General features: G+C 60.3%; 110 protein-coding genes and 1 tRNA gene (2 of these 111 running past the window's edge). 44 read left to right on the top strand and 67 right to left on the bottom strand.

Annotated elements, in window-relative coordinates:
• A protein-coding gene (locus tag RlegSU303_RS10665; protein ID WP_094085990.1) for an NAD(P)H-hydrate dehydratase crosses the window boundary here: on the bottom strand, positions 1-4 show its beginning. Its footprint begins 1,469 nt before the window's first position; only the first 4 of its 1,473 coding nucleotides appear in the window; its start codon is at positions 2-4; its stop codon lies beyond the left edge, outside the window.
• Positions 5-347: 343 nt separating this feature from the next.
• Here RlegSU303_RS10665 and RlegSU303_RS10660 point away from each other — a divergent pair, with 343 nt between their 5' ends.
• The 3 genes from RlegSU303_RS10660 to hspQ all read left to right on the top strand — a co-directional run bounded on the left by RlegSU303_RS10660 (position 348) and on the right by hspQ (position 2,665).
• Positions 348-686 (top strand): P-II family nitrogen regulator, encoded by a 339-nt coding sequence (locus RlegSU303_RS10660; RefSeq protein WP_003539626.1) that lies wholly within the window; start codon positions 348-350, stop codon positions 684-686.
• 78 nt (positions 687-764) lie between these two features.
• The gene (glnA, locus tag RlegSU303_RS10655) at positions 765-2,174 is read left to right on the top strand and encodes a type I glutamate--ammonia ligase (RefSeq protein ID WP_011651961.1); all 1,410 of its coding nucleotides are present in this window, start codon (positions 765-767) and stop codon (positions 2,172-2,174) included.
• 161 nt (positions 2,175-2,335) lie between these two features.
• Positions 2,336-2,665, top strand: a complete 330-nt coding sequence (gene hspQ / locus RlegSU303_RS10650) for a heat shock protein HspQ (protein WP_003539613.1) — start codon at positions 2,336-2,338, stop codon at positions 2,663-2,665.
• A gap of 114 nt (positions 2,666-2,779) precedes the next feature.
• On the opposite strand, the gene RlegSU303_RS10645 is transcribed toward hspQ, so the two are convergent.
• A complete protein-coding gene (locus RlegSU303_RS10645; RefSeq protein ID WP_025394534.1) occupies positions 2,780-3,445 on the bottom strand; it encodes an invasion associated locus B family protein in 666 nt (221 codons plus the stop codon).
• Positions 3,446-3,728: 283 nt separating this feature from the next.
• Between RlegSU303_RS10645 and RlegSU303_RS10640 the strand changes: the two genes are divergently transcribed.
• Together RlegSU303_RS10640 and RlegSU303_RS10635 are read left to right on the top strand one after the other, a co-directional pair.
• The gene (locus RlegSU303_RS10640; RefSeq protein ID WP_131622695.1) at positions 3,729-5,531 is read left to right on the top strand and encodes an extracellular solute-binding protein; all 1,803 of its coding nucleotides are present in this window, start codon (positions 3,729-3,731) and stop codon (positions 5,529-5,531) included.
• A 64-nt stretch (positions 5,532-5,595) separates the two neighbouring features.
• The gene (locus RlegSU303_RS10635) at positions 5,596-6,267 is read left to right on the top strand and encodes a DsbA family oxidoreductase (RefSeq protein ID WP_231283802.1); all 672 of its coding nucleotides are present in this window, start codon (positions 5,596-5,598) and stop codon (positions 6,265-6,267) included.
• Positions 6,268-6,406: 139 nt separating this feature from the next.
• Here RlegSU303_RS10635 and RlegSU303_RS10630 read toward each other — a convergent pair whose 3' ends face one another.
• The 4 genes from RlegSU303_RS10630 to RlegSU303_RS10615 form a co-directional block, all read right to left on the bottom strand.
• Positions 6,407-6,739: a DUF6572 domain-containing protein gene (locus RlegSU303_RS10630; RefSeq protein WP_017960429.1), complete on the bottom strand. Its 333-nt coding sequence runs from the start codon at positions 6,737-6,739 to the stop codon at positions 6,407-6,409.
• A 72-nt stretch (positions 6,740-6,811) separates the two neighbouring features.
• Positions 6,812-7,279 (bottom strand): OsmC family protein, encoded by a 468-nt coding sequence (locus RlegSU303_RS10625; protein WP_131630460.1) that lies wholly within the window; start codon positions 7,277-7,279, stop codon positions 6,812-6,814.
• A gap of 16 nt (positions 7,280-7,295) precedes the next feature.
• Entirely contained in the window at positions 7,296-10,796 is a 3,501-nt protein-coding gene (gene mfd / locus RlegSU303_RS10620; RefSeq protein ID WP_168280251.1) for a transcription-repair coupling factor, read from the bottom strand.
• On the bottom strand, positions 10,793-11,098 hold the full coding sequence (locus RlegSU303_RS10615; RefSeq protein ID WP_168280250.1) for an FAD assembly factor SdhE: 306 nt from the start codon (positions 11,096-11,098) through the stop codon (positions 10,793-10,795). Before RlegSU303_RS10615 ends, mfd begins: the two co-directional genes overlap by 4 nt.
• Before the next feature lie 92 nt (positions 11,099-11,190).
• On the opposite strand from RlegSU303_RS10615, the gene recG reads away from it, so the two are divergent.
• The gene (recG, locus tag RlegSU303_RS10610; RefSeq protein WP_231283801.1) at positions 11,191-13,296 is read left to right on the top strand and encodes an ATP-dependent DNA helicase RecG; all 2,106 of its coding nucleotides are present in this window, start codon (positions 11,191-11,193) and stop codon (positions 13,294-13,296) included.
• A gap of 81 nt (positions 13,297-13,377) precedes the next feature.
• Here recG and RlegSU303_RS10605 read toward each other — a convergent pair whose 3' ends face one another.
• From RlegSU303_RS10605 to pcsA, 14 genes are all read right to left on the bottom strand, one after another.
• Positions 13,378-14,085 carry a DUF502 domain-containing protein gene (locus RlegSU303_RS10605; RefSeq protein ID WP_131630456.1) on the bottom strand — a complete coding sequence of 236 codons (708 nt, stop codon included), beginning with the start codon at positions 14,083-14,085 and terminating at the stop codon, positions 13,378-13,380.
• 135 nt (positions 14,086-14,220) lie between these two features.
• Entirely contained in the window at positions 14,221-16,047 is a 1,827-nt protein-coding gene (glmS, locus tag RlegSU303_RS10600) for a glutamine--fructose-6-phosphate transaminase (isomerizing) (protein WP_131630455.1), read from the bottom strand.
• 108 nt (positions 16,048-16,155) lie between these two features.
• The gene (gene glmU, locus RlegSU303_RS10595; RefSeq protein ID WP_168280248.1) at positions 16,156-17,517 is read right to left on the bottom strand and encodes a bifunctional UDP-N-acetylglucosamine diphosphorylase/glucosamine-1-phosphate N-acetyltransferase GlmU; all 1,362 of its coding nucleotides are present in this window, start codon (positions 17,515-17,517) and stop codon (positions 16,156-16,158) included.
• 164 nt (positions 17,518-17,681) lie between these two features.
• Positions 17,682-18,467: a FadR/GntR family transcriptional regulator gene (locus RlegSU303_RS10590; RefSeq protein WP_017960421.1), complete on the bottom strand. Its 786-nt coding sequence runs from the start codon at positions 18,465-18,467 to the stop codon at positions 17,682-17,684.
• Between the two features lie 16 nt (positions 18,468-18,483).
• A complete protein-coding gene (yjfF, locus tag RlegSU303_RS10585; RefSeq protein ID WP_020049894.1) occupies positions 18,484-19,452 on the bottom strand; it encodes a galactofuranose ABC transporter, permease protein YjfF in 969 nt (322 codons plus the stop codon).
• The gene (locus tag RlegSU303_RS10580; RefSeq protein ID WP_131622682.1) at positions 19,449-20,462 is read right to left on the bottom strand and encodes an ABC transporter permease; all 1,014 of its coding nucleotides are present in this window, start codon (positions 20,460-20,462) and stop codon (positions 19,449-19,451) included. Before RlegSU303_RS10580 ends, yjfF begins: the two co-directional genes overlap by 4 nt.
• Positions 20,459-21,982, bottom strand: coding sequence for a galactofuranose ABC transporter, ATP-binding protein YtfR (ytfR, locus tag RlegSU303_RS10575; protein ID WP_168280247.1), 1,524 nt, complete (start codon positions 21,980-21,982; stop codon positions 20,459-20,461). Before ytfR ends, RlegSU303_RS10580 begins: the two co-directional genes overlap by 4 nt.
• A gap of 228 nt (positions 21,983-22,210) precedes the next feature.
• Positions 22,211-23,173 carry a galactofuranose ABC transporter, galactofuranose-binding protein YtfQ gene (gene ytfQ / locus RlegSU303_RS10570; RefSeq protein ID WP_131622678.1) on the bottom strand — a complete coding sequence of 321 codons (963 nt, stop codon included), beginning with the start codon at positions 23,171-23,173 and terminating at the stop codon, positions 22,211-22,213.
• A 144-nt stretch (positions 23,174-23,317) separates the two neighbouring features.
• Positions 23,318-24,394 carry a BMP family ABC transporter substrate-binding protein gene (locus RlegSU303_RS10565; RefSeq protein WP_017960417.1) on the bottom strand — a complete coding sequence of 359 codons (1,077 nt, stop codon included), beginning with the start codon at positions 24,392-24,394 and terminating at the stop codon, positions 23,318-23,320.
• 50 nt (positions 24,395-24,444) lie between these two features.
• On the bottom strand, positions 24,445-25,365 hold the full coding sequence (locus tag RlegSU303_RS10560) for an ABC transporter permease (RefSeq protein WP_131622676.1): 921 nt from the start codon (positions 25,363-25,365) through the stop codon (positions 24,445-24,447).
• Positions 25,362-26,447, bottom strand: a complete 1,086-nt coding sequence (locus RlegSU303_RS10555) for an ABC transporter permease (protein ID WP_168280246.1) — start codon at positions 26,445-26,447, stop codon at positions 25,362-25,364. Before RlegSU303_RS10555 ends, RlegSU303_RS10560 begins: the two co-directional genes overlap by 4 nt.
• Before the next feature lie 11 nt (positions 26,448-26,458).
• Positions 26,459-28,027: an ABC transporter ATP-binding protein gene (locus tag RlegSU303_RS10550; RefSeq protein ID WP_094086000.1), complete on the bottom strand. Its 1,569-nt coding sequence runs from the start codon at positions 28,025-28,027 to the stop codon at positions 26,459-26,461.
• Positions 28,028-28,066: 39 nt separating this feature from the next.
• The gene (locus RlegSU303_RS10545; RefSeq protein ID WP_231283800.1) at positions 28,067-29,047 is read right to left on the bottom strand and encodes a quinone oxidoreductase family protein; all 981 of its coding nucleotides are present in this window, start codon (positions 29,045-29,047) and stop codon (positions 28,067-28,069) included.
• A gap of 10 nt (positions 29,048-29,057) precedes the next feature.
• On the bottom strand, positions 29,058-29,786 hold the full coding sequence (gene pcsA / locus RlegSU303_RS10540; RefSeq protein WP_012757415.1) for a phosphatidylcholine synthase: 729 nt from the start codon (positions 29,784-29,786) through the stop codon (positions 29,058-29,060).
• Positions 29,787-30,142: 356 nt separating this feature from the next.
• Between pcsA and RlegSU303_RS10535 the strand changes: the two genes are divergently transcribed.
• Complete coding sequence (locus tag RlegSU303_RS10535; protein ID WP_003559318.1) at positions 30,143-30,955, top strand: ferredoxin--NADP reductase; 813 nt, start codon at positions 30,143-30,145, stop codon at positions 30,953-30,955.
• 50 nt (positions 30,956-31,005) lie between these two features.
• On the opposite strand, the gene RlegSU303_RS10530 is transcribed toward RlegSU303_RS10535, so the two are convergent.
• The 11 genes from RlegSU303_RS10530 to RlegSU303_RS10480 all read right to left on the bottom strand — a co-directional run bounded on the left by RlegSU303_RS10530 (position 31,006) and on the right by RlegSU303_RS10480 (position 40,140).
• Entirely contained in the window at positions 31,006-31,620 is a 615-nt protein-coding gene (locus RlegSU303_RS10530; RefSeq protein WP_131630443.1) for a GntR family transcriptional regulator, read from the bottom strand.
• Between the two features lie 364 nt (positions 31,621-31,984).
• The gene (locus RlegSU303_RS10525) at positions 31,985-32,344 is read right to left on the bottom strand and encodes a VOC family protein (protein WP_151517390.1); all 360 of its coding nucleotides are present in this window, start codon (positions 32,342-32,344) and stop codon (positions 31,985-31,987) included.
• A 73-nt stretch (positions 32,345-32,417) separates the two neighbouring features.
• Entirely contained in the window at positions 32,418-33,620 is a 1,203-nt protein-coding gene (locus tag RlegSU303_RS10520; RefSeq protein WP_168280281.1) for an ABC transporter permease, read from the bottom strand.
• Entirely contained in the window at positions 33,610-34,326 is a 717-nt protein-coding gene (locus tag RlegSU303_RS10515; protein ID WP_025394513.1) for an ABC transporter ATP-binding protein, read from the bottom strand. The genes RlegSU303_RS10520 and RlegSU303_RS10515 overlap by 11 nt, the downstream gene beginning before the upstream one ends.
• A 12-nt stretch (positions 34,327-34,338) precedes the next feature.
• Positions 34,339-35,631: an efflux RND transporter periplasmic adaptor subunit gene (locus RlegSU303_RS10510; protein WP_231283799.1), complete on the bottom strand. Its 1,293-nt coding sequence runs from the start codon at positions 35,629-35,631 to the stop codon at positions 34,339-34,341.
• 183 nt (positions 35,632-35,814) lie between these two features.
• The gene (locus RlegSU303_RS10505; protein WP_131622657.1) at positions 35,815-36,189 is read right to left on the bottom strand and encodes a GFA family protein; all 375 of its coding nucleotides are present in this window, start codon (positions 36,187-36,189) and stop codon (positions 35,815-35,817) included.
• Between the two features lie 8 nt (positions 36,190-36,197).
• A complete protein-coding gene (locus RlegSU303_RS10500) occupies positions 36,198-36,407 on the bottom strand; it encodes a hypothetical protein (RefSeq protein ID WP_003539563.1) in 210 nt (69 codons plus the stop codon).
• A gap of 296 nt (positions 36,408-36,703) precedes the next feature.
• A complete protein-coding gene (locus RlegSU303_RS10495) occupies positions 36,704-37,330 on the bottom strand; it encodes a methyltransferase family protein (RefSeq protein WP_151518306.1) in 627 nt (208 codons plus the stop codon).
• Positions 37,331-37,421: 91 nt separating this feature from the next.
• On the bottom strand, positions 37,422-38,129 hold the full coding sequence (locus tag RlegSU303_RS10490) for a helix-turn-helix transcriptional regulator (RefSeq protein WP_168275259.1): 708 nt from the start codon (positions 38,127-38,129) through the stop codon (positions 37,422-37,424).
• Complete coding sequence (locus RlegSU303_RS10485; RefSeq protein WP_168275331.1) at positions 38,126-39,058, bottom strand: NAD(P)-dependent alcohol dehydrogenase; 933 nt, start codon at positions 39,056-39,058, stop codon at positions 38,126-38,128. Before RlegSU303_RS10485 ends, RlegSU303_RS10490 begins: the two co-directional genes overlap by 4 nt.
• A gap of 341 nt (positions 39,059-39,399) precedes the next feature.
• Positions 39,400-40,140, bottom strand: coding sequence for an SDR family oxidoreductase (locus tag RlegSU303_RS10480; protein WP_168275258.1), 741 nt, complete (start codon positions 40,138-40,140; stop codon positions 39,400-39,402).
• A 482-nt stretch (positions 40,141-40,622) separates the two neighbouring features.
• Between RlegSU303_RS10480 and RlegSU303_RS10475 the strand changes: the two genes are divergently transcribed.
• The 6 genes from RlegSU303_RS10475 (at position 40,623) to paoC (ending at position 46,775) form a co-directional block, all read left to right on the top strand.
• On the top strand, positions 40,623-41,003 hold the full coding sequence (locus RlegSU303_RS10475; RefSeq protein ID WP_168275256.1) for a DUF2255 family protein: 381 nt from the start codon (positions 40,623-40,625) through the stop codon (positions 41,001-41,003).
• 65 nt (positions 41,004-41,068) lie between these two features.
• Positions 41,069-42,052 carry an aldo/keto reductase gene (locus RlegSU303_RS10470; RefSeq protein ID WP_168275254.1) on the top strand — a complete coding sequence of 328 codons (984 nt, stop codon included), beginning with the start codon at positions 41,069-41,071 and terminating at the stop codon, positions 42,050-42,052.
• A 120-nt stretch (positions 42,053-42,172) separates the two neighbouring features.
• Entirely contained in the window at positions 42,173-42,967 is a 795-nt protein-coding gene (locus tag RlegSU303_RS10465; RefSeq protein ID WP_231283798.1) for a carboxymuconolactone decarboxylase family protein, read from the top strand.
• A gap of 142 nt (positions 42,968-43,109) precedes the next feature.
• Positions 43,110-44,003 carry a LysR family transcriptional regulator gene (locus RlegSU303_RS10460; RefSeq protein ID WP_011651929.1) on the top strand — a complete coding sequence of 298 codons (894 nt, stop codon included), beginning with the start codon at positions 43,110-43,112 and terminating at the stop codon, positions 44,001-44,003.
• Between the two features lie 104 nt (positions 44,004-44,107).
• The gene (locus RlegSU303_RS10455; RefSeq protein WP_231283797.1) at positions 44,108-44,311 is read left to right on the top strand and encodes an amidohydrolase family protein; all 204 of its coding nucleotides are present in this window, start codon (positions 44,108-44,110) and stop codon (positions 44,309-44,311) included.
• Between the two features lie 253 nt (positions 44,312-44,564).
• Complete coding sequence (gene paoC / locus RlegSU303_RS10450) at positions 44,565-46,775, top strand: aldehyde oxidoreductase molybdenum-binding subunit PaoC (protein ID WP_231283796.1); 2,211 nt, start codon at positions 44,565-44,567, stop codon at positions 46,773-46,775.
• A gap of 35 nt (positions 46,776-46,810) precedes the next feature.
• On the opposite strand, the gene RlegSU303_RS10445 is transcribed toward paoC, so the two are convergent.
• The 5 genes from RlegSU303_RS10445 to RlegSU303_RS10425 all read right to left on the bottom strand — a co-directional run bounded on the left by RlegSU303_RS10445 (position 46,811) and on the right by RlegSU303_RS10425 (position 53,860).
• On the bottom strand, positions 46,811-47,890 hold the full coding sequence (locus tag RlegSU303_RS10445) for an ABC transporter ATP-binding protein (protein ID WP_131630432.1): 1,080 nt from the start codon (positions 47,888-47,890) through the stop codon (positions 46,811-46,813).
• Positions 47,891-47,921: 31 nt separating this feature from the next.
• Positions 47,922-48,971 (bottom strand): carbohydrate ABC transporter permease, encoded by a 1,050-nt coding sequence (locus RlegSU303_RS10440; RefSeq protein ID WP_003539547.1) that lies wholly within the window; start codon positions 48,969-48,971, stop codon positions 47,922-47,924.
• Positions 48,968-50,005, bottom strand: coding sequence for a carbohydrate ABC transporter permease (locus RlegSU303_RS10435; protein WP_094086014.1), 1,038 nt, complete (start codon positions 50,003-50,005; stop codon positions 48,968-48,970). The genes RlegSU303_RS10440 and RlegSU303_RS10435 overlap by 4 nt, the downstream gene beginning before the upstream one ends.
• An 11-nt stretch (positions 50,006-50,016) precedes the next feature.
• On the bottom strand, positions 50,017-51,276 hold the full coding sequence (locus RlegSU303_RS10430; protein ID WP_168280286.1) for an ABC transporter substrate-binding protein: 1,260 nt from the start codon (positions 51,274-51,276) through the stop codon (positions 50,017-50,019).
• 61 nt (positions 51,277-51,337) lie between these two features.
• Complete coding sequence (locus tag RlegSU303_RS10425; protein WP_231283795.1) at positions 51,338-53,860, bottom strand: hypothetical protein; 2,523 nt, start codon at positions 53,858-53,860, stop codon at positions 51,338-51,340.
• A 187-nt stretch (positions 53,861-54,047) separates the two neighbouring features.
• Between RlegSU303_RS10425 and RlegSU303_RS10420 the strand changes: the two genes are divergently transcribed.
• Positions 54,048-55,103 (top strand): LacI family DNA-binding transcriptional regulator, encoded by a 1,056-nt coding sequence (locus RlegSU303_RS10420; RefSeq protein WP_017960391.1) that lies wholly within the window; start codon positions 54,048-54,050, stop codon positions 55,101-55,103.
• 22 nt (positions 55,104-55,125) lie between these two features.
• Here RlegSU303_RS10420 and RlegSU303_RS10415 read toward each other — a convergent pair whose 3' ends face one another.
• From RlegSU303_RS10415 to RlegSU303_RS10395, 5 genes are read right to left on the bottom strand one after another with little or no spacing between them, the layout of a single operon-like run.
• Positions 55,126-55,869 (bottom strand): ABC transporter ATP-binding protein, encoded by a 744-nt coding sequence (locus tag RlegSU303_RS10415; RefSeq protein ID WP_131622635.1) that lies wholly within the window; start codon positions 55,867-55,869, stop codon positions 55,126-55,128.
• On the bottom strand, positions 55,866-56,711 hold the full coding sequence (locus RlegSU303_RS10410; protein WP_131630425.1) for an ABC transporter ATP-binding protein: 846 nt from the start codon (positions 56,709-56,711) through the stop codon (positions 55,866-55,868). The genes RlegSU303_RS10415 and RlegSU303_RS10410 overlap by 4 nt, the downstream gene beginning before the upstream one ends.
• The gene (locus RlegSU303_RS10405) at positions 56,698-57,600 is read right to left on the bottom strand and encodes an ABC transporter permease (RefSeq protein ID WP_017960388.1); all 903 of its coding nucleotides are present in this window, start codon (positions 57,598-57,600) and stop codon (positions 56,698-56,700) included. Before RlegSU303_RS10405 ends, RlegSU303_RS10410 begins: the two co-directional genes overlap by 14 nt.
• Complete coding sequence (locus tag RlegSU303_RS10400) at positions 57,597-58,625, bottom strand: ABC transporter permease (protein ID WP_168280288.1); 1,029 nt, start codon at positions 58,623-58,625, stop codon at positions 57,597-57,599. The genes RlegSU303_RS10405 and RlegSU303_RS10400 overlap by 4 nt, the downstream gene beginning before the upstream one ends.
• A 19-nt stretch (positions 58,626-58,644) precedes the next feature.
• Complete coding sequence (locus RlegSU303_RS10395; RefSeq protein WP_168280289.1) at positions 58,645-60,240, bottom strand: ABC transporter substrate-binding protein; 1,596 nt, start codon at positions 60,238-60,240, stop codon at positions 58,645-58,647.
• 133 nt (positions 60,241-60,373) lie between these two features.
• Between RlegSU303_RS10395 and RlegSU303_RS10390 the strand changes: the two genes are divergently transcribed.
• The 3 genes from RlegSU303_RS10390 (at position 60,374) to kdgD (ending at position 63,083) form a co-directional block, all read left to right on the top strand.
• Entirely contained in the window at positions 60,374-61,084 is a 711-nt protein-coding gene (locus RlegSU303_RS10390) for a FadR/GntR family transcriptional regulator (protein WP_011651913.1), read from the top strand.
• A gap of 65 nt (positions 61,085-61,149) precedes the next feature.
• Positions 61,150-62,124 carry a mannonate dehydratase gene (locus RlegSU303_RS10385; RefSeq protein WP_003539520.1) on the top strand — a complete coding sequence of 325 codons (975 nt, stop codon included), beginning with the start codon at positions 61,150-61,152 and terminating at the stop codon, positions 62,122-62,124.
• A 32-nt stretch (positions 62,125-62,156) separates the two neighbouring features.
• Complete coding sequence (gene kdgD, locus RlegSU303_RS10380; protein WP_131622629.1) at positions 62,157-63,083, top strand: 5-dehydro-4-deoxyglucarate dehydratase; 927 nt, start codon at positions 62,157-62,159, stop codon at positions 63,081-63,083.
• Positions 63,084-63,293: 210 nt separating this feature from the next.
• Here kdgD and RlegSU303_RS10375 read toward each other — a convergent pair whose 3' ends face one another.
• On the bottom strand, positions 63,294-64,292 hold the full coding sequence (locus RlegSU303_RS10375) for an AraC family transcriptional regulator (RefSeq protein WP_231283794.1): 999 nt from the start codon (positions 64,290-64,292) through the stop codon (positions 63,294-63,296).
• Positions 64,293-64,457: 165 nt separating this feature from the next.
• Between RlegSU303_RS10375 and RlegSU303_RS10370 the strand changes: the two genes are divergently transcribed.
• Positions 64,458-65,228 (top strand): alpha/beta fold hydrolase, encoded by a 771-nt coding sequence (locus tag RlegSU303_RS10370; protein ID WP_131622627.1) that lies wholly within the window; start codon positions 64,458-64,460, stop codon positions 65,226-65,228.
• A 247-nt stretch (positions 65,229-65,475) separates the two neighbouring features.
• Here RlegSU303_RS10370 and RlegSU303_RS10365 read toward each other — a convergent pair whose 3' ends face one another.
• The 7 genes from RlegSU303_RS10365 to RlegSU303_RS10335 all read right to left on the bottom strand — a co-directional run bounded on the left by RlegSU303_RS10365 (position 65,476) and on the right by RlegSU303_RS10335 (position 72,765).
• Positions 65,476-65,976: a GFA family protein gene (locus tag RlegSU303_RS10365; protein WP_231283793.1), complete on the bottom strand. Its 501-nt coding sequence runs from the start codon at positions 65,974-65,976 to the stop codon at positions 65,476-65,478.
• Between the two features lie 288 nt (positions 65,977-66,264).
• Positions 66,265-67,209 carry a phosphotransferase family protein gene (locus RlegSU303_RS10360; RefSeq protein ID WP_231283792.1) on the bottom strand — a complete coding sequence of 315 codons (945 nt, stop codon included), beginning with the start codon at positions 67,207-67,209 and terminating at the stop codon, positions 66,265-66,267.
• A 207-nt stretch (positions 67,210-67,416) separates the two neighbouring features.
• Positions 67,417-68,403 carry a dienelactone hydrolase family protein gene (locus RlegSU303_RS10355; RefSeq protein ID WP_017960378.1) on the bottom strand — a complete coding sequence of 329 codons (987 nt, stop codon included), beginning with the start codon at positions 68,401-68,403 and terminating at the stop codon, positions 67,417-67,419.
• A gap of 98 nt (positions 68,404-68,501) precedes the next feature.
• Positions 68,502-69,575, bottom strand: coding sequence for an ABC transporter ATP-binding protein (locus RlegSU303_RS10350; protein WP_094086027.1), 1,074 nt, complete (start codon positions 69,573-69,575; stop codon positions 68,502-68,504).
• Between the two features lie 22 nt (positions 69,576-69,597).
• Positions 69,598-70,446 carry a carbohydrate ABC transporter permease gene (locus RlegSU303_RS10345; protein ID WP_003539503.1) on the bottom strand — a complete coding sequence of 283 codons (849 nt, stop codon included), beginning with the start codon at positions 70,444-70,446 and terminating at the stop codon, positions 69,598-69,600.
• Positions 70,439-71,377 carry a carbohydrate ABC transporter permease gene (locus tag RlegSU303_RS10340; RefSeq protein ID WP_168280295.1) on the bottom strand — a complete coding sequence of 313 codons (939 nt, stop codon included), beginning with the start codon at positions 71,375-71,377 and terminating at the stop codon, positions 70,439-70,441. Before RlegSU303_RS10340 ends, RlegSU303_RS10345 begins: the two co-directional genes overlap by 8 nt.
• An 83-nt stretch (positions 71,378-71,460) precedes the next feature.
• Positions 71,461-72,765, bottom strand: coding sequence for an ABC transporter substrate-binding protein (locus RlegSU303_RS10335; RefSeq protein WP_131622619.1), 1,305 nt, complete (start codon positions 72,763-72,765; stop codon positions 71,461-71,463).
• Positions 72,766-72,968: 203 nt separating this feature from the next.
• Here RlegSU303_RS10335 and RlegSU303_RS10330 point away from each other — a divergent pair, with 203 nt between their 5' ends.
• Genes RlegSU303_RS10330 through RlegSU303_RS10320 form a run of 3 tightly spaced genes read left to right on the top strand, consistent with a single transcriptional unit; the run spans position 72,969 to position 75,974 of the window.
• Entirely contained in the window at positions 72,969-74,168 is a 1,200-nt protein-coding gene (locus tag RlegSU303_RS10330) for an ROK family transcriptional regulator (RefSeq protein ID WP_027665904.1), read from the top strand.
• Positions 74,169-74,213: 45 nt separating this feature from the next.
• On the top strand, positions 74,214-75,314 hold the full coding sequence (locus RlegSU303_RS10325) for a Gfo/Idh/MocA family protein (RefSeq protein ID WP_131630420.1): 1,101 nt from the start codon (positions 74,214-74,216) through the stop codon (positions 75,312-75,314).
• Positions 75,315-75,332: 18 nt separating this feature from the next.
• Complete coding sequence (locus RlegSU303_RS10320) at positions 75,333-75,974, top strand: ThuA domain-containing protein (protein WP_003539493.1); 642 nt, start codon at positions 75,333-75,335, stop codon at positions 75,972-75,974.
• Positions 75,975-76,152: 178 nt separating this feature from the next.
• Here the strand turns inward: RlegSU303_RS10320 and RlegSU303_RS10315 are convergent, their stop codons facing one another.
• A complete protein-coding gene (locus RlegSU303_RS10315; protein ID WP_168280296.1) occupies positions 76,153-76,629 on the bottom strand; it encodes a DUF2938 domain-containing protein in 477 nt (158 codons plus the stop codon).
• Positions 76,630-77,038: 409 nt separating this feature from the next.
• On the opposite strand from RlegSU303_RS10315, the gene RlegSU303_RS10310 reads away from it, so the two are divergent.
• The 4 genes from RlegSU303_RS10310 (at position 77,039) to RlegSU303_RS10295 (ending at position 79,975) form a co-directional block, all read left to right on the top strand.
• Positions 77,039-77,926 carry an AraC family transcriptional regulator gene (locus RlegSU303_RS10310; protein WP_026158679.1) on the top strand — a complete coding sequence of 296 codons (888 nt, stop codon included), beginning with the start codon at positions 77,039-77,041 and terminating at the stop codon, positions 77,924-77,926.
• Between the two features lie 166 nt (positions 77,927-78,092).
• A complete protein-coding gene (locus RlegSU303_RS10305) occupies positions 78,093-78,491 on the top strand; it encodes a GlcG/HbpS family heme-binding protein (RefSeq protein ID WP_017960369.1) in 399 nt (132 codons plus the stop codon).
• A gap of 51 nt (positions 78,492-78,542) precedes the next feature.
• On the top strand, positions 78,543-79,346 hold the full coding sequence (locus RlegSU303_RS10300) for an SDR family oxidoreductase (protein ID WP_017960368.1): 804 nt from the start codon (positions 78,543-78,545) through the stop codon (positions 79,344-79,346).
• Between the two features lie 80 nt (positions 79,347-79,426).
• On the top strand, positions 79,427-79,975 hold the full coding sequence (locus RlegSU303_RS10295; RefSeq protein ID WP_017960367.1) for a nuclear transport factor 2 family protein: 549 nt from the start codon (positions 79,427-79,429) through the stop codon (positions 79,973-79,975).
• Between the two features lie 157 nt (positions 79,976-80,132).
• On the opposite strand, the gene RlegSU303_RS10290 is transcribed toward RlegSU303_RS10295, so the two are convergent.
• The 3 genes from RlegSU303_RS10290 to RlegSU303_RS10280 all read right to left on the bottom strand — a co-directional run bounded on the left by RlegSU303_RS10290 (position 80,133) and on the right by RlegSU303_RS10280 (position 80,921).
• The gene (locus tag RlegSU303_RS10290; protein ID WP_231283791.1) at positions 80,133-80,384 is read right to left on the bottom strand and encodes a hypothetical protein; all 252 of its coding nucleotides are present in this window, start codon (positions 80,382-80,384) and stop codon (positions 80,133-80,135) included.
• Positions 80,384-80,554, bottom strand: coding sequence for a hypothetical protein (locus tag RlegSU303_RS10285; protein ID WP_231283857.1), 171 nt, complete (start codon positions 80,552-80,554; stop codon positions 80,384-80,386). The genes RlegSU303_RS10290 and RlegSU303_RS10285 overlap by 1 nt, the downstream gene beginning before the upstream one ends.
• 109 nt (positions 80,555-80,663) lie before the next feature.
• On the bottom strand, positions 80,664-80,921 hold the full coding sequence (locus tag RlegSU303_RS10280) for a DUF982 domain-containing protein (protein WP_003539480.1): 258 nt from the start codon (positions 80,919-80,921) through the stop codon (positions 80,664-80,666).
• Positions 80,922-81,357: 436 nt separating this feature from the next.
• Here RlegSU303_RS10280 and RlegSU303_RS10275 point away from each other — a divergent pair, with 436 nt between their 5' ends.
• Entirely contained in the window at positions 81,358-82,185 is an 828-nt protein-coding gene (locus RlegSU303_RS10275; RefSeq protein WP_026158676.1) for a nickel-binding protein, read from the top strand.
• A 177-nt stretch (positions 82,186-82,362) separates the two neighbouring features.
• Here RlegSU303_RS10275 and RlegSU303_RS10270 read toward each other — a convergent pair whose 3' ends face one another.
• Positions 82,363-82,653: a DUF982 domain-containing protein gene (locus tag RlegSU303_RS10270; protein ID WP_017960359.1), complete on the bottom strand. Its 291-nt coding sequence runs from the start codon at positions 82,651-82,653 to the stop codon at positions 82,363-82,365.
• Positions 82,654-83,471: 818 nt separating this feature from the next.
• Here RlegSU303_RS10270 and coxB point away from each other — a divergent pair.
• The 6 genes from coxB (at position 83,472) to RlegSU303_RS10240 (ending at position 90,026) form a co-directional block, all read left to right on the top strand.
• Positions 83,472-84,626 (top strand): cytochrome c oxidase subunit II, encoded by a 1,155-nt coding sequence (coxB, locus tag RlegSU303_RS10265; RefSeq protein ID WP_231283790.1) that lies wholly within the window; start codon positions 83,472-83,474, stop codon positions 84,624-84,626.
• Positions 84,623-87,139, top strand: a complete 2,517-nt coding sequence (gene ctaD / locus RlegSU303_RS10260; protein ID WP_231283789.1) for a cytochrome c oxidase subunit I — start codon at positions 84,623-84,625, stop codon at positions 87,137-87,139. Before coxB ends, ctaD begins: the two co-directional genes overlap by 4 nt.
• A 4-nt stretch (positions 87,140-87,143) precedes the next feature.
• A complete protein-coding gene (locus RlegSU303_RS10255; RefSeq protein ID WP_017960356.1) occupies positions 87,144-87,524 on the top strand; it encodes a hypothetical protein in 381 nt (126 codons plus the stop codon).
• Positions 87,521-88,153, top strand: coding sequence for a cytochrome c oxidase assembly protein (locus tag RlegSU303_RS10250; RefSeq protein WP_131709061.1), 633 nt, complete (start codon positions 87,521-87,523; stop codon positions 88,151-88,153). Before RlegSU303_RS10255 ends, RlegSU303_RS10250 begins: the two co-directional genes overlap by 4 nt.
• Positions 88,144-89,190: a c-type cytochrome gene (locus RlegSU303_RS10245; RefSeq protein ID WP_151518793.1), complete on the top strand. Its 1,047-nt coding sequence runs from the start codon at positions 88,144-88,146 to the stop codon at positions 89,188-89,190. The genes RlegSU303_RS10250 and RlegSU303_RS10245 overlap by 10 nt, the downstream gene beginning before the upstream one ends.
• A gap of 98 nt (positions 89,191-89,288) precedes the next feature.
• The gene (locus RlegSU303_RS10240) at positions 89,289-90,026 is read left to right on the top strand and encodes a hypothetical protein (RefSeq protein ID WP_026158673.1); all 738 of its coding nucleotides are present in this window, start codon (positions 89,289-89,291) and stop codon (positions 90,024-90,026) included.
• Between the two features lie 132 nt (positions 90,027-90,158).
• Here RlegSU303_RS10240 and RlegSU303_RS10235 read toward each other — a convergent pair whose 3' ends face one another.
• Both RlegSU303_RS10235 and RlegSU303_RS10230 read right to left on the bottom strand, forming a co-directional pair.
• The gene (locus tag RlegSU303_RS10235; RefSeq protein ID WP_094086041.1) at positions 90,159-91,652 is read right to left on the bottom strand and encodes an FAD-dependent monooxygenase; all 1,494 of its coding nucleotides are present in this window, start codon (positions 91,650-91,652) and stop codon (positions 90,159-90,161) included.
• 331 nt (positions 91,653-91,983) lie between these two features.
• Positions 91,984-92,154 (bottom strand): hypothetical protein, encoded by a 171-nt coding sequence (locus tag RlegSU303_RS10230; protein WP_165504228.1) that lies wholly within the window; start codon positions 92,152-92,154, stop codon positions 91,984-91,986.
• A gap of 146 nt (positions 92,155-92,300) precedes the next feature.
• Here RlegSU303_RS10230 and RlegSU303_RS10225 point away from each other — a divergent pair, with 146 nt between their 5' ends.
• Positions 92,301-92,528 carry a hypothetical protein gene (locus RlegSU303_RS10225; RefSeq protein ID WP_017960351.1) on the top strand — a complete coding sequence of 76 codons (228 nt, stop codon included), beginning with the start codon at positions 92,301-92,303 and terminating at the stop codon, positions 92,526-92,528.
• Positions 92,529-92,602: 74 nt separating this feature from the next.
• Here the strand turns inward: RlegSU303_RS10225 and RlegSU303_RS10220 are convergent, their stop codons facing one another.
• Together RlegSU303_RS10220 and RlegSU303_RS10215 are read right to left on the bottom strand one after the other, a co-directional pair.
• Positions 92,603-92,806, bottom strand: a complete 204-nt coding sequence (locus RlegSU303_RS10220) for a CsbD family protein (RefSeq protein ID WP_017960350.1) — start codon at positions 92,804-92,806, stop codon at positions 92,603-92,605.
• A gap of 169 nt (positions 92,807-92,975) precedes the next feature.
• Positions 92,976-93,149 carry a hypothetical protein gene (locus tag RlegSU303_RS10215; RefSeq protein WP_231283788.1) on the bottom strand — a complete coding sequence of 58 codons (174 nt, stop codon included), beginning with the start codon at positions 93,147-93,149 and terminating at the stop codon, positions 92,976-92,978.
• 322 nt (positions 93,150-93,471) lie between these two features.
• On the opposite strand from RlegSU303_RS10215, the gene RlegSU303_RS34335 reads away from it, so the two are divergent.
• From RlegSU303_RS34335 to RlegSU303_RS10205, 3 genes are all read left to right on the top strand, one after another.
• Positions 93,472-93,666 (top strand): hypothetical protein, encoded by a 195-nt coding sequence (locus RlegSU303_RS34335; RefSeq protein WP_331275224.1) that lies wholly within the window; start codon positions 93,472-93,474, stop codon positions 93,664-93,666.
• A gap of 126 nt (positions 93,667-93,792) precedes the next feature.
• Positions 93,793-93,993, top strand: coding sequence for a hypothetical protein (locus RlegSU303_RS10210; protein ID WP_131644015.1), 201 nt, complete (start codon positions 93,793-93,795; stop codon positions 93,991-93,993).
• Positions 93,994-94,338: 345 nt separating this feature from the next.
• Positions 94,339-94,644 carry an ATPase inhibitor subunit zeta gene (locus RlegSU303_RS10205; protein ID WP_017960345.1) on the top strand — a complete coding sequence of 102 codons (306 nt, stop codon included), beginning with the start codon at positions 94,339-94,341 and terminating at the stop codon, positions 94,642-94,644.
• A gap of 338 nt (positions 94,645-94,982) precedes the next feature.
• Here the strand turns inward: RlegSU303_RS10205 and RlegSU303_RS10200 are convergent, their stop codons facing one another.
• From RlegSU303_RS10200 to RlegSU303_RS10190, 3 genes are read right to left on the bottom strand one after another with little or no spacing between them, the layout of a single operon-like run.
• Complete coding sequence (locus RlegSU303_RS10200) at positions 94,983-95,711, bottom strand: TetR/AcrR family transcriptional regulator (RefSeq protein ID WP_331275223.1); 729 nt, start codon at positions 95,709-95,711, stop codon at positions 94,983-94,985.
• Positions 95,712-95,719: 8 nt separating this feature from the next.
• Complete coding sequence (locus RlegSU303_RS10195; RefSeq protein ID WP_231283787.1) at positions 95,720-98,830, bottom strand: efflux RND transporter permease subunit; 3,111 nt, start codon at positions 98,828-98,830, stop codon at positions 95,720-95,722.
• Positions 98,827-99,945, bottom strand: coding sequence for an efflux RND transporter periplasmic adaptor subunit (locus RlegSU303_RS10190; RefSeq protein WP_131630407.1), 1,119 nt, complete (start codon positions 99,943-99,945; stop codon positions 98,827-98,829). Before RlegSU303_RS10190 ends, RlegSU303_RS10195 begins: the two co-directional genes overlap by 4 nt.
• A gap of 99 nt (positions 99,946-100,044) precedes the next feature.
• Between RlegSU303_RS10190 and RlegSU303_RS10185 the strand changes: the two genes are divergently transcribed.
• Positions 100,045-100,638, top strand: a complete 594-nt coding sequence (locus RlegSU303_RS10185; RefSeq protein ID WP_168292174.1) for a TetR/AcrR family transcriptional regulator — start codon at positions 100,045-100,047, stop codon at positions 100,636-100,638.
• Between the two features lie 260 nt (positions 100,639-100,898).
• Here the strand turns inward: RlegSU303_RS10185 and RlegSU303_RS10180 are convergent, their stop codons facing one another.
• The gene (locus tag RlegSU303_RS10180; protein ID WP_017960340.1) at positions 100,899-101,345 is read right to left on the bottom strand and encodes a hypothetical protein; all 447 of its coding nucleotides are present in this window, start codon (positions 101,343-101,345) and stop codon (positions 100,899-100,901) included.
• 114 nt (positions 101,346-101,459) lie between these two features.
• Here RlegSU303_RS10180 and RlegSU303_RS10175 point away from each other — a divergent pair, with 114 nt between their 5' ends.
• Together RlegSU303_RS10175 and RlegSU303_RS10170 are read left to right on the top strand one after the other, a co-directional pair.
• Positions 101,460-103,388: a hypothetical protein gene (locus RlegSU303_RS10175; RefSeq protein WP_231283786.1), complete on the top strand. Its 1,929-nt coding sequence runs from the start codon at positions 101,460-101,462 to the stop codon at positions 103,386-103,388.
• Between the two features lie 24 nt (positions 103,389-103,412).
• Positions 103,413-103,631: a hypothetical protein gene (locus RlegSU303_RS10170; RefSeq protein ID WP_017960338.1), complete on the top strand. Its 219-nt coding sequence runs from the start codon at positions 103,413-103,415 to the stop codon at positions 103,629-103,631.
• Between the two features lie 632 nt (positions 103,632-104,263).
• On the opposite strand, the gene RlegSU303_RS10165 is transcribed toward RlegSU303_RS10170, so the two are convergent.
• Positions 104,264-104,339 (bottom strand) — tRNA-Lys (locus RlegSU303_RS10165).
• 253 nt (positions 104,340-104,592) lie between these two features.
• Between RlegSU303_RS10165 and RlegSU303_RS10160 the strand changes: the two genes are divergently transcribed.
• Positions 104,593-105,342: a cytochrome c biogenesis CcdA family protein gene (locus RlegSU303_RS10160; protein WP_131709053.1), complete on the top strand. Its 750-nt coding sequence runs from the start codon at positions 104,593-104,595 to the stop codon at positions 105,340-105,342.
• Between the two features lie 347 nt (positions 105,343-105,689).
• On the opposite strand, the gene RlegSU303_RS10155 is transcribed toward RlegSU303_RS10160, so the two are convergent.
• The 4 genes from RlegSU303_RS10155 to RlegSU303_RS10140 all read right to left on the bottom strand — a co-directional run bounded on the left by RlegSU303_RS10155 (position 105,690) and on the right by RlegSU303_RS10140 (position 108,686).
• Positions 105,690-105,860 carry a hypothetical protein gene (locus RlegSU303_RS10155; protein ID WP_157626483.1) on the bottom strand — a complete coding sequence of 57 codons (171 nt, stop codon included), beginning with the start codon at positions 105,858-105,860 and terminating at the stop codon, positions 105,690-105,692.
• Positions 105,861-106,049: 189 nt separating this feature from the next.
• The gene (locus RlegSU303_RS10150; protein ID WP_231283785.1) at positions 106,050-107,438 is read right to left on the bottom strand and encodes a glycoside hydrolase family 15 protein; all 1,389 of its coding nucleotides are present in this window, start codon (positions 107,436-107,438) and stop codon (positions 106,050-106,052) included.
• Positions 107,439-107,450: 12 nt separating this feature from the next.
• Entirely contained in the window at positions 107,451-107,912 is a 462-nt protein-coding gene (locus RlegSU303_RS10145; protein WP_231283784.1) for a trehalase-like domain-containing protein, read from the bottom strand.
• Between the two features lie 312 nt (positions 107,913-108,224).
• Complete coding sequence (locus RlegSU303_RS10140) at positions 108,225-108,686, bottom strand: NUDIX hydrolase (RefSeq protein ID WP_231283783.1); 462 nt, start codon at positions 108,684-108,686, stop codon at positions 108,225-108,227.
• Between the two features lie 128 nt (positions 108,687-108,814).
• Between RlegSU303_RS10140 and RlegSU303_RS10135 the strand changes: the two genes are divergently transcribed.
• From RlegSU303_RS10135 to RlegSU303_RS10120, 4 genes are all read left to right on the top strand, one after another.
• Entirely contained in the window at positions 108,815-110,275 is a 1,461-nt protein-coding gene (locus tag RlegSU303_RS10135) for a CYTH and CHAD domain-containing protein (protein WP_331275225.1), read from the top strand.
• 83 nt (positions 110,276-110,358) lie between these two features.
• The gene (locus RlegSU303_RS10130; protein WP_017960332.1) at positions 110,359-110,814 is read left to right on the top strand and encodes an NUDIX hydrolase; all 456 of its coding nucleotides are present in this window, start codon (positions 110,359-110,361) and stop codon (positions 110,812-110,814) included.
• Complete coding sequence (locus tag RlegSU303_RS10125; RefSeq protein WP_131644023.1) at positions 110,777-111,139, top strand: YqaA family protein; 363 nt, start codon at positions 110,777-110,779, stop codon at positions 111,137-111,139. The genes RlegSU303_RS10130 and RlegSU303_RS10125 overlap by 38 nt, the downstream gene beginning before the upstream one ends.
• On the top strand, positions 111,139-111,685 hold the 5' portion of the coding sequence (locus RlegSU303_RS10120; protein ID WP_222353443.1) for an urease accessory protein UreH domain-containing protein. The gene runs 260 nt beyond the window's last position; 547 of the gene's 807 nt are visible here — the first part of the coding sequence; the start codon lies at positions 111,139-111,141; the stop codon falls past the right edge of the window. The genes RlegSU303_RS10125 and RlegSU303_RS10120 overlap by 1 nt, the downstream gene beginning before the upstream one ends.

The raw sequence follows: 111,685 nt of genomic DNA, 5'->3' as shown, positions 1-111,685 counted from the left end.
TCATCATCCTATTCAATCAAAAAACGCCTAAAAAACAACCGCCTGAAACAGCAAAGAGGAGGACTCTATTTAGGCATTTGCCTATATTTTCACCTCACCGTGAAGTATATTCGCAGTTGCGAAAATACGTCACTTTTTCCGTTTCGGATGTGATTCTGATGGGCGACAACATTTTCCCACCTGTTCCACCACCAAAACAACATAGAATTCCCCGCAAACGCTCCGGTTTTGGCAGAATCGGCGTGTTTTTTCGACAAGATGGATTTCAAACTGGCACGATATCTGCATCATATCCGGCGAGCGGGAAAATTCCTGCCATAACAAGAGAAGCGGAGAGACATTTTCTCATGAAAAAGATCGAAGCGATCATTAAGCCTTTCAAGCTGGACGAAGTGAAGGAAGCCCTTCAGGAAGTTGGCCTGCAGGGTATCACGGTCACGGAAGCCAAGGGTTTCGGCCGTCAGAAGGGCCACACGGAACTTTACCGCGGAGCCGAATACGTCGTCGATTTCCTGCCGAAGGTCAAAGTCGAGGTCGTATTGGCCGACGAGAACGCGGAGGCCGTCATCGATGCGATTCGTAAGGCGGCGCAGACCGGCCGCATCGGCGACGGAAAGATCTTCGTCTCCAACGTCGAAGAGGTTATCCGCATCCGCACCGGCGAGACCGGCATCGATGCCATCTGACCACTTTGCCAATCGCGCAAAGTCCGTTACCGTCATCGCCGACCTACACCGTCATCGCAAATCGGAGGAAACTCATTAATGGCGACCGCAAGCGAAATTCTGAAGCAGATCAAGGAGAACGACGTAAAGTTCGTCGATCTGCGTTTCACCGACCCGAAGGGCAAGCTGCAGCATGTGACGATGGACGTTGTCTGCGTCGACGAAGACATGTTCGCTGACGGCGTGATGTTCGACGGCTCCTCGATCGGCGGCTGGAAGGCCATCAACGAGTCCGACATGGTGCTGATGCCCGATACCGAAACGGTGCATATGGACCCATTCTTCGCTCAGTCGACCATGGTTATCGTCTGCGACATCCTCGATCCGGTCTCCGGCGAGGCCTATAACCGCGATCCGCGCGGCACCGCCAAGAAGGCCGAAGCCTACCTCAAGGCATCCGGCATCGGCGATACGGTCTTCGTCGGTCCTGAAGCCGAATTCTTCGTCTTCGACGACGTCAAGTACAAGGCCGATCCTTACAATACCGGCTTCAAGCTCGATTCGACCGAACTGCCATCGAACGACGATACCGATTACGAAACCGGCAACCTCGGCCATCGCCCGCGCGTCAAGGGCGGCTATTTCCCGGTTCCCCCCGTCGACAGCGCCCAGGACATGCGTTCGGAAATGCTGACGGTGCTCTCCGAAATGGGCGTCGTCGTCGAAAAACATCACCATGAAGTCGCCGCCGCCCAGCACGAACTCGGCATCAAGTTCGATACGCTAGTGCGCAACGCCGACAAGATGCAGATCTACAAATATGTCGTGCACCAGGTGGCCAACGCCTACGGCAAGACGGCGACCTTCATGCCGAAGCCGATCTTCGGCGACAATGGCTCGGGCATGCATGTCCACCAATCGATCTGGAAGGGCGGCAAGCCGACCTTTGCCGGCGACGAATATGCCGGCCTTTCCGAGAGCTGCCTGTTCTATATCGGCGGCATCATCAAGCATGCCAAGGCGATCAACGCCTTCACCAATCCGTCGACCAACTCATACAAGCGTCTCGTCCCGGGTTACGAAGCACCTGTGCTGCTGGCCTATTCGGCCCGCAACCGCTCGGCTTCCTGCCGCATTCCGTTCGGCTCCAACCCGAAGGCCAAGCGCGTCGAAGTCCGCTTCCCGGATCCGACCGCCAATCCCTATCTCGCCTTCGCCGCCATGCTGATGGCCGGCCTCGATGGCATCAAGAACAAGATCCATCCCGGCAAGGCCATGGACAAGGATCTCTACGACCTGCCGCCGAAGGAATTGAAGAAGATCCCGACCGTCTGCGGCTCGTTGCGCGAAGCGCTCGAAAGCCTCGACAAGGACCGCAAGTTCCTGACGGCCGGCGGCGTCTTCGACGACGACCAGATCGATGCCTTCATCGAGCTGAAGATGGCTGAGGTGATGCGTTTCGAAATGACGCCGCATCCAGTCGAATACGACATGTACTATTCGGCCTGATTAGGCTCTGAACACAGAAAGTCCCGGCCCGCCGGGGCTTTCGCCTCCCAGGTCATGAACGGCAAATGGTGAGGATATGACGTTCATGTGACGAACTCGCGCACAAATCTTGATTTGCGCGGCACCAATCACCAAATTTGGTGATGAAAGGAAGTCGTACCATGAAAGAAAGAGTAGCAAAGTTCAGTATCGGCGAAGTGGTTCGGCACAAGGTTTTTCCGTTTCGCGGCGTCATCTTCGACGTTGATCCGGAGTTCGCGAATACGGAGGAATGGTGGAATTCCATTCCCGCCGAGGTGCGCCCGAGCAGGGACCAGCCCTTCTATCACCTGCTCGCCGAGAATGACGAAAGCGAATATGTCGCCTACGTCTCCGAGCAGAACCTGATGAACGACGAAAGCGGCACGCCGCTTCGCAACCCACAGATCTACCAGATTTTCGATCAGGCCCCGTCAGGGCAGTTCAAACCCAAGATGAGCTTCGCCCACTAACTCACTCGTGCCGATCGTTGCATCAAGGCCTCGCTTCTCCCGGCGAGGCCTTTTCTTTGCGCAACAAAAAACCCGGCGCGAAGCCGGGTTTCTGTTTCAAAGAAAGTGGCAGGATTACTGGGCCTTGGCTGCCTTCTGGGCCTCTTCCAGCTTCTTGCGGGCTTCCTCGGCCTTCTTCTGCATGCCTTCCTGCAGGCTGCGCTGGCTTTCGGCGAGCTTGGTTTCGGTCACCGGTTCGCCGTCATAAGCGCCGGTGAAGCCTTCGAGCGAAATCTTGATCGGGTTCGGAGCGCGGCGGAAGTTGATCGAGGTGAAGATCACATCGCTGCCCTTCTTGAGGCTGGCGATCATCGCGTCGGTCAGCGGAATTTCGGCGGTGCACTTGTCCGGCAGGCAGACGGCGTAGTCGAGCTTCTGGCCCTTACCGCCGTCGATCTGCATGATGACGCCGGGAGGAACGAGGCGTGCCGTGGGAACCGAAACCTGCAGGAGTTTGCGATTGATCTTGCCGGAAACCGAGATCAGACCGACGGCCGTGACAAGCTGGCCGCCATTGGCGAGGATCAGGTTCTGGACAACACAGATGTCGTTGTCTTCCTGCTTGCTGCAGGTCTTGTACCAGCCAAGCTTCGGCGCACCTGCGGCCTGCGCCGGGGCATCGGCCGGAGCCGGTGCCGCCGCACTCTGTGCGAAGGAGGAGACCGGAGCCGAAGCGGCGCCGAACATCACTGCCAGAACGGACAGTGCTGCCCGCATTTTCTTTTCAGACTTGAACATCATAACGAATTCCGTCTCCTGATATCCGTTCGGGGCAGCGTCTTGCCGCCCCAACCATCGGGTCGTTGACACTCCACCTCTTAAAAAAATAAGGCAAATGCATGACCCCGAAACTTCGGGTTCACCTGTTACATCGCAGCGTTCAAGATATCCAGCATTTCTTTGGCAATTTGAGGAGCATTTCGTCGCGATGCCAAAGAAATCGCCGTTCCGTGTTGGAATCGATCGACCCCATGATAATCTTGGCGTGAATCATGCCCCGTTTTAACGGCTCAAGGATTGCCGAATGCTCCGGTTTGTTGTCCCCCTCGTCCTCTCGCTGCTGTGCGGCACTGTCGCTGCCGAGCCGCTGCACGGCATCGCGATGCACGGCGAGCCGGCCTTGCCGGCCGACTACAAGCACTTCCCTTACGTCAACCCCGACGTGAAAAAGGGCGGCAAGATCACCTATGGCGTGGTCGGCACCTTCGACAACCTCAACCCGTTCATCCTCAAGAGCATGCGCACGACGGCGCGCGGCATGTGGGATCCGGATTATGGCAATCTCGTCTACGAATCGCTGATGCAGCGCTCCAGGGACGAGCCCTTCACACTCTACGGCCTGCTGGCCGAAACGGTCGAATGGGACGACGACAGGAGCTTCATCCAGTTCAACCTCAATCCGAAGGCGAAATGGGCTGATGGCCAGCCGGTGACGCCCGAGGATGTGATGTTTACCTTCGAGCTGATGCGCGACAAGGGCCGCGTGCCCTTCGCCAACCGCCTCAACGTCGTCGCCAAGATGGAGAAGGTCGGCGAGCGCAGCGTGCGCTTCACCTTCAACGACAAGGCCGACCGCGAGACGCCGCTGATCTTCGGTCTCTTCCCGGTGCTGCCGAAACATGCGATCGACCCAGAAACCTTCGACCGTTCGTCGCTGACGCCCCCGGTCGGCTCCGGTCCCTACAAGGTGAAGACGGTGAAGCCCGGCGAGAGCATCACCTATGAGCGCGATCCGAACTACTGGGGCAAGGACATTCCCGCCAAGGTCGGCATCGACAATTACGACCAGATCACCGTCCAGTATTTCCTGCAGGACACGACGCTGTTCGAGGCCTTCAAGAAGGGCGATGTCGACATCTATCCCGACGGCAATCCTGGCCATTGGGCCAATGCCTATAATTTTCCCGCGGTCACCTCGGGGGCTGTGGTCAAGGACGTGTTCACACCGAAACTGCCGAGCGGCATGCTCGGCTTCGTGTTCAACACGCGCCGGCCGATCTTTACCGATCCCAAGGTGCGCGAAGGCCTGTCGCTGGTGTTCGACTTCGAATGGGCAAACAAGAACCTTTATTCCGGCGCCTATAAACGCACGCAGAGCTTCTGGCAGAATTCCGAGCTGTCGAGTTTCGGGGTTCCCGCCAATGCAGCCGAGCTTGCCCTGCTCGGACCGATCAAGGACAAAATTGCGCCGGAGATTCTCGATGGCACATACAAGCTGCCGGTCACCGACGGCTCCGGCCGCGACCGCAATGTGCTGAAACAGGCCGTCGAGCAGTTGAAACAGGGCGGCTATACGATCCAGGGCGGCAAGATGCTCAATGCCTCCGGCCGCCAGCTCGCCTTCGAGATCATGACGCAGAATGCCGACCAGGAGAAACTTGCCGTCGCCTATCAGCGTTCGCTGCAGACGATCGGCATCGCCGCTTCGATCCGCACGGTCGACGATTCGCAGTATCAGAGCCGGACAAACAGCTTCGATTACGACATGATCATGAAGTCCTATACCTCGTCGTTGTCCCCTGGGAACGAGCAACTCGGCCGCTGGTCTTCGGTTGCGCGCAAACGCGAGGGAACCGACAGCTTCGCCGGCGCCAACGATCCCGATCTCGACACACTGATCGATCACCTGCTCAGGGCCCGCTCGGCGGAGGATTTCACTGCGGCGGTCCGCTCCTACGACCGGCTGCTGCTTTCCAGCCATTACGTGCTGCCGCTCTATCACATGGACCAGCAATGGGTGGCGCGGAGCAAGCGCATCGGCCGTCCCGACAGCGTACCGCTCAGCGGCTATCAGCTGCCGGTATGGTGGGATACGAGCGCGCAGTAAAACCGGCGAACCGCCCCGGCTTAAATGTCTCCCTTGGAGACGCATGAGAATAAGGAAAATCATCATGGAGCGTATCACCATCGACGTCGTCTCGGATGTCGTTTGCCCCTGGTGCTATCTCGGCAAGGCGCGGCTGGAACTCGCCATCGCCGAGGTGCAGGACCAAATCGGCGTCGACATCAACTGGCGGCCGTACCAACTCAATCCCGACTACCCCAAGGAAGGCGTCGACCAGAAGAAGGCGCTGGCGGAAAAGCTCGGCGGCGAGGAGCGCGTGGCGCAGGCGCATAAGATGCTCTCCGATTACGGCCGCGAGGTTGGCATCGCCTTCAATTTCGAGGCGATCAAGATCGGCCCGAACACACTCGATGCGCATCGGCTGATCCACTGGGCGATGATCGAAGGCCGCGAGAAGCAGGACAAGGTTGTTGCCGCGCTGTTCAAGGCGAATTTCGAGGAAGGCCGCAATGTCGGCGACCATGCTGTGCTGCTCGATATCGCCGAAAAATCAGGCCTCGACCGCTCGGTCATCGCCTCGCTGCTTGCCTCCGATGCCGACCGCGATCTGATCGCCGCCGAAATCAAGGCAGCGCAGGAGATGGGCGTCAACGGCGTGCCCTTCTTCATCTTCGACCAGCAATATGCCGTCAGCGGTGCCCAGACACCTGATGTATTGGCGAACGCGCTGCGTGATATTGCCAAGGCAAAGGCCGAGGCGCGATCAGGTCTCAACTGACGTCGCCGAGCCCGGAACCGGACGTAGTGCACCTTGGCCTTCACAGGATTGACGATGAACGCTAAAGGATGAAGCTGAAGCGGCTCCTGGCGGATGCGATGCTCGACAACTCTGTCTTTTGAGGCTTCGTCGCCAAAAACTAACCTGCGCGAAACAATCGGTGCTGGAGTTTTATTCCGGCACCTTCGACAATTTGTGCAACTTTGTTGTAAAAGCCTTGGGCGTGCTGGCTCGGTACATACTTGCACACAACGTCTATTAACACAGCTCTGCCTTTGGCGTCGGGGTATGTTTCCAACATCTCACCGCTCTCAACAAAGCCCAAATAGGTGTTGAGCTTTTCCTGCAGTAACAGAAGGTGCTCCTTATCACTTCCTGTCCATTCAAGGTGGTCCGTGATGGTCAGCACTAGCTCGCCTGTCGCGTCATCAACTCCGATGGCATCAACTACATTTGTTTGATCTAAAGACATTCCGATTACGCAATAGGTGCAACTGATCCCGGGGTGAAACAGCCGGGCTTCCGGTTTGGCGAGCGGCTTAGCTCAGCCCAGAACCGGAACGCAACGCACCTCGGTCTTCACCGAATTGGCGATGAAACATTCGTCGTGGGCGCGATGGTGCAGGGTCTCGAGCTCGCTTGACGAGGGCTGCTTTTCGCCGCTGAAGACGACATGCGGACGGAGCGTCACCACGGTCATGGCAAGGCGGCCTTCGGCATTCTTTTCCATGACGCCCTCGGCGGCATCGGTGTAGCTGTCGACGCAAAAGCGCTGTTTGGCGGCGAGCGACAGGAACCAGAGCATGTGGCAGCTGGAGAGCGAAGCAACGAAAGCCTCTTCCGGATCGACGGCATCCTCGGCTGAATAGGGCAGCGGAACGACATGCGCCGACGAGGACGCCCTCACCTCGATGCCGCCGTCGAACGTCCAGCGGTGGGCGCGGCTGTAGCGGTTGTCGGTGAAGGCTTCACCGTTGCGCTGCCAGGCAATCGTTGCGCCGTATTTCGCCATCCTTGTCTTCCTCCGTCTATTTCGCGAATTCGGCCAGCTGCGTCATGATGACGGCAGCCCCCTGCAGGCGTTTTTCCGGTGTCGGCAGGTCTCGGGTTAGGAACAGGCTGTGATCGGGGCGGATCTTCGCCATCGTGCCCTGCTTGCCGATATAACCGACGAGGTTGGCCGGATTGGGGAATTCCTTGTTGCGGAACTGCACGACGACGCCCTTCGGGCCGGCATCGAGCTTTTCGACATTGGCGGTGCGGCAGAGCGACTTGATGTAGACGATCTTCAGGAGATGCTGAACTTCGATCGGCATCGGGCCGAAGCGGTCGATCATCTCGGCGCCGAAGCCGTCGATCTCCTTGAGCTCGGTGATTTCGCCGAGACGGCGGTAGAGCGCCATGCGCAGGTGCAAATCGGGCACGTAGCCTTCCGGGATCATCACCGTCGTGCCGACCGAGATCTGCGGCGACCAGCCGGTGTCGTGGATCTCGTCGACCCCTTTGACCTCGGCGACCGCCTCTTCCAGCATCTGCTGATAGAGCTCGAAGCCGACCTCCTTGATATGACCTGACTGCTCCTCGCCGAGCAGGTTGCCGGCGCCGCGAATATCGAGATCGTGGCTCGCCAGCTGGAAGCCGGCGCCGAGCGTATCCAGCGATTGCAGCACCTTCAACCGGCGTTCGGCGGTTGCCGTTAGCACCTTGTTGACAGGCAGGGTGAAGAGCGCGAAAGCGCGCACCTTCGAGCGGCCGACGCGACCACGCAGCTGATAGAGCTGGGCAAGGCCGAACATATCGGCACGGTGGACGATCAGCGTATTGGCTGTGGGCACGTCGAGGCCGGATTCGACGATGGTGGTCGACAACAGCACGTCGTAACGGCCTTCATAAAAGGCGTTCATGATGTCTTCGAGTTCGCCGGCCGGCATCTGGCCATGGGCGACCGCGACCTTCAGCTCCGGCACATCCGATTGCAGGAAGGCATGCACGTCCTCGAGATCGGCAAGCCGGGGGCAGACATAGAAGCTCTGGCCGCCGCGATAGTGCTCGCGCATCAGCGTCTCGCGAATGACCAGACTGTCGAAGGGCGAGATGAAGGTGCGCACCGCCATGCGGTCGACCGGCGGCGTGGTGATCAGCGACAGTTCACGCACGCCGGTCATGGCAAGCTGCAGCGTGCGCGGGATCGGCGTTGCCGACAGCGTCAGCACGTGCACGTCGCTTTTCAGCTCCTTCAGCCGCTCCTTGTGCTTGACGCCGAAATGCTGCTCCTCGTCGATGACGAGCAGACCAAGATTGGCGAATTTGATGCCGGCGCCGAGCAGCGCATGGGTGCCGACGACGATATCGGTCTTGCCTTCCGCCACCTCCTTCTTGGTCAGCGCCAGCTCCTTGGCGCCGACGAGCCGCGACGCCTGCTGGATGCGCACCGGCAGACCGCGGAAACGGTCGGAGAAGGTCTTGAAATGCTGGCGGGAAAGCAGTGTTGTCGGCACGACGATGGCGACCTGGGCGCCGTTCATCGCGGCGACGAAAGCGGCGCGCAGCGCCACTTCGGTCTTGCCGAAGCCGACGTCGCCGCAGACCAGACGGTCCATCGGCCGGCCGGCGGCGAGATCGGAGCGCACGGCCTCGATGGCATTATCCTGGTCTTCGGTCTCGTCATAGGGGAAGCGGGCGGCAAATTCGTCGTAGAGGCCTTCCGGCGTCGTCAGTATCGGCGCGTGGCGCGTCAGGCGCTCGGCAGCGATGCGGATCAGTGCATCGGCCATGTCGAGCAGGCGCTTCTTGAGCTTGGCCTTGCGCATCTGCCAGGCGCCGCCGCCGAGCTTGTCGAGCTGGGCTTCGGTGCCCTCGCCGCCGTAGCGCGAGAGAAGATCGATGTTTTCGACCGGCAGGAAGAGCTTGGCCTCGTCGGCATATTGCAGTTCGAGGCAGGCATGCGGCGCGCCTGCGGCCTCGATGGTCCTCAGGCCAATGAAGCGGCCGATGCCGTGTTCGGCGTGGACGACGATCGAACCCTCATCGAGGCCCGCGACTTCCGAGATGAAATCGGCGGCGCGTTTGCGGCGCTTGGAGCGGCGCACCATACGGTCGCCTAATATATCCTGCTCGCCGATGACGACGAGGTCGCCGGCCTCGAAGCCAGCTTCGAGACTGAGCACGGCAGCAGCCGCCTCGCCTCTCGCCAGCGAGCCGATATCCTTCAGCGCCTCGATCGGCTTGACCTTTTCCAGGCCGTGTTCGTTCAACACCTGCAGCAGCCGCTCCAGCGAACCTTCGGTCCAGGCGGTGACGAGCACTTTCGCGCCGGCAGCACGGCGGTCGGCGATATGCTTGACGACGACGTCGAAGATGTTGATGCGTTCGGCATCGCCGCCGCCTTCGGCATTGGAGCGGGCCCAGCGCTGGCCCTGGCGGGCGTCGACATTGACGACCCGCCGCGCCTCGCCCTCATGCTCGTTGAAGGGGCTGATGCGGATCGCGGCCAGCGCATCGAGGGTTTTGACGAAAAGCTTGCTGTCGAGATAGAGCTGGCCCGGCGTCACCGGCTTGTAAGGCGTGCCCTGCGTCATCCCCTTAGCCGGCTGGCCGGAATTCAGGCGAGCGTCGTAATAATCGAAAACGAGCTTGGAGCGCTCTTCCGCTGCTTCACGCACCGTATGATCGATGACGATCCGGAAGCCGCTCAAATAATCGAAGACGGTATCGAGCTTTTCGTAAAAAAGCGGCAGCCAGTGCTCCATGCCGGGATAACGGCGGCCTTCGGAGACGGCAAGATAGAGAGCGTCGTCGCGTGTAGTCGCGCCGAAAGCGGAGAGGTAATTCTTGCGGAAACGGCTGATCGTATCGGGCGTCAGCGTCACCTCGCTCATCGGATTGAGATCGAGGGAGCGCACCTGCCCGATCGTGCGCTGGCTTGCCGGATCGAAGCTGCGGATGCTTTCCAGCGTATCACCGAAGAAATCAAGGCGGACCGGCTCTTCGGAACCCGGCACGAAGACGTCGAGAATACCGCCGCGCACGGCATATTCGCCGACCTCGCGAACGGTCGCGACCCGCTCGAAGCCATTGCGCTCCAGGCGGCCGGCGAGATCGTCCATGCGCAGCTGGTTGCCGGGACGGGCCGAAAAGCTCAGGCTTTCGATGACATCCTGCGGCGCCACCTTCTGCAGCATGGCATTGGCGGTGACGAGCACGATTGCCGCATGCGGCTTCTTGCGATGGGCGATGAGGCCGCCAAGTGCAGCCAGCCGGCGGGCCGAGGTGTCGGCGCTCGGCGAGACGCGGTCATAGGGCAGACAGTCCCAGGCCGGCAGGGTGAGAACCGGAATGTCGGGGGCGACGAAACTCAGCATCTGCTCCAGATCGGCCATGCGGTGGCCGTCGGACATGACATAGGCGACCGGCTCTCCCGTTCGGGCGAGCTCGGCGAGCAGCAGCGTTTCAAGGCCTGCCGGCACATTGCCGATCGTCAGCGGCTCGGCAATGGCCGCAAGCTTCTTCGCATCGAAACCAGGGATCATTCCGGCGTCCTGAGGGGCTTGTCAAAATCGGGCTTGTAGGCGGCGATGCGGGCAAACATCGGTGTCTGGAAACGCTCAGGCACCGGCCATGTTCCCATGATCCAGCGGACGAGATCATTGTCCTCTTCCGCCATGATCGTCTCGAACTCGTCGAGCTCGGCTTCCGACAGTTCGGCGACCTCAGCTTCGGCGAACTGGCCGAAGACCAGATCCATTTCGCGGATGCCGCGATGCCAGCACCGGAAAAGGATTCTGCGGCGGCGCGGGTCGAGACCGGCACTCGTGAGCGTGACACCTGTCATGGCATTACCTTCCTGTTGATGCGCCTCTATAGACCCTGGAAAGCGGCTTGTCAGCCTTGCCAAGGCCGCATTGTTCATCGCATTTTGGCCGCATGCGCCCCGCCATTCTTGATCCTCTGTTTTCCCCCATTTCCGGCCTTCCGGGCGTCGGCCCGAAGATCGCCGAGCTGCTCGTCAAGCTGCTCGGCCGCGAGACGCTGGAGGATTGCCGGGTGATCGACCTGCTCTTCCACGCGCCCTTTTCGCTGATCGACCGGCGCAACCAGCCTGGAATCGCCCGCGCGCCGCAGGGCGCGATCGTGACGATCACGGCGCGCGTCGACCGCCATCAGGTGCCGCCGGGCGGCAAAAGCAATATCCCCTACCGCGTCTTCCTGCATGACGAGACCGGCGAACTGACGCTGGTCTTCTTCCGCGGACAGGCGGCGTGGCTGGAAAAGCAGCTGCCTGTTGATGCGGAGGTGACGGTCAGCGGCAAGATCGACTGGTTCAACGGCCGCGCCTCGATGGTGCATCCCGATTATATCGTCAGGGCCGACGAGGCGGAGAGCCTGCCGCTGGTCGAACCGATCTATCCGCTGACGGCGGGGCTCTCGCCGAAGACGCTGCGCAAGATCATCGACGCCGGCCTGCCGCGTTTTCCCGAGCTGCCGGAATGGATCGACCTGGCCTTGACTGAGAAACAGGGACTGCCGTCGATCCGCGACAGTTTCCACATGCTGCACGAGCCGCGCGATCCCACCGATATCGACCCGCAGGCCCCTGCCCGGCGGCGGCTTGCCTATGACGAATTCCTCGCCGGCCAGCTGTCGCTGAGCCTGGTGCGGCAGAGGCTGCGTAAGGTGGCGGGCCAGCCGGTCACTGCGACGGGCGCAATCAGCAGCAAGATCCTGAAGAGCTTGCCCTTCTCGCTCACATCAAGCCAGAACGAGGCGATCGCCGAGGTTTTGAAGGATATGGCCGGCAACGAGCGCATGCTGCGGCTGCTGCAGGGCGATGTCGGTTCCGGCAAGACGCTGGTGGCGCTGATGGCGATGGCGGCGGTGATCGAGAGCGGCGGCCAGGCCGTGCTGATGGCGCCGACCGAAATCCTGGCGCGGCAGCACCACGCGACGATCTCGAAATTCGCCTCCTCCGCCGGGCTCGGCATCGAGGTGCTGACCGGGCGCACCAAGGGGCGCGAACGGGAGGAAATTCTGGAGCGAATCGCCTCGGGTGCTGCCCAGATCATCATCGGCACACATGCGCTGTTCCAGGACAGCGTCGCCTACGCCAATCTGATGCTTGCCGTCGTCGACGAGCAACACCGTTTCGGCGTGCATCAGCGCCTGCGGTTGACCGCCAAGGGCCTCTCGCCGCATATGCTGGTCATGACGGCGACGCCGATCCCGCGCACTCTAGTGCTTGCCGCCTTCGGCGATATGGACGTTTCCAAGCTCACCGAGAAACCGGCCGGCCGCAAGCCGATCCAGACGATCACCGTGCCGATGGAACGGACCGACGAAATCGTCGGGCGGCTGCAAAGCGCGATCGCCGAGGGCAAGAAGGCCTATTGGATCTGCCCGCTGGTCGAAGAGTCCGAAGAGCTCGACCTGATGTCGGCGGAGGAGCGGCACGCGACGCTGGTCTCGGCACTTGGCCCGGGCATCGGCCTCATCCACGGCCGCATGAGCGGACCGGAGAAGGACGCGGCGATGATGGCGTTCAAGAACGGCGAGACCCGGCTGCTCGTCGCCACCACCGTCGTCGAGGTCGGTGTCGACGTGCCGGATGCGACGATCATGGTGATCGAACATGCCGAACGCTTCGGCTTGGCGCAATTGCATCAGCTGCGCGGCCGCGTCGGGCGTGGCGGCGAGGCCTCGACTTGCATCCTGCTCTACAAGGGACCGCTCGGCGAGACCGGCCATGCCAGGCTTTCGATCATGCGCGAAACGGAGGATGGCTTCCGCATTGCCGAGGAGGACCTGAAGCTGCGCGGTGAAGGCGAATTGCTCGGCACAAGGCAATCCGGCACGCCGGGCTTCCGCATCGCCAGCCTCGAGGCTCATGCCGACCTGCTGGAGATCGCCCGCAAGGATGCCGCCTACCTCATCGAGCGCGATCCGGAATTGACCACCGAGAGAGGAACGGCGATCCGCACCCTGCTCTATCTTTTCCGCCGCGACGAGGCGATCCGATTTCTTAGAGCGGGTTAAAGCGCGCCGAGGCGCGCTTTAAGTCTTTGTTCTATGCATGTCGTTACCCCAAAACCGCTGAACACTTTTGGGCGACATGCATCATTCAGCCTTGGAAACCGCCACCGGCTTCGGCCGCGGCAAATGCTTCTGCTTCGGATCGGCCGGCTTGTGTTCGGGCGCCACAAGCCCGCCTGAAATCAGGAACTTGGCGGCGTCTTCCGGCGACATATCGAGCATGACGATCTTCTCGCGCGGCACGAAGATGAGGAAGCCGGCTGTCGGCACCGGCGTCGGCGGCAGGAAGACGGCGACCATATCCTGGCCCATGGCATTGAACTTCGAAGCGATTTCCCCCTTGGCGTCGGTGGCGATGAAGATCAGTGCCCAGAGGCCGGGGCCTGGATATTCGATGAGGCCGACCTTCTTGAAGGAGTTCGCCTGTTCCTTCAGTACGGTTTCGAAAATCTGCTTCACGCTTCTGTAGATCGTGCGCACCAGCGGCATGCGCTGAACGATCGATTCGCCGAAACGGACGATGCTCTGGCCGATGAGGTTCTTGCCGAGGAAGCCGACGACGGTGATCAGCACGACGGCGATCAGCAGGCCGAAGCCGGGAATGGCGAAATTGAGATAGCTTTCCGGATTCCAGCGCGCCGGAATATAGGGCCGGACCCAGCTGTCCGACCAGTGGATGAAGGTCCAGGTCAGCCAGATGGTGATCGCGATCGGCGCGCAGATGATCAGTCCTGCGAGAAAATTATTCCTCAGCCGGGTTGCGACCGGCATTCTGGGGGCGTTGTCGGCCATCGTTTCCTGATGAACTCCATCTCAGTCCTGGACAGGCCGGAACGCCGGCCTTTCCCCCTTGTCCGCACACCAAAGTTGCCAGAATTCGGGGCCCCGCACAATATGATTCGGCGCGGAGCAGCCGTCCTTGCAGGCTTATTCCACGGTCACGGATTTCGCCAGGTTGCGCGGCTGGTCGACATCGGTGCCCATGAAGACGGCGGTGTGATAGGCGAGCAGTTGGATCGGCAACGAGAAGATCATCGGCGCGATGATTTCGTCGACCACAGGCAGGGTGATCGTCGCCATGGTCGGCAGTTTCGAAGCCGCCGCGCCGGCCTCGTCGGTGATGAAGATGATGCGGCCGCCGCGCGCTGCGACCTCCTGCATGTTCGAGACGGTCTTTTCGAAGAAACGGTCGTAAGGGGCGATGACGATGACAGGCATATTCTCATCGATCAGCGCGATCGGTCCATGCTTCAATTCGCCGGCTGCATAACCTTCGGCATGGATATAGGAAATTTCCTTGAGCTTCAGCGCGCCTTCCATGGCGAGCGGGAAGCTGGTGCCGCGGCCGAGATAGAGCACGTCCTTGCACTTCGACAGCTCGCGCGACAGGCTTTCCATCTGCGGCTGGATGAGGTTCAGCACCCGGCTCATGATGCGCGGCATTTCGGCGAGATGGCGCACCAGCGCCCTCTCCTCGTCAGCACTAACCGTGCCGCGCGCCTTGCCGGCGCCGATCGCCAGCGCTGCCAGCACGGCAAGCTGGCAGGTGAAGGCCTTGGTCGAGGCGACGCCGATTTCCGGGCCGGCCATGATCGGGAAGACGGCGTCGGATTCACGCGCGATCGTCGATTCGCGAACATTGACGACGGCGCCGATCTTCAAGCCGTTGTCGCGGCAATAGCGTAAGCATGCCAGCGTATCGGCAGTCTCGCCGGACTGCGAGATGAAGAGTGCTGCCTGTGACGGCGACAGCGGCATTTCGCGGTAGCGGAATTCGGAGGCAACGTCGATCTCGACCGGCAGGCGGGCATAACGCTCGAACCAGTATTTGCCGACGAGGCCGGCGAGATAGGCAGTACCGCAGGCCGAGATCGCAAGGCCGGTCGTCGCCTTGAAGTCGATCGCGGCGGCATTGGCGCCGATCGTATTCTCGGCGAAATCGACATAGTGGCTGAGCGCGTGGGAGATTACCTCCGGCTGCTCATAGATTTCCTTTTCCATGAAATGGCGGTGGTTGCCCTTGTCGACGACATAGGCGGTCGCCTGCGAGATCTGCCGGGCGCGTTTGACCGGCTTGCCGTCGAAATCGAGCACGGCGACACTGTCGCGGGTCAGGATGGCGCAATCGCCGTCGACGAGATAGGTGATCTCATTGGTGAAGGGCGAGAGCGCGATCGCATCCGAGCCGAGGAACATCTCGCCGCGGCCGTAGCCGACGGCAAGCGGCGGGCCGAAACGGGCAGCCATGATTGTGCCGGGATCGGCCTTGAGCATGATGGCCAGCGCATAGGCGCCGGTTACCCGGTTCAGCATCTTCAGCATGGCGGCGCGCGGCTCCAGGCCTTCGCGCAAATATTTCGCCATCAGATGGGCGACGACCTCGGTGTCGGTCTGGGTTTCGAAGACCGAGCCCTCTTCCGTCAGTTCGTCGCGAAGCTCGGAGAAGTTCTCGATGATGCCGTTATGGACGACGGCGACGCCTTCGACGAAATGCGGATGGGCATTGGTCTCGTTCGGAACGCCGTGGGTCGCCCAGCGCGTGTGGGCGATGCCGACGGTGCCGGGCAGCGGTTCGCTGTCGAGGCGCTTTTCCAGATTGAACAGCTTGCCCTCGGCACGGCGGCGATCCATCACGCCGTCATGAATGGTGGCGACACCGGCGGAATCGTAACCGCGATATTCGAGACGCTTCAGCGCATCGACCAGGCGCCCGGCAACAGGCGCAGTTCCGACGATCCCCACAATGCCGCACATATAGTATCCCCACTAGGCCTCAACAATGAGGCCAGTCCTACCGATTCCTGCTTATTTCTCAATCACCTCGGCGGTCACTTTCAATTTCCGCCGGTTACGCAAGGCTGGTCAGGCTTTCGCCTTTTTCGCCGCCTTGATGGCGAGCGCACGCTCACGCAGCAACGTCGCGCGCCCCGGCTTGATCTCCTGCCGGGCACGGCCGAGCGCCAGCGCGTCAGCCGGCACGTTGGCGGTGATGACGCTGCCGGAGGCGATATAGGCGCCGTCGCCGATTGTCACCGGCGCGACCAGCGAAGAGTTGGAGCCGATGAAGGCGTTTTCGCCGATCACCGTCTCGCTCTTGTTCACGCCGTCATAGTTGCAGGTGATCGTGCCGGCGCCGATATTGCTGCCGGCGCCGATGACGGCATCACCGATATAGGTGAGGTGGTTGACCTTGGCGCCCTCGCCGAGCCGGCCGTTTTTGATCTCGCAGAAATTGCCGACCTTCGAACCGGTCCCGAGATCCGCACCCGGACGCAGCCGCGCAAAGGGGCCGACGGTCGCGCCCCGGCTGACATGGGCGCCTTCGATATGCGAGAAGGCATGGATGACGGCGCCGCTGTCGATCACTGCGCCGGGACCGAAGACGACGTTCGGTTCGATCAGCGCATCCTGGCCGATGACGGTGTCGTAGGAGAGGAAAACCGTTTCCGGCGCGATCATGGTGACGCCGGAAAGCATCATCTCGTGGCGGCGGCGCTCCTGCCAAAAGCGCTCGATGACGGCGAGTTCGGCCCGGTTGTTGCAGCCGGTCATCTCGATCTCGGGAGCATCGACGGCGGTCACGCGTCCGCCGAGCGAACGGGCGATCTCGACAAGATCGGTCAGATAGAATTCACCCTTGGCATTGGCGTTGCCGATGCGCGAGAGAAGATCAAGCGCCTTTCTGCCGTTGATCGCCATCAACCCGCTGTTGCACCAGGTGACGGTGCGCTCAGCATCGGTCGCATCCTTCTCCTCGCGGATGGCGATGAGTTCGCCATCCTTGACGAGCAGGCGGCCGTAGCCGGTCGGGCGGTCGGTGTGGAAGCCAATGACGACGACATCGCTGCCATCGGCAAGGCCCTGGCGGGCGGCCTTCAGCGGTCCGTCGGTTTGCAGCGGCACGTCGCCATAGGTGACGAGGATATCGTCATAACCCTTGGCGATCGCGTCGCGCGCGGCCAGTACCGCATGGCCGGTGCCGAGGCGTTCCTTCTGCAGACAGGATTCGATGCCGACGCCGGCAATGCTTGCCGCCTTTGCCACATCCTCGGCATCGCGGCCGACCACAAGGGCGACGGACGAGATGCCGGCGGAGGCGACCGCCTCGACGACATGGGCGATCATCGGCCGACCGGCGACCGGATGCAGGACCTTCGATTTCGAGGATTTCATCCGCGTGCTGTCACCGGCGGCAAGGATGACGGCAAGACAAGTGCGTTCCATGATTTGCTCCGCGAATCCGCGCCATGAGGCGGCTTTATCGCCTCATACTGCATAATTCCCTAAATCGGAATCGATTTAAGGATAAAATCATGCAGCCATTCAAAGTGCTGCAGCCTCCCTTGCGCCTCTCGAAGGATGCGCGGCGCTGCAGACAAGAAAAGCCTTCACAAGGGTAAATTTGCGGCTGAGATCGACCCTTCGACGGCCTCGGACCCGCGGGCTGCGAAAGCTTCATGCACATGAATGCGACCGTCCAGGATGACGTCCTCCATCGCACGGCGCGCGGCGGCGTTATCGCCGGAAACGATCGCATCGACGATGCGCATATGGGTATCGGCGATATTGGCGAAGCCGTTTTCGGTTGGCGGCGTGCTCATCCTGAACATGCCGACGAGGGCTGCTTCGATGAGACTGCCCAGTGTCCGCATGAAGGGATTGTGCGAGGCTTCGGCGATCGCCAGGTGAAAACGAAGGTCGGCGAGTGCGAGGCTGTCGGCCGTATGACCGGCCGCTGCCATCTCGAGCGCCAGCCCACGCAGCATCTCGATCTCCTCGGCATTCGCCCGCTCGGCGACGAGACCGGCGGCGAAAGGTTCGAAGGCGAGGCGAATATCGTAGAGCTGCAGTAGAAACTCTTCCGTCACGCCATTGTCGAAGTGCCAGGCGATGATCTCGCTGTCGAACATGTTCCAGAGGTTCTTTTCGGTCACACGCGTGCCGACCCGCGCCTTGGCGACGACCATGCCCTTGGCGGCGAGCGTCTTCATCGTCTCGCGCAACACCGTGCGGGACACTTTGAAGCGTTGCGCCAGTTCCGTATCGCCTGGCAGGATCGAGCCAACCGGATAGGTGCCGGCGACGATCGCCTTGCCGAGTTCGTCGACCACCTGCGCGTGGCTCGTCCGGGTTCTACGCCCCGTCTTGCGTGTCTCGTCCAATTTGTAGCGCAAGCGATCCGTCTCCCCCTCAGGCGTACCTCTTGTTCAGACTGGACACGAACAGGATGGCTTTCTGCATCAAGATGAATGCAAACAGCAAAAGGCCAATCAGGATCTTGGTCCACCAGCTCGACAGCGTGCCGTCGAAGGTGATGTAGGTCTGAATGAGCCCCTGGATCAGGATACCGATCAAGGTTCCTGCCACGAATCCCGCTCCTCCGGTCAGCAGCGTCCCCCCAATGACGACCGCCGCGATGGCATCGAGTTCGACGCCGACTGCTGCAAGAGAATATCCGGCAGAGGTGTACAGCGAAAAAACGATCCCGGATAGCCCCGCCAGAAAGCCCGAGAGCGCATAGATCTGGATTGTCGTGCGGCCGACCGGCACGCCCATCAGCCGCGCCGTCTGCGTGCCGCCGCCGAGCGCATAGACGTTGGTGCCGAAACGGGTGCGCTGGGCGATGAAGATGCCGACGGCAAAGACCAGAAGCATGATGCCGCCGATCAGCGTCAGCCGCCCGCCACCGGGCAGACGGTAATAGAGGCTCGTCAGCGTCGAATAATATTCGTGGTTGATCGGGATGCTGTCGATCGAGAGCACGAAGGCCATGCCGCGCGCCAGGAACATGCCGGCAAGGGTGACGATGAAGGCCGGCATTTCGAGATAGTGGATGATCGCGCCCATGATACCGCCAAAGGCAGTCGTGATGACGAGCACCAGCGCGAAGGCGAGCAGCGGATGGATCGAGGTATTCTCAAGGATCACCGCGAGGAAGACGCCGGTAAAGGCGATGACCGAGCCGATCGACAAATCGATGCCGCCCGAAATGATGACGAAGGTCATGCCGACGGCGGCGATGCCGAGAAAGGCATTGTCGGTCAAGAGATTGCCGATGACGCGCGTCGACAGAATGTTCGGATATTGCAGCGCGCATCCGGCATAGGCGAGCACGAAGATGACGATGGTCGCAAGCAGCGGCAGGTATTTGGAGTTCATTTCGGCTGCTCCCTACCGCCCTGCCGGCGGCTGGCGAAGATGGCGAGCGATTGTACCGCCGGCGACTGGATGACGAGGATGACGATAATGATGACGGCCTTGATAATCAGGTTGAATTCAGGCGGGAAGCCGGCGGACAGGATGCCGGTATTCACAGCCTGGATGATCATCGCGCCGATCAGCGACCCGAGAATGCTGAAGCGGCCGCCGAGGAGCGAATTGCCGCCGACGACGACGGCGAGGATCGCGTCAAGTTCCAGCCATAGGCCGGCATTGTTGGCATCGGCGCCCCTGATGTCGGCTGCGACGATGATGCCCGCAATCGAGGCGCAGATCCCGCTCAGCATATAGACCGCCATCAGCAGCACCGGCGTTTGAATGCCGGAGAGCGTGCTGGCGCGACGATTGATGCCGACGGCCTCGATCAGCATGCCGAGCGCCGTACGGCGGACGAGCAGGATGACGAGCAGGCCAACGAGAAGCCAGATGACGACAGGCATCGGCAGGAGAGCCATGGAACCGCTGCCGAAGAAGGTCAGCCCGTCATCGTTGAAGGTCAGGATGGCGCCTTCGGTGATCAACTGGGCGATGCCTCGGCCGGCCACCATCAGCACCAGCGTCGCGATGATCGGTTGGATATTGAGGACTGCCACCAGGAACCCGTTCCAGACGCCGCAGGCAAGCCCGATCGCAAGCGTCAGGATAATGGTGTAGGCGACTGAATTTCCAGAGACAATCGACGAGGCGGCGACGGCGCCGCAGATGGCGATGACCGCACCGACGGACAGGTCGATGCCCTTGGTGGCAATGACCAGCGTCATGCCGATCGCCAGCAGCGCCACCGGCGCGCCGCGGTTCAGCACATCGATCAGGCTGCCATAAAGCCGGTCATTCTGAACCACAACATTAAAAAACTGCGGTGACGTGATGAAATTCAACAGAAGAATGACAACGAGCGCGATCAATTGCGGCGCCAGGCGATAGGCCAGCGCTTTCAGGGAGGACCTCATGCATCCTCCATCTTGTGCTCGGCGGCAGCGATGGCATCGACGATGCCGGCAGCGGTGATACGCTCGCCTGTCAGTTCGGCGATATGCTGCCTGTCGCGCAGTACGATGACACGTGAACTATAGGCGACAAGCTCTTCAAGTTCCGAGGAAATCACGATCAGCGACATGCCGCCGGCACAGAGTTCTTCGATGAGCCGGATGATCTCGGCATGGGCACCGACATCGATGCCGCGGGTCGGCTCGTCGAGGATCAGAAACTTGGGATTGGTCGCCAGCCAGCGGGCGAGGATCGCCTTCTGCTGGTTGCCGCCTGACAGTAGCCGGATCGGCTTTTCGCGATCGGTGGTGCGGATATCCAGCGCCTTGATGTAGCGGTCGGCAAGCGTATTCTGTTCGGCGCGCGACAGCGGCCGCGTCCAGCCGCGGCGCGCCTGCAGCGCCAGGGCGATGTTCTCCCTGATCGACAGGTCGCCGATGATGCCATCGGTCTTGCGGTCCTCGGGGCAGAAGCCGAAACCTTTTGCAATCGCCGCGCGGGGGCTCGAAATCGTCGCCGGCTGGCCGTCGATCGTGGCGCTGCCGCTGTCGGCATGTTCAATGCCGAAGAGCAGTTCGGCGGTTTCGGTGCGGCCGGAACCAAGCAGCCCGGCGACGCCGACCACCTCTCCGGCCCGAACTTCAAGGTCGAAAGGCTTGACCTTGCCGCGTTTGCCGTAGCCTGAAAAACGGTATCGGACGTCACCCGCAGCAAGGCTGCGTTCCCTGACCGTCTCCTCGACATGGGCTAGTTCGCGGCCGAGCATCATGGCGATCAGGCCCTGGCGCGGCAGATCAGAGGCGTCGCGGGTGCCGACGAGCTTGCCGTTGCGCAGCACGGTGATACGGTCGCTGATCGCATAAACCTGCTCGAGAAAATGGGTGATGAAGACGATGCCAAGGCCGCGCTTCTTCAGGTCGTCGATGATGCGGAAGAGCAGCGCCACTTCCTGATTATCGAGACTTGCAGTGGGCTCATCGAGGATCAGCACCTTGCCGGAAAGATCGACGGCACGGGCGATGGCAACCACCTGCTGGACGGCGACGGAGAAACGGCCGAGCTCGGCGGTGACGTCGATATCGACGCCGTAGCCGGCGAGCAACTCACGCGCCTTGCGGTTCATCGCACGCACGTCGGTCATGCCGAAGCGCCTTGGCTGGCGCCCGAGAAAGAGATTTTCGGCCACGCTCAGATTGGAAAGGAGATTGACCTCCTGGTAGACCGTGCCGATGCCGAGCTTCTGGGCGGCGAGCGTATTGGCCGGATTGATCTCGTGGCCGTCGAGCGTCAGGCTGCCCTCGTCACGATGATAGGCGCCGGTGATGCACTTGATCAGCGTCGACTTGCCGGCACCGTTCTCGCCCAGCAATGCGTGCACCTCGCCTCTGCGGAGCGTGAAATCGACCTTATCCAGCGCCACTGCGCCGGGAAAGAATTTCGATATTCCGGAGGCCGCGAGAACGTTCTCGAAATCGTGAATCATAAGGGTCTGTTTTCCTGATATTGACGGCAAAAGCCGCGCCGCGGCCGGACATGACGTCCCAAGGCGGCAAAGGCAGTTCCGCACCGGTCCATGACGGGCCGGTGCGGTTCTACAGCGCCCTCGCCTTTTCCAGACGCATAAGGACGCTGTAGCGCTTTGAGTTGCTGCATGATCTTAACCGGAAATCGAATTCCGATTTCAGGAATGATGCAGCGGCGTCACATCAGATCAGTAGCCCTGACCCTTCTTCTCTTCGTAGACCTTCATCGGCTCGTCGGCCGGCGTGTAGAGCTTCGACTCGGTCTGGATCCACTTGGCCGGAGCCTTCTTGTCCTTCAGATAGGCTTCGAGCGCATCGAAGGCCGGACCAGCCATATTCGGCGTCAGCTCGACCGTGGCATTGGCCTCGCCTTCGGACATGGCCTTGAAGATATCCGGCACGGCGTCGATGGAGACGACGAGGATATCCTTGCCGGGCTTCAGACCGGCTTCCTTGATCGCCTGAATGGCGCCGACGGCCATGTCGTCGTTGTGGGCGTAGAGAGCGCAGATATCCTTGCCGCCATTCTCGGCCTTCAGGAAGCTTTCCATGACTTCCTTGCCCTTGGTGCGGGTGAAGTCACCGGTCTGGCTGCGAACGATCTTGAGGTTGCCGTGGCCTGCAAGAGCTTCTTCGAAGCCCTTCTTGCGGGCGATGGCCGGCGACGAACCGGTGGTGCCCTGAAGCTCGACGACATTGCACTTCTTGTCGCCGACGGTCTTGACCAGGAAGTCGCCTGCAACCTTGCCTTCATGGACCAGGTCCGACGTCACCGCCGTCAGGTAGAGATCATCAGGAGCCTTGATGGTACGGTCAAGAAGGATGACCGGGATTTCGGCTTCCTTGGCTTCCTTGAGAACGTCATCCCAGCCGGTTTCAACGACTGGAGCAATGAGAATGGCATCGACGCCCTGAGCAATGAAGGAGCGCAGAGCCTTGATCTGGTTTTCCTGCTTCTGCTGCGCATCGGCAAACTTCAGATCGATGCCGCGCTTCTTGGCCTGTTCCTTGGTTACGGTCGTTTCAGCCGCACGCCAGCCCGATTCCGAGCCGATCTGCGAGAAGCCGACAGTGAGGCCGGCGGCCGAAGCCGAACCGAACATGCAGGCAGCCAGAATCGTGGCACTCAAAAGTGCAGTCTTCAATTTCATGATTTCCTCCCAATGCCGCATCTCGCGGCGCAGGATCAAAAAATCATATAGTATTACTTTTGTAAATCGGAATCTTGAGATGCATTGCAGCAAAAAAAGAGCGCCCAGAAGGGCACTCTTCGCAACCGCGAGATAGCTACGGGACTATTTACCCGGCAGCTTGTCGTCGACACCTTCGACATAAAAGTTCATGCCGAGCAGGGTGCCGTCATCGGCCTTCTCGCCGGCCTTCAGCCAGGGCGTTCCGTCCTGCTTGTTGATCGGTCCGGTGAAGGGATGCAGTTCGCCTGATTTGATCTTGGCTTCGGTCTCCTCGGCGAGTTTCTTCACGTCGTCGGGCATGTTGGTATAGGGCGCCATCGTCAGGATCCCGTCCTTGAGGCCATCCCAGCTCTGCTCTGACTTCCAGGTGCCATCGAGAACCGCCTTGACGCGCTTGACGTAATAATTGCCCCAGGTGTCGATGATCGCGGTCAGCTGGACGTTCGGACCAGCCTTGATCATGTCGGAAGCCTGGCCGAAGGCCTTGACGCCACGCTGCTCGGCGACCTGCATTGGAGCCGTCGTGTCCGTGTGCTGGGTGAGGATATCGACGCCCTGGTCGATCAGCGCCTTGGCGGCATCAGCTTCCTTGCCCGGGTCGAACCAGGTGTTGACCCAGATAACCTTCATCTTGAAGTTCGGGTTGACCGACTTGGCGCCAGTTTCGAAGGCATTGATGCCCATCACCACCTCGGGAATCGGGAAGGAGGCGATATAGCCGGCCGTGCCGGTTTTCGAGAGCTTGCCGGCGATAATGCCACTGATGTAGCGGCCTTCATAGAAGCGGGAATTGTAGGTCGCGACATTGTCGGCGGCCTTGAAGCCTGTCGCATGCTCGAACTTCACTTTCGGGAACTTCTTGGCGACGGCAATAGTCGGATCCATGAAACCGAAGGACGTGGTGAAAATCAGCGAGCAACCGGAGCGGGCCATGCGCTCGATGGCGCGTTCGGCATCCGGGCCTTCCGGGACGCTTTCGAGGTAGGGCGTCTCGATCTTGTCTCCGAATTCCTTCTCGAGCTGGAGGCGGCCGTTCTCATGGGCCTGCGTCCAGCCGCCGTCGGTGCGGGTGCCGACATAAACGAAGCACACCTTGGTCTTGTCAGCCGCCTCGGCGGCCGAACCGATACTCAGGACGAGGGCAGCTGTCGCTGCGAGAGCAAGTGCAAGTTTTTTCATATTGATCCCTGTTGGTTGGAAGTTTCGAAACCCGTCTTGTTTGTTATTGTTCACCGGTCCGGCACGAAGGCTTTGCCGAGCGAGGCCGGCGTATTGATCAACGTCGTGCGCCGATTATGCGAGATGATGATGAGGACCACAACTGTCGCCGCATAGGGCAGCATCGAGAGGAACTGCGAGGGAATGCCAATGCCGAAGGCCTGCGCGTGCAGTTGCAGGATCGTGACCGCTCCAAAGAGATAACCGCCGGCCAGCAGGCGCCAGGGCCGCCAGGAGGCGAAGACGACGAGCGCCAGCGCGATCCAGCCGCGCCCGCCTGACATGTTCTCAGTCCATTGCGGCGTATAGATCAGCGACAGCTGCGCGCCGGCAAGGCCGGCGCAGGCGCCGCCGAACATCACGGCAAGGTAGCGCATGCGGATGACATCGATGCCGAGCGCATGCGCCGAGCCGTGATTGTCACCGATGGCGCGAATCTTCAGTCCGGTGCGACTCTTGAAGAGGAACCAGTTGACGGCGATAACGAGCAGGATCGACAGGTAGAAGATCAGATCCTGCTTGAAGAGGACCGTTCCGACATAGGGAATGGCGGAAAGCACCGGGATTTCGATCGGCAGCAGCCGGACGCCGGGTGCGCCGACGAAGGCCTCGCCGAGCATGCCAGAGGCGCCGAGGCCAAGGATCGTCAGCGCAAGGCCTGTCGCCACCTGATTGGCAACGAGTGTCAACGTCAGGAAGGCGAAGAACAGCGAAAACAGCGCGCCGCTCACGACACCGCCGACAATGCCGATATAGGCCGAGCCGGTGAGCTGTGCCGCGGCAAAGGCACCGACCGCGCCCATGATCATCATGCCTTCGACACCGAGATTGAGAACGCCGGAGCGCTCAGTCACGAGTTCGCCGAGTGCGGCGATGACGAGCGGTGTGGAGGCGGTGATGACCGTCAGCAGAATGGCTTCGAAGATGGTCATGCCGCCCTGCCCCCGACCCGCGACCAGACCAGGCGGATTTTGTAATAGATCAGCGTATCGCAGGAGAGCACGAAGAAGAGCAGCAGCCCCTGGAAGACGCGAGTGACCTTGTCGGAAACCCCGAGCGAAAGCTGTGCTGCCTCGCCGCCGAGATAGGTCAGCGCCAGCACCAGGCCCGATGCGATGATGCCGAGCGGATTGAGGCGGCCGAGGAAGGCGACGATGATGGCGGTGAAGCCATAGCCCGGCGAGATCGCCGGCTGCAGGTGACCGATTGAGCCGGAGACCTCGGCTATCCCAGCAAGGCCGGCAAGAGCGCCCGAGAAGAGAAAGCTGAACCAGATCATCTTCTTCGACGAGAATCCGGCAAAGCGCCCTGCCCGTTCGGATTGGCCGAGCACGACAATCTCGAAGCCTTTCAGCGTATAGCGCAGCATGAACCAGGCACCGACCGCCGCAATGATGGCGAAGATGAAGGCCCAATGGGCGCGGCCCGACTCTTCCCAGATCGCCGGCAGCACTGCTTCCGGCGCGAAATCGCGCGAAACCGGAAAGTTGAAGCCCTTCGGATCGCGCCAGGCGCCGCGGATCAGCCAGTCGAGGAAGAGCTGGGCGATATAGACCAGCATCAGCGATGTCAGGATCTCATTGGTATTGAAATGCGCCTTCAGCAGCGCCGGAACGGCAGCGAAAAGCGCACCGCCGAGCGCACCCAATATCAGCATCAGCGGCAGCACGATCGGGGAATGCCAGTCGTAGAAGATGATCGGCAGAAAGGAGCCGGTGATGGCGCCGATGGTGAACTGGCCTTCGGCGCCGATATTCCAGTTGTTCGAGCGGTAACAGACGGCCAGGCCGACGGCGATCAGGATCAGTGGCGCGGCCTTGATCGCCAGTTCGTGCAGCGACCAGACCTCGAGTAGCGGCTCGATGAAGAAGGCTTCCAGTGCGGCGATCGGGTCCTTGCCGAGCAAGGCGAACATGATGGCGCCGAAAGTGAGCGTCAGAACAAGGGCGAGGAGCGGCGAGACGAAGCCGAAGAGCTTCGAAACGTCTGGGCGTTTTTCGAGTTCAATGCGCATGGGCTGCCTCTTCAATGCGCATGGGGCGCCTCCGGGGGAGAGCTGCTCTCGTGCAGCCCGCCCATCAGCAGACCGATCCTTTCCCGCGTCAGTTCGCCGGCCGGGAACGGGCGGGAAAGACGGCCTTCGCAGATGACGGCAATATCGGTCGCCACTTCGAAGATCTCATCGAGATCCTGGCTGATGACGACGACGGCCGAACCGCTTCTTGCGAGATCGACGAGCGCCTGGCGGATGCGGCTTGCCGCCCCGGCATCGACGCCCCAGGTGGGCTGGTTGACGACGAGCACCGCCGGCTGACGGTCGAGCTCGCGCCCGACGATGAACTTCTGCAGGTTACCGCCGGACAAAGAGCCGGCGGCCGGGTCATCGCCGCTCTTGCGGACATCCATCGCCTCGGAAATGCGCCTTGCGGCGGACTTCACCGCCCCGCGGCGGATCATGCCGAGCAGGCCCAGAAACGCCTTGCGGTCCGACTGGCTGCGGGCAAGGACAAGATTGTCCGACAGTTTCATGGCGGAGACGGCGGCGTGGCCGTGGCGCTCCTCCGGCACGAAGCCGGCGCCGAGAAGACGGCGGGCGGTAATGCCCTGATTGCCGACCGGTTTCTTGCGGATGACGATCGCCTCGGCCGAGGCGACCGGATATTCGCCAGACAGTGCATCGAAGAGCTCGCTCTGCCCGTTGCCCGCGACACCCGCAATGGCGAGGATCTCGCCGGAGCGCACCGCCATCGAGACATCACGCAGCGACATGGCGAAAGGGGTGCGCGCGGCGACGGAAAGGTTGGCGACGGCAAGCTGCACCTCGCCCCGGTCGCTGCGCTCCGGATGCGTCACGGTCGCCACTTCGCTGCCGACCATCATGCGAGCGAGCGAGGCAGGCGTTTCCCGCTTCGGATCGCAGGCGCCGGTCACGCGGCCATGACGCAGGACGGTGGCGCGATCGCAGATGCGCTGCACCTCCTCCAGCCGGTGGCTGATATAGAGAACCGAACGCCCTTCGGCGCGCAACTTAAACAGCGTCTCGAACAGCTTGTCGGCCTCCTGCGGCGTCAGCACCGAGGTCGGCTCGTCGAGGATGATGAGCTTCGGGTTCTGCAGTAGCGCGCGGACGATCTCGATGCGCTGACGCTCGCCGACCGAGAGATCGGCGACATGGGCATGCGGGTCGAGCGGCAGGCCGTAGGCGACGGACAGCGCCCTCGCCTCCTCGGAGATTCTGTCGATCGGAATGGCGTCATCGAGCGACAGTGCGATGTTTTCGGCAACCGTCAGCGCCTCGAACAGCGAGAAATGCTGGAAGACCATGCCGATGCCGAGCTTACGGGCTTCACCGGGCGACGCGATCGCGACCGGCTGGCCCTGCCAGAGGATATTTCCGCCCGTCGGCTCGAGAACGCCGAACAGCATCTTCACCAGGGTGGATTTGCCTGCACCATTTTCGCCGAGAAGCGCATGAATTTCGCCCGGCGCGATATCGAGATCGATTTCATTGCAAGCGGCAAAGCCACCGAAGAACTTCGTCAGCTTCTGGACCGATAATAACGCACCGGAATCCGGCACATTCAATGGCGACACGTTCCCCTCATTTCTTCTGCCAACCGGTCCGTTCGGATCTCATGGAATCAGCAGCGTCGTTCCTGTTGTTTTTCTTGTTTCCAGATCCACGTGAGCCCGCCCAACCTCACGCAGCGGATAGGTTTGATTGATATTGATACGCACTTTGTTGCTTTGCACAATATCAAATAGCGCGTTGGCACTGTCGATCAGTTCCTGACGCGCGGCAATATAGGTGAATAGCGTCGGCCGAGTCGCAAAGAGCGAGCCCCTCTGCGCCAGAGCCGCGAGGGTAAAATTCTCGATCGGCCCGGAAGATTGGCCGAAGGAGGCAAAAAGGCCGCGCGGCTTGAGACATTCGAGCGACTGTGGAAAAGTATCCCGGCCGATCGAATCGTAGACGACATCCACCCCCTTGCCGCCGGTGATGTCGCGGACACGGTCGACGAAGCTATCGCTCTTGTAGTTGATCACATGATCGTAGCCATGGGCGAGCGCCAGCTCGATCTTGTCTTCAGAGCCCGCCGTGCCGATGACGGTGGCGCCGAGCGCCTTTGCCCACTGGCCGGCGATCAGGCCGACGCCGCCGGCAGCGGCGTGCAACAGCAGGACCGTCTGCGGACCGACCTTGAAGGTGCGGTTCAGAAGATATTCGGCAGTCATGCCCTTCAGCATCATCGCCGCCGCCGTTTCGAGTTCTACGCCGTCAGGCACATGCACCAGATGCCGCGTCTCGATATTGCGTTCGGCGCTATAGGCGCCGTCGGCGCTGGCATAGGCGACACGGTCGCCGACCTTGAAATGCTCGACGCCGGGGCCGACCGATGTCACGGTGCCGGCGCCCTCCTTGCCGGTGACGAAGGGCAGATGCGGGGTCTTGTAGGTGCCGTTGCGGAAATAGACGTCGATGAAATTGAGACCGACCGCCGCCTGCCTGATCTGCACCTCACCCGCCGAGGGCGAGGGAAGATCGATCTCGACATAGTCGAAAACCTCCGGCCCGCCCGTCCTCGAGAATGAAACCGCCTGTGTTTTGGTCATCTTGCCTGTCCTATGCTTCGCGTCCAAGGGCGGGGAAGAATTGCAGCACCGCGCCGATGACGTAAAGATAGGCTCCGGTCACGATGAAGAGAATGAGCGCCCATTCGGGTGTGTCGAAATGCATCAGCAGCGAAAATATCCCCAGCGCCGACCACAGGAAAAAGACGCCGAGATTGAGCGGGCGCAGCCTTTTGACCCGGACCGGGTGGAGGAAATTGATCGGCAGAAAGGTCAGCACCACCGAGACGATGACAACAGTGAGCGCCGTCGTGGCGCTGGCATCGATGACGAACAGCGTGAAAACGATCATGTTCCAGACGACGGGGAAGCCGGAGAAGAAATACTCGTCCGTCTTCATGCCCATATCGGCATAGTAGATGGCGCTGGAGACGACGATCATGCCGGCGGCGACGAAGGACCAGGGCTCGCCGATCATGCCGCTCTGATAGAGCGCGAAGGCCGGCAGAAGCACATAGGTGACGTAATCGATGATATTGTCGAGCGTATCGCCTGACCAGTTCGGCAGCACTTCCTTGACGCGCACCTTGCGGGCGATCGGCCCGTCTATGCCGTCAACGAGAAGGGCAAGTCCCAGCCACCAGAACATGTCGATGAAGCGGTGCTCGGCGGCGGCAACGACGCCGAGAAAGGCAAGGAAGGAGCCGGATGCCGTCAGGATATGGACGGAAAAGGCGCGCATCTCCGCATAAGGAACACGCTTGTAGTTGAAAATCTTCATATTCCCCCGACCGCCCTATCGCGCTCGCCCCGGCAAGCATCTTTTTTTCGCCACCAACGCCCAACCCTGTTGCTGAATCGGGTCCGACGCCGTAGGTCTTTGTTGTCGCACCGTTTTTGCCGAAACCGGCATCCGTTTCCGGCGTGCTGCTCTACTATGCATCCTTTGCCGGGCTTCGCCAGCGGGAAATACGACATTCCCCACCCGCCCCCTGCTCCCCATTGAATCCTGACAATGACATGCATATTTCCCTTTAGAAGCGTCGCGTGGAATGGAATGCCTTTAATTCCGGCCCGATATGTAATATCTCGCTCGCATCCGACAGTTCATCCGACGAAACGGGATCCTCTACCGCAATGAACGCGCCTGCAAAGACCGAAGACTTCGCCTCGTCCATCCCCGCCGGCGTCTATGCCGAGACGGTGCTCGATGTCACGCACTATACCGACCGGCTCTTCCGCTTCACGATGACCCGGCCGCAGGGCTTCCGTTTCCGTTCCGGCGAATTCGCGATGATCGGCCTGATGGTCGAGGGCAAGCCGGTGTTCCGCGCCTATTCGATCGCCAGCCCCGCCTGGGCCGAAGAGCTTGAATTCTTCTCGATCAAGGTGCCGGACGGCCCACTCACCTCACATCTGCAGGCGATCAAGCCGGGCGACCAGGTACTGATGCGCAAGAAGCCGACGGGCACGCTTGTGCTCGATGCGCTGACGCCCGGCCGTCGTCTCTACATGTTCTCGACGGGAACGGGCATTGCGCCTTTTGCCAGCCTGATCCGCGATCCCGAGACCTACGAGAAGTTCGAGGAAGTCATCCTGACCCATACGACACGCGATGTCGCCGAACTGAAATACGGCTTCGACCTCGTGCACGAGATCCAGAATGATGAGCTGCTGAAGGAAGTCGTCGGCGACAAGCTGCGCCACTACCCCACAGTCACGCGTGAGGATTTCGAATATCGCGGCCGCATCACCGATTTAATCTCCTCCGGCAAGCTGTTCACCGATCTCGGCGTACCGCCGCTCGATCCGGTGATCGACCGCGGCATGATCTGCGGTTCCTCGGCCATGCTGAAGGATACCAAGGAACTGCTCGAGAAGGCCGGCCTCGATGAAGGCGCCAACAGCAAGCCCGCCGAATTCGTCATCGAGCGCGCTTTCGTCGGCTAAACCATCTCTGACAATCCGATCTATGAACGGCTCCGGAAACGGGGCCGTTTCTATGTCCGGCTGAGGTAGTCGATCAGCACCGCCATGGTGGTGCGCGCTTCATCCGGCCTGCCCTGATGGATGGCGCGGATGACGGCGACGTGCAGCGAGATAGCGCGGTCCATGCGCTCCGGGCTTGCCTTGGAGTACCAGAGGCGACGTGAATGCGTCTGCACCGGGCCGAGTGCTGCCGTGATAAAGCCGTTCGGGCAGGCATCTTCAAGGATTTCGTCGAAGGCCTTGTCGGCGGCGAAAAAGCCGTCGAGATCGCCGGTGACGGCGCATTCCTCCATCGCGCGGGCGCAATCGATGAGGCGCGCGCGCTGCTCATCGCTCGCGTGTTCGGCGACGAGGCTTGCCGCGATCGGCTCCAGCTCGCGGCGCACCTGCATGACATTGCAATGATCCTCAGGCGCGATCTCGGCGACCTGCAGCCCAACGCGCGGCTTGACCAGGATCAGCCCCTGCCAGGCAAGCTTCTGGATCGCCTCGCGCACCGGCGTACGCCCATGGCCCGCCAACTCGATCAGCTGCTTTTCAGTGACCAGCGCGCCGGGCTTCAACGCCAGCGTCACGATCAGATGCTCCAGCGCCAGATAGGCAAGATGGCTCTGAGACGTCTGCAATACGGAGCTCCGTCGCCAAGTCTGATATATCACATAGTGACACGACCAAAAACCGAAGACAAGTCGGCATTGAAATATCAGAATAGAGACAGATAGATAACATTCGCGAGGTTGCTGAAAATCGGCGAATGGCATTGCCGGCACGGGCGTCTACGCCGTGATTGGCTCCTGCCGACCACCCCACTCTCCGTCGCGCTCGGCCTTAAGCCGAGCATCCACCACGCATCCATCAGCAGCCGCGGCATGGATCCTCGGCTCAAGGCCGAGGAGGACGGAGAGTGCGGTTGGCTTTCTCGCCAAACTCGCCCTCGCCTACAGAGGCAAACCGCGTCGGCTGTTTCCTCAGGCCGGCACCTTCCCTCGATCACTCCTTGCGGAACGCCCGGCTGGAAACCGAGATCGAATTTTGGCACGGGTCTTTGGCATTGGCGAACTGATAGCCATAGGCTTTATGGATAACACCGAACTCAAGGCCGTTTTCCGCGCATCGTCTGCAAAAAGCCTCGACGTCCTCCACGTCGAAGACCAGTTTGATGGTGGATTGGCCGCTCCGCTGGCCCTTGGCGGCTTGGTGCAGCATGATATTCGCACCGCCGTCCTGAGCGATGAGTTCAATGATCCTGTCGCCCGGCAGGCTGGTCGCCTTGAAACCGAAGTGCTTCTCATAAAAGCGCGCCGTTTCCTCGACATTCCCAGCATAGATCACCACCCTGTTGAGCGGCATGATGCCAGCCTCCGATTGCGCTTGCATTCGATTGACAAGAGTAGAGGGACATCACGCGTTTCGCCACGGCGCATTATTCGTGCCGCAACGCCTCGATGGGATTCAACTGCGCGGCCCTTCTCGCCGGGAAATAGCCGAAAATCATGCCGATCGCCGCTGAGAAGAGGAAGGCGACGGCGACCATTAGCGGGCTGAAGACGAAGGGCACCTTCAGGAGAGTCACGGTGCCGAAGCCGAGGCCGAGGCCCAGTATGATGCCGGTGATGCCGCCGAACAACGACAGCGCCACCGCCTCGACGAGGAACTGGGTGAGCACCTGGCTTTCGAGCGCGCCGATCGCCAGGCGGATGCCGATCTCACGGGTGCGCTCGGTGACGGAGACCAGCATGATGTTCATGATGCCGATGCCGCCGACGAGCAGGCTGATCGCAGCGACGGCGCCGAGCAGGCCGGTCAGCAGCGTCGTCGTGCCGGTCATCGCCTCGGCGATCTGGGTCATGTCGTTGACGTTGAAATCGTCCTGGCGGCCGGGCACGATCTTGCGGCGCTCGCGTAGGAGATTTTCGACATCGGACTGCACCTTCGCGGTGGAGACGCCGTCGCGCGCCGAGATGATGATCTGCGGCACGTTGCTGTTGCCGCTGATGCGCCGCTGAAACACCTTGACCGGCATGATGACGACATCATCCTGGTCGTTGCCTATGCCGGACTGGCCGCGCTTGGCCAGCACGCCGATGACGGGGCACGAGACCTTGCCGACGCGGATCTGCTGGCCCGTGGGGTCGGCGCTGCCGAAGAGCTGCGAGCGCACCGTCTCGCCGATAATGCAGCGCGCCTGGCCGCGTTCCTCGGCAGGGGTGAAATTGCGGCCGAGCGCCAGGTTCCAGTCCTGCGCGATGAAATAATCGTTGGTGGTGCCGGAGACGCTGGTGGAATGGTTCTGGCCGCCGAAAATCACGGTCGCCGTCGACTGGTTGAGCGGCGCCACGGCCCTGAGGCCGCCGATCTGGTCGCGGATGGCCGCGACGTCCTTGACGCTGAAGCGCTTAGCCTCGGAGCTCGCCCGGCCGGGGCCGAACTGGCCGGGACGGACGAACAGCATGTTGGTGCCGAGCCGCGACAGCTCGGTCGAGACCTGCGCAGTCGTGCCGTTGCCGATCGTCACCAGCGCGATGACGGCGGCAACGCCGATGACGACGCCGAGCAGGGTCAGGAACGAGCGCAGCATGTTGCGGCTAATGGCCCGCAGCGCCAGCTTCAGCGTCTCAAAGAACATGATCCGCCCTCCTCCGGTGCTCGACTTCCGTCTCCAGCTTGCCGTCGACGAAACGCAGCAGCCGCTGCGCATAGGCGGCGATATCGGGCTCGTGGGTGACCATGACGATGGTGATGCCCTGCTCGCGGTTCAGCCGGGTCATCAGATCCATGATCTCGACGCTGGTCTTGGTGTCGAGATTGCCGGTGGGCTCATCGGCGAGCAGCAGCGCCGGCTCGGTGACGATGGCGCGGGCGATGGCGACGCGTTGCTGCTGGCCGCCTGACAGTTCCTGTGTCTTGTGATGCTCGCGCCCGGTCAGGCCGACCAGCGCCAAGGCTTCGCGGGCCCGCTCGCGCCGCTCGCGCACCGCCATGCCGCGATAGATCAGCGGCAGCTCGACATTCTCGACGGCCGAGGTGCGCGACAGCAGGTTGAAGCCCTGAAAGACGAAGCCGAGCATGTGGCGGCGCAGCAGCGTCAGCTGGCTGCGATCGAAGCCGCTGGTCGGGATGCCTTCGAAGATGTAGTCACCGGCGCTCGGCACGTCGAGGCAGCCGAGAATGTTCATCGCCGTCGATTTGCCGGAGCCAGACGGCCCCATGATCGCGACGAATTCATGGGCGTTGATCGCAAGATCGACGTGGTCGAGCGCGCGGATCGCCGCCTCGCCCTCGCCATAGACTTTCGAGACCTGTCTGAATTCGATGAGCGGCGGGCTTGCCATCCGTCTCTCCGCCTAGTTCGCACGCGCCGTGGCGTCGATCACCAGTGCGTCGTCTTGCTTGAGGTCGCCGGAGACGACCTGGGTGAACTGGCCGTCGGATGAGCCGACCTGGATGACAACAGGCACTGGGCGGCCGTTGCGCAGCACCCAGACTCGGCGCTGCGTGCCCGTCAGCGCCGAACCGGCATTGTTGTTGCGCTGGCGTTGCGGGCCGAAGATACCGAAAATGCCGCGGCCGCGCCTTTCCGCCTGCGCAGGCGCATAGCGCAAGGCGGCGTTCGGTACCATCAGCGTGTCCTTGACGGCCTCGACGGTGACATCGGCCGTCGCCGTCATGCCGGGGCGCAGCAGCAGATCGGCATTGTCGACGGATAGTACCGCCTTATAGGTCACGACATTGTTGACCACTTCGGAGGCGAAGCGGATCTGCTCGATCTCGGCGGGAAAGGTCCGGTCGGGATAGGCGTCGACCGTGAACTTCGCCTTCTGGCCGACGGCGATCTGGCCAACATCGGCCTCGTCGACATCAACCTGCAGCTCCATCTTCGTCAGGTCCCCGGCGATGGTGAAAAGGATCGGGGCCGAAAGCGAGGCTGCGACCGTGGCGCCCGGATTGACGGAGCGGGTGAGGATGACGCCGTCGATCGGCGATATGATCTTCGCCTTGGCGAGATTGACTTCGGCGAGCTGCAGGTCGGCCTCCGAGGCCAGGACCTCGGCCTCATTGATCTGTTTGGCGGCGACGGCGGAATCATATTTGTAGCTGGCGTCATCGAGGCTCTGCTGGGTGGAGACGTTGCTCCTGACCAGGCTCTTCAACCGCTCCAGCGAGGTGCTTGCCGATTGCATATCGGCATTGGCCTTGACGACGTTCGCCTTGGCCGAATTGAGCTTGGCGCGCGAGCTCTTCAGATCCGCCTCGAGCTTGTTCGTATCGAGAAGAGCGAGCACTTCGCCTGACTTGACTATGCTGTTGTAATCGACATTGACGTCGCGGACCGTGCCGGAAAGCTCGCTCGATATATCCACCTGCTCGGTCGGCTGTACCGAGCCGGTGGCGGTGACGAGCACCGTCAGGTCGCCGCGTTTTACCGGCTGGGTGGCATAGCTCAATTCGCTTTGCCCACGTCCCAAATAGAAATAAGCGGCGACTGCTGCGGCAGCGATGAGGATCAGCAGGATGATCAGGCGTCCGCGCCAGCGGCTGCGCTTGCCTTGCCGTCCCGATGCGGCCAGAACCGCTGCGAGATCGGATGCTGCGCCTGTCTTTGCTCCGGTTTCGCTGCTGCTTACGATTTTGTTCATGTCGTCCTCAATCAGTCAGTGGCCGCTTGCGGCCTCTGCGGCGAAATAATCACAACGCAGATGAACCGGCGATTAGCGTTGCCGCCGAACTGGCACGGAATCCGGTTGGGTGAAATGAAATATTGGTAAGAAAAGTCAAGTTTCGGTGCGCTTGCTCCCGATGGCGACGCCCTTTAGCAGCCGTCAATCCGCATCCTCGGCAAATTGGCCGGCGCCTGGCAAAGGATGCAGCCACGGTTCCCGCCGCTTGATCCAGACTTCATGGCTAGGCACAAGGTCGGTCGGCGCGCTATCGAGGGATCCCAGGCGGATTTCCACCGCCGCCTCCTGCAGGCAGAAAAGCCTGCTGCCACAAACGGGGCAGAAGCTGCGGCCTGAAAAGGTGGCGATCTCACCGCTGTAGGAAAAAGCCTGGCGCGGCCAGACCGCGAAGACGGTGAAGGCGGAACCACTCGTTTTGCGGCAATCGGCGCAGTGGCAGAGGCCGACGCGAAGCGGCTCGCCTTCCACCCTGTAGGCGACCGCCCCGCAAAGGCAGCTTCCGGTTCGTATCTCCATAGCGCCCGTCAGGCGTCGAGATTAGTCGGCAGGCCCGGCGGGCGCCGCTTTGCCGCCATTAACAGGTCGAGTTCGGTGGCCGACGGGCCGAACTTGTCGTAGAGGCGCTTTGCCTCCTTGTCGTCCAACCGGTATTTCCTGGCAAATTCGCCGATGCTATAAGGGCGGCCACGCAACACTCTCCGCGCCGGGGTCGCCGTATTCGGTGCGTCGGTCATGGTTTTCTCCTTTTCGTCAGGTATCCCTTAAGCTAGAGCGACCCGTCGATTTGGAAAGAGCCGGCGAGCCGTATCAAGGCTTTCCGGCGTGGATGGATGCGGTTGTTTTCCTGCAACCTTTTTCGCCGACATGCGCATTTTTTGATCGAGGTTGCGGGCCGCGCCAAGCAGACGCAGCGGTGCCAGCCTGTGCTGCGTGCCGCACAAAAACTCTAACGTGCGGATACAAGGGGCTGCCTGAGCAGGCCGACGACAACCGTGAGCGCGTCCCGGGCTTCGACGTACGCTCGGCGCGATCAAGGAACAACGATTGCCATGGTTAGAAAGCCGCTTTCTCGAAGGTATTCGACGAGTTCGGAAAATGGGATCATGGCGATGGTGAAGAGAGAATCTCTTGATGTCACCAGCAGCGCCCGGTTGGAAATCGCCGGAGCCTGCCCCCACTCAAAATTGGAGAAATTGGGCCAGAACAACGGTGTGCGCCTGGCGTATTCCGCATATGGCTCGGCGAAGAGGTGAGACAGATATACGGCCTCCCGCTTCGCCGTATATCTGAACACAAGATAGGCGAGCAGCGTGAAAATTCCGGTGAAAAGCAGACTCCCAAACACCAGGCAGACACCGCTGATCATGCAGAGCGAAAAGAGATAAAGAGGGTTGCGCGTGATCGAATAAGGTCCCTCGGTCACAAGCGCGGAATTCTTTCGACCTCCAATATAGATGGTCGACCAGATCCGTCCGATTATGCCAAAGGCGATCAACAATGTACCGAACTGAGCGAGCAGGGTCAGAAAAAGGCTTTCAGATCCAAGGCCCGGATGCGCGATGAGCTGGAAGGTGACGAAAGCAACGGTCAGCACCCAAAAAGCAAAAATTCGCCGCTTCTGCTTGAAAGGGCGGTCGGAGGAAGTCGTATAAGCCATCAATATTTTCCGTTCTCTATAAAGTCTTCGAAACGCTCTGCAGGCTGTGCCTCAGAGCGAGGTTGAATTCGGGGGTCGAGACAACAATCAGCTATCCGCAATCCCTCTGTTTGCAGGGATGCTTTTCCTGAGCGCGCCACTCCTTGACGAGTTGGCGGCGGTTTCCCGGATAATGATCGTCCAGGAAACTGACGGTCATGACGTGGTCAGCTTGGAAGATGCGAAAGTCGCCCTGCAGTTCGCACCAACCTGCGATAAATCGCTGTGAATCAATAAATCCCAGCATGATTGGCCATATGGTCCTTTCGGCCACGGCCCCGCTTTGATCTTTGTGCGTGATGCTTATCTTTCGCTGCTCGCGCATCGCTCGCCTGACCTGCGCCAGATCAACAACCGATGAACCTTTTTCAGAACGACCAACAAAGAACGTATTATCGTCCAAGCCCCGTCGCAGGTCGGGGGGGAGCACACCCCCGATTTTTGCGAGCGCGTTTTGAACAGCGTGCGCCAAAGCATCGTCTGTGTGCCGACTAACCCACTGCGCGCCAGCGACAAGCGCCTGGATCTCTTCTTCCGTGAAAGACAGAGGCGGCAAAAGGAAGCCCGGCTGCAGTAGGTAGCCGACCCCGGGCTCTCCATCGATATCGGCGCCCATGGCCTGCAGCGTCACGATGTCACGACGGATGGTCCGCAGCGAAACGCCGAGCTCGCGCGCAAGCGTCAAGCCGGCCACCGTTCCGCGGTGACGACGAAGAACTTGCATCAGGTCAAATAATCGATGGCTTCGTGACACGCTCACTCCATCACGACGAGGGCTTTTCCGGCGAGCTTCCGTCCGGACTCAAGAGCCGTGATGAGTGGAATCGCTTCGCTGAGAGGCACGATCTCGGCGATCGGAAGGCGAAGATTTTCGTCCTTGGCGGCACGAGCGAGTCTATCGAGAATCTCGGACCTCGGTGTGCACACCACAACCTTCAGTCTTCGGTTGAACATCGACCGAATGAATTTCCCCGGCGTGGGATTGAGGTCGACGAACCGGCCATTCTGACGCAAGAGCCCAAGCCCCACGGCGTCCGTCATTGTCGCAGCCGTGTCGTAGACCACATCGAAACGCTCGCGAACCGTCGACAAATCAGTTGTCCGATAGTCGAACACGGTTTGAACGCCGAGGGCCCGCGCCCGTTCCGTCGCCACCGCGCTGCAACTGCCCGAGACCTTAGCGCCCAGAATCTGCGCGATCTGCACAGCCGCTTCGCCCACCGCACCGGTACAGCCATTGATGAAGACGTGCTCGCCGGCAGTCAGCTTCGCTTTGTCGACCAGCCCATTCCAAGAAGTGGCTCCAGGCGTTCCGAGACAGGCCGCCTCCTCAAACGAAACGGTGTCGGGCTTCTGGGCCAAGAAACTGTCCTTAGTGACGACAGCCTCTCCCAGGGCGCCGCTCTCCTTGAACCGGGCAAGACCGAACACGGCATCGCCGATCTTGAAACGCGTCACCCCTTCACCGACCGAAATGACCGTCCCGGAAATATCCATCCCCATTGCGCGAGGAAAAGCCCTTCCCGTAACGATCTTCATCCGTCCCGCCCGCAGCTTCCAATCGATGGGATTGATCGCTGCAAACTTGATCTTGACTGCCACTTGTCCTTTACCCGGCGAAGCCAGTTCGAACTCCTCGAGCCGCATGAGATCGGGGCCGCCGTACTGGTGATATTGAATGCGTTTCATGGTGGTCATTCTTCCTGTTTTGCTGAAGGCACGATTGTGACGGTGGCAACCGCCGCGAGCCCGGGCAGCGCCAGCGGCCCGATGACCAGGCGACCTCCCTGCCCGCGCTTGACGGGGATGCTTGGGGATCGCATGGACATCCGCGGAGGCAATTTCCGGCGTCGCCGCGAAGTCTGATGACCATGGCTTTCCTGAATTCCGTCACGTCGATGCAGGTTAGACCACCACGGTGCCAGATTCTGGCACCATCGTTGGTGTGACGTCGTCCGCTTGGAGATCTAGCGGCCGAGCAGCGATCTTCGGGAGGGATTGCCGCGATCGGTCACGGCAATCCACACCCATCAGGAGCGGCTGTTCATGCGCTCGAACAGGGCTTCGCCCATCCGGCGCGTGTCCGCGGAGATGCCGACGAGGATCTCATTCTTATCCGCTTCAAGCTGCGCCAGCGCATCGGCAGCGAACTCTTCCGAGGAGACCATCATGCGGCTTGCTGTGCCTTCGCTGCGCGTACCACCGCCGAGAGCGGTATCGACGATCGGTGGCGCGAGTTCGATCACCCGAATTGCTGTGGATTTCAACTGATGGCGCAGGCTGAGCGTAAAGGAGTGGATCGCGGCCTTGGTGGCGCAATAGACCGGCACATCGGCCATCGGCGAAAAAGCGAGGCCCGAGCTGACGTTGATGATGAACGCATCCTCTTGCTGCCTCAAGGTGGCGAGCAGCTCGGCGATCAGATGGATCGGCGCCGTCAGATTGATCGCCACTTCCTGATCGAGAGTGTCGATCGCCGGATCACTATTGAAATCACGCCGATGCTGAACGCCGGCGTTGTTGACGATGATATTGAGGGCCGGATGGTCCGCCTTCAGCCATTCGACCATTGAATGGCGGCTCTCGCCGTTGGCAACGTCGCAAATGCGGGTGATCAGCGCAGGCACGTCCTCCTGTGCCTTCCGGAGCGCGGCTTCGCTTCTACCGCAAATGATGACGTGATTGCCCTTTTCGGAAAGGCGCCGCGCGAGCGCAAAACCGATGCCGGTTGCGCCGCCAGTAATGAGAATTGTGTTTCCTGTGAGCTTCAAGGTCGTCCATCCTTCCAACAGTTGAGAAGGCGCGCCGACGATGACGTGGTTATCAGCGGACACACCTTTGCGACCGGCAAGCCGGTCTCAGGTGTCGCGGATACCCTTGGAGGGAGAATTGCCGTCCCTTGAGACGGCGACCGGGCTACCATCCGGTCAGCACTCTTTCGACGGGCCGTTCGTAGCAGAATGCCGATCGAACCGCAATCGGACGCCCATGTTCCGGTGCGCCGAGTTACGCCGCCTACTGATGTGAGCAAGGACGGATGTCCGTTTAAACCATCTCCCAGCCGAGCGCCGTAAGAGCAAAAGGCTTTCGTAGTAGACCGAAACTCTGCCTGTGACCGGCCGCATTGATGATTCATGCTCATAAGTTCATGCGAATTGTGGCGCCTAATCATGGCTGGGCGCGCACCCTATATTCAGAGGATAAGATCGAGAAGCAGTATGAAGGCTGCGGCCGACACAAGCGGAGAGCGAAGATGAACTGGTCGGATAACGAACTCAGCGAGATCGATCAGGCCGACGATCTGAAAATCGCACCGTTTCGCGAAGATGGCGCCACCTATGGCACTCCGACCTGGATCTGGGAGGTTGTCGTCGATGGCGCCCTCTACGTGCGCGGCTACCATGGTCAGAACTCCCGTTGGTATCAAGCCGCGGTCCACCAGAAGGCCGGCCGGATCATTGCTGCCGGCATGACGCGCGCGGTCGCCTTCGAGCCTGTCGTCGGCCCGATCAACGATCGCATCGATGACGCCTATCGCGCCAAATACGGCAAGAGCCAGTATCTCGCGCCAATGGTCAGCGCCCGAGCACGCGCGGCAACCGTCCGGATCACGCCGCGTGAGGAAACTGCCTGATGGCGGTCCGATCCGGATGGCGTCGTCGGTAGCCATCCAAACCAACTCGAGGAAGGAGATGCAAGATGATCAAGCGCAGATTGGGCCAGGGCCTGGAGGTCTCCGCTTTGTCGCTAGGCGCCATGGGCTATGGCAAGGCCCGCGAGCTCCCCGACCGGGCCGAGATGATCGACCTGCTTCGCACCGCCGTCGAACGCGGCATGGATTTCTTCGACACCGCTGAAGTCTATGGCCCCTGGACGAACGAGGAGATGGTGGGCGAGGCACTTGCCCCGGTTCGCGACAAGGTCAAGATCGCAACGAAGTTCGGCTGGGACATCGACCAGGAGACGGGCGCGCACCGCGGTGGTGTCAACAGCAAGCCGGCGCAGATCCGCCGCGCCGTCGAGGGCAGCCTGAAACGTCTGCGCACCGACCATATCGATCTTTATTATCAGCACCGGGTCGATCCAGACGTGCCGATGGAAGATGTGGCCGGGACGGTCAGCGAGCTGATCGCCGAGGGCAAGGTGCGGTGGTTCGGTCTGTCCGAAGCGGGTGCCCAATCGATACGCCGGGCGCATGCGGTGCAGCCGGTGGCCGCGTTGCAAAGCGAATATTCCTTGTGGACCCGCGAGCCGGAGGCCGAAATCATTCCGACGATCGAGGAGCTCGGCATCGGGCTCGTGCCTTTCAGCCCTCTCGGCAAGGGATTTCTGACCGGCAAGATCGACCTCAACACCACATTCGACAGTTCCGATATCCGAGCGGGAATCCCCCGCTTTTCCGAAGAAGCGCGTCTTGCCAATCTCAAGCTGGTCGAGCTGACCGGCAAGATCGGCGAGAAGCATGGTGCGACGCCGGCCCAGGTCGCGCTAGCCTGGCTGCTGGCGCAGAAGCCCTGGATTGTTCCGCTGTTCGGCACACGCAAGCTCGAACGGTTCGAGGAGAATATCGGGGCGCTGAAGGTCACCTTGGACAAGGCCGATCTCGATGAGATTGAGCAGACCAACATCGTCATTCAGGGAGCTCGTTATCCCGAAGAAATGCTGCGTCGATCCGGTCTCTAGCGGCACATTCCACAGCAACCTGCTTCGACGCTGACGATGAGCGCATTGCGGCTTTCGTCGTCCGCCGTTGCAGGCCCATTCCAGGCGATGCCGGAACAACCCAGTTGGAAGGATATCATCATGAAACGAATTTTGGCCGCCACGGCAATCTCGCTCACGATGGGCGAGCCTCTCATGGCCCAGGAAGGAAGTGGAGGCGGGGCCATGCCGGCAAGTACTTCATCATTGTCGGTCAGCGACATCCAGTCCGTATCGCCGGCTCTTGGCCGATACGCTGAAGAGGACGTGCTCGGAAATCTGTGGCAGCGGCCGCAACTGTCACGCCGCGATCGCAGCATCGTCACTCTGGCCGTGCTGATCGCCCGAAACCAGGCAATCGATCTGAAGCACTACGTCGACATCGCTCTCGACAGCGGGGTGAGCCCGACGGAGGTCTCCGAGATCATCACGCATCTGGCTTTCTACGCGGGCTGGTCGAACGCGATGTCGGCAGTCGCCGCGACCAAGGACGTCTTCAAAGACCGGGGCATCACCGCCGACCAGCTGCCTGCGGCCGCTCCGCAACTGCTGCCGCTCAACGAAGAGGTCGAGCGCCAACGCGCCACCGGCGTCGAGAAGAATGTCGGTCCGATCTCTCCGGGGCTGGTGCAGTTTACGACTGACCCGCTGTTCCTCGATCTCTGGCAGCGGCCGGGCCTTGCACCGCGAGACCGCAGCCTTGTGACGGTCAGTTCGCTGATCGCATCGGGCCAGAGCGCCCAGATCACCTATCACCTCAACCGCGCCATGGATAACGGCCTGACCGCCGACGAAGCCGGTGAGGTCGTTGCCCATACGGCCTTCTACGCCGGCTGGCCGAACGCCTTCTCTGCGTCGTTGGTTGTCGGAGAAGTGCTGCGCAGCCGGGCGAAGTGAAGCTCCAGCCTGCAGCAAAAGCACGCCGGTCCGGCGCAAAGGGTTCCGACGTTCTTGCTGCTCCAAAGCTCCAAGGCTTCATTGCTACCATTTCATAGGCAGGCGTTTATGATGAGCGTCGGTCTATGAGGAGGAATCATCAGTGGAGCGCCAGAATATCAACGACCTGATGGTGTTCCTGGTGGTTGCGAGGGAGCGCAGTTTCACCAAAGCCGCAGCCAAGTTCGGCGTCTCGCAGTCGGCGCTGAGCCATACGCTCCGTCAGCTCGAGCAGCGGCTGGGCGTGCGGCTGCTGACGAGGACGACGCGCAGCGTCTCACCGACCGAGGCAGGCGAGCGGATGCTGCAGAGCATCGGTCCGCTTTTCGACGAGATCGGATCTGCGCTCGATGGGCTCAACATTCTTCGGGACCAGCCGGCGGGAACCGTCCGGCTGACCGCCGGCGACTACCAGATCCAGTGCTACATATGGCCGAAGCTTCGAACCTTTCTCCAACAATATCCCGACATCAGGCTCGAACTGGACGTGAACTATGGTCTGCAGGACATTGTCAGTGAAGGCTACGATGCCGGCGTGCGCTTCGGCGAACAGATCGCCAAGGACATGATCTCGGTGAGGATCGGGCCGGATGTTCGCTTCGCGGTCGTCGCCGCAGAATCCTATTTTGCCTCACGCGATATTCCAAGGCATCCGAAGGACCTCATGCAGCACAGGTGCATCAATCTGCGCCTGCCCACCTATGGCGGCCTTTATGCCTGGGAGTTCGAAGAGAACGGCCGCGAGATCAAGGTTCGGGTGGACGGACAGCTGGTCTTCAACACGATCTACAACGTTCTCGAGGCGGCTCTCGACGGCTTCGGCTTTGCCTATGTCCCGGAAGATATCGCCAAGCTCCATCTCGGAACTGGTCGCCTCCACCGGTTTCTGGAAGATTTTTCGCCCTATTGGGAGGGCTTCCATCTCTACTACCCGAGCCGACGCCAGTCCTCGCCCGCTTTTTCCCTTCTCGTGAACGCGTTGCGTTATTCAACGTGAGCGGCTGCGGACGACACCGTGGCGAGCCGCTTTTTGCACTGTTGCGCGGCTCCTGCGGAAATGAAGCGCAAACGGCGGCCATCTCGTCTCTGACGGCCAGCGGCATGTTCAGCCCCGCCTATTTGCGGCAAGCGATCGATGCGGTCGGCGTGGACCGCATCCTGTTCTCGACAGACTACCCATACCAATATCGCCCCGGAGGCGATGCGCGGCGATTTGTCGAAGGTCTGGAGCTCGATGCGGCCCATAAGGCAAAGTTCGCGCATGCGAATTGGGAGCGCCTCACCGCAGGCCGCTTGCTCGCCTGATCTCGGCAGAAAGCTCCCGTTCGTGAGGCAGACTCATAAGGTCTTGCAATTTGCCGCCGGTAATCCTTTCCGATGCGTGACCCATTTACTCACGTGAGCGATCCACTGCTTCGCCCCTGAGCACCGGTCCCAGCATCGACTATTCCGGCTGACGGACTACTGAAGGCGCGGAGCCGCGAGTCAAGAACCCGTTCAAGCTGTTGTTGGTGGAGCGGACGCTCAGCGACGTGATAGCGCAAGCGAGGACTGATCCATGAAGTTCGACACACCTGCAGGACCGAACCCGATTGACCGGATGACCGTTGTCGGCCAGCCTCACAACCGCTTCGAGGCAGAGCTCAAGACGACTGGGACGGCGACTTACGCCTACGAATATCACAACGTCGCACCAAACGCCGCCTACGGCTATATCCTTGGCGCGGCAATTGCCAAGGGCCGGATCCCATCGATCGACACTCGGCGCGCCGAGGCCGCGCCCGGCGTGCTGGCCGTCATTACTCACCGCAATGCCGGTCCACTTGGTGTCGGAAAATTTTATGTCCAGCGCATGTTGGCTGCCCCTGATGTCGATCACTACCATCAGCCTGTTGCAGTCGTGGTGGCCGAAACCTTCGAACAGGCACGCGCGGCTTCCTCGCTGATCCGCGTCGACTACGCTCGCAGCCCGGGCCGCTTCGATCTCGCCGAGCAACTGGACAGCGCGCCGGTTGCACCGCAGATGGAGTTTGGTGGACCGACCGAGACGCAGGTCGGAGACTTCGACCAGGCTTTCGCAGCCGCGGAGGTGAAGGTTGACGAGACCTATACTGTTCCCGACCAGGCGCATGCAATGATGGAGCCGCATGCGACGATCGCGACCTGGGATGGCGATCGGGTGACGTGCTGGACCTCAATTCAGCAGATGGATTGGGGAACCCGCGATCTCGGACTCATTCTCGGCATTCCGCGCGAAAACGTTCGGCTGATCTCACCCTTCATCGGCGGCGGCTTCGGCGGCAAGGGCACGGTGCAGTCAGATCTGGTGCTGGCGGCCGTTGCCGCGCGCATGGTGCGGCGACCGGTGAAGATCGCGCTTCAACGTCCGATAATGTTCAACAATACGATCCATCGGCCGAAGACGATCCAACGGATCCGGCTCGGCGCCTCGCGCGACGGGAGGCTGACGGCGGTCGGGCATGAGAGCTGGTCGGGCAATCTCGCCGGCGGCCGCACCGAGCCGACCACCCTTTCGACACGGTCGCTCTACGCGGGAGCGAACCGGATGACAGCTGTCCGGCTGGCGACGCTCGACCTGGCCGAGGGCAATGCCATGCGCGCGCCGGGAGAGGCGCCCGGTTTGATGGCGCTCGAGATCGCCATGGACGAGATGGCAGAGAAGCTCGGCATGGATCCGGTCGAGTTCCGCATCTTGAACGATACCCAGGTGGACCCGGAAAATGCCGATCGGCCTTTTTCCTCGCGTCCCTTCGTTGAATGCCTGCGCACGGGCGCCGAACGCTTCGGATGGAGCATGCGCAAAAATGAGACAGGTCAAGTCCGCGATGGTGACTGGTTGATCGGCATGGGCATGGCGGGTGCGATCCGCGGGGCACCGATTTCAAAGGCCGGAGCGCGGGTTCGTCTCGATCGCCAGGGCATGCTGACAGTCGAGACCGACATGACGGACCTTGGCACCGGCAGCTACACGATCGTGCAGCAGACGGCGGCCGAGATGATGGGTCTGCCAATCGACCACGTAGTGGCAAAGCTCGGGGATTCGAGCTTTCCGGAGACGCCGGGATCTGGAGGACAGCAGGGTGCGCCTTCGGTCACCGCAGGCGTCTATGCTGCCTGCACGAAGCTGCGAGCGGTGGTCGCCCAGCGTCTGGGCTTCAACGCCGCAGAGGCTGAGTTCATTGGCGGTGAGGTTCGGTCCGGAAATCGAAGGGCGCTGCTCGCCAGCGCTGCCGCCGATGGCGATCTCGTCGCCGAAGACGTCATGGAATTCGGCGATCTGGCGAAGCGCTTCGCGATCCAGACCTTCGGGGCGCATTTTTCTGAGGTCGGCGTCGACGTCTGTACCGGCGAAATCCGCGTTCGCCGCATGCTCGCAGTATGCGCCGCCGGCCGCATCCTCAACCCCAAGACCGCGCGCAGCCAGGTGATCGGCGGGATGACAATGGGGATCGGGGCGGCCCTGATGGAAGAGATGGTGGTCGATAAGAGATCCGGCTTCTTCGTCAATCATGATCTCGCCGGCTACGAGGTTCCGGTCCACGCCGACATCCCTCATCTCGAGGCCGTGTTCCTCGACGAAGTGGATCCAGCGATATCGCCGGTGAAAGCGAAAGGTGTCGGGGAACTGGGACTGACTGGTGTCGCGCCGGCCGTCGCAAATGCGGTCTACAACGCAACAGGCGTGCGGGTGCGACAATATCCGATCACACTGGAGAAATTGCTCGATCGGTTGCCTCATCGCGAGTGATAGTCCCGGCGAATGACTAGAGCTCTCAAAGGACATCAGGATAGACGCCGACCATCCTCGCCGAAGAGGTGCAGCACGTCGGGGTCGAGATGCAGCGGCAGGCCATCGCCCGATTTCATGCGCTGCTGGCCGGCAAAGACCGCAATCAGTTTCTTCCCGCCTGCGTCGGCGTGGACGACGGTCTCCGAGCCCAGTTCCTCGACAAGAGTGACGCGGGTATCCAGTCTGCTCACTGAACCCGCATCGGCAAGGGTGATGTGTTGGGGGCGGATGCCGATGCTGACCCTTTCGCCCGCTGGGCGTGCCTCCTTGGCAACCACGGAAAGACGATGGCCGCCGACGGTTTCGACCTCAGCGAAACCGTCCTCGTGACCGACAATCGCACCTTCGAGAAAATTCATGTGCGGCGCGCCGATGAAGCCGGCGACGAAGCGGTTGGCCGGCTTATTGTAGAGTTCCAGCGGTGTTCCCACCTGCTCGATCCTGCCGCCTCTCAGCACGACGATGCGGTCGGCCAGCGTCATTGCCTCGACTTGGTCATGGGTGACGTAGATCATCGTCGCCTTCAGGCGGGCGTGAAGGGCCGCCAGTTCGGCACGCATGCTGACCCTGAGTTCGGCGTCGAGATTGGATAGCGGCTCGTCGAGCAGGAAGGCATCCGGCCGCCGCACGATGGCGCGGCCGATCGCCACGCGCTGGCGCTGGCCGCCGGAGAGCTGGCCCGGACGGCGCTGCAGGAAAGGTTCGATCTCCAGCATGCGCGCGGCGTCGGTGATGCGCGCTTCGATTTCGGCTTTCGCTACCTTGGTATTCTCGAGACCGAAGGCGAGGTTTTCCCTGACGCTCATATGCGGATAGAGCGCATAGGACTGGAAGACCATGGCCAGGCCGCGATCGGCTGCGCTGATAGCGGTAACATCCTTGCCGTCGATGGCAATGCTGCCGGCAGTCGGCTTATCGAGGCCGGCGATCAGGCGCAGCAGCGTCGATTTTCCGCAGCCGGATGGGCCGACGAAAGCGACGAACTCGCCGTCGTTGACATGAAGCGAGACATCGCGAATGACCTCGACGGCGCCGAAATTCTTGACGATGTTCCTGAGCTCGAGCCCGCTCATGCACTCTCCTGTTTCTTATATTAAGATTGGCCTATTTGAGCCCCGAGCCGGCAATGCCCGTCGTGATGAAGCGCTGCAGGAAGACGAAGATCAGCACGACCGGGATCATCGAGACGACGGTCATGGCGAGGATATAATGCCATTGCACATTGAGCTCGCCGGCATAGACGTTGAGGCCGACTTGCAGCGTATAGAGTTCCTTGCGCGAGAGCACGATCAACGGCCAGAGGAAGTCGTTCCAGCGCCAGACGACCGAGAAGATTGCCAGCACGGCGAGAGCCGGCGCCGACAGCGGCAGGATGATACGCCAGTAGATCTGCCATTCGCTGGCCTTATCCATACGCGCGGCATCGAGCAATTCGTCGGGGATCGTCAGCATGTATTGCCTGAGCAGGAAGACCCCCGTCGGGGTGGCGACCGTCGGCAGGATGACACCCCAGAGGCTGTCGAAGAGGTTCAGCGTGCCGATGACGGAATAGAGCGGCACGACGATGACCGAGAGCGGCACCATCAGCGTTGCCAGGATCATCAGCATGACGGCGGTGCGGCCGGGGAACTGGTATTTCGACAGCGCGAAGGCGGCCATGGAATTGACGAGCAGCGTAATAGCCGTCGCCACGACGGTGACGAAGACGGAGTTGCGCAGGAACAGGAAGAAATCGAAGCGCTGGAACGGTTCGGTGTAGTTGCCGCCGGCGAATTCGACCTGACGCACCGGTGTGCGGTCCTTGATATTCGCCTTGACGATTTCACCCGGCTGTTTCGGATCGACCATCTGGCCGATGATGCCGATGCGGCGGACTTCGGCAAGCACGCGGGTGCTGCCATCCGGCATCGCGACATTATAGAGCGGCAACGGCTTGTCGTAGCCCGGCACCACGGCCTGCTCGGTGACATAGGGCAGGAAGGACGGCGGGAATTCGGCAAGGGCCGCCGGCGTCTTGAAGGAAGAGAAGACCAGCCAGACGGCGGGGCCGAACATCAGGAAGACGCCCGAGATCAGCCAGATCCAGGTGACCACATCGGTCCAGTGCCAGCCGCGGCCGCGGCGGCGGAGCAGGAAGGCAGAGACTGCGCTCATTGGCGTGCTCCCTTCTTCTCGTTGCGGCTACTGACGCCGAGCTGGACCAGGGTCAGGATGACGAGCACGATGCCCATCAGGATCGAGGCGGCCGAAGCCAGTCCCGGATTGCGCAGCGAACTCGCAAAGCCGGTCTCGTAGATATATTGGGTGATGTACATGGTGCTGGTGCCCGGTCCGCCGCCGGTGAGCACGAAGACCTCGTCGAAAATCTGCACGGCGCGGATCAGCGCCAAGACCAGCACGACGATGAGGTTCGGCATCAGAAGCGGCAGGGTAATGCGCCGGAAGATGCGGGTCGGACGGGCGCTGTCCATCGCCGCCGCCTCGTAAAGATCGCGCGGGATCGCCTGCAGGCCGGCGAGCAGGATCAGCGCATAAAAGCCCATATGCGCCCAGACCGAGACGAAGACGGCAAAGAAGAAGGCCCAGAAACGATCGCTGAGCCAGGAGAAGGGTTCGAAGCCGAAGGGGCTCAGCGCATAATTCAACAGGCCTTCGCGCTGCAGGATCCATTTCCAGATCAGGCCGACGACGACGGGCGACAGCAGCACCGGGAAGAAGAAGACGGCGCGCCAGAAGCCGCGATTGGAAAGCTCGCGGTTGAGGATCAAAGCCGTTGCGAGCGCTGCGATCAGCATCACTGTGACCTGAAAGACGACGAAGACGGCGGTGTTGCGTACCGCCGCCCAGAACGTGTCGGCGGCACAGGTCGAGGGATCGAGATAGCTGCGGCAATCGAAGAGGATGCGGTACTGGTCGGCGCCGACATAGGTCCTGTTCTGCAGGAAGATGGCGCTGCCGCTCGTCGTCGAATAGATGAAGTTGATGACCAGCGGCAGCAGCACGAAGACGGTGAAGATCAGCATGTTGGGCGCCAGGAAGACGCCCGCCATGCCGTTCAGCCCGGTCAGTTTCTGCCAGGCACGCATGGGAATGTCGACGATCCCCATCACGAGCCGGACAGGCGCCGAGAGCGCCTGCCGCAGACCGGTTCTCGCCGGTGGTTCAGAAGAAGCCGTCTTCGCCGTCATCTGTTCATCCGTCAGTTGCCGGCGACCTTGGCCTTGATGTCCTCGTCGATGCGGGCATAGGCGTCGTCGAGCTTCATTTCGCCGGCGATCACCTGGCTGATGCGGGCGACGATGGCGCTGTAATAGGCATCCGACCACTTCCAGCCCGGCAGCTTCATGGCGGGTGCCGCCGTCTGGCCGGCCGCTTCGACGAAGGCCTTCAGCGCGGCCTGCACATGCGGATTGTCGGTCTTGAAGCTCATCTCGCCGGCGGCGACGCCCTTATGCGCAGGAATGAACAGGCTGCGTTCGGCAAACTCCTTCTGCACGTCGGCACCAGCCAGGTAATCCATCACCTTGGCGACGTCCTTCGGGTTCTTGGTGTATTTGACGGCGACGAGACCGGCGCCGCCCTGCATGCCGGTGCAAGCGGCCGTGCCGCAGGGGCTTCCGGCCATCACCCAGTCGAAATTATCGCCGATCTTCTGGGCAAAGCCCGAGACCTGCCAGCTGCCCGAATAAAGATAGGCAAGGCCGCCATTGATGAAGTCCTCGGCGGCGGAGCGGTAGGTGGTGCCGGCAGCACTGACCCAGACATCCTTGTTGATGGTGCCGTCCTCGTTCCACTTGACGAAGCGGCTGAGGAAGTCCTTGGCGCCCTGGTCGATCGGCGCCGGCTTGCCGTCGGCGGCGATGTAGTTGGCGCCGTAGGAGATGTTCGGGCCTGAGACGCGGTGGCCGGAGCGGTCGATCGCCATGGCGAAGACCTTCTGGCTGTCGGCGACCTTCTTGGCGGCCGCCGCCCAGTCGTCCCAGGTGGCTTTCGGGCCGGGGATCTCGACCCCGGCCTGCTCGAACAGCGTCTTGTTGACGAAGCCGCCGGTCAGCGTCAGCTGTGTCATGAAGCCGGTGATGGCGTTCGAGCCGTCCGGACGCATCCAGTCGGCCTGGGCGCCGAAATTATCCTCCCAATATTTCGCGTCGGTGAGGTAGGGGCGAAGATCGAGCCAGTGCTGGGCAGGCGCCTTCAGATTGGTGAGGCGGGCGATATCCGGCCCCTGCCCGGCTTCGAGCTGCACCGGCAGCTGTTCCTTGACGACGTCGTAGGAGACCTCGTCGAGGATGACGTTGACGTCGGGATTGGCCTTGGAAAAGCGCGAGAGCAGATCCTTGATCACCTCGCCTTCGCCGCCATCGGAATACCACATGATGCGCACGTCGCCGGCATGGGCGGCAACGGAACTCAACATAATTGCAGCAAAAGCCGCGCCGATCGATTTCATTCTGGTCATTTTCTCCTCCTCTTGACCAATATATTCATGCGGCCGGTCCTCCACCTGCCGGACATGTCGTCTACGAGGCAGCGCGCCGAGGCTGCCTGGCCGGTATCTTCAGATGTACCGCGTCTCCCCGCACCGACCAGTCCGGCGGGCGAAGAATACGGCCCTCGGCGCGCACGGTGCCGTCTTCTTCGAAGACGACCCGGCCATAATCCGGATCGACGACGATAAATGCACCCTCTTCGTCGCGGCGGGCCGAAAGCGCGGCAAAACGCGCCTGCATGCCGTCAAGGCTACCCTCGCGCCCGAGATCGGAGAGACGGACGATCCAGCGGCCGTTGCGGCCGGCCAGACGCAGCTCGATATCCATCGTCGGGCCTTGCTTTACCGGCTCCAGTGCGCCGTTGCCGATCAGCATCGCAATGCCGTTGCCCGAACGGGCGAGCGCCAGATTGCCATCAACCAACTTATCGTCGAAAGCCTCGAGCGGGAACCAGGCATGGGTGAAATCCGGCTGGCCCTCGTGGATCTCGAAATTGAGGATCGCCAGATCGCGATACTGATGCACCCGCGGCAGCGTTCCGCAGCCGCCCCAGAAGCTCGGCCGGCCATAACCGAACTGGATGGTTTCGCCGGGATGATTGATCCAGATCTGCGCTTCCGGCCGGTGACCCAGACGCAGATGCAGCACCGTCTCCTGGTAGCCCCATGCTCCGGGGCGATAATGGGCGATGGTGCCGAGCGCGGTGTCACGGGTCTTATAGTGGTAGAGGGCGGCGAAACGGTTCTCACCCTGGGAAAAGGTCCATTCCTGCGCCTCGTCCGACTGGTGCGCCGCAATCGCCGCAAGCGCTTCGGGAAAACGCAGGCCGTGATCGCGAATGCAGACGGCAAGCTGTGGCAAAGCGTGGACACGCCGGCCGTACCAGCCGCGGCCCCAGAGCAGCCGGGCGATAGCTGACAGTTCGACCGAGCGGCCGGGGCGTAGCGTGTGTTCGTAGGAGCGGCCCTGGCTGCCGGTCAGCATGCCATGATGGGCCGAGCGTGCGACGATCTCCATCAGGCGAACGATGCTGGCACTCGCCCGGTTGCGGATCGTCTCATCCGGCGCGCAGGCGGCCAGCGCCGTCAGCCCCTTGAGATCGATCGGGAAATAGGGAACGGAATTCCATTCGGCCATTTCCCAGCGCTCGAAATGATCGAGCCAGGCGCGGACACGCTCTTCGCCAACCTTCATTTGCTCGGCGCCAGTGCGGCCGGAACGGACGAAGACGGCATCGGGGAACAGCCTGCCGCCGAGATAGGCGGCCGTGTGGAAGAGAAGCGCGTGGTTTTCCGAGAAATACCACTGAACGTCGTTGCCGGGCTCATCCATCCAGTAGCGGTAATTGAGGACGGCGTTCTCGATCCTGTCGCGCAGCGCAGGCGACAGCAGATCGCTCCAGCGCGTATAGGCAAAGAGCAGCGGCACCAGCACGAAATCGGCGCAGTCGTGACAATCCTCGATAACAGGCAGCATGGCCGAGATCATCGCCTCGGTTTCCTCGCCCCCCTGCCCCAGCGCAAGGCGCGCGAAAGCGCAGACCGTGTCGGGCTCCGAATGGGCGGCGACCTCGGCCAGCGCCTCGGCGACGCGGTCCTCAAGGGTGGCGGGTGCCTCGCCCTGTCGCTCAGGATGACAGATCTCGACGCCGAGCGTGCGACCGAGCGAAAGCGTACCTGCTTTGAACGTGATGCGGAAATGGCGGAAATCGGCGGGCATATCAGCCGAGGTTCCGAGCGCAAGTTTCGTTGCTCCCGCTTCCAGCTCGAAATCATAATCGAAGCGCTCGATCGACATGAAGTCGCCTTCGATCTCGATATGGCAGCTCAGTGCCACCGGCAGCGGCGCGGGGCAGAGGATGGTCACGTCTTCGCCCAGATAAGCGGTGCGGTCGAAGCGCATGCCTTCAAGGATCGCCTCCAGCGCATCCGCATCACCGGCGGCGATGGGAACGGGCACTGATGTTTCGACACTAGGCCCTTCGACATAATCCAGCTGGAAATAGAAACGGGCGTCACGCTCGGCGAGATCGTCGAAATAGACGCGGATCTCGTTGGGGCCGGCCGCCAGCTCGACCTCGAAGTCTTGCTGAGCTTCGAGATTGCGCTGGTAAGGCGCCATGAAACCCTGCTCGAGGCCATTGACGAAGAGGATCGCGCCGCCGCAGGTCGACAGCCGAAGCGTGGCACGTCCCGCGGAGCGGGCATCGAGGAAGGTACGCGCCCAGCAGCCGATGCGTGTCGGGCGAAACCAGAAGCCGGAGAGATCGACACGCGGTGAGGCAAAGGGAAGCCACCAGCGGACGGCATCGAATTCGGCTGTCGGCTGCGGCCGCCGGCCGGAGAAGGATTTTTTGAATTCGGTGCGGCAGGGATATTCATGCGGAATGAAGTTCTTCGTCTTGGTGACGAAGAAAAACGGATCCATGCTGCCGTCCATCGGACGGTCGGCGACGTCGTAGCGCTGCTGCCACAGGTCGGCGAGCTGCCAGTAGACGATCGGGCTAGCCTTGGCCGTTGCACGGCGGAGATGGGATTGCTGCTCGGCGGTCATGCTTCAGCCCGCTCAAGCCTTGGAACGCCGTGTAAAACGCCGGCGCATGGATTGGCCCTCTAGCCGCATCTTCAAAGCCTCCCTGCTCTGCCGCTCGTCGCGGACTCCTCAGCAACGATTGTGCACAGGCATTCCATTTGCGCAATCTGAAAGATTTTTGCATAGTAACAGGCGGCGAGGAGACGACATGGCGGCGGAAGAGAAAAAAGGCAGGCGCACGCGCCTCGACGACATTGCCGCCAGATGCGGCGTCTCGATCAGCACGGTGTCGCGTGCGCTGGCCGGCGAAAAGGGCGTCAGGCCGGAGATCCGCAAGCTGGTGCTGGAAACGGCAAGTGCGGTCAGCTACGCGCTGCCGGCGAGCGTTGCCGGCAAGAAGGTCATGCTCGTCGCCTCCGGGGCGGCGATGATCGACTATGTCCGCAACCAGTTTACGGTCTACGTGCTCGAAGGATTGAATGCGCGAGCCGCCGCCCTCGGCATCGAACTGGCGATGCGCCCGGTCGCCGACAAGGGGGACGAAGCCCGCGTCGTCGCCGAGATGCGTGACGATCCGAGCTTCGGCGGCATGCTGATCCTGACCGTCGACGAAGAGGAGATGCTGGCTGCGGCCGCTGATCTCGGAAAGCCCGTCGTGCTCGTCAACAGCGACGATCCCTATATGCGGCTTTCAAGTGTTACGCCCTGCAACCGTTCAGCCGCCTTCATCGCCGCCGAGCGGCTGATCAAGGCCGGGCATCAACGCATCCTGTTCATGCTGAGGCCGGGTCGGCGGACGATCGAGCGGCGCCTCGAGGGTTGGCGCGATGCCCTGCAGCACCATGGGCTGACGGCCGATGCCGATCTGGTGCTCGAAGTCGACGACTGGCTGCCGGAACTCGGCGCCGAGGCGGTCACCCGTCTTGTCCGCGAGAAAGGACTCACCTTCACCGCCATCCTGACGGCGGGCGACAGTCTTGCCAATGGCGCGGTGCGCGGCTTGCAGGCGATGGGCTATGCCGTGCCGCAGGACATCTCCGTCATGGGCATAGACGATCTGCCGCAGTCGGCCTTTCTCAATCCGCCGCTGTCGACGGTGCATATTCCGATGCGCGAACTCGGCGCCACCGCGCTCGATCTGCTGCGCGACATGATGCTCGGCCTTGCGGCCCCACGGCGGCGGGTCGAGCTTGCCTGCCATCTCGTCGAAAGGGGTAGCGTTGCAGCCGTCAGGCATGTGCCTGTCGTAACGGAAGGTCGCTGACGAGCCACGGTGGTCGAGGGTATCAAGCCTCGATAAAGCTCGCTTCGAACAGTTCTCGCGCATAGGCATCATGCGTGGTGCCGGCCTGCAGGTCCGCTTTGGTGAGCTCGTCCACGAAACAACCATTCTTCATGATCAGCACCCGGTCGCACATATGGGCGATGACCGCGAGGTCGTGGCTGACGAGAAGATAGGTCAGGCCCTTTTCCTCGCGTTGGTCGGTCAGCAGGTTGAGGATTTCGGCCTGGACCGAGACGTCGAGCGCCGATGTCGGCTCGTCGAGCAACAGGATGGGCGGCGACAGGATCAGGGCCCGGGCGATGGCCACCCTCTGCCGCTGGCCGCCGGAAAGCTCGTGCGGGAAACGGTTTGCGAAGCTCGCCGGCAAACCCACCTGGATCAATGCCTTTTCAACCTTCGACCAGATGTCGGAATGGCCCATGGCGCGCAGCGGTTCCGCAAGGGCGGTGCCGATACGGTGGCGCGGATGCAGGGATCCGTAAGGGTCCTGAAACACCATTTGTGCGAATTTCAGCTCCTCGCGGGAGCGTTTCTTGCCGATCGGTTTGCCGCCAAGTTCGATGTGACCGGTCCAACCGGCCTCCATGCCGGCAAGGCAACGCAGCACAGTCGATTTGCCGCATCCGGATTCACCGACAATGCCGAGCGTCTCCCCCTGGCCGACCTGAAAACTGATGCCCCTGACGACATGGTTGCTTGATTTGCCGGAGGCAAAGACGACATCGAGGTCACGCACATTGATCATTGCGCCGTCTCCAGATCGAGTTTCGTCCTGTCGAGAACCGCAAGCCGGCGAACCGGATTCCTGGGGTCGGGCAGCGCAGCGATCAGCCCGCGGGTATAGGGATGGCGCGCCTCCTCCAGACTGGTCAGTGTTTCCACGATCCGGCCGGCATACATGACGATGATGCGCTCGCAAAAGGCTGCCACCATGCGAATGTCATGGCTGATCAACAGCAGACCGGAATTGTTCTCGCGCACCAGCTCATCGAGCAGCAGCAGCACGTCCTTTCGGACGCTGACATCAAGCGCCGAGGTCGGCTCGTCGGCGATAACAAGCTTCGGCCGCGCCAGCAGCATCATGGCGATCATCACGCGCTGGCCCATGCCGCCCGAGATCTGGTGCGGATAAAGCGCCATGACCCGCTCCGCATCGGTGATGCGCACGCGCTCCAGCATGGCGCGGGCAGCCTCATGCGCCTGTTTCTTGTGAAGACCGAGGTGAAGGCGGGCGGCTTCGGCTATCTGTTTACCGATCGAAAGCACCGGATTCAGCGAATAGCGCGGATCCTGCATGATCAGCGCGATATCCTTGCCGCGCAGCGCGCCCATCTGACGTTCGGTCTTCGACAGCAACGAACTGCCGGCGAGATCCAAACGCTCGGCCGAGACCACCGCGGCCGGCGGCAGAAGCCGCATGATGGCGCGACCGGTCGTCGATTTGCCGGAACCGGATTCTCCGACGATCCCGACGCGTTCGCGCCCGACGTCGAAAGTCACGTTGGAGACGGCGGGCACGGCGCCTCGGCCGAAACGAACGCTCAATCCTTCGACGGAAAGAACGGGCTGCAGATCACGATCTTGCATGGCGAGGATCCAGAATGTCGCGCAGAGCATCTCCGGCGATGTTGAAGGCAAGGCTGGTGAGGAGGATGGCGATACCCGGCATCACGGCAACCCACCAATAATCGAGCATGAACTTGCGGCCGCTGGAGATCATCGCGCCCCATTCCGGCGCCGGCGGCTGGGCGCCAAGCCCGAGGAAGCCAAGGGAAGCGGCCGTCAGGATGATACCCGCCATGTTGAGCGTCAGGCGAACGATGACGGATGGCACGCACATGGGCGCGATATAGAGGAGAAGAATACGCATCGGCGAGGCGCCATAAAGGCGGGCGGCGACCACGTAGTCGGCGTTTCTGACGACAAGGGCCTCGGCGCGCGCGAGTCTCGCGATCGGCGGCCATGCGGTCAACGAAATCGCGATGATTGCCGTGGTCAATCCGGCGCCGAGTGCCGCAGCAAAGGCGAGCGCCAGGATCAGCGACGGGAAAGAGAGAACGATGTCGGTGGCGCGCATCAGCAGCGCATCGGTGCGCCCTCCGAAGAAGCCGGCAACGACGCCGATCAACAGGCCGATCGGCCCGACGATCAGGGAGACCGAAAATACGGTCTGGATGGTGATGCGCGTGCCAAAGATCAGGCGGCTCAAGATGTCGCGGCCGAATTCGTCCGTGCCGGCCAGATGCGCGAGGCTCGGCGGCTGCAAGGCATCACCAAGCCTCTGCACGACCGGATCGTAAGGCGCAAGCAGCGGCGCGAAGATCGCGATCAAGCAAAGCAGACCGAGGATGACGAAGCCTCCGAGACCAAGCGGCTCGGCAGCCAATTTGCGGCCGGCGCGCGCAAACGAAGCCGCGATACGGGTCGACACACTTGGAGGGCGGATCTCTATCTCGCTGCGGATGACATCGCTCATCGGGCCGCCTCCCGCATGCGCGGATCAAAGACGGCGTAAGCGACGTCGGCCAGGAAGTTCAACAACATGAAGATGAATCCCACAATGATGGTGCCGGCGACGATGGCGTTCATATCGCCGATCATCAGCGCGTTGGTCATGTACTGGCCAATGCCCGGCCAGGAGAAAACGATCTCGGTCACGACAGCGCCTTCGAGCAAGCCGCCATAGGAAATGGCAAGGATGGTGATCAGCTGCACCGCAATGTTCGGCAGGACGTGGTGCCAGATCGTGCCGAGGGGGCTCACCCCCTTGGCTCGGGCCGCGATGACATAATCCTGGCTCAACTGCTCCAGGGTGAAGCTGCGCGTCATGCGGGTGATATAGGCCATCGCCGCATAGGCAAGGATGACGGCCGGAAGAATGATATGGCCAAGCGCATTCCAGAAGATTTCCGTCTCGCCCTGCAGCAGGCTGTCGATCAACAACAGCCCGGTGTGCGGCGTGACGAGGCCTTCGTAAAAGACGTCAATCCTGCCCGGCCCGCCGACCCAGTTGAGGCCGGCATAAAAGATGACGAGCCCGACGATGCCGAACCAGAAAACCGGGATCGAATGACCGACGAGCGCGACCACGCGGGCCGTCTTGTCGATGAAGCTGTCGCGAAACAGTGCTGCGACCAGCCCGAGCGGCACACCGACGAAGGTCGAAATGATCACCGCCAGCGTCGCAAGTTCAAACGTCGCCGGAAAGGCTTGAGCGAGGTCTGCAGAGACCGGATTGCCGGTGAGGACGGCGGTGCCGAAATCACCATGCGCCAAACCGTTCAGATAGAGGAAAAACTGCTGGTAGATCGGCAGATCGAGCCCCAGACGCGCCCTCATCGCCGCATAGGCAGCGGGATCGGCGAGCTCGCCGACAATCGCGCCGACCGGATCGGTGGGCAGGATACGGCCGATCACGAAGGTCACACATAAGAGGATGAACAGGCTGACCAGTAAATGCGCCAGGCGTCGGCCAAATTCGGCTACGGAGAGTTCCTTCATGATCGGCTGTCCTGGAGTATTACTGGGTTTCGACCTTGGTCACGTTCTCGAGACGCGTCAGCTGAGACGGGTGGCCGACATAGCCCTCGACCTTGGTGGACAGGACGATCGGTTCAAAGCGCTCGAAGAGCGGAAGCACCGCCGGCTTCTGGTCGACGAACATCTTCTGCATCTGAACATAGAGTTCACCGCGCTTCTTGGCGTCCGGCTCCATGGATGCCTTGGCCGTCAAGGCCGTCAGCTCGGGAATGTCCCAGCCCGAACGCCAGACGAAATTGCCGGCATTGTTGGCTTCCTTCGAGTTGTCGGGATTGGAGGAAAACTGCTCCATCGAGCCGAGGACATTCGGCATATAGGCGCTGGTCTGCGGGATCAGCAAATCGAAATCCCGGGCGCGATGGGCGGCGATGATTTCCGAGCCGTTGCCCTGCTGGATGTCGATCTTGATGCCGATCTGGGCAAGCGATGCCTGGATGGCGGTGGCCAGATCGATGCGCGGCGTTTGCGCGATGGTCTTCAGCGACAGCGAGAAGCCGTCCTTGAAGCCTGCCTCGCTCAGCAGCTGCTTGGACTTTTCGACGTCGAGATGCCAATCGGGATTCGGGATGGCATATTCGAAATTCTCCGGAACGGGAACGTTTCTGGCCCGGCCGTAAGGACCCATGATGGTCTTTTCGATGCCCTTGTAGTCGATGCCATAGGCAATGGCTTCGCGAACCTTCGGGTTGGAGAGGTATTTGTTGCCGGCATTCATCGACAGCACGTAGAAACCGCCCGTCGGAATACGCTGGATAGCAAAGCCCTTCTTGTCCTGGAACGTCGCGAGATCCGAGGCGGTCAGCGCGCTGGCAATATCGATATCGCCGCGTTCGAGCATCAGCCGTTCGACCTGGCTTTCAGGCACATGCCGGACGATGACGCGACGCATCTTCGGCGCGCCGGTCATATAATCCTTGTTGGCATCGAGGATTACCAGTTCGTTCGGAGACCAGCGATTGAGGGTGAACGGACCGGAGCCAGCCGAATGGGTTCGCATCCAGGCGTTGCCGTAGTCGTTGTCGACGGCATGGCTCTCGACCTCGACGCTGTCGACCACGCTGGTCGTCGTCGTCGTCAACCGGTAGAGTAGAAGCTCGGCCGTCACCTGATCGGAGAGATCGATCCGCACCGTCTGGTCGTCGACGGCCTTGACGAGCTTTTCGACATTATCCTTGTCGTAGCCGACGCGCTTGAGGTTGGCGGCGGCGGCCTGGTCCATCTTCAGGAGCCGCGCCAATGAATAGACGACATCCTTCGAGGTGACCGGGTTGCCGGAGGCGAAATTGGCCTTGCGCAGCGTAAAGGTGATGCCCTTGTCGTCAACCTTCCAGCTTTCCGCTAGCTGCGGAAGGATCTTACCATCAGCCGTGCTGGCGACCAGCCGATCGTACAGATTCGACATGATCTCGACCGCCTTGCCTTCGGTCGCCTGCTGCGGATCCAGCGACAGAACCTGCGCCAGCGATGTGCCGACCACCAGTTGGTCCTGCGGGGTGGCGGCCTGCATCTGTGGTGCAGCGATCGTCAGAGCGCCAACGACGGCGCCGACGAACAAGCCCTTAGAAAAATGCTTCATTGTCAGTCCTCCCTAGACTACTATAAAAGACATATTATGTCGCCCGTATGTCGTATTATGATTTATCGAAGTCTGATATGATTTGCAAGACCCGAGCGGGGGACTTGATGCAAAGGGATTGGGGGAACGGACAATGACGACACTCGGCGGTGGCCGGCAAAGACTGGCGCAGCAGGTCATCGATCAGCTGCGGGCGCAGATCGAGACGGGGAAGCTACGGGTCGGCGACCAGCTGCCGACCGAGCCGCAGCTTGAAGCGACATTCGGCGTCAGCCGCACGGTGGTGCGCGAGGCCATTGCCGATCTGAGGTCTGCAGGCTTCGTCAAGCCGATCCAGGGCAAAGGCGTCTTCGTCGCGGACCCGAAGGCGCATTCGGTCCTGTCACTGACGCCGGTGGAAATCAAGAGCATTCCGGAAACCCTGGAATTGCTGGAGTTTCGTATGGCGGCCGAGGGTGAAGCGGCGGCAATCGCCGCCTATCGCCGCACGGCCGAGCAGGAGGCGGCAATCCGTGAGGCCAACCGCAGAATGGCGCACCTGATCGAAACCGGACAGCAAACCGTGGAAGCGGATTACGCCTTCCACATGGCGATTGCCGCCGCCACGAACAACCGATTCTATGTCGATGTCCTGCGCCATTTCGGCCCCAGAGCCATCCCCCGCGGCCAGTTTCCGACGCTGCCTGAGGCCAATGACCGCAGCTATCTTCAGAAGGTCTATGCCGAACATGTGGAAATCCTGTCGGCGATCGCCGATCAGGATCCCGAACGCGCGCGCCAGGCAATGCGGGCCCATATGCTGGCCAGCCAACGCCGCTACCGCATGCTCGCCGAGCAGCAATAGGGCTCGACACTCTTCCAAATTCATATTATGTCATATGACATTATGTAATTTCGAAAGAGACTCAAATGTATCTGGGAACACAGGTCGCAGCGCGGGATGACGACGATTATCGTATCTTCGCGCAACTGGGTGTGAAGCATATCAATGCCGACCCGCCGGGAAAGCCGAGCAGCTGGACGCTCTCCGATCTTGAGCGGCATCGCGACAAGGTCGAAAGCTTCGGCCTCATCCTCGACATGATCCAGTTGCCCCTGCCCTCGCAGCCGATCGAGAAGGCTTCCTATCCCGATATCCTGCTTGCCGGCCCCGAGCGCGACAGACAGATCGACGCCGTCTGCAAGCTGATCGAGAATGCCGCCGCCGCCGGCATTCCTGCGGTGAAGTACAATCTCAACCTGATCGGCATTCCCCGTACGCCGGATGAACCGGGACGCGGCGGATCGCTGAATGCGAGCTTCCGTTGGGACAAGACGGATCAGCAGGCCGAGCCCGGTCTTGCCGGCGTGCTTTCCGAGGACGAAAACTGGGAGCGGATCGACTATTTCCTGGAACGCGTCGTTCCTGTCGCTGCAAGCAACCGCGTCCGGCTCGCCTGCCATCCGCACGATCCCTATACGCCGCCGGGCTATCGCGGCGTCACGCGTGTGCTGGGTACGGTGGAAGGCCTGAAGAAATTCGTGCTGATGCGCGAAAACCCGTATCACGGCCTCAATTTCTGCCAGGGTTCGATCGGCGAGATGCTGGAAAATCCCGGCAAGGAAATCGACGATGTCATCCGCTGGTTCGGCCAGCGGGGCAAGATCTTCAATGTTCACTTCCGCAATATTCGCGGCGGTAAGCTGTCCTTCATGGAGACCTTCCCTGAAGAAGGCGACATGGACATGGTCCGCTCGGCCAGGATCTACAAGGAGGTTGGTTTCAAATACATGCTGATGCCCGACCATGTGCCGACCGTCAGCGGCAAGGATCCAACCGCCACCGCATTTGCCTTCTGCTACGGCTATATCGCGGCACTTCTGCAAGTGCTCGAGAGCGAGTGAGCCGGTTTTCAACACCTAAAAAATAGGACTTCATGATGAACCCGATTGAATTGAAGAAGGCCGTCGGTAGTGGTCTCCTGTCGTTTCCGGTGACCCATTTCGACGATCAACTCAAATTCGACGAAGCCAAGTATCGCCGTCATGTCGAGTGGCTTGCAGGTTATGACGCTGCTGCACTGTTTGCCGCCGGCGGCACCGGTGAATTTTTCTCGCTTAATCCGGCCGAGATTCCGCAGGTGATCCGAGCCGCCAAGGCGTCGGCGGGCAAGACGCCGATCATTTCGGGAACCGGCTACGGCACGTCGCTCGCAATCGAGATCGCCGTCGCGGCCGAGAAGGCCGGCGCGGACGGACTGCTGCTGTTGCCGCCCTATCTGATGTTTGCCGAACAGGCGGGTCTCATCGCCCACGTCAAGGCGGTCTGCCAATCGGTCGGCATCGGCGTCATCGTCTATAACCGCGACAACGCCATTCTGACCGCCGACAGCATCGCGCGCCTGGCGGAGGAATGCCCGAACCTGATCGGCTTCAAGGACGGCGTCGGCGATGTCGACAAGGTGATCGAGATCACTACCCTGCTTGGCGACCGCCTCGTCTATGTCGGCGGCATGCCGACCCATGAGGTTTATGCCCAAGCCTATTTCGCCGCAGGCGTGACAACCTATTCATCGGCCGTTTTCAACTTCGTCCCCGCCCTCGCCCAGCGCTTTTACGGCGCCTTGCGCACCGGCGATCAGGCAACAGTCGACGAGATCCTCAAGGGCTTCTTCTTCCCCTTCGTCGCCTTGCGCAACCGCAAGAAGGGATATGCCGTCTCGATCATCAAGGCCGGCCTTCGCGTCCTCGGGCAGAACCCAGGCCCCGTGCGCCCGCCTCTGACGGATCTTACCCAGGAAGAGCTCGCGCTGCTGGAAAAGATCGTCCAGGCCAACGGCGTCACACGGATCGCGGCGGAATAATATATCGCGGCAGTAGGCCGCCGGGGTGGCCCGGCGGCTGTTCGCACCAACGACGGACATCGGCTCGGCTTGGATAGACGACCGCTACGGGGCCGGAAGCGGCGCGTCTGTTATCGGGGCGAGTTCAGCAGAAGCTGACATTCGGCATTCGACCCCACGTCGGACATTCGCGCGTTATAATCTGGTATGCATTGCGCCGGATCTACACCATCATCGATCCTGAATAGTTGTCGATTTGGCATTCATGGGCGCAAAACCAAACTGTGCCTTGAAGGCTCGGCTGAAGGCTGCTTCGGAATCATAGCCCACTTGCCTGGCGACCGACCCAACCTTGGCATCAGGCTGGCGCATCAAGCCCAAGGCGAGCGTCAGCCGCCAGCGACTGTGGTAGGAAAGTGGCGCTTCTTTCACCAATGCTGTAAATCGCGCCGCGAAGCCTGACCGGGACAGGCCCGCCACGCGAGCCAGATCGAGCACGGTCCAGCGCCGATAAGGTTCGTCGTGGATGGCCTTGAGCGCGCGGCTGATGCGCGCATCCCCGAGCGCTCCAAGCCAGCCGACATTGCCGCCCCGCTCGATCCGCACCCAGCTCCGCAGGATACTGATCACCAGCACGTCGATCAGCCGTGAAATCATGATGGACGCGCCGGGATACACCTCCTGGGCTTCCTTCATCATGAAGTAGCCAAGGCCCTCGGCCCAGCCGGCGGTCTCGCCGCTGGCTTTTGGAATGTGAATGACCGATGGCAGTGCCGATACGAGCCAGGGCACGGAAGCGCTTTCGAACCGAAAGGCTCCGGCGATAAGCTTGGTCTGTTGGCCGCCTCCGCCGTGGGAGACATTGAGTTTTTCGGCGGTAACCTGCGCCGCCATCAGGGCTGCCAGGTCAGCCTCAGATGCACACTCGCCATCGCTCAAGCCGTGCCCAAGGCCTCGCGGCAGCATGATCAGATCGCCAGTTGCCACCTGCAAGGCATGGCCCTGATCGTTCACAACCGTCAGGCCCCCTTCGAGCAAGATGAAGAAATAAGCCGCTCCCGGATGAAAGCGTAGCGCCCATGGTTGGCTGAGCTCGACCGTAAAGACGATTTCGCCATGCAGGCTGACCATGGCCAAAATCTGGGAGAGCAGATCCACCCGAGAGGCGAGCATGATCGCATTTTTGGACGATGGAGCATGCATTGCGGGGCTCGGGTCATGGTGATCCATCTCGGTAAGCCCTAGTTTGGTTTTGTCTTCAAAGAGGAATTATCCGGCAGTTCAAGCCTTTCCGCGAAGGCAAGGCCATCCTGGTCTCCTGCCGTCGTGTAGGTGACAGCATTGCAGATTATCCGAATTAAGCAATCGCGCTGATGCGCCCTATAGGAGCTCCAAATGAAATCTCTTCTTATGTCCGCTCTGATGTTAACGACCGCCATGCTTGGTGCTGCACCCGCAAGGGCCCAGCCGGCTCTCCCGGATCAAACAATTAAGAATATCGTTCTTGTCCACGGCGCCTTCGTCGACGAAACCAGTTGGGACGGCGTCGCTGCAATCCTGACCGCCAAGGGCTACAAGGTGACTGCGGTAAAGAACCCATTGACCTCGCTTGCTGACGACGTCGCTGCCACCAATGCGGTGCTGGATGCGCAAAATGGCCCGGTTGTCCTGGTGGGCCATTCCTGGGGTGGCGTGGTGATCGGCGAGGCGGGCGACAACGCCAAGGTGGCATCACTCGTCTATGTCTCAGCCTTTGCGCCCGAGAAAGGTGAAACCATCACAGCATTGGCAGCCAGCGGTCCGGCAACCCCCGGAGCGGCGGCCATTCGGCCAGACGCAAAGGGTTACTTGACCATCGATCCTGCAGTATTCCCCAGTGCAGTGGCGGGCGACCTGCCCAAGAAGATCGGTGAAGATCTGGCAGCGCACCAGATGCCGATCAACCACACTGCCTTCGATGCACCTGCTGAGGCCGCGGCATGGCACGACAAGCCAAGCTGGTACGTCCTGAGCTCCAAGGACCTCGTCCTTGATCCCCACGCACAGGCTTTCTTTGCCGAACGGATGAAGGCCAAGGTGACGACGGTCGAGGGTAGCCACGCCTCGCTGGCCTCGCACGCCAAGGAAGTGGCTGCGGTCATAGAAGCGGCCGCAGGAGCAAAGTAGCCCTCTTCAACCGATGCTATCGCCCGCCTAGCGGTGGTCGGTAGCATCGATGTGCAACGATCCCAGTCGCAGGGTCGCACTTGCAGCGCTGACCCCATATCACCGGCAACACCGTGATATTAGCGACGTTCAAACTGGCCGTCTTAACGCGTCTCTGGCCGCGGCGAATAGCTCGAGCAGAGCCCCCGCCACCGCCCACGCGCCATGGCCTCAGACAGCGCCGCACTGGCAACTGCCGGAATAGGACTCAGCCATCACGCCCCCTCACCGCCCATGAGGTGGTGTCGTGATCGGGGTGCTGGTTGTTGCTCTCCTTGATCGCCGCGGCCCAGTCGGCACCGTTGTCTTCGGTCGCACCGGTATTTTCGATGCCCGTGATCGTATCGAACCATCCCACCATGTTCTCGGTGCAGGTATTGGCACGCGGCGAGAAGGCATGCGGATCGTCGAGCGAACCGATCATCAGGTTGGTGCGACCGTTTTCGAGGTGGTGGAAGAACAATGGGGTGCCGCAATTGGCGCAGAAGCCGCGCTCGACAAGCTCCGAGCTCTTCCAGACGCTCGGCTTACCGCGTGTCCAGCTGAGCGCATCATCGGGCGCGGCGACGAGCGCGGCAAAGACGTTGCCCGAGGCTTTCTGGCACATGCGGCAATGGCAGAGATGCGAATTGTCAAACATAGCGGTTGCGTGGTAGCGCACGGCACCGCACTGGCAGCCGCCGCTCACCTCCATCTCGATGCGTTTCATTTTTTCTCCTCGTTCAAGAGGCGGGTTTGGGCTTAATCTCTTTTAGGTTTTCGTCTTTTGATCGTCCAGCCTCCCGGAGCGGATCCAGTTCCGGTGTTCGTGGGCGTGGTTTGCCAGACCAGATGGACCCGACTTCTCGATCGTCTGCCCATAACTTCCGCTTCAACCGACGGTTAAGCGGTGGCAGAATCTCGCAGAGACTGTCGGCTGGGTCCGCAGCCGTGAAGTTCCGGCCGTTTTAAACCTCGAATACTTTCGACATCGGCGGCCTCCTTCTGACTTGCCTTGCTAGATCACCATTTCGCGCAAATCGCGGATAATTCCGCCGGGGCCGGCCTCGGCTGCAGCGTCTACGCCAATCTTCGTGAGCCAGCACCACATGCTGACCCGGTGGAAAAGAGTGTAGAGACGAAGCGCCCTTTCGGTGTCCGGGTGATCGACCGACCCGTAGCCTTCCAAGATGGGCTGATAGCTGCGCGGGTCTTCATGTGCAGAGCAGAAAAGGGCCTTGGCCAAGTCGAAGAGCTTGTCCGCAGCGCGTGCGTTTCCGAAATCGACAAGCCCGCTCAATTCAAGTCGGCCAGCCTTGTCACGTAACGCCAACACATTGGCCTGATGAAGATCGTCGTGGGCGAGGACTGCACTGTCGCTTGCGTCGAAAAGATCGAAGCTGCCCTTGGCCAATTGTTGCAAACGACGCGCCAGCTCGGGATCGCCGCCAAGCTCGCGAAACCGCCGAAACACATCGTCAAACGCTGCCGTCATGTAATCTGCGTTAGTGTGTACCGGTTCGTCGATGCCCTGGCCATGCACGTAGCCATACCCAGGCATCGGTACCGCATGAATGCGTCTTAGAAGCTCCCCCATCTGGCGATAGGCGCTTTTGATATCAGGCTCCGCCATCCAGTGACGAAGCGAGCGGCCGGGCAGATGAGTCAACAAGGAATAGCGTAGCGGCAGAAGGGACCGCGATTCATCGACGCGCAGCCAGGTGGGAACCGGCAGCCTCAATTCTTTGAGCCAGCCCGCTACGAGCGCCTCCTTAGACGGTCCCCACTCGGGCTTGTCCGGATAAATCTTGAGAACCAGCGACCCATAATCGGAATTCGCAAGATCGATCTTGTAGACCTCAGTGCTGCCGCCCTCCAGCCGGGAGAAACCGCTGACGGTGAGATCTGGCTCAATGTGCTGGATGAGCCGCGAAATCGTTTCAGCGTCCAGTTCTAAAGTCATCCTTCGTCTCGGTGCCATAGCTTGCGACCCTGTTGTCGCGCTTTCGCCTGACCGGATAAGCTCTCTGCATCTCACTATAATCACGGCGATTGCGCAATCCTGCGACCCGGAACGAAACGCCTCCCTTCCCACTGGTTACAGTATGAATGCGCAACAGGGCTCATCGCACTGCATTCAGCAGCCCGCTCTCGATGCTTAACCATCGGATCAGTTGAGGCGAAATACTCCTGTCAGGAACTTCTTCACCGTGGCTTGCGCTGCCTCGGTCGCAGCTTTGTCGTAGCCCACTGTTGAACCGAGTTCCACACAAGCATCATTGAAGGTGAAGGGTTTGCCAGTCTCGACATTGATTATCTTGCCGTCTTCCTCGCGGCGCTGACAATTGCGAGAGGATTGTGCGCTTTGGGCAACGGAAACAAACCGCGCATCGGGGTTATCGAACCCGTGGTGCGCGCCGGGATACTCGGTCATGACAGCGTCCTTTCCGGCGGCGTTGAGACGCGTGATGTAATCAAGGCACGACACAGCCAGCGTCGTGTCGTCCGCCGCGCCGTGGAATTCGCGGACTGGTGCGTCTGCAATGTCGAGCTCATCAATGAAGTGAAAGTTGCACGCAGGGTAGAACGAAAGATGTGCGGCAATTCGCGCCTTTGCTGACCCATGGAGAGCTTGGAAGCGCCGCATGCTGGTATAGAGCGCTGCGGTGCCGCCGCGCGAGAAGCCCATCACGGCGATGCGTGACGGATCGATCCGTGGGTGGGCCGCGAGCACGTCGACGGCGCGATAGGTGTCGTAGAATTGTGCGAAGGAGCTCAGCCGCGACTGATCTGTCTCGACCTGGTCTATGCCTCGTCCGCTGAAGCTATCAAGGCGGAACGTGGCGATGCCCATTCTGTTGAGAAATTCGCCCCATCGGACTGCTGGCGTGCTGTTGGCAGCACCATTGGAGCCATGGAGCAGAATGACGGCTGGCAGATGCTCATTCCAACTGGGAAATCTGAGCTGACCAGTCAGCGTCACAGCAACTCCGTTCGCCGTATTCCCCAGCAAGAACTGCTCGTCCGTCAGGGTGAGCGACGGCACTGTCAATGTCTCGTCTGAGGGAAATTTCGGCCGGACTTCCCCGGCGTATCCGTGCGCTGCGAACAGTGTCACGATGCACAGAGTGAGGGCGGCTCCAATGAAGCGTGCCATGTCAAGCACCTCCGACTGGCGCTCAACTTAGCACGTTACGCCGCCAAACCATATGACTCCCTCGACTTGAGTCGCATTTGCTCCAACGGCTGTTGCGCCTAGAGCGCCACGCCGGTGCCTCGGTCGAAGACGTGCACCTGATCACTCGTAATACTTGCCTCGAACACGGCGCCGTAACGGGCGGGATATTCGCCGTCGACGATGGCGGTCACCTGCTGGCCGGCAAGATCGAAGACGACATGGGTCTGGGCGCCTGTCGGTTCCACCAGCATCGTCCGGCCGGCGAGCGGCGTACCGGCGGCGACACCGGGAACGAGATGTTCGGGGCGCAGGCCGATGGTGACGGCCTGGCCGGCCTTGACCTTGCGGTCGGGTGCGATGCGGATTGCCGTGCCGTCCCCGAGACGGGCGGCTGGCTCACCGTTTTCGCCGTCGACCGTGCCTTCGAGCATGTTCATCGCCGGTGATCCGATGAAGGCGGCGACGAAGAGATTGGCGGGTTTCCTGTAAAGTTCGAGCGGCGTGCCCTCTTGCTCCACCCTGCCCTGATTGAGCACGACGATGCGGTCGGCGAGCGTCATCGCTTCGATCTGATCGTGGGTGACATAGATCGAGGTCGTCCTGACCTTCTGGTGCAGCGTCTTGATCTCCGAGCGCATCTGCACGCGAAGTTTCGCATCGAGGTTGGAGAGCGGCTCGTCGAACAGGAAGACGGCGGGATTGCGCACGACGGCGCGACCCATGGCGACGCGCTGGCGCTGGCCGCCGGAAAGCTGGGCCGGCTTGCGGTCGAGGAGGTTGGCGAGATCTAGCATGCGGGCGGCTTCGGCCACTCGGGCCTCGATCTGGGGTTTGGCAACGCCGGCGAGCTTCAGATTGAAGCCCATGTTTTCAGCGACGGTCATGTGCGGATAGAGCGCGTAGGATTGGAAGACCATGGCGATGTTGCGTTCGCGCGGCGTCATGGAATTGACGACCTTGCCGCCGATGGCGATCTCGCCATCGGTGATCTCCTCAAGGCCGGCGATCATTCTGAGCAGGGTCGATTTTCCGCAACCGGACGGCCCGACGAGGGCGACGAATTCGCCATCCTCAATATGAAGCGAGATGCCGTGGATGACATTGACGGCGCCATAGGTCTTGCTGATATCGGTGAGTTCAACGGATGCCATGATTGTACTCCAACGGTTCGGCTCAGGACTTCACGGCACCGGCGGTCAGACCGGCGATGATGTGTCTCTGGGCGACGAAAAAGACGATAATGGTGGGAAGGATGGTCAGCGTGATGAAGGCCAGCACCAGCTGCCACTCCGTGCCGTACTCGCCGCGATAGACCATGATGCCGAGCGGCCAGGGATATTTCGATTCCGAGTTCAGCATGATCAGCGGCAGGATGTAGCTGTTCCAGCTGCCGACGAAGGAGATGATGCTGACGGTGGCGACGATCGGGCGGGAAAGCGGCAGCGAGATATGCCAGAAGAAGCGGAGATAGCCGCAGCCATCGACAAAGGCCGCCTGAAACAATTCTTCCGGAAGATTGCGGAAGTAGTTTCGAAACAGCAGGATGCTCATGCCGAGGCCGAAGGCCACCTGCGGCAGCACCACGCCCCAATAGGTATCGAGCAGGCCGAGATCGCGGATGCGGATGAACAGCGGCAGGATTGCAGTCGCCGCCGGAAACATCAGGCCGAGCAGGAAATAATTGAGCAGGAACGACGATCCGAAAAACCGGACATGGGCAAAGGCGAAAGCCGCCATCGACGAGACGATCAGCGTCAGGAGAACGGTGAGCGACGCGATCACCAGCGAATTGCCGATCTGCAACCAGTAGCGTTCACCGAAAAGAATATCGGTATAGTTTGCCCATTGCCACTCCGTCGGCAGGCCGAAGGGATTGGTGCGCAGGTCGCCCAGCGTCTTGAAGCCGCCGAGCGCCGTCGTCAGCAACGGCACGAGCACGATCGCGGCAATCAGGCTCAGCGACACGTAGAGATAGACGCGTGTTGATGTGCTCATGCGGATGGAAGAGCTCATATCAGTCATGGCGCATGAATATCCTTTTGTAACCGAAGGCGAGCGTCACGCAGATGATGAAGAGCACGACGCCGACGGCACTGCCGAGGCCGACCTGCATGCGCATGACGCCATAGGTGTAGAGGAAGGTGACCATCGTCTGGGTGGAGTTGGACGGCCCGCCACCGGTCAGCGGCATGATCATGTCGAAGAGCTGCAGCGAGCCGACGACGGCAAAGAAGATAGAAAGACGCAAGGTCGAGCCGAGCAGCGGCAGCGTGACGTAACGGAACTTCTGCCAGCCGGTGGCGCCGTCGATTTCGGCCGCCTCCAGCACGCTCTTGTCGACCGATTGCAGGCCGGCGATGAACAGCATCATGTGGAAGCCGAAATATTTCCAGACGATCACCCCAAGCACGGCATAGATCGCCACGTCCTTGTCGGCGAGCACGTAAGGGTTGGCGAAGCCGAAGAAGTTGGAAACGGCGGCAAAAAGGCCATAGTCGCCATCATAGACGAAGCGCCAGATTAGGCCCGCGGCAACGTCCGCAAGGACATAGGGCAGGAAGAAGATCAGGCGGAAGCCGACGACGCCCGGAATGCGGTGCGCCAGCATGGTGGCCAGCCAGATGGCAAGCGGCACCTGGATGCAGATCGAGATCACGATGATCAGGCCATTATTGATCAGCGCCTGTGTGAAGGCCGCATTGCGGAACAGAACCTGAAAATTGCGCAGCGCAATGAACTCGGTCGGGGTGCCGTAACCGTTCCATTTGTAGAGGCTGTACCAAGCCGCCTCGCCCATCGGGATGATCACGAAGAGCGTGAACAGCAGGAGCGCGGGCGGCAGGAAGATCAACAGCACTGCCAGCCGGTCATGGGCGACCGAGCTCTTGCTGTTTGCGGCTCTTGTTGCCGGCCTTGCGGCGGTGGTTATCGATGGGACTGAAATATTGGCCATGGGTCCTGCTTTCGCATCTCGTCGGCAGCAATACTGGCGCTCCGAATTTTAACGGAGCGCCAGGAAGGGTCTGCAGGCGCTGGTTATTGTTCCAGTTCGAAAGCGTCCTGGATCATCTGGGCGCCGTCCTTGGAATTCATCTGCCCGGAGACGATTTCCACCGACACGTCGTTGACGACACGGCCGACCGCGGCACCGAGATCCTGGTCGAAATAGTTCTGATGCCAGGTCGAACCGGCCAGCTGTTTTGCCGATTCGGCAAGCAGCGGGTTGGTGACGCCGTCACCGGCGCCGACGGCAACGGGCAGAAGCATGCCGGCCTTGGCCATCGCCCGCTCATTGTCCGCATTGGTCAGGAAGGCGAGGAAATCGAGCGCCTCCTTGGATGCCTTCTTGGTAACGGCCCAACCGTTCAGACCGCCGAGCGTATCGGTCGGCTTGCCGGTGCCGCCATCGACCGCCGGGAAGGCGAAACGGCCGATATTTTCGGGTGCGAGACCCTTGCCGTCGCCGGCATTCTTGCGCTGGTTGGCCTCGGTATTTTCAAAGCCGAGGATGATCGCAGCCTTGCCGTCACCGAACACGCCAAGCGTCTGTGGCCAGCTCGCGCCGAGATAGCCAGGCTGGAAAGGTTCGAGCTTGCCGAGTTCGGCGAGGTCGTCGCCTGCCTTGATGACCGCCGGATCGAGGAAACCTTCGCCTTCGCCGGTCTTGGCCGCCTCGAAGACCTTCTGTCCGCCCTCGCGCATGACAAGATAGCTCCAGTAGAAATGGATGGGCCATTTCTCACCGCCGCCGCCTGCAATCGGCACGATGCCGGCGGCCTTGATCTTCTTCACGGTACTGAGAAAATCAGCCCAGTTCTTGATGTCCTCGGCCTTGACGCCGGCCTTGGCAAACAGCTCCTTGTTGTAGAAAAAGCTGACCAGACCGACCTTGTAGGGAATAGCCCAGGTCTTGCCCTCGAATGTCAGGCCGCTGACCGAAGCAGGGCTATAGGCGCTGCGCAGCTTGCCGCCATCGGCATCGAGGGCCGCCGTCACGTCCTGGAGCGCGCCGGTCTCGGACTGCTGCTTCAAGACGCCGCCGCCCCAGCTGTAAAAGAAATCCGGCACATCGTCGGACTGCAGCAGCGTGGGAAGCTTAGCCTTGAAGGCCTCGTTTTCGAGAAACTGCATCTGGATATCGACGTCGGGATGCTGGGCTTCGTATTTCTTGACGATGTCTTCCCAGGCCGCGACATATTTCGGGTCGAGCTCGAGATGCAGCCACTTGACCACCGTCGCCGCCGAAGCGGCACCTGCTCCGGCCAGCAACATGCCGGCAGCCGCGGCCATGGATGCGATGCGCCTGCTGCCAAAAGCGGCGCGATTGAAGCTAAAAGTCATGATTCTTCCTCCCAGGGGTCCTGTCCTCACAATTTTTCCCCTATGCGGATTAATTCAACGGAGCTTACGCATATTGTCAACCCAATGCCTCTATTTTTATCAAATGCGCTTGACAGGACCACTGAATTCCCTGCTATTTATTTCGTAACCCGTTAAAAATATTTGGGTTCCGCCCCAACGAAACGCTCGCCTGGCTAGTTCCCATGAAGACCGCAGATCCCGAATTAATGCGCGCGATCAATCGCTTGAACGTGCTCGATACCATCAGGCGCCATGGTCCGATCTCGCGGATAGAGATCAGCGAGCGTACCGAACTCTCCACCACGACCGTCTCGGCCATCACCGCCTCATTGCTCGACGACGGGCTGATCCTGCCGCGTCACGAAGGCGATATCCGCAATGAGGCCGTGCGCGGACGGCCGCGGGTCATGCTGGAGCTCAATCCCGATGCCGCCCGCGTGGTCGGCGCCAAGATCGCCGCCAACAGGATGGTCTTCGTCGTCACCAATTTCCGCGGCGATGTGCTGTCGAAGCTCGCCTTGCCGATCCGCATCGACCGGCAGCCGATCGGCGTCATCGCCGATCTGGTCGAGGACGGAGTCAGGCGCTGCGTCGTCGATGCCGGACTTTCGCTGGAGGATGTCGACAGCGTCTGCCTCGGCTTTCCCGGCGTCATCGAGCACCGCACCGGCTATATCAGGAGCAGCCCGATCTTTCGCGACACCAATGTCAATTTCGCCGCCGAGATGTCGACGCGGCTGGCAACGCCGACCATTGTCGAAAGCGACGCCCACGCCATCACGCTTGGCCATCACTGGTTCGGAAAGGCGCGCGATCTCGAAGATATGGTGCTGATTTCGCTGGAACAAACGCTGGGGCTCGGCGTCCTGCACGGCAACAGCCTGTTTCGTGGCGCCGGCGGCCTCAGCCACAATCTCGGCGACCTGGTGCTCGGCATGGGACCGAACGGCGTCGTCCGGCTTTTCAGCCAGGCCGGCGAAAGCGCGATCCTCGGTGAACAGCAGGCCGACGGGCGTTTTGCCGAAGCCATCCGCCTCGGCCGTGGCATGAACCATGCCCAGGCGCTAATCAAGGCCGATGACGACCGGCTGATCAGCGCCGCGATCCGCGCCGGCGAAGCGGTCGGTTTGACCATTGCCAATATCGTCACACTGTTTGCGCCGCCGCGGGTCATCCTGGTCGGGTCGAGCCTGGCGCTCGGCGAACCCTTTCTCAACAGCCTGCGCGATGCCTATACGCTCGCCATTCCGCCATCGCTGCGCGGCGTGAGCGAACTCGTCTTCGACGATTCGACCGATGATTTCTGGGCGCAGGGTGCGGCAGCGGTGGCGCTCTACGAGCTTTACGAATCGCCCTGGAGCACGACGGGGCCGGCGCTCTGACGGGCGGCACAATCAAAATCAATGGCACGATCAATGGAGGAATTCATGGACAAGGTCGGTATCGGCATCATCGGATGCGGCAATATTTCAGGCGCCTATCTCACGGCGATGGCATCCTTTCCCATCCTCGACATCCGCGGCGTCGCCGACCTCAACCGGGAGCTGGCGGAAGCAAAGGCTGCGGAATTCAACGTTCCCGTCAAGACCGTCGAGGAGCTTTTCGCCGATCCCAAGGTTGAAATCATCGTCAACCTGACGATCCCAAAGGCCCATGTCGCCGTGGCGCTGCAGGCGCTCGATGCCGGCAAGCATACCTATTCGGAAAAGCCGCTCGGGATTAATTTCGCGGAAGGGAAAAAATTGGCGGAAGCCGCCAAGGCGAGGAATCTCCGCATCGGCGCTGCCCCCGACACCTTCCTCGGCGGCGGCCACCAGACGGCGCGTGGCTTGATCGACCAAGGCGTCATCGGCCAGCCGGTCGGCGGCTCGGCAACCTTCATGTGCCCGGGCCATGAGCGCTGGCATCCGAACCCGGCCTTCTATTACGAAGTCGGCGGCGGGCCGATGCTCGATATGGGGCCTTACTACATCACCGATCTCGTCAATCTTCTCGGGCCGGTTGCGCAGGTTGCAGGCTTTGCGACGACGCCGCGGGCCGAGCGGCTGATCACCAGCGAACCGCGAAACGGCGAACGCATTCCCGTGCATGTGCCGACCCATGTCGCCGGCATGATGGCCTTTGCCAACGGCGCCGTCGTCCAGATCGCCATGAGCTTCGATGTAGCCGGCCACAAGCATGTGCCGCTGGAAGTCTACGGAACCGAGGGCACGCTGATCGTTCCCGATCCCAACAGGTTCGGCGGCCCGGTGGAATATCTGAAGAAGGGCGGTCCGTTCGAGGACCAGCCGGTCACAGCACCCTATGCCGACGGCAATTATCGCTCGCTCGGCGTTGCCGACATGGCGCATGCGATCCGCTCCAACCGGCCGCACCGCGCCAATGGCGATCTGGCGCTGCATGTGCTCGAAGTCATGGAAGCATTCCACACCGCCGCCGCGACCGGCCGGACGGTCGCGATCACCACGGCAACGGAGCGCCCTGCCCCGCTGTCCGATTCCATCGTCGACGGACGGTTGGCGAAATAAGTTTCAGGAGGAAAGACTATGCGTGAAGCACTGATCGTTTGGGGCGGCTGGAGCGGGCATGAGCCGCAGGAGTGCGCCGAAATCATCAAGACCATGCTCGAGGAGGACGGCTTCAAGGTCTATCTCGAGCACGGCACCGAGGCGCTTGCCGACCCTTCCGTTCATGATCTCAGCCTCGTCGTACCCATCATGACGATGTCGAAGATCGAGAAGGAGGAGGTCAAGAACCTCGCGACCGCGATCGAAAGCGGCGTCGGTATCGCCGGCTATCACGGCGGCGCGGGCGACGCCTTCCGCGACTCCGTCGACTATCAGTTCATCATCGGCGGCCAGTGGGTGGCTCACCCCGGCAACATCATCGACTATACCGTCAACATCACCCGTCCCGACGATCCGCTCATGGAGGGTATTGCCGATTTCCCATATACCTCAGAGCAATATTACATGCATGTCGACCCGTCGAACGAGGTTCTGGCGACGACCAAGTTCACCGGCGAACACGCCTACTGGATCGACGGCGTCGTCATGCCCGTCGTCTGGAAGCGGAAATACGGCAAGGGCCGCGTCTTCTATTCCTCGCTCGGCCATCAGGCCAAGGAATTCGACGTTCCCCAGATGAAGACCATCTTCCGCCGCGGCGCCAACTGGGCGGCGCGGTAAGGTGAGGCTGTCTGGTTCGTGCGGATCCAAGAAAGGCCCCTAAACTGCGGCCCGCGCCAGCGACGAAAGGCGAGCGCTTGCTCGCTGTAACCGTTCTACGGATTATTACGATGGAGGTTATCGCAAGCAGCGCGGCATCTTAGCCCCTCCCCCTTGTGGGGAGGGGTTCTGGCTGGTCTCAGCCGATGATCAATGCCGTCCCGTAGAGCCCCAGCGCAAAAATCGTATGGGCGAGAAGGTTGAAGCACCGGACCTTGTTCGGGGTCGGATGTTTGGAGGCGGCCCAGCCGATGCCGAGGCCGGGCTGCAACAGGAACCACCCTGCCCCGACGGTGACGATACCGAAGATCCAGGCGGGAAGAAATGTCGGGGCCGCCAGCCAGGCCGAGCCCATGATGATGGCGAAGATCACCCCATAGAGGATGCCGACGGCGTAGTGGCTGATCCAGCCGAGCGCCAGCTCATGGGCATAGGGCTCGGCGTCGGCGATGCTCTGGTGAAAAACCTTGCCGCGGCCGAGATGCCAGAACCAGCGACCCACAGGTGCCCAGTTTGGGGCCGCCTGGCCGAGCTGGGTGAGCACGATTGCCCAGAGGTCCATCAGGATTGTTGCGCCGGCGCCGAGCGCCAGACCACGCAATAGAATATCGAACATCGGGAATCACCGGAAAACGTTGCGAATGCAGGACGCTACCAAACCATTGCGGGCGCGCCTGCGCAAGGCTGCCACCAGTTCATCGCCTCAACTCCAGTTTTTCCCCGGAGGAGGGTCCCTGCCCTCGTCGGCGCTCGGTCATCCGCAAAGGCGTCAGTGCAGGCGTGAATTGACTGAAGGCACAAGGGGCTGCGGTATCGCTTTGTTCCATAGGACTTGCGCTCCCCTGAAATTTAGCCAAAATCCTGATCGTAATACCCAGGCTCCTGACAGCAATGCGGCGCGCCTGGAAGCTATTCATTTAATACATCAAGGATGATTGCAGATTGACAGTGGCGTGGCGGTCGTGATTGACCCGCCGAGACTGAACAATTCGAATTTATATCTATCTTCACGGCGTGGATGCGACATGACTTTCGTGGAATCGCAAGGGGACAGAAAGTATCGGACCAGCAAGCGAGTGGGCGGGCTCGTTGAATGCTCGTCGCTGCAGGTCGAGCTCAGGCGTTTCGATCCGGGCTGGCAAGTCGACCTTACACTCGAATGCACGGAAATAGCCGTCCTGCTCTCGGGTCAGTCGAAGATCAGGTGGACCGGTGACGGTCACAGGCAGGAGGCCATCGCTCGCCCCGGTGTCGCCTGGATATGTCCGGCGGGTGTCCATGAGAGCGATGTAGAAATCATCGGCACCATGCCCGAGTCCCTGCACATCTTCCTGCCGCCGTCGCTCGTCGGTGAGAGCGCGCTTTCGAACTTTGACATCGACCCGGCCAAGGTGCAGCTCGCCTATGCGGGCGGCGTCCCCGATCCCATGGTGCTGCATATCGGCCAACTCTTTCGCGGTTTGTTGAACAGAAGCCTGGAGCCGACCGATCGACTCTTCCTCGACGGCGTTCAGATGGCGCTGGTGGCGCACCTGCTCGGCACCTATTCGTCTGGTCGGTGGCATCCTGCCGTGCGGGTCCCGACCATCGATCCAAAAAGGCTGCAACGCGTCTTCGATTTCATCGAAGCCCGCATCGCCGCAGAGATCTCGCTGAATGACCTTGCTGCCGAGGCCTGCCTTAGCTCCTTTCATTTTGCCCGTATGTTTCGCAAGGCCACCGGCCTGACCCCGCATCGCTACGTCACCGAGCGACGGATCGAGGCGGCCAAGGAAAAGCTGCGGCTTGCGGGATCCTCGCTCGTGGAGATCGCGCTCGATACCGGCTTCGGCTCGCAGGCGAATTTCACGCGCGTCTTCCGCAAGATGACCGGCTTGACGCCCGGCCAATACCGCGCACTCGTCACCGGTTAGCGGTTTCCGCCTGTCGGACAGAGTTCGACGTTTGTGCACGCACGCCGGAGCGCAAGATTTGCGCATAGCGCAGCAAGAGCTGAAAATACTGCAAAACCATTTCCGGCCTACACCTGTCTCATCGAACGGGGAGCACTCATCCTCGAACGAAAAAGGAGGCAGGGAGATGATTACCATTGACGAAGCGCGCAAGATCATCGCCGCAGGCGAGGCGCGGGCTAAAGAAATCGGCGTGCCGGTCAATATCACGGTCCTGGACGCCGGAGCCCATCTCAAGGCGTTCAGCCGAATGGACGGCGCCGTGCTCGGCTCGATCGACCTTGCTATGGGCAAAGCCCGGACGGCCGTATTGTTTCAAACCACAAGCGAGGCCGTCTGGGAATATTGCAAGCCCGGCGCTCCCGCCCATGCCCTCGAATTATCCAACGGCGGCCTGGCTCCCTTTCCCGGTGGCATCTCGCTTTTTGCCCACGACGGCACGGTGATCGGCGCCGTTGGCGTTTCCGGCGGAGCGGTTCCGCAGGATCTGGAAATCGCGCAGGCAGCCGCTGCAGCCGTCGCGTGACGTGCCAACCCTTGCTTTTGACCAACCCTAAAGTATCGAAAGGAATGTCGCATGACCAAGACCATTTTGATCACTGGTGCAGGCTCCGGCTTCGGCAAGGCTGCCGCCATTGGCATGGCCAAGAAGGGCCACAGCATTATCGCAACCACACAGGTTTCGTCGCAGGTCACGCCGCTGCGTGAGGAGGTCTCCGCCCTCGGACTGAAGAACGTTCGAGTCGAGCGTCTCGACCTCACCGACGCCTATGACATCAAGCAGGCGCAGGGCTGGGACTTTGACGTGCTCTGGAACAATGCCGGCATGGGCGAAGCCGGTCCGGTTTGGGAAATCCCGATCGAGCTCGTTCGCAAGAACTACGAAGTCAATGTCTTCCTGCCGCTGGTGCTGACCCAGGGCGTCGTCCAGAAATGGGTGCGCGAACGCAAGAAGGGCAAGGTTGTTTTTACGTCCTCTATGGGCGGCCTCTTCACTCCGGCCAACTGGGGCACCTATGTCTCCACCAAGCACGCTTTGGAATCGATCGCCGAAGCGCTGCAGCAGGAACTCGCCCCGTACGGCATCAAGATCCAGACGATCAATCCGGGCGCCTACTACACCGGCTACAATGAGACCATGGCCGACAATCCGTTCCGCTGGCTGGACGACAGCAAGAACTTCACCAAGCGCGCAGATCTGCGCAAGGGCTTCGACGATTTCTTCGCCACCCCCGAAGGTAAGATGGACCCGAAGGAAATGATCGACCGTATGATCGACGTCGTCCCGGCCGACACCGGCAGGTTCCGCAACGTGGTTCCGAAGGTCGTCGAGGACATGCTTAAGGAGCATCAGCTGAAAGCCTGGGAAAACCAGATCTAAGCAGAATTTTTGGCGGCGAGCTCTGCAAGTGACACCCGGCCAGCGGTGTCGCGCCACCAAACCGATCCTTGGAGGAAACCATGTCCATCATCGCAACCGCAACTGTCCGCAGCCCGGCACCCTTTGTCCGCCGCATCTTCAACGCTGCCCTCGGCATCGCCGCCACCATACTGGCTCTGGGTGGGATGGAAGTGCGTGCCGCACCGCACGCGCTGACCGAAACCGAGCGCCGCAACAAAGCAGCCGTCGAGGCTGGATTCGAAGCTTGGGCGGCCGGCACAGGCAGTCCTTATGACCTCCTCGCTGACGACGCCCGCTGGACGATCGAGGGCTATTCGCTGGCATCGAAGACCTATCCCAGTCGCGAGGCATTCTTGCGCGAGGTGATCCGCCCGTTTAACGCCCGCATGAAGGCGCCGCTGAAGCCCGCGATCCGCAACGTCTATGTTGACGGCGACACTGTGATCGTCTTTTTCGACGCCCGCGGCATCGCTCGCGACGGGGAGCCCTACGCCAACACCTATGCCTGGTTTCTCGACATGCGCGACGGCCGTATCGTCCGCGCCTCGGCCTTCTTCGATTCGGTCGTGTTCAACGCTTTCTGGACCCGCGTGACGCCGGCCGACTAGCCAGAACCAAACTTGCCGTTCCAAAGTCACGGCGCGGACATGCTGATGCCACAAGCCGGCTTCCCAGGATGGAGGGCAGATCAGGGTGGCAGGTGGCTGACACCTGTTCCAGTTCCGTCATTTAACCGGCTCGACATCCTTGGCGAAGGTCGGCCGTTCAAAGGGCATCCCGCTCGTATCGCGGCGCCCATCCGCGGGCCATCCCGCGGCTCATCACGCTTTCCGCCAGCGCCAGTTGCTGGCGGAGATGTTTGCAGTCATCGAGCAGCGAGCGTATCGCCGCCTTGGCATTGTCGTCATGCCAGGCAAGCACGGCTTCGACTTCCCAGGCTTGATCGGGCCAAGCTTGTTCGAGCCCGGCTTGTTCGGGGCGTGCCCGATGGGGTTCCAAGGCTTTTGTCGGCTGCATCAGTTCAGCGCCAACGGCAATTGAACCGGGCGCGGCAATGGCGGCATCGGCCGGCTGAGTTCGACCTTCCTCTGCCAGGCGGCACGCCGCTGTTGATCCCGCTCGCGGGCTGCGCGGGACGCTTCGACAAGCGCGAGGGCGTTGGCGATCACCTGTTCCGTATGCGTCATGATCATCTCCAATGTTCCTGTTTTGTTCTAAGTTAGAACTTCGGCAGGAAAAGTCAAGCGTCGGGTCGATATGGCTTTGAGGAATAGGTGTGGAAGCGCCGGAGAGTATTTAGTCCGCTGCTTCTATGACGGCAATGCCCGCCTCCTGTGCCGCCCTGATGAAGGCCGCCCGCACGTGTTCCGGTGGGAGATCGCCAATAATCGCATCCAGGCACGACTTGACGGCCTCGAAATATTCTTCGCCGTCGTCTACCGGCCAATCGCGCAGGAGCGTTCGCGCGGCGTCCCACACAGAGTTAATAACAGCATAATGCCCGAGCCCCATTGAGGCCAAGCCAACCGGTCGAAAATGTGCCGTCTGTTTCACTTTGCTACAGCTTTTCCCAATTTCGGTGGAGCTCATCGGTACGATGCAATTTGCGTGCCGTTGGTAGGCCGCGTCACCAGCCGAAGTGCGGCTTCACGGGATTTGATCTTGGTCAGCGATGCTCGCAGTGTAGACGTTTCTCTTCGTCCCCTCCAGATCCCTGCAGCCGGCCCGGTTTGAGAACACGGAGCTTGAACTGGGGCCCTCCGATCAGTCTTTAAGCGAGCGATTATGGTAAATATCGGGCTCCCAGTCCCGCGCCTGCTGATTACGTCTCAGTCTTTCCTTTTATACTCTATAAGAATTACAGCAACTCATATGCTTTGCCCGACGCCGGACGCTCTCTAATCATTAATGGATTGTACCAGAGGTGGACGGAGTTTCATCCGGGTCGTACAATCCAAATCTATCTGCACGCGGATCTGGGAGGAGCGCGATGCCTATTTTCATGGACCGGCACTTTCTTGAAGGAACCACAGCTGCCGACGTTGCCCGGGCGCATCGCATGGATCTCGATATTCAGGACAAGTATGGCGTCAAGTTCCTGACCTACTGGTTCGATCAGCGGCGCGGGACCGCCTTTTGCCTCGTGGATGCGCCGGATGCGGAGACTGCGCAATGTGTGCATCGCGAGGCCCATGGCTTCGTCGCCGGCGAGATCGTCGAGGTTGCCTTGTCGGCGGTCGAGGCTTTTCTTGGCCGAATTCATGACCCTGAGCCGGCCCCTGGCCAGTCGTCCAGCGACGTCGATCCCGGTCACCGGGCAATCCTCTTTACCGACATCGTCGGATCGACAGCAATGACATCGCGCCTCGGCGACCGCATTGCGACCGAAATGGTCAGAGCCCATGACGCTATCGTGCGCAGATGCCTCAGCCAGAATTCAGGCCGAGAAGTGAAACACACCGGCGACGGCATCATGGCGGCCTTCGCCGCGACAACGGCAGCGGTCGCATGCGCCATGGCGATCCAGCGGGAATTCGAGCGTTACAACGGCGGAAACACCGAGCCTATCCATATCCGCATCGGAGTGGATTGCGGCGAGCCGGTCGAGGACAGCAACGACCTCTTCGGCTCGACCGTGCAACTTGCCGCGCGTCTCTGCGCGGCAGCCTCCAGCGACCAGATCCTCGTCTCGGAGAATATCTTTCGGGAATATGGCGCCGCCGATCTCTTCGCTCACGCGACGCGCCGACGGTTCAAGGGATTTTCGAAGCCTATGCTGGTCTTTCGATGCGACTGGGCGAGTGCGGGCGTAAACTAATATCTGCTGGATCCGACATCCAAATAGCGGCTGCCTCTTGGCAGGGCTTGCCGCGGCGTTTTGTGGCCAAGAAATAGGCGATCATCCGATCAGATATCGAAACCAGAACGCGCCGCAACTGATGTCACGGCGCGCCCTCGCCTGCCATGCAGGCGGCCCCCCAACAGCCATATCTGATTAAGCATTACCAATTTGATGATTCATCAGTCCGTCGAACCTGGGACCACCCTCGACCTTGGCAAGCACGCCCGACATCTTCAGAAAGCGCCGGAAATTCTCGCGCGCAGCGCTCAGCGGGAAACGCCCGTTGGCCGTATCTCTGCACGCCTTCAACAGCGTTTCATATGCCAAACCCCGTTTGTCCTCCGGCCACCCGTCCAGAACATCGAAGATTTCATCGAGGCACGTGACCTCATCGATGAAATGTTGACGATGAAGCAGAATCGGATCAAACCGAGTTGACGACATAGTATCCTCCCATTTATATTACTTTTTTATGGTGTAATTTTACTCAAAAACCGCAATCTGTTCAAGTCGAAATCGCGCCAGCTTGACTATTAACGTCGCGAAACTACTTCCATAGCGACGGAATAGCCCGATCAGCTTAGACTTACGTGAATTTAATCATCGGCAGGCCACGACGCATCACGATTATAGATTGATTGATCAATCGCGCGAATGTTTCGGTTCAGGTGAGCGTGATCTAGCGGGCCAGAAGTTTTCGTATAGGCTCGCGTTGGCATGGTAGATTGCGACCATGACAAGCTTGTGAGGAGACGTTCAGATGAACCGATTTTTTCCATTGGTAGCGGCGGTGCTGATCGGTGTGTCCGCGTTCACGTCTTCCTGCACGTCGCCTGCAAGGCAGGATCACCAGGATTTTCAATATCAGCGGGATACATCGATAAACCCGGCATGCGCGGGCGGATTCAGACCCGGCAATGCTCGCTCGTGCAGCTATTGAAAGGCATAGAGGCGGAAATTTCGCCGGAGGCGGGATGATACGGCGATGCAAGTGATTGGGAACTCCAAGCCCTGCCTCACCGTTAAGTGATCGGGTCACAATGGCCCGACCTTCAACAGGAGAACGGTTTCCCATGAACAATTTGATCTGGATTGTCGGCGCTGTCGTTATCGTGCTCGCGATTTTGAGTTTCTTCGGCTTCCGCTGATTGCAGGCGTGCTGATGGCATGCGGCGGCTCAACCGCGTTTTATTCTCCCGGCGATCGTATGGACGAGAGAAGCCGGGGCACGCGCCTGGTTGAAAACACTTCATGAAGCGCGATTGACCCGCCCACGCCCCCTGACAGGTTTCGAGAAGGCCGAGCTGGCTTTTTCACGGAAGGAATTATCACAGCATCGGCCATACCGGCCAGTTGCCGCCCGACAAGCATCAGCCACTTGCCACCGGACATACGCGTTCCATATCGGAGAGCTTGAGCATTGGAGGAAAGGGAGACCGATAATCCTGCGATGTCTTATTCCTTTCAGTGCACTCGTTCTTGCGGGTTGTAGCGGTCAGCAGTCCGCGCTTAGTCCCGCCGGCGAGGAATCGGAGGCGGTCTATCGGCTGCTCGTCGTCATGGTTATTGGCGGCATTTCGATTTGGCTCGGCGTAACCCTCCTGTTCCTTCACGCTGCCCGCCATCGAAGGCAAGCATGGCCGGCGGAGAAGGCCGCCGCGCTCATTGCCTGGGGTGGCGTTGCTTTTCCGACTGTCGTCCTTCTGCTTTTGCTGGGCTACGCAGTCTGGCTGATGCCGGCGATACGGCCTTGGAACCCGCTTGCAGAAAAGGATGGGGCGATCGAAGTGACGGGAGAGCAGTTCTGGTGGCGCATTCGCTATCCGGCCGTCGGCGACCAGCCTGCTTTCGAGACTGCCAACGAAATTCGCCTGCCCGTCGGCCGACCGGCGACTTTTTCTCTCAAAGCAACCGACGTTATTCATTCCTTCTGGATTCCGGCGCTTGGCGGCAAGATGGACATGATTCCGGGCCGGACCAATTATCTCACGCTGACGCCAACGCGCACCGGCAGCTATCGTGCCCCCTGCGCCGAATTTTGCGGTGCCTCGCATGCCTATATGGCTTTCTCGGTCGTCGTCATGGAGGAGGACGATTACAACGCCTGGCGCAGCCGCCTGATCGATGGCCAGGCAAGCGCTGCGGATGAAGGCGGACAACTCCTGCAGCGTCATGGCTGTGTGGCCTGCCATTCGCTCCGTGGACTGCAGATCGCCGGCCAGACCGCCCCGAATCTCACCTTGATCGGCGCCCGCCTCTCGATCGGCGCAGGTGCGCTTGCCAACACGCCGGAGAACATCGCCCGCTTTATTCGCTCACCCTCATCGGTGAAACCGGGCGCGAAGATGCCCGCTTTCAACATGCTTCCTGAAGATGATATCGAAGAAATTGCCCGCTATCTCGGGGGGCTCGAATGACGGAACCCCTTGCTTCGGTCTCAACCGAAACATCCGCCGCCCAGGAAGCGGAACTTCGGCGCGTATGGGCCAATCCAAAAGGCTGGCGTTACTGGACCTCCGTCAACAACACTCAGATCGGCCTGTGGTATGGATCGGCCGCCTTCATCTTTATGCTGTTTGCCGGCATCCTTGCGCTGCTCATGCGCCTGCAACTGGCAGTCCCCGACAACGATTTTCTCTCCGCCGATCTCTTCAACCAGGCCTTCACGCTGCACGGCACCGTGATGATGTTCCTGTTTGCCGTTCCGATCTTCGAGGCCGTCGCAATCTTCCTCTTGCCCTCCATGCTCGGCGCGCGGGAGTTGCCGTTTCCGCGGCTTTCGGCTTTCGGCTTCTGGAGTTTTGCGCTCGGCGGCGTGTTCGTCTGCGGGTCGATATTTTTCGGGGCGGCGCCCAATGCGGGTTGGTTCATGTATCCGCCGCTTGCCACCGACAAGCAATATTCCGGCATCGGCGCGGATATCTGGTTGCTCGGCCTTTCCTTCATCGAAGTCGCCTCCATCGCCGCAGCGGTCGAGCTCATCGTCGGCATCATGAAATGCCGGGCGCCGGGCATGCGGATCAATATGATGCCGCTCTTTGCCTGGTACCTGCTGATCGTGGCGGGCATGATCCTCTTCGCCTTCCCGCCGCTGATTGCCGGCGACATCCTGTTCGAGATGGAGCGGATGTTCGACTGGCCTTTTTTCGATGCAGCCCGTGGCGGCGATCCGCTGCTCTGGCAGCATCTGTTCTGGATTTTCGGCCACCCCGAGGTCTACATCATCTTTTTGCCCGCCATCGCGCTCATGGCGATGATTGTTCCGACCTTCGCGCAGCGTCCGATCGTCGGCTATTCCTGGATCGTGCTGGCTGCGGTCGGCACGGGGTTCCTGAGCTTCGGGCTCTGGGTCCACCATATGTTCACCACCGGCCTGCCGCAGATTTCACTGGCCTTCTTCTCGGCGGCATCCGAGGCTGTCGCAATCCCGACCGGGGTGCAGATCTTTGTCTTCATCGCCACCATGCTGGGCGGCCGGGTGATCTTCTCCCTTCCCATGCTGTTTGGCGCCGGGGGACTGGCGATTTTCATCATTGGCGGGCTGACCGGCGTCATGGTGGCGCTCGCGCCCTTCGACTGGCAGGCGCATGACACCTATTTCGTCGTCGCCCATCTCCATTACGTGATGATCGGCGGCATGCTGTTTCCGGTGGTTGCCGGAATCTATTATTATTATCCGCTGGTGAACGCACAAAAACTTTCGGCTCGATGGGGCAAGATCGCCTTCTGGCTCATGTTCGTCGGTTTCAACACCGCCTTCTTCCCCATGCACCTGACCGGCCTGCGCGGCATGCCGCGTCGGGTCTTCACCTACCCGTCCGATGTCGGCTGGAACCTCCTGAACCTCGTCTCCACCATCGGCGCTTTCATCTTTGCCGCAGGCGTCACCATCATCGTCATCGATATTCTGCGTCCGAAACATAGCGAACCAAAAGGCGAAATGAACCCTTGGAATGCCGGAACGCTGGAGTGGATCAGCGAGCCGGAAGAAAATTGGGGCGTGCGGTCCATTCCGATCATCAAAAGCCGGTATCCGCTCTGGGACCAGCCGGAGCTGATCGACGGCATCAAGGCGGGTCGGTACTATCTGCCGGACGCGGCCGATGGTCGGCGCGAAACGCTTGTGACGTCGGTTCTGGACGCCGAACCGCTGCAATGCCTGCGGGTCGGCGGCACATCGCTTCTGACCATCATCTCCGCTTTGGCACTTGGCGGCGCATTCATCGCACTGACCTTCCATTGGTGGATCTTGACGGCGCTCTGCGCCGCCGTGACACTTGTCGCCATCCTGATCTGGCTCTGGACGGGAACCAACGAGATACCAAGGCAAAACCTCAGGGATATCGGGCTTGGCAAGCAGGTTCCCCTTTATGCCTCCGGCCCGGCTTCGGTCGGCTGGTGGGCGGTGTTCATCACCATGGCCGGAGACGGCACGGCCTATGCCAGCTTGATGTTCGGCTATTTCTTCTACTGGACCATCCACCCCGATTTTACGGCAGGATTGCCTGGTCCGGGCAGGCTCTGGCCGCTGGTGGCGGCTGCGCTCTTTGCCCTTGCCTGGCTGGCCATGCTGTTTGCGCGGTATATCAATTCGAAGAGCCGGACGGCATCTGTCCGCCTTTGCCTCCTCACCTCCACGATCCTCACACTTGCCGCCTGCGCCGCCGGTCTGGCCGGTCCCTATCTGTACGACATGCAGCCGACGGCGCATGTCTATCCGGCGATCGTCTGGGTCATCGTACTCTGGACGGTCCTTCATGGTCTCGTTGCCGTGATCATGCAGTTTTATTGTCTGGCGAGTAGTTTTGCGGGTCGTCTGACGGCGGAATATGACGCCGATCTGCACAATGTCGTGCTCTACTGGCATTTCCTGGTCATCACCGCCCTCACTTCCTTCGGAGTGCTGGGCTTGTTTCCAGAGTTGAGGTGACGAGATGCGCCTGATCCCAAAAGAGGTGGAAACGCTCTGGACCCTGTTCACCGGGCCGGCCGTCTGGGCTCTGCACTTTCTTGTGTGTTATGTCGCAGCCGCCGTCTATTGCGCGAAAGCATCGGAAATTGCTTTCTCTTTCGGCATGCTCCGCTTTACCTTGTCCATTGCGACGGTTTTCGCGCTGCTTGCCATTCTCGGTGCCGCCTGGCTCGCCTGGCGGCAATGGGGCTTCGGCAGCGGCGATCCGCCCCATGACGAACCGACGAGGCAAGACCGGCTGCTGTTCCAGGGCTTTGCAACACTGCTGCTGTCGGGCCTGAGTTTCGTCGCGGTCATCTTCGTATCGGTCCCGCTGGTTTTTATCGAGGCCTGCGCAAGATGAAGAACCTTGCTCTTGTCGCCGGCATCTTTGCCCTTTGTCTTGCGCTGACGCTTCTTGCGACGAGTTGGAACGACGGATCGCTGACGGCGCATATGATCGTGCACATGACGACCGTCGCCATCGCAGCTCCGCTGCTGGCGATAGCCGTCAGCGGCAGGCGGCCCGATCCCGCCGTCCATCTCCCCTGGTTCGGGCCGCTACTCGCCTCGGTCGCCGAGCTCCTCGTCGTCTGGCTCTGGCATATGCCGGCGCTCCGTCGGCTGGCAGAAACGCGGCTTGATGCGATGCTTCTAGAACAGGCAAGCTTCCTTCTTGCCGGCATTCTGTTGTGGACCGCGTGTTTCCGGCGGCATGAGGAAGGCACCCAGCGGCTGGCGGGCATTATCGGCCTGCTCTTCACCTCGATCCACATGACGCTGCTCGGTGTCCTGCTGACACTTGCGCCCCGCCCGCTTTATGGGGTCGGGGATGTCACCTGTCTCGGCTTCGCGCTCAGCCGCGACACCGATCAGCAACTCGGCGGTGTCGTCATGCTCCTGGTCGGTGCAGCCTCCTACATGCTCGGCGCCATCATCCTGCTTGCCGACGTTCTTAAGCCCACGTCTTCGAGGGGCAGCCAATGCGGATAAGGTTGAGACGGATATCTGCCGGCGCCGCAGTACTTGCTGCAGCGAGCCTGTTCGTCGCCTGGGCCGGCATCATCGACATTCGTGCAAGCACCGGGCATTGGCGCGTCACGGACTGGTTCCTGCATTGGGTGATGCGGTCATCCGTGCGCACGGCAGCGCTCAGCGGGCATGCGCCACGGTTTACGGCGGCGATGCTGCCGCTTGCCGCAGGCCACTACGAAACCGGATGTGCGGGCTGCCATGGTTCACCGGCGATGCCGCGACCCGCCGCTGTCGAAAACATGCTTCCTCCTCCGCCCAACCTGCAGCATGTCAACGCGACATGGAATGATGCCGAGCTCTTCGAGATCGTCAAACATGGCGTGCGCTACACCGGCATGCCCGCCTGGCCGTCGATGGAGCGGGATGACGAGGTCTGGGCCATGGTCGCCTTCCTGCGGGAATATCCAAGCCTCGACCAAGCAGCCTATCAGCGGCTCGCCGGCTTTTCCGCGACGGCATCCCGGGACTTCGCTGCGATCGTGAAAAGCTGCGAAGGCTGCCATTCGCCGGCAGGCCCCGATGAAACCAGCCTCATTCCGCGCCTCACAGACCAATCGGAGACTTACCTTCGCGACAGTCTTGAGGCTTACGCGGCCGGCAAGCGTCCAAGCGGCGTCATGAAGGTTGCGCTCTCGCAGACATCGAGCGAAGACCGGAAAAAGCTGGCCAGCTATTTCGCCAGCCAGAGCGGACCCACTGAAGCAGGCCGGCCTTCGGAAATACTCTCTCGCGGCAAGCTCCTTGCGGAACGTGGTGACCGGACGCGTGGCATCGCAGCCTGCGCCGCCTGCCACGATGCTGCCGGTGTCAACGAGGCCTATCCACGCCTTGCCGGCCAACCGATACCCTATCTTGAAAACCAGCTCGGTCTTTTCCACAGCGGAAATCGTGGCGGCGGCGCCTATGCGGGTGTGATGACCAGGGCTGCTGCTGGTCTCAACGACGACGATATTCAGGCGCTCGCGGCCTACTACAGTGCGTTGTCCAAGGATTGAAGCTTTCCTGTGCGACGATGTTCGCCGGATTGCAAAAAGTAGATGATCACCCCCCGACCCTTCCTTTACACTTCCAAGGCAGATGGTAAGGGAATTCGATGGCTCGTCTTATTGGCGCAGATGAAGCGGCTCAATCGGAAAAGCGGATTGCAAAAGCCGATCGGCGGGAGGGCTTGGCGCGGGATGTTACGGCCATCAAGATCGGCGACTGCCTGCTCGGTTACAAGGCCGTCCAGCGCCGCATGCGGGCCAGCCGTTGGAACCATTTCCGCGGCCGGATGTGCGAGATCGAAAAGTTGATCAGACATCGCCATGGAGAGATCGTGCCGGAGGCCGATGACGCCTTGATTTACGTCGAGGTGATCGCCGGCCTCGCCCTTGTCGAGTTCAAGGAAGAGTTTGTCGACGTGGTCCTCGGCTGGGCGGCGCGATGGCTTCCCTGGGCTAGGAAAGCCGAGATAGAGGAGATCATCTACGAGCGGACCAAGGTGCGCTTTTCTGACTTGTCGGCCGACGCGCTCGGCCATGCTCTGCACCTCAGCTACTCAGAACGGAGCGCCCTCGATATCCGCACAATCGGTGCATTCGATGTGCCGAAACAGAAACGAGCAAAACTTCAAAAGGAAAAGCGGCGGCAGCGGGACCGAAGCCGAAAAGAGGAGCAGCGCCGTGCCGCCGGCGCGCTTTCCAGAGCCGACTATCTCGCCAGTTCTTTCAGCCAAGTGCGCCCCTGGGAGGCTTTCGGCATCAGCCGCCGGACATGGGAACGCCGCGGTAAACCGATGCCGGATCCCGCGACGATATCGGTTTGTGGTTCGATCTCGCTTGCCGCCTAGAACAGGATGATTTTAGGCCTGTTCGGCCTAAAATCTGAATCCTGTTCTAAATTAAAGAGTTAGAGCATGATGTCGTCCGAAAACCGCTCACACTTTTCGGCATCATGCTCTAGGCAAGCGCTTTCGTCAGCTTTAGCCGGGTGGTCCGAACCAGCTATTCATCGCCTCCTGCAGACCATCCTGCGTCCTGTCACCCACCCACGCCACATATCCGTCGGGCCGGATCAACACTGCCGTTGGCGCGGAAACTAGGCCCAGCGCCGGCAGCTCCCATGCGCCGTCATATCCGGCGTCGACCAACTTGATGCGGTTTGACCAGGGCGCGATGTCGAAGCTGCCGGGCGCGTCGAGGTTCAAGAGCACCGGCCGCGCATCCTGGAGCAGCGTAAAGAGACGCAGAGGGCCATCAGGCGTGGTGACGTCGAGGTCGGGCATGCGGCGACCAAGCAGCGGATGCCCCTCGCCGAAATCGTAATGGATCGCCAATCCGGACATTTCGGCAGCGATGCGTCTGCGCGGTTCCTCCATGCCAAGCAGCTCCGTCACGACGTCACGCAGGGCTTCGGTGCGATCGTCGGTCCGCTGCAATGCCACCTGCGCCATCGTCATGCGCAACACGCGGGCGGCAACCGGATGCCGCTCGGCGTGATAGCTGTCGAGCAAGGCTTCAGGCGATCTTCCTTTCACCACCTGGGCCAGCTTCCAACCGAGATTGACTGCATCCTGCACACCCGTGTTCAGGCCCTGCCCGCCGACCGGAGAATGCACATGGGCGGCATCGCCGGCGAGGAGTACCCGGCCCTTGCGGTAGGCCGTCGCCTGCCTGGACATGTCAGTGAACCGGGAAATCCAGTTGACGCGATGGACTCCGTAATCCGTTCCGAATGCGGCGAGGAAGGCTTCCCTGAGATCACTGAGCGTCGGTTCGGTCGTGGCGCCGGCATTCTTCTCCGGCACCATCACGCCGATCGGACCTTCCTTGGCAAAGACGATCTTGCCGTCGTGGATTTCATACTCCTCCCTGCCGAAGGCATAGATGCCAAGGGCCGTGCGATGGATGCCCAATGGCGGCTCCTCTTCCATCTCCACCTCGGCGAGAATGTTGCCGGTCGTCGGATCCCATCCTTCAAACGCAATGCCGGCAGCCTTGCGAACCAGACTGCGGCCACCATCGCAGCCGACGAGATAGCAGGCCCTGAGCGAGGCCCCATCGGAGAGTTCGATGGTGACACCGCTGTCATCCTGGGCGAAACCCGTTACCTCGAGGCTGCGATAGATCGGCACCGCCAGCTCGCCGACCCAGCCGGCCAGAATGCGCTCGATATGCTTCTGCCGCAGCGCCAGCCCGTAATTGTGCCGGGTTGGAAAATCGCTGATATCCAGACGCGTGACCGCGAAACCCGTGACCTGAGCTATCTGCCCTTCCGCGAGGAACCGGTCGACGACGCCGCGCTGATCGAGAACCTCGAGCGTGCGCGCACTCAGACCGCCGGCACGCGTACCGGCAAGCCCCTGGTCAGGGCGGCGCTCGACAATGGCGACGTCGACGCCTGCCAAGGCCATCTCGCCTGCCACCATCAGGCCCGTCGGCCCTGCCCCTGATACCACGACTGCATGGTCCCTCATCCGCAAACTCCCCTGTTTCGACGCACTCATTCAGGGTCCAGACAGAGCTGGCCCCCACTGCTTCCTCCCATCCAATCGGTCCTGCACAGCTGCCGATTTTTCTCTGTCGCAGGTTGTTCTCCCTATAAATATAAGCTCCATACTGGTTGGAAGGACTTGCGGCAGGATTTCGGGCTTGCTCTCCAAAGCCATTTTCGTGGCCACTTGCGGGTCTCTCGCTGCGGAGCCCAGGCTTTTCAATACGACCTGACCGGGTGAGCGCCGGATCTGGCAGATGCCGTCCGGGGTCGTTTCTCTCGAAGGAGATCAATTAATTGCGGGACGACGTATCTCACTGCGGAGCCGGAGCTTTTTGCGGAATCGTATCGGCCGCCGATCGCTCAGACGGATCGGCGGGATGGCCATAGATTGTGTACGCGGCACCAGCTAGAACGCCCAAGACGAGAAGAGCGAGGACGTAGAACATCATGCCGCGTATTGCCGTCTTCGGTGTCTCGTCCATCAGGGATCTCCAAGATTACTCAGCGGTCAAATTCAATGCGATGGCTTTGGTTCCGACGCGGCGGTTGTTCAGATGAGTAGCCGCGCACGGAACGATCAGGTCCGGATTTGGTTTAATCCACATGCTCATCGCTAGCGGAGGCCATCATGTGGGCAATCCTCATCGGAGCCGCTCTTATCATCGGCGGACTTCTTTTTCTTTTTACATCGGCGCTTGGTCGAAAACCGAGTAATCCGCATCGAATGCCGCAAGGCGGCACCACGCTGGAACCACGACGCCAAGGCCTCAGGTTCCTCGGGATATCCCAAAACTGGCCGGCGCTGGCCCTTATCGCGATCGGCGCCCTTCTCCTGGCTTTTGGCGGATATTCATGACATCCGAGAGTCATCAACCACGTTAGCTCCTTCGGCAGCAAAAACCCGGCTTTCACCGGGTTTTTGTTCAGGCATTACCAAGTCTGGCGACCGGTCCAGTCATCGATATCGCGTTTAACACGGTCCTTTTCGATACCGTACCGCTCCTGGATCTTTCCTTCCAGCTGGTCGCGCTTGCCGGCGATCTGGTCAAGATCATCGTCAGTGAGTTTGCCCCACTGCTCCTTGACCTTGCCCTTCGCCTGCTTCCAGTTTCCTTCGATACGATTCCAATCCATGGTCGATTTCTCCAGTTGTTGATGAGGAGAAAACGGACTGCAGTGGAAGTTGGTTCCTGTGTCTGAGCCAATTTTACAAACCGTCGCGTTACCTGCATCGACGCACGTGAACGACAGCCCAGGCCATGCGCGCAAGTGCTCGCCAGCAGCCGATCGCCATCGGCTTAGTTCAGTGTTTGAGCAAATGGGCACCTATTGTGCCGACCATAGTGCGGAGATCGTCTTTCGACCGTACCCCATGCTCGAACATGGAGATCAACTCTTGAGCTGCTTTGATTGCACTTGGGCTATCCTTGGAGCAGCAGCGAGCGGCGCACCATTCGTCATAGATGTCTTTGATCATTGTGAGGTCTTCTGGACCCAGAGCCGACTTTGAGCCGTGCATACCTTGAAACATCGCAATCCTCCCAGATGCTGACGTGACACGTAACCACAACGCACTGATTTTATGCCAACTTCTGGAGATTTCAATGTGCGATATAGGACAGTGCGAAGGTCAATTCCTGCGGCAAAGATGCAAGGCTCTGCCCGCGTCCAATCAAACCCACACCCCAATCAAGAAAATCGCAAACATTTTTTGAAACGATAATAGATGTGAAAATATTAATCTAAACATGATGCAAATCATTTTTCCAGTGTTATACTATGTCAATGGGAGATGAACAATGTCACTCAATATATTCGTCAATCTCTACAATTTAGGCTGCCTTGACGCACTTAACGTTTCTTTGCGGAGCCTGTCGGATGAAGAAAGGCTTGGCGCATTACTCTCGCTTGAGAAGATCGGGTACGAAGTGATCTGGAATGCCCGGAGAAAGCCGGCTTCCGCATATGTGTGGAGCGGTCCGAGCGAACACTAGTTGTCAGATGGGACAAAGGCCCATCCCGAAAATAGGCGCGAGGCTTCACGACCTTGTGTCTCCCTTTATTCGCTTAAAAAGCAGATGTTCCACCCTTCTATCGATCCGAAGGAAGTGAGGGCGGTCATGATCCGATCCAAGATAGCCGACGCTCAGACCGTGTTGAGCGACGAAGAAGTTGCCCTCTGCCAGAGAGTCTTTGACCACATCAGCTCGGTGCGACAAATCATAACAGACACCGAGCGCGAAGATCTGGCTCAGCGGGTTATCCATTCGTACCAGCATGGGGTGAAGGACGAGGCCGCCTTAATGCGACTGTTGATCTAAAATCGCCGTGCTGAATCAGGCTAATAATGACAAACACTTATCGCTGCAAATCAGTTGGTGTTACTCTTATGGCCAAGGCTAGTCGGCCTGTGGGAATTCTCGAAATACCACCCCTCTTTCCGTGAAATTTATACCGGCGTTGCCAACTCGTTCATGATTACGAGAAGCGATGCTTCGTGAGGCTCGGGCTTGCGGCAGGTGTGGATAGGATCCCGTGACACACGATGTCCAAAGAGATGATGACTTCGTCGTGAACGCCAAAAATCAAGTTAAATCAGATGGCGTGGCGTTTAATGTGCTAAAATACTCTGTAGGCGGAGATGACACAAATCAGGGAGAAAAACGATGGCCGACTTAGGAGACCGCAAAAAGGCGATGGAGGATCAATACTTCCAAGACGCCGAGAGGTCCATCAAGCTCAAATCTCGGATGGACAGGCTTTTGGCGCAATGGATTGCAGGCCTCATTGGTCGGGATGATGTTGCGGGCTACGGCGCTGAAATCACTGATGCCCGCTTTAAAGGGGGTGGAGACGCCGGAGTTCTCTCGAAAGCTATATCGGATCTTCAAGCGGCTGGGCAGAACGTCAGCGAGCAGGACGTGGCAGCAAAGATGAGTGAATTTCTGGTCGAGGCCGCTGGGCAGCCTTGAGCCCGAAGCGCTCCTGCGCTGCGGGCGCGTTCCATACGGTATGCAGCCGTCGGCCTCACCAGCCGGCGGTTGTTTTACATGCCCATGTGTCATGTGCCAATCGTGTGCCGTAAAGTGCGTAAAAGGGCTCCAATCACTGACACCGTTTACACATAGATTGATATATCGCGCTATATCCTATTGAAACTAGCTAGTTATTTGTATTTATTTTTAGGTGTGACCAAATCTGCCGTCTGCACGGCTAAAGGTAGCGGCCGGGCGACCGTCCTATTTCAACTCTCAATCACTGGCGATCGCTTCTTTGATCAGCGGCACAGCCGACCCTCCTTTTGAGATTTTTAAGCTTTACGAACGAGGTGGGCAGTGCCCCCTGAGCGACGTATTCCCTCGTGCGATGCTGGGCATGTAGGTCGACTTTGTTGGTTGCGCGAGCAACGACTTTCGTCATTCCCACTAAGCGCTTGCAGGATAAACGAGATCTGTTCACCAAGGCCCTCTTCAGCATTCCCGGCGTTTCGAACCCGCTCCTCGACAAGGACCGGGTGGTAAAAGGGCACGAACGCATTCATTGCACTTCGGGCAGCTATGGCTGCATCGATGACATTCAAATTGCCGGCGTCTGCCCCTTCTTCGATAATATTTTCGATGATCGCCACAAGACGAGCGCTATGGGCGCTAATAACTGGCCAGCTCTCCGCCGTTGCAGCGACGATCAAGTCATGGACCGGCTTCTCTTCAACGAAGTTCTTTCTTCTCTCCTCATGGAGCAGCTTGAAAAGACGTTCGAGCTTCTCGTGAGCCGGCGCCTCTTGCCGGGCGACTGCATCCGCCAACCGAGTAGCTTTCGCGATGAACCGGCCGCAGATCGACTTGTTGATCGCTGCCCTCGACGGGAAGAACCGGTAGATGTTGGCACTGCTCATCCCGAGGCAGGATGCGATATCTGCGACAGATGTCTTCTGGTAACCGATGCGGCGAAAATGCTCTTCCGCCACATCGAGGATACGCTCGCGCCACATTTCGACTTCAGTGCCCGTGCGGCCCTGTGGGATCACGATACGTGGCACGGACGCCCCTATTCCGCGGCCAGCGCTATCGGCCGCGCCTGATGTTCGACCGCTTCCTCTTTCTCAACTGCTTTGGGTGGTTTGATCCGAAACCACACAGCATAGAGGGCCGGAAGGAAGAGCAGGATCATCACGGTGCCTGCCGCCGTTCCGCCGATCAGGGTATAGGCCATCGAGCCCCAGAACACTGAGTGGGTCAGAGGTATGAATGCCAGGATCGCCGCGAGTGCAGTCAAGATAACAGGTCTTGTTCGCTGGACGGTCGCTTCGATCACGGCATGGTAGTCGTCGAGCCCTGCCGCCTGGTTCTCCTTGATCTGCTCTGTCAGGATAAGCGTGTTTCGCATCAGTATGCCTGCGAGCCCGATCAAGCCGAGGATGGCGTTGAAGCCGAAGGGTTGATTGAACAGCAGCAAGGTCGGAACCACCCCGGCAAGACCTAGCGGTGCGGTCAGCATCACCATTGTCATTGTCGAGAGACTGCGAACCTGCAGGATGATGATGATCAACATGGCAGCAATCATCAGCGGGAAAACCTGCGCAAGCGCAACATTGGCTTTCAATGACTCCTCGATGTTGCCGCCCATTTCGATACGGTATCCAACCGGAAGCGATGCGATCAGCGGCTGGAGGGCCTTCATTACCTGTTGCGAAACCTCCGGTGGCTGCGTCGCCTCGTTGATATCAGACCTTATAGTGATGACCGGGGTCCGGTCACGACGCTTCAAGATCGGCTCTTCGAACCGGATCTCGGAATGCCCGATCTGATCGAGGGGAACCTGGCGGCCATCCCGGCTCATCAGCGAAAAGTCGGCAAGTCGTGACGGGTCGAGGCGGTTTTCGCCAGCACTTCGAGCAACGACAGGCACGTTGCGGATGTTGTCACGCACCTGCGTGACAGGGATGCCGGTGAGCAGCATCTGCATCTGCTGGGCAGCCTCCGATGGAGAAAGACCAATCAGGTTGAGCCTTTCCTGGTCGGGGACAAATCGCAGAACAGGTGTTCGGTTGCCCCAGTCACGGTTGGCTTGGCGGACATCGGGAACGGTCTTCATGATCGCCAGAGCCTGCTCGGAAATCTTATAGAGTTCATCCTGATCGGGCCCCATGATCCGGAATTCGACCGGGAACGGCGTGTACGGACCAAACACGAGCTGGGTGACGCGCACAGAAGCTTCGGGAACAAGACCCTCCGAAATAGCGGCACGAAGGCGGTGCTTCAGTTCTTCGCGCGCATGGGCGTCCGGCGTGAGAACGACGACCTTGGCGAAGGCGGGATCCGGCAATTCCGGTGCCATAGCAAAGAAGAACCGGGGTGCGCCCTGCCCTACGTAACTTGTGACGATATTGGTCTCGGGCTGGGTCTGTAGCCAGTCTTCAACCTTCTTCACCGCGGATGTCGTCGCCTCGATGCTGGTGCCCTCGGGCATACGCACTTCAACCAGTACCTCCGGGCGATCCGATGTCGGGAAGAATTGCTGTTTCACGCCGCCCATCCCAACAACCGAAACGGCCATGGTGATGCCTACCACGGCGCAGACCATGAACTTATGGCGGACAGCGAACTCGATGACGGAACGCAGACGACGGTAATTCGGCGTGTCATAGATGGCGTGATGACCGCCCTCGACCGGCTTGATGTTCGGCAGCATCTTGACGCCAAGGTAGGGCGTGAAGGTAACAGCCACGATCCAGGATACGATCAGGGCAAAACCGACGACCCAGAAGATGTTACCGGCATATTCGCCGGCCGTTGATTTTGCGAACCCCACGGGCATCAGCCCGATGATCGTCACCAGCGTGCCCGACAGCATTGGCGCCGCAGTATGGCTCCAGGCATAGGCGGCCGCCTTGATGCGGTCCATGCCCTCTTCCATCTTCACGACCATCACCTCGATGGCGATGATGGCATCGTCCACAAGAAGTCCCAGCGCAAGGATCAAAGCGCCGAGCGTGATGCGATCGAAGAACCGCCCGGTTTCCAGCATGATGAGGAAGACCACAGCAAGTGTAAGCGGCACAGCAAGCGCGACGACAATGCCGACGCGCCAGCCGAGTGCGACTAGACTTACGAACAACACGACGCCAAGCGCCATGGCGAACTTGAGCATGAACTCGCCGACGGCCTCATCGATATTGACAGCCTGATCGCTGACCTTGGTGAGCGTCATCCCCAGCGGCAGTGTCTCCGCGATCGCGGCGGATCGAGCCTCAAGCGCTTTTCCGAGATCAAGTCCGTTCCATCCCGCCTGCATTACGGCACCCAACATAATTGTTGGCTCGCCTTCATGGCGGATAATGTAGGTGGCAGGATCTTGATAACCGCGCCGTACATCCGCGATATCGGAGAGTTTCAAAGTCCGGCCAGCGGCCACGATCGGCGTGTCGGCAACGGCCTGCACACTGTTGTAAGCTCCGTCGAACCGGATGAAGACCTGTGGCCCCCGTGTGTCAATCGAGCCGGCGGGTGTGACTGTGTTCTGTCGCTGCAAAGCAGCAGCGATATCTTGCGCAGATATGCCGAGTGTCGCGAGCTTCGCGTAGGAGAACTCGACGAAAATCTGTTCGGGACGTTCCCCGACGATGTTGATTTTCTTGATGCCAGGAACATGCAGCAGGTCCTGCCGGATGACCTCTGCCTGCCGCACGAGATCGCGCATCGGCAGTCCCTTTGCCTTCAATGCATAGAGACCGAAGCTCACATCGGAGTATTCATCGTTGACGAATGGCCCCATGACGCCCGGAGGGAGATTGCGGGCTTCGTCACCAAGCTTCTTGCGCGCCTGATAGAATTCTTCTGCCACGGCACTTGCCGGGGTGTTATCCTTGAGGGTGACCGTCAGGAAGGCGTAGCCCGGTCGGGTTGTCGTCTCGACGCGGTCGTACCATGTGAGTTCCTGAATGCGCTTTTCAAGCGGCTCGGCGACAAGGTCCTGCATTTCACGGGCAGTGGCACCTGGCCAGACCGAAGTAACAGTTAGGGTCTTGATTGTGAAAGACGGATCTTCGGCGCGCCCCAGCTTGACGAAGGCGTAGGCGCCAGCGGCGGCCAGCAGCACAATAAAGAACAGGGTGATGGCGCGTTCGCGAACGGCGATGGCTGACAGATTGAAGTTCATTGCTTTTTCGCCTCTTGCTGCGAGGCAATCCTGATGACCGCGCCGTCGGCGAGGAGATGCGCGCCCAGTGCTACAACCTGCTCTCCAGTTCCAATTCCCGTGACGAATGCCATCTCCTCGCCAATCTGCTGAACTTTGACCGGGGTGAACTTCACCGTTGATGTTGTGCCGTTGACGACCCACACTCCGGTGCGACTACCGTCATCCAGAATTGCGCCCACTGGTATAGCGACCTCCGACTGGCGGTCAGCATCGAGAATTCTAATCGTCACTGTCGAGCCAAGCGGGGCGGAAGCCGCATCGCCTTCGAGAACATAACGCGCCTCGTAGGTACGGGTTTGCGGATCGGCGGAATCCGAGATCTGCCGAAGTTTGGCCCTTCCGCTTAGACTTCCGCCTCCATACACGCTGGTCTGCGCTTCGGAGCCAATCTTGGGCCGCAGAGTCTCCGGAAGCCAGACAACAGCCTCGCGCGGGCCCGCCTGCGCCAGTTGAACGACGGTCTGGCCCGCTGCCACGACTTGTCCCGGATCTCCAAGGGTCTGGGTTATGGTTCCATCAGCGTCGGCAACAAGAAGCGTGTATGCAGTCCCATTTTCAGCCACTTTGGCGTCGGCTTCTGCCGCAGCAAGCTGAGCAGAGGCTGTGTCGAGCGCTGCTTTTGCCTGTTCATAACGCTGCGGAGTAGCTGCCAAGCCATTTTTTACCAGCGCCGCATAGCGCTTTTCGTCTGCTTGCGCCTGGACCAAAACAGCGCGTGCTGCGGTAACGGTATTACGCTTTGCTGTCAGCGCGAGTTGGAGATCGGTCTCGTCAATGCGCATAAGCGCCTGGCCTTGCCTCACCTGCTGCCCCACGTCGACCATCCTCTCAACGATTTTGCCGGGAACACGAAAACCAAGGTTGCTTTGTACCCGGGAAGCGACAGTGCCTGTGAAAGAGCGCTCAGCCGCACCGGTGGTGATTGCCTCCACCATTCTTACGAGTGGTGACGCTGCTCTTGGATCAGCGGCCACCGCTTCCTGCTTGGTGGGTTCAAAAACCACGAAAAAGGCCCCGGCTGCGCCGGCCGCTGCCACGAGACCTACGAAAGTCAGGACAAGTTTGCGTTTCATTTTGAGTTTCTCTTCTTGACGGGCGACATGGATTATTTAGATTGCGATCTAAATCTATTTTTGTTATAGATGTCAAACAAAATCTAATCGGAGGTCGATATGAGAGTGAGCCGGGCACAGGCTGAGGAGAACCGCGAAACGGTGATCAACGTCGCAAGCCGTCTGTTCCGAGAACATGGCTTCGATGGAATTGGGCTAAAGGATCTGATGAAAGGGGCCGGCCTGACCCAGGGAGGTTTCTACAAGCAGTTCGCGTCGAAGGACGACCTCGCCGCACTAGCATCGCGGCGTGCGATGGAAAGCGCGACACGGAGGTGGTCTACAGCGGCTGCAAACAGCTCCGATCCCCTTGAGGCAGTCATGGCGTTCTACCTTTCATCGGACCACAGAGGCGAAAAGTCAGAAGGCTGCCCACTTGTGGCGCTGGGATCGGACGCGGCTCGCCAGAGCAAAGAGGTCAGGCGCCCATTTGAAGACGGGATCCGGGCTCACTTCGAGGTTCTGGATGAACTGATGGCCAGCGACACGAGTTCTAGTCCCAGCGGCAGGGCGATGGCCATACTGTCTCTCATGGTGGGCGCCGTTACGCTGTCGCGGATCATGGAAGACGAGAACCTTTCACGAGACATCCTTAACGCAGCGGCTGGCGAAGTCAGGCGCATTGCGCGCGGCGACGACGTCGCTGAAGGCTAAGCCGGGTTCTATGACCTGGCGCGGAAAAGTGCCGAAGTTTAGCCTCCCGCCCTGGCAAGGTGAGTGTGTCCTAAGGCTCCGGCATAAGCCGCATGTTCAGAGAACAGGCTCTTACCGCATCATCGAGGGCGTTATACGTGCCAGGGTCTCATACGGTGAGCAACTGCGGTCGGAATAGGACGTCAATCGTGCATGAGAAGTCATACCGCCACCGTAACCGAATGCGGTGGAACCCGGGCGCACGCCACCTTGTTTGAAGGCTATGCAGACCAGATTCCGCCGGAGATTTTACTTAGTTCACCTTGGTAGCGGGAACGTCGACCGCCGGAGTTCGGTAGACATGGCCGGCCTGAAAAGGCGGCTACCTTGGGCTCGAAACCAACCGCAAGGTCAACTTCCGGCGTAGTCCAGAAGTGACCGGAAAAGGCCTCCGCTTTAGTCTCGAAGTACTCCGCAAAATCGAGCACATCGTTGTCCGTGGGTGCCGGGCCGGTGGCTGAAATGACATAGTCTTCACGTTTTCCGGCCGTCGCAGTGACGGTGCCCGCATCGAAGTCGACAAGCCGAAGGCCGTCTTCGCACCCTTCACGCCTATAATCATCGTCTTCTCCTCTAAAGATAATTTGGATAAGGCGATTGCGAAATTCAGTTCTGCCGTTAACCTGGAAAACATAGCATAACGTTTTCCACGCATTGTTGAATTTCATAGCACATTGAGACAAAGTGCCACCGCGAAGATACGGTTTGCGACTTCTGCTGGTGCAATACGCACACTGCACTTTCATGCAGGCGCAGAAACATGTGATGACTTAAAGGGCAAAATGGCGCTTGTTCTGAAGACCTTCGGTAGGTTGCAGCTCGTTGACGAGGCCGGGAATGTGGTCGCGTTTCCTGAGAAAGGCCTGCTGCTTCTCGCCTATTTACTCACGACCGATCAAGGTTGCGCGGATCGAACAACATTGGTGAGCTTTCTGTGGGGCGAGGCCGATAGGGACAATACGCTTGCGACTTTGCGTAAGTTGATTTCGAGAATGAAGGCCCGTCAAATTGAACTCGGGATAAATATCCTTTCATCCGAGGGCAACATGGTCACCGTCGACCGGGAGTCTCTGTCTTCCGATATTCTGCTGTCCGGGACGGAGGAAGAGGTTGAACCGTTCTCCCGGCTTAAGCTTCTCGTGAAGCTCATGAACCAGCCTTTTCTGGAGTCGGTTCACAGTCATAGCCGTCGGTTTCAACTGTGGCTTGCCGAGCGCGAAATTAGCCACATCGCACTTCTCGGAAATACGTTGAGAGCGGCGTCCCGACTGGCACAATCGCCGACGGAATCCGAACTCCTGAGGAAGGCTGCAGTTATCCTATTTCGGGCGGAGCCGAAGGATCCCGATACGCTGCAAATGCTCATAGAGATATTCCAGGCGGAAGACGAGGTTGCGTCCCTTCGGAACCATTTTGAACAGCGGCGGAATGCGATTTTGCGAGGGACCGCAGCGCGCACCAGACCCGACGGTGACGCCATATCCTTCCGTCCGACATCATCGCCTTCGAAGCCGAAACTCGAGACCGCTTTTCCCCTTGAGCCGCAAGATATCCGGATTGCAATTCCCCGCCTGGTGCTGCTTCCGCCCAAGAACCAATCCGCCCGACCCCAAGTCGGTTTTCTAGCCGCATCTTTGGTCGAAGATATCACAATCGGATTTTGCGCCTTCAACAGCCTGGAGGTCATAGCCCCCTATTCGGCAGTTCAAATCGGCCACCACGTGGAGACGCAGAAGGCCTTCTTTGAACGTCATCACGTCAATTATATTCTCGATACCCGGATCAGCAATACGGGCGATGAAGTCACCCTGTTCGCCCAACTGATCTTTTTCGACCAAAATCAAATTGTATGGGCGGAAAGATTCAGCCTTGATCATATGGATCTCGTCAAAGATCGGAGAACTGTCGCCCGACGGATCGCGCTCTCCGTGTCCAGTGAAATCGAGCGCCATGAGGCATTGCGCGAAGATCTAAACCCGATCGCTTACCATCGATATCTTGTCGGCAGGCGGCACCTGGCGCGGTTGACGCTTCCGAATCTGCGGCGTGCGCGCAAGGAAATGAAAGCCGCACTCAGCGTCAGCCCCAATTTCGCGCCGGCGCTGAGTTCGATGGCGCGGACTTACTCCAAGGAATGGTTGCTGACGGCCCGAGGTGATATCGAGCTTTTGCAAACTGCGGAGAGCTTGGCTAAGCAGGCCACCGAGACACGTCCGGACTTCGCCGATGGGTATCGCGAGTTCGGGGTCGCCAAACTGTTGCAGGGGGCGTTTGATGAAAGCGCCGAGGCAATGGAAGTGGCGGAGAGCCTTGCTCCGCACTACGCTGACGTGATTGCCGACTACGCTGACACGTTGGTTCATTGTTCGCTTCCCGCCATGGCCTTGCGAAAGATCGAGCGGGCAATTGAATTGAACCCGCTCGGTCCCGATACCTATTTCTGGACCGGTGCGGGAGCAAACTATGCGCTCGGCGAATTCGAAGCTTCGCTGGACTACATTGGGCAGATGGCCGATCCCAATTTGGCGGACAGGCTGTCCGCCGCGAACTGGGCCATGTTGGGCCGTCAGGACAAGGCGCGGGTCTTCGTACGGAGGTTTCGCGAAGGCAATCCGGACTTCGATGTGGACAAGTGGTTGTCCGCGGTTCCAAGTAAAGAGCAATGGCATAAAGATCTTTATCGTGAAGGCCTGAAGAAAGCTGGATTTTAAACATCAATCGTTGGAGGGAATAACATGGCTACAGTTGTTGTTATTAGTGTTGACGGCCGAGACGAACTCTGGATCGCTGATCTGGACAACGGCACCGTCGTACCGCTCCCGGAGCCCAAATCGGGCGGCCTGAAAGTGGTGACCGATCTTCGCGCGACTGGGACAACCTTGACGAAAGGCGTGAATATCGCCGTGGTTGTTAAGTCTGCCGAGGCGGCACTTTCGGGCCACTATGATGGCTGAACGCCTATAACACTTGGGGGACAAGCTGGACGGCGGCGGAGATTACTGCTCGCCGTCCGCACCAAACAGGCCGCACAGGGCATAGTCACGGCGCACCCGCCCCCGGCGGCATGCCGGCCCGAGGTATGCGCCGCGGGTGACTTACGGCCTAAAGCGCGTCGCGATCTTTCAGATTCGCTTGTCGCGCTTAGGTCTTTGTTTTTACGCATGTCGTTGTCGCAAAACCGCTGCACACTTTTGCGCGACATGCTTTAGTCGGCCGCAGCCAACCTTTTCGGCCGCCGTACATTAAGTGGCACATATTCCCGAACGAACTGCTTGGCAGCGTCGGCAAAGGTTCTTTCCTGCTTCAGCTGACCACCCGGCTTTTGCCCCGGAGTTCAAGATACCAGTCCTCGGCAAACTCCTTGGCCAGCGCAAGACTGTCCGTTTTGGTGCTCACGCGCCACTCCCGGCCCTCCAAATAGGTGGAGGCATTGCCACAGGGAGCTCTGGGCGCGACGATAGATTCGAACCTTGTCGCCGAATACCATATGCGAGGTCACTTTACCCTCCCGGACTGTGCGAGACATGTGTGAGGGTATTGTAGCCGATATTTAGGCCAATCCAAGGCTTTAAGCCATTGAAATCGTTGGTGAGAGCGTCGGGGTTCGAACCCGAGACCTACTGATTAAAAGTCAGTTGCTCTACCAGCTGAGCTACGCTCTCCCTCTCCGCGGGTGTGCCCACCCCGGCTGGAAGTGGGCGGAACATAGGCAGGCGACCCATTGCGGTCAACCGAAAAATTTGCCTTTTTTCGCACCCGGCACATTTCTTGCGCGCGCCAAGACAAATGTCTTGCGTGCAAAGACAGATTTCTTGCGAGAGCGGAGACAGATTTCTTGCGCGCGCAAAAAGGTGATTGGCAATCCCCGGCCCGCAAAGCTAGGAACATCACGCAGATTGCAGCCGGAGAGAATGCGTGTCGATTGCCGATATTTCCCTGTGGAGCGCGCTGATTGCCGGGGCGCTTTCCTTCCTGTCGCCCTGCGTGCTTCCCCTCGTCCCGCCCTATCTCTGTTACATGGCCGGCATTTCAGTCGAGCAGTTTCGCGGGGGCGGTGCGGTTGTGGTGGCGCCGGACGTCAGGCGCGGCGTGTTCTTCTCCGCACTGCTCTTCACGCTCGGCTTTGCCACCGTCTTCGTGGCGCTCGGCGCCGGTGCTTCCAGCATCGGCATGGCGCTTCGCCAGCATCTCGACCTCCTGTCGAAGATCGGCGGGCTGATCATCATCGTCATGGGGCTGAACTTTCTTGGCCTCTTTCGAATCGGGGTGCTGGCGCGTGAGGCGCGCTTCCAGAGCAGCGGCAAGCCGGCGACGCTGACGGGCGCCTATATTATGGGCCTTGCCTTCGCATTCGGCTGGACGCCCTGCATCGGCCCGGTGCTCGGCGCCATCCTCGGCGTTGCCGCCTCGCGCGAGACGGTCGGCTCCGGAGCCGGGCTGCTCGCCATCTATTCGCTCGGCCTTGCCATCCCCTTCTGGATCGCCGCCGGCTTTTCAGGCGCCTTCATGCGCTTCCTGTCGCGCTTCCGCCGCCATCTCGGCACGGTGGAAAAGGTGATGGGCGTCTTCCTCGTGCTTACCGGCCTCGCCTTCCTGTTCGGATGGGTCAGCAATGTTGCGATCTGGTTCCAGCAGACCTTTCCGATCCTGATGCAGATCGGCTAGGCCACCGGTTGCCGATTTTCCAGGCCATGTGGCAGGTGCTGCGTGGGCTCGTCAGAAATAGCGCCGCGCCCACAATTCCGTGCAACTTACTCTCATAAAAAAGTCAGATTCAGCGATGGCGTTTAGTTGCGCCTTTTGTACGGACGTGCGTCTTCGTCTCGCATTTGCCGACTTCAGCTCGGGAATGTCCAAATTCGTCTCGTAATCCCAGCTAATGTCCATATCTATCGCTCAAGCCGGTCCCAAGGATCGGTCTTTGTGTCATCGTGCGAAACGGTCGGATCTCGCTTGTTCAAAGCAACACCGAGGCTGACCCTAAAGCCAATTAATGACGGGTCTGGCAGTCGCTAAAGTTTCTCGACAGGCTCGCCGTTTGGATTGGGCACCGGCGCCTCTCTTGTATCACGGGCCGGGTGTTTACGATCGTCAGGCTCCGGCGGTTCCTTATAGTCGGGGCGATTGACAGGCTGCTCTTTAGGATTGCCCCTTTTCGATGGGGCATTATTCTTTTTGGACATGGCTGGTTCCTCCACAACAGTACGAACCGACTGGGGACATTGAAAGTTCCGAGGCAGCCAAAACTGCCAACGCCAGCGCAAATACATTCGGTGGCGCCGGCCGGGCGCGATCCTACTGTCCTCCGAGGAAGTGCTTTGCTACCATCTGAAGGCCGCCCCCACTCGGACGCGGAGCGGTATTCGTCGGCTCTACGGCCGCCATTCCTGGCTATTGCGATCGTCGAGCTCGCGATCTAGGTAGAACGCTGCGCTGATGAGAGCGAGATGAGTAAAGGCTTGCGGGAAATTGCCAGCGAGCTGCGCCTTGGTATCAAACTCCTCGGCATATAGTCCGAGATGGTTGGCATAATTCAGAACTGACTCGAAGACCCTGCGAGCCTTCTTGGTGTCCCCCGCTCGTGCGAGACACTCTGCATACCAGAATGAGCAGGCTGAGAAGGCGCCCTCCTCCCCGTCCAGGCCGTCATTACTTCGATATCGGTGCACGACACCGTCGTCCGCTAGTTGGTCGCCGATCGCCGTCAAGGTCGACAGCCACCTCGGGTCCGTGGCACTGACAAACCTCACCAGCGGCATGAGCAGCAGCGAGGCGTCAAGCGTGTCGCCGCCCTTTGTCTGCACAAAGTGCCCCTTCTCCTCGTTCCAGAAGTTTTTCCAAATGTCTTCGTAAATGTCGTTCCTGACGTCATGCCACTTGGAAAAAGGCGCCGCGAGGGATCGCTTGGTCGCGAGACGTATTCCCCGATCGACCGCCACCCAACACATGAGCCTGGAATGGAGGAACTCCTGTGGCTCGCGGCGCATCTCCCAAATCCCGGCGTCAGGATCCTCCCAGTGATCGCAGACAAACTCCACAACCTTTCGAACCCCCTCCCAGTGATCGTGAGAGATTGCGTGGCCGTATTTGTTGCTCAGATAGATCGAGTCGAGAAGCTCACCGTAGATGTCGAGCTGAAACTGTTCTGCAGCGTTGTTTCCCACCCGGACGGGCGTCGCACCGCCATAGCCGTGCAGGTGCTCGAGGCTGGCCTCATTAGGCACCTCGCCGCCGTCGATCGCATACATGATCTTCAGTCCGCCGCCGGCGTCACATGCCGACGCCCGCTGGCCGATCCAGTCGTTGAATGCCATCGCCTCGTCGCGATAGCCAAGCCTCATCAATGCATACACTGTGAAGGAGGCGTCGCGTATCCAGGTGGCGCGATAGTCCCAGTTGCGGCTGCCACCGGGGGTTTCCGGCAAGCCAAAGGTTGCGGCGGCGACAATCGACCCGTGCTTGCGCGAGGTCATGAGCTTCAACGCCAGTGCAGAGCGATTGACCATTTCGCGCCAGCGTCCGCGATACGTCGACTGTCTCGCCCAGTTCTGCCAGAAGGCGACCGTCTGATCTTCCATCTCCTCCGTGGTCGCTTCTTCCGCATTGTCGTCACCGTCGTCGAGAATGAAATCGACGCCCTCTCCAGCTTGAAGGGTGATCTCGGCGATAACGCCGCCATCGATCTCGACGAGTGGCACACCAGCCAAGAGTCGTAGAACTTCGCCGTTCGCCTGCCGCCAGATTACAGCGCCCTCTTCCATCTTCGCCGGGAGCTATCTTCTCGCATATTCGAACCGAGGAGTGCACGACATACGCAACTTCAAACTCCCGCGCGTCACACGAAAGCGCCGTACAACCATGCTCGAGCCGTCGCTACGGCTGTTTTTCACGTACATGAAATCAGTAAGTTCGCCGCTTGCCTTGTCGCCCATCCAACGTGTGAGGAGGACGTTCGTATCCGGAAGATACTGTTGCGTCACGCGGGCGTCGGCAAGCTCCGGAGCGATCCGAAACATGCCACCACGTTCCGGGTCAAGCAGCGCAGCAAAAATTGTCGGACTGTCGAAATCGGGCCAACATAGAAAATCGATCGTGCCGTCGGTAGCGACAAGCGCGATCGTCGCCAAATCGCCGATGACGCCGTGGTTCTCTATCGCGCGCGGAACGACGGCTGCGTCCTCCTGGCTACGTTTTGCGGCAACCTTATCCCCGATGAGCCCGCTGTTTGCATCCATGCTGCGTTCCTCTTGGCTGAGCTTCGGATGAAAAGTCCGCAGGGAACTCGCCACTTCACCGATTTGGCGCTTTGGTTCGAAACGGCAATGGCGAATGAGGTCGCGGGAACCAAGCACGGAGTTTAATCAGGAACGCACGCTGGGCTTTTGCGAATAGAATGATAGGCACGATCGAGCGCGCTCGTGACGTTGAATGGAGCTCTGCTGCCAGGCCTCGACGGATTTGGGCGTCAATGTCAGCGCGATGAAATGGCCGCGACCGGATCGTTGACTATCAAATTGATTGCAGGCGCCCTACCTTGGGAAGCCAAGTCAGCGGTCCCCGATCATCGACCTGAAACTTGCGAGTAGCATCCGCAAGCCCGGCTGCGCTGCTTCCCGTAGCGCGGTCTCCACGGGGAACCACCGTGTCTTACGGACATGCTTCTCCGGAAACTTGTCCGCGATCCTCGAGACCTTAAAAAGGTGGACGGCCACGTGGTATTGGTTGGGACTCGTGTCCTTGCGATAAGAAAACGTACCGAATACGGCCTCGTCCACGACGCCTACGACCCCAGCCTCCTCGAACGCCTCTCTTAGCGCCGCGGCGCTGCTGGCCTCACCACTTTCGACGCGCCCCTTCGGAATGCCCCATCGACCGTTCCGTCGGCTGCCCACAAAAAGGATCTCAACTCGACCGTTTTCGTTCCGACGGTAGCACAGAGCACCAGCCTGCGCGACATCGCGACCAGACCCGGTTTTCGTAAGTTCCGTCTGGGCGTTTTCGTTGAGCATCGTCCGCCTCCGGTTTCGAAGCCCGCGCAAGCTAGCTGGGCAACGTTGAAGAGTCCAGTTTGCTTCATCACGTCGTGACGCGACCGAACTATGACGGAACCTCCAGCGTTGATGAGCGTCCAATCAGAATGGAGCCTGCCTTGCCATCAGAAATCGAAATCAAGCTCGACCTCTCTAACGAAGCCCTTGAGAGCCTTTTGGGTTCCGATCTTCTCGGAGAGCCTGACGAGGCACTGCAGCAGTCCTCGACCTATTTCGAGACGGACGATCGTCGGCTGTCGGAGAAAGGGTTTTCTCTGCGTGTCCGCTCTACCGGCGCTTCCCACGTCCAGACTGTGAAGGCATCCGGACCGGCGAAATCACTGTTTGTCCGTTCAGAATGGGAGACTCCCATTGAAGGCAATGAACCGGTCCTCGACCATACGAGCCCCCTCATAAGCGAGTTCGGACCGGAACTTGAGGTGGAAGCCGCTTTCACCGTGTTCATTGAGCGCCGCGTCTGGAACATCGAGTTGAACGGCTCTCGGCTGGAGGTGGTCGTCGATCGGGGAGACGTAGTGTCTGGCAACAGGCGCTCGCCTGTTCAGGAAATCGAGGTTGAACTGAAGGACGGCGATCCGAAAGACCTGTTCATCTTCATTCGTAAGATCGACGCGATCGCGCCTTTCCGGTTCGGCATTCAGTCCAAGTCAGAACGGGGCCTCGCGCTTCTGGACAGGCAGCAATTCATGTTCAAGGCAGAGCGCCTCGATCTCGACCGAAACATCAAGGCATCTGCCGCCTTTCGAGAGATCGCCGCGTCCTGCTTTCGGCAGTTCCGTCTCAACGAAGAGATCCTTCTCCAGCGACGAAATTCGGAAGCCCTTCATCAGGCGCGGGTAGCTCTGCGGCGTCTCCGCTCTGCGTTCTCGCTGTTCAAACCGCTCTTGACGGGCGACGAGCCGAGTAGGCTGCAGGGGGAGCTTCGCTGGCTCGCTGGCGTCCTAGGTGAAGCGCGTAATCTCGACGTCCTGCTGATGAAGGCGGAGGACTCCGACCTTCGGGCCAAGCTCAAGGATGCCCGCAACACGGCATACGGCGACGCTGTCGAGGCTCTGGGGTCGGCGCGAGCGCGCGCGCTCACTATCGATTTCAACCAATGGCTTCAATGTGACCTCGATCGCGCTGGCGGCAGCGCGGCTTCCGAAGACACATCGGCTTCGGAGTTCGCCGCGAAGGCCCTCGACAAGATGCGTAAGAAGCTAAAAAAGCATGGCAGTGCGCTGGCCGAGACCGACGACGAGCATCGTCACCAGGTTCGCAAGGACGCCAAAAAGCTTCGCTACGCGGCTGAATTCTTCGGATCTCTGTTCGACGACAAGCGCGGCGCCCGTCGGCACCGGAAATTTATCGCAGCGATGGAGGAGCTGCAGGACCATCTTGGAGCGTTGAACGATCTGGCTATGGGACCGGACGTGCTTGAGCAGCATGGACTGGCCGACCACCCTGCTCGAGATTCTGTCGTTTCCCACGATGACAAAAATGCGTTGATCCGCATGGCGCAGTCCTCAGTAGATGAGGTCATCGACACGAAGCGCTTCTGGCGCTGACATGAGGACGCCACGAACCTTGAGCGAAGGAACCTCGGTCTATCCGCCACGGTCGAGAACGTCGATGAACATGAGCAGACACGATGAATGAGATTGACGTCTATCCGAAGCCGATCCAGCAGTATGGTGCATTGTGTTTCCGAAACACGCCCAAGGGGCCACAGGTGCTTCTCATCACGACGCGGGAGACGAGACGTTGGATGATCCCAAAGGGCTGGCCGATATCAGGTCTGAAGCCGCGCAAGGTGGCAGAACGTGAGGCCTGGGAGGAAGCTGGCGTGATCGGGAGGGCGAAGAAGAAGCCCTTCGGCGAGTTCCTCTATGACAAGCTGATGCAGGACGGAAGTGGAGCGCGACCCGTCGTTGCCGTCTTCCTACTGGAGGTCCGCCGTAGCCGAAAGCGCTTTCCCGAAATGGCGGAGCGAGATTCCGTGTGGCTGACGCCGATTGAGGCCGCCCGCCGCGTAGACGAGCCGGACCTTGAGCGCCTGCTGCTGAAGTTTGGACGAATGGTCGAGCGCGGGAGACGGCTTCCCTAGCTCGACGGTCGCGGATTATCGATCTCGGGGCGCCGGAAACGTCCTCGGATCCACCGTCAACTGGTTTCTCGGCAGATGGATCGAACGCTTTCGAAGCCGCCGCCGGTTCCCTGTCAAACCCGGCGCGCTGGAACGCGGCCAGCGATGGTACAGCCGATATGGCAAGTGGTCGCTGCTGGCGAGTTGGCTGCCGATCGTCGGCGATCCGATCACCGTCGTCGCCGGCGTGTTGCGCGAGCCGCTCCCGAACTTCGTCCTCCTGGTGGCGATCGCCAAGGCCGGACGCTATATCGTGCTGGCAGCGGCAACCACGGGACTGGCCTGATGCCCTGGCAGCAGATCGTCGAATTCCAGCGCGACATCTATTTGGCCTTCGCCGACCACATCAAGGCGTTCGCGCAGGGCGGCGGCTGGCTCGCCTTTCTGGCATTCCTGCCGATGGGAATTGCCTTCGGTGCAGTCCATGCCCTGACGCCCGGTCACAGCAAGTCGGTCCTCGCCACCTATCTCACGGGCTCTTCGATGAAGGCGCACAAGGCGCTGCTGGTGTCGATGGCGCTGTCGTTCACGCATGTGTCCATGGCGGTCCTGATCGCGCTGCTCGCCCTGCCGCTGGTCTCGCATTCCTTCGTCGACGCGGGCTCGGCTCCCGCCCTCCAGGCGCTCAGCCGTGGACTGCTCGGCGTGATCGGCCTGTGGATGCTCGGCAGCGCGCTGTTCCGCCATGCCCACACCCATTCGAGCAGCGAAGGCGTCGTCGTAGGATTCCTTGCCGGTCTCATCCCCTGTCCTCTGACGCTCTTCATGATGACCTTTGCGATAATCCACCAGGTCGTCGTCACGGGACTGCTCTTCGCGGTGTCGATGATGA

This window comes from Rhizobium sp. SU303, assembly GCF_021052345.1.
Taxonomy (GTDB): domain Bacteria; phylum Pseudomonadota; class Alphaproteobacteria; order Rhizobiales; family Rhizobiaceae; genus Rhizobium; species Rhizobium laguerreae.
The sequence above is the reverse complement of the archived record's forward strand: the minus strand, read 5'-3'. Positions and strand labels throughout refer to the sequence as shown.

Excerpts from the sequence above, each read along its gene's own strand:
- RlegSU303_RS10660 (WP_003539626.1), top strand. The coding sequence starts at position 348 with ATGAAAAAGATCGAAGCGATCATTAAGCCTTTCAAGCTGGACGAAGTG.
- glnA (WP_011651961.1), top strand. The coding sequence starts at position 765 with ATGGCGACCGCAAGCGAAATTCTGAAGCAGATCAAGGAGAACGACGTA.
- hspQ (WP_003539613.1), top strand. The coding sequence starts at position 2,336 with ATGAAAGAAAGAGTAGCAAAGTTCAGTATCGGCGAAGTGGTTCGGCAC.
- RlegSU303_RS10645 (WP_025394534.1), bottom strand. The coding sequence starts at position 3,445 with ATGATGTTCAAGTCTGAAAAGAAAATGCGGGCAGCACTGTCCGTTCTG.
- RlegSU303_RS10640 (WP_131622695.1), top strand. The coding sequence starts at position 3,729 with ATGCTCCGGTTTGTTGTCCCCCTCGTCCTCTCGCTGCTGTGCGGCACT.
- RlegSU303_RS10635 (WP_231283802.1), top strand. The coding sequence starts at position 5,596 with ATGGAGCGTATCACCATCGACGTCGTCTCGGATGTCGTTTGCCCCTGG.
- RlegSU303_RS10630 (WP_017960429.1), bottom strand. The coding sequence starts at position 6,739 with ATGTCTTTAGATCAAACAAATGTAGTTGATGCCATCGGAGTTGATGAC.
- RlegSU303_RS10625 (WP_131630460.1), bottom strand. The coding sequence starts at position 7,279 with ATGGCGAAATACGGCGCAACGATTGCCTGGCAGCGCAACGGTGAAGCC.
- mfd (WP_168280251.1), bottom strand. The coding sequence starts at position 10,796 with ATGATCCCTGGTTTCGATGCGAAGAAGCTTGCGGCCATTGCCGAGCCG.
- RlegSU303_RS10615 (WP_168280250.1), bottom strand. The coding sequence starts at position 11,098 with ATGACAGGTGTCACGCTCACGAGTGCCGGTCTCGACCCGCGCCGCCGC.
- recG (WP_231283801.1), top strand. The coding sequence starts at position 11,191 with ATGCGCCCCGCCATTCTTGATCCTCTGTTTTCCCCCATTTCCGGCCTT.
- RlegSU303_RS10605 (WP_131630456.1), bottom strand. The coding sequence starts at position 14,085 with ATGGCCGACAACGCCCCCAGAATGCCGGTCGCAACCCGGCTGAGGAAT.
- glmS (WP_131630455.1), bottom strand. The coding sequence starts at position 16,047 with ATGTGCGGCATTGTGGGGATCGTCGGAACTGCGCCTGTTGCCGGGCGC.
- glmU (WP_168280248.1), bottom strand. The coding sequence starts at position 17,517 with ATGGAACGCACTTGTCTTGCCGTCATCCTTGCCGCCGGTGACAGCACG.
- yjfF (WP_020049894.1), bottom strand. The coding sequence starts at position 19,452 with ATGAACTCCAAATACCTGCCGCTGCTTGCGACCATCGTCATCTTCGTG.
- RlegSU303_RS10580 (WP_131622682.1), bottom strand. The coding sequence starts at position 20,462 with ATGAGGTCCTCCCTGAAAGCGCTGGCCTATCGCCTGGCGCCGCAATTG.
- ytfR (WP_168280247.1), bottom strand. The coding sequence starts at position 21,982 with ATGATTCACGATTTCGAGAACGTTCTCGCGGCCTCCGGAATATCGAAA.
- ytfQ (WP_131622678.1), bottom strand. The coding sequence starts at position 23,173 with ATGAAATTGAAGACTGCACTTTTGAGTGCCACGATTCTGGCTGCCTGC.
- RlegSU303_RS10565 (WP_017960417.1), bottom strand. The coding sequence starts at position 24,394 with ATGAAAAAACTTGCACTTGCTCTCGCAGCGACAGCTGCCCTCGTCCTG.
- RlegSU303_RS10560 (WP_131622676.1), bottom strand. The coding sequence starts at position 25,365 with ATGACCATCTTCGAAGCCATTCTGCTGACGGTCATCACCGCCTCCACA.
- RlegSU303_RS10555 (WP_168280246.1), bottom strand. The coding sequence starts at position 26,447 with ATGCGCATTGAACTCGAAAAACGCCCAGACGTTTCGAAGCTCTTCGGC.
- RlegSU303_RS10545 (WP_231283800.1), bottom strand. The coding sequence starts at position 29,047 with ATGACCAAAACACAGGCGGTTTCATTCTCGAGGACGGGCGGGCCGGAG.
- pcsA (WP_012757415.1), bottom strand. The coding sequence starts at position 29,786 with ATGAAGATTTTCAACTACAAGCGTGTTCCTTATGCGGAGATGCGCGCC.
- RlegSU303_RS10535 (WP_003559318.1), top strand. The coding sequence starts at position 30,143 with ATGAACGCGCCTGCAAAGACCGAAGACTTCGCCTCGTCCATCCCCGCC.
- RlegSU303_RS10525 (WP_151517390.1), bottom strand. The coding sequence starts at position 32,344 with ATGCCGCTCAACAGGGTGGTGATCTATGCTGGGAATGTCGAGGAAACG.
- RlegSU303_RS10520 (WP_168280281.1), bottom strand. The coding sequence starts at position 33,620 with ATGTTCTTTGAGACGCTGAAGCTGGCGCTGCGGGCCATTAGCCGCAAC.
- RlegSU303_RS10515 (WP_025394513.1), bottom strand. The coding sequence starts at position 34,326 with ATGGCAAGCCCGCCGCTCATCGAATTCAGACAGGTCTCGAAAGTCTAT.
- RlegSU303_RS10510 (WP_231283799.1), bottom strand. The coding sequence starts at position 35,631 with ATGAACAAAATCGTAAGCAGCAGCGAAACCGGAGCAAAGACAGGCGCA.
- RlegSU303_RS10505 (WP_131622657.1), bottom strand. The coding sequence starts at position 36,189 with ATGGAGATACGAACCGGAAGCTGCCTTTGCGGGGCGGTCGCCTACAGG.
- RlegSU303_RS10500 (WP_003539563.1), bottom strand. The coding sequence starts at position 36,407 with ATGACCGACGCACCGAATACGGCGACCCCGGCGCGGAGAGTGTTGCGT.
- RlegSU303_RS10495 (WP_151518306.1), bottom strand. The coding sequence starts at position 37,330 with ATGGCTTATACGACTTCCTCCGACCGCCCTTTCAAGCAGAAGCGGCGA.
- RlegSU303_RS10485 (WP_168275331.1), bottom strand. The coding sequence starts at position 39,058 with ATGAAACGCATTCAATATCACCAGTACGGCGGCCCCGATCTCATGCGG.
- RlegSU303_RS10475 (WP_168275256.1), top strand. The coding sequence starts at position 40,623 with ATGAACTGGTCGGATAACGAACTCAGCGAGATCGATCAGGCCGACGAT.
- RlegSU303_RS10470 (WP_168275254.1), top strand. The coding sequence starts at position 41,069 with ATGATCAAGCGCAGATTGGGCCAGGGCCTGGAGGTCTCCGCTTTGTCG.
- RlegSU303_RS10465 (WP_231283798.1), top strand. The coding sequence starts at position 42,173 with ATGAAACGAATTTTGGCCGCCACGGCAATCTCGCTCACGATGGGCGAG.
- RlegSU303_RS10455 (WP_231283797.1), top strand. The coding sequence starts at position 44,108 with ATGTTCAGCCCCGCCTATTTGCGGCAAGCGATCGATGCGGTCGGCGTG.
- paoC (WP_231283796.1), top strand. The coding sequence starts at position 44,565 with ATGAAGTTCGACACACCTGCAGGACCGAACCCGATTGACCGGATGACC.
- RlegSU303_RS10445 (WP_131630432.1), bottom strand. The coding sequence starts at position 47,890 with ATGAGCGGGCTCGAGCTCAGGAACATCGTCAAGAATTTCGGCGCCGTC.
- RlegSU303_RS10440 (WP_003539547.1), bottom strand. The coding sequence starts at position 48,971 with ATGAGCGCAGTCTCTGCCTTCCTGCTCCGCCGCCGCGGCCGCGGCTGG.
- RlegSU303_RS10435 (WP_094086014.1), bottom strand. The coding sequence starts at position 50,005 with ATGACGGCGAAGACGGCTTCTTCTGAACCACCGGCGAGAACCGGTCTG.
- RlegSU303_RS10430 (WP_168280286.1), bottom strand. The coding sequence starts at position 51,276 with ATGACCAGAATGAAATCGATCGGCGCGGCTTTTGCTGCAATTATGTTG.
- RlegSU303_RS10425 (WP_231283795.1), bottom strand. The coding sequence starts at position 53,860 with ATGACCGCCGAGCAGCAATCCCATCTCCGCCGTGCAACGGCCAAGGCT.
- RlegSU303_RS10420 (WP_017960391.1), top strand. The coding sequence starts at position 54,048 with ATGGCGGCGGAAGAGAAAAAAGGCAGGCGCACGCGCCTCGACGACATT.
- RlegSU303_RS10415 (WP_131622635.1), bottom strand. The coding sequence starts at position 55,869 with ATGATCAATGTGCGTGACCTCGATGTCGTCTTTGCCTCCGGCAAATCA.
- RlegSU303_RS10410 (WP_131630425.1), bottom strand. The coding sequence starts at position 56,711 with ATGCAAGATCGTGATCTGCAGCCCGTTCTTTCCGTCGAAGGATTGAGC.
- RlegSU303_RS10405 (WP_017960388.1), bottom strand. The coding sequence starts at position 57,600 with ATGAGCGATGTCATCCGCAGCGAGATAGAGATCCGCCCTCCAAGTGTG.
- RlegSU303_RS10400 (WP_168280288.1), bottom strand. The coding sequence starts at position 58,625 with ATGAAGGAACTCTCCGTAGCCGAATTTGGCCGACGCCTGGCGCATTTA.
- RlegSU303_RS10395 (WP_168280289.1), bottom strand. The coding sequence starts at position 60,240 with ATGAAGCATTTTTCTAAGGGCTTGTTCGTCGGCGCCGTCGTTGGCGCT.
- RlegSU303_RS10390 (WP_011651913.1), top strand. The coding sequence starts at position 60,374 with ATGACGACACTCGGCGGTGGCCGGCAAAGACTGGCGCAGCAGGTCATC.
- RlegSU303_RS10385 (WP_003539520.1), top strand. The coding sequence starts at position 61,150 with ATGTATCTGGGAACACAGGTCGCAGCGCGGGATGACGACGATTATCGT.
- kdgD (WP_131622629.1), top strand. The coding sequence starts at position 62,157 with ATGATGAACCCGATTGAATTGAAGAAGGCCGTCGGTAGTGGTCTCCTG.
- RlegSU303_RS10375 (WP_231283794.1), bottom strand. The coding sequence starts at position 64,292 with ATGGATCACCATGACCCGAGCCCCGCAATGCATGCTCCATCGTCCAAA.
- RlegSU303_RS10370 (WP_131622627.1), top strand. The coding sequence starts at position 64,458 with ATGAAATCTCTTCTTATGTCCGCTCTGATGTTAACGACCGCCATGCTT.
- RlegSU303_RS10365 (WP_231283793.1), bottom strand. The coding sequence starts at position 65,976 with ATGAAACGCATCGAGATGGAGGTGAGCGGCGGCTGCCAGTGCGGTGCC.
- RlegSU303_RS10360 (WP_231283792.1), bottom strand. The coding sequence starts at position 67,209 with ATGACTTTAGAACTGGACGCTGAAACGATTTCGCGGCTCATCCAGCAC.
- RlegSU303_RS10355 (WP_017960378.1), bottom strand. The coding sequence starts at position 68,403 with ATGGCACGCTTCATTGGAGCCGCCCTCACTCTGTGCATCGTGACACTG.
- RlegSU303_RS10350 (WP_094086027.1), bottom strand. The coding sequence starts at position 69,575 with ATGGCATCCGTTGAACTCACCGATATCAGCAAGACCTATGGCGCCGTC.
- RlegSU303_RS10345 (WP_003539503.1), bottom strand. The coding sequence starts at position 70,446 with ATGACTGATATGAGCTCTTCCATCCGCATGAGCACATCAACACGCGTC.
- RlegSU303_RS10340 (WP_168280295.1), bottom strand. The coding sequence starts at position 71,377 with ATGGCCAATATTTCAGTCCCATCGATAACCACCGCCGCAAGGCCGGCA.
- RlegSU303_RS10335 (WP_131622619.1), bottom strand. The coding sequence starts at position 72,765 with ATGACTTTTAGCTTCAATCGCGCCGCTTTTGGCAGCAGGCGCATCGCA.
- RlegSU303_RS10330 (WP_027665904.1), top strand. The coding sequence starts at position 72,969 with ATGAAGACCGCAGATCCCGAATTAATGCGCGCGATCAATCGCTTGAAC.
- RlegSU303_RS10325 (WP_131630420.1), top strand. The coding sequence starts at position 74,214 with ATGGACAAGGTCGGTATCGGCATCATCGGATGCGGCAATATTTCAGGC.
- RlegSU303_RS10320 (WP_003539493.1), top strand. The coding sequence starts at position 75,333 with ATGCGTGAAGCACTGATCGTTTGGGGCGGCTGGAGCGGGCATGAGCCG.
- RlegSU303_RS10315 (WP_168280296.1), bottom strand. The coding sequence starts at position 76,629 with ATGTTCGATATTCTATTGCGTGGTCTGGCGCTCGGCGCCGGCGCAACA.
- RlegSU303_RS10310 (WP_026158679.1), top strand. The coding sequence starts at position 77,039 with ATGACTTTCGTGGAATCGCAAGGGGACAGAAAGTATCGGACCAGCAAG.
- RlegSU303_RS10305 (WP_017960369.1), top strand. The coding sequence starts at position 78,093 with ATGATTACCATTGACGAAGCGCGCAAGATCATCGCCGCAGGCGAGGCG.
- RlegSU303_RS10300 (WP_017960368.1), top strand. The coding sequence starts at position 78,543 with ATGACCAAGACCATTTTGATCACTGGTGCAGGCTCCGGCTTCGGCAAG.
- RlegSU303_RS10295 (WP_017960367.1), top strand. The coding sequence starts at position 79,427 with ATGTCCATCATCGCAACCGCAACTGTCCGCAGCCCGGCACCCTTTGTC.
- RlegSU303_RS10290 (WP_231283791.1), bottom strand. The coding sequence starts at position 80,384 with ATGCAGCCGACAAAAGCCTTGGAACCCCATCGGGCACGCCCCGAACAA.
- RlegSU303_RS10285 (WP_231283857.1), bottom strand. The coding sequence starts at position 80,554 with ATGACGCATACGGAACAGGTGATCGCCAACGCCCTCGCGCTTGTCGAA.
- RlegSU303_RS10275 (WP_026158676.1), top strand. The coding sequence starts at position 81,358 with ATGCCTATTTTCATGGACCGGCACTTTCTTGAAGGAACCACAGCTGCC.
- RlegSU303_RS10270 (WP_017960359.1), bottom strand. The coding sequence starts at position 82,653 with ATGTCGTCAACTCGGTTTGATCCGATTCTGCTTCATCGTCAACATTTC.
- ctaD (WP_231283789.1), top strand. The coding sequence starts at position 84,623 with ATGACGGAACCCCTTGCTTCGGTCTCAACCGAAACATCCGCCGCCCAG.
- RlegSU303_RS10255 (WP_017960356.1), top strand. The coding sequence starts at position 87,144 with ATGCGCCTGATCCCAAAAGAGGTGGAAACGCTCTGGACCCTGTTCACC.
- RlegSU303_RS10250 (WP_131709061.1), top strand. The coding sequence starts at position 87,521 with ATGAAGAACCTTGCTCTTGTCGCCGGCATCTTTGCCCTTTGTCTTGCG.
- RlegSU303_RS10245 (WP_151518793.1), top strand. The coding sequence starts at position 88,144 with ATGCGGATAAGGTTGAGACGGATATCTGCCGGCGCCGCAGTACTTGCT.
- RlegSU303_RS10240 (WP_026158673.1), top strand. The coding sequence starts at position 89,289 with ATGGCTCGTCTTATTGGCGCAGATGAAGCGGCTCAATCGGAAAAGCGG.
- RlegSU303_RS10235 (WP_094086041.1), bottom strand. The coding sequence starts at position 91,652 with ATGAGGGACCATGCAGTCGTGGTATCAGGGGCAGGGCCGACGGGCCTG.
- RlegSU303_RS10230 (WP_165504228.1), bottom strand. The coding sequence starts at position 92,154 with ATGGACGAGACACCGAAGACGGCAATACGCGGCATGATGTTCTACGTC.
- RlegSU303_RS10225 (WP_017960351.1), top strand. The coding sequence starts at position 92,301 with ATGTGGGCAATCCTCATCGGAGCCGCTCTTATCATCGGCGGACTTCTT.
- RlegSU303_RS10220 (WP_017960350.1), bottom strand. The coding sequence starts at position 92,806 with ATGGATTGGAATCGTATCGAAGGAAACTGGAAGCAGGCGAAGGGCAAG.
- RlegSU303_RS10215 (WP_231283788.1), bottom strand. The coding sequence starts at position 93,149 with ATGATCAAAGACATCTATGACGAATGGTGCGCCGCTCGCTGCTGCTCC.
- RlegSU303_RS34335 (WP_331275224.1), top strand. The coding sequence starts at position 93,472 with ATGTCACTCAATATATTCGTCAATCTCTACAATTTAGGCTGCCTTGAC.
- RlegSU303_RS10210 (WP_131644015.1), top strand. The coding sequence starts at position 93,793 with ATGATCCGATCCAAGATAGCCGACGCTCAGACCGTGTTGAGCGACGAA.
- RlegSU303_RS10205 (WP_017960345.1), top strand. The coding sequence starts at position 94,339 with ATGGCCGACTTAGGAGACCGCAAAAAGGCGATGGAGGATCAATACTTC.
- RlegSU303_RS10195 (WP_231283787.1), bottom strand. The coding sequence starts at position 98,830 with ATGAACTTCAATCTGTCAGCCATCGCCGTTCGCGAACGCGCCATCACC.
- RlegSU303_RS10190 (WP_131630407.1), bottom strand. The coding sequence starts at position 99,945 with ATGAAACGCAAACTTGTCCTGACTTTCGTAGGTCTCGTGGCAGCGGCC.
- RlegSU303_RS10185 (WP_168292174.1), top strand. The coding sequence starts at position 100,045 with ATGAGAGTGAGCCGGGCACAGGCTGAGGAGAACCGCGAAACGGTGATC.
- RlegSU303_RS10180 (WP_017960340.1), bottom strand. The coding sequence starts at position 101,345 with ATGAAATTCAACAATGCGTGGAAAACGTTATGCTATGTTTTCCAGGTT.
- RlegSU303_RS10175 (WP_231283786.1), top strand. The coding sequence starts at position 101,460 with ATGGCGCTTGTTCTGAAGACCTTCGGTAGGTTGCAGCTCGTTGACGAG.
- RlegSU303_RS10170 (WP_017960338.1), top strand. The coding sequence starts at position 103,413 with ATGGCTACAGTTGTTGTTATTAGTGTTGACGGCCGAGACGAACTCTGG.
- RlegSU303_RS10155 (WP_157626483.1), bottom strand. The coding sequence starts at position 105,860 with ATGTCCAAAAAGAATAATGCCCCATCGAAAAGGGGCAATCCTAAAGAG.
- RlegSU303_RS10150 (WP_231283785.1), bottom strand. The coding sequence starts at position 107,438 with ATGGAAGAGGGCGCTGTAATCTGGCGGCAGGCGAACGGCGAAGTTCTA.
- RlegSU303_RS10145 (WP_231283784.1), bottom strand. The coding sequence starts at position 107,912 with ATGGATGCAAACAGCGGGCTCATCGGGGATAAGGTTGCCGCAAAACGT.
- RlegSU303_RS10140 (WP_231283783.1), bottom strand. The coding sequence starts at position 108,686 with ATGCTCAACGAAAACGCCCAGACGGAACTTACGAAAACCGGGTCTGGT.
- RlegSU303_RS10135 (WP_331275225.1), top strand. The coding sequence starts at position 108,815 with ATGGAGCCTGCCTTGCCATCAGAAATCGAAATCAAGCTCGACCTCTCT.
- RlegSU303_RS10130 (WP_017960332.1), top strand. The coding sequence starts at position 110,359 with ATGAATGAGATTGACGTCTATCCGAAGCCGATCCAGCAGTATGGTGCA.